This is a genomic window from Bremerella sp. JC817 (genome assembly GCF_040718835.1).
Lineage (GTDB): Bacteria > Planctomycetota > Planctomycetia > Pirellulales > Pirellulaceae > Bremerella.
This window is the reverse complement of sequence record NZ_JBFEFG010000267.1, coordinates 230,687-346,029: the sequence shown is the minus strand read 5'-3', so window position 1 is coordinate 346,029 and position 115,343 is coordinate 230,687. Positions and strand designations below refer to the sequence as shown.

General features: G+C 56.3%; 84 protein-coding genes (2 of these 84 running past the window's edge). 33 read left to right on the top strand and 51 right to left on the bottom strand.

Going from position 1 to position 115,343, the window contains the following annotated elements; genetic code table 11:
* Window positions 1-451 carry the 3' portion of a hypothetical protein gene (locus AB1L30_RS10075; protein ID WP_367013290.1) on the top strand. The gene continues 71 nt to the left of window position 1, outside the view, so only the last 451 of its 522 coding nucleotides appear in the window; its start codon lies off the left edge, out of view; its stop codon occupies window positions 449-451.
* Between the two features lie 21 nt (window positions 452-472).
* Here the strand turns inward: AB1L30_RS10075 and AB1L30_RS10070 are convergent, their stop codons facing one another.
* From AB1L30_RS10070 to AB1L30_RS10040, 7 genes are all read right to left on the bottom strand, one after another.
* Window positions 473-1,087, bottom strand: coding sequence for an SMI1/KNR4 family protein (locus AB1L30_RS10070; RefSeq protein ID WP_367013289.1), 615 nt, complete (start codon window positions 1,085-1,087; stop codon window positions 473-475).
* 249 nt (window positions 1,088-1,336) lie between these two features.
* Entirely contained in the window at window positions 1,337-1,861 is a 525-nt protein-coding gene (locus tag AB1L30_RS10065; RefSeq protein ID WP_367013288.1) for a hypothetical protein, read from the bottom strand.
* Between the two features lie 133 nt (window positions 1,862-1,994).
* Entirely contained in the window at window positions 1,995-3,197 is a 1,203-nt protein-coding gene (locus tag AB1L30_RS10060; protein WP_367013287.1) for an HD domain-containing phosphohydrolase, read from the bottom strand.
* A 37-nt stretch (window positions 3,198-3,234) separates the two neighbouring features.
* Entirely contained in the window at window positions 3,235-5,397 is a 2,163-nt protein-coding gene (locus tag AB1L30_RS10055; RefSeq protein WP_367013286.1) for a response regulator, read from the bottom strand.
* Window positions 5,397-6,047, bottom strand: a complete 651-nt coding sequence (locus tag AB1L30_RS10050; protein ID WP_367013285.1) for a hypothetical protein — start codon at window positions 6,045-6,047, stop codon at window positions 5,397-5,399. Before AB1L30_RS10050 ends, AB1L30_RS10055 begins: the two co-directional genes overlap by 1 nt.
* A 288-nt stretch (window positions 6,048-6,335) precedes the next feature.
* On the bottom strand, window positions 6,336-6,800 hold the full coding sequence (locus AB1L30_RS10045) for a DoxX family protein (RefSeq protein WP_367013284.1): 465 nt from the start codon (window positions 6,798-6,800) through the stop codon (window positions 6,336-6,338).
* Between the two features lie 69 nt (window positions 6,801-6,869).
* Window positions 6,870-7,367 carry a cupin domain-containing protein gene (locus AB1L30_RS10040; RefSeq protein ID WP_367013283.1) on the bottom strand — a complete coding sequence of 166 codons (498 nt, stop codon included), beginning with the start codon at window positions 7,365-7,367 and terminating at the stop codon, window positions 6,870-6,872.
* Window positions 7,368-7,720: 353 nt separating this feature from the next.
* Here AB1L30_RS10040 and AB1L30_RS10035 point away from each other — a divergent pair, with 353 nt between their 5' ends.
* The 3 genes from AB1L30_RS10035 (at window position 7,721) to AB1L30_RS10025 (ending at window position 11,217) form a co-directional block, all read left to right on the top strand.
* The gene (locus AB1L30_RS10035; protein ID WP_367013282.1) at window positions 7,721-9,319 is read left to right on the top strand and encodes a sigma-54 dependent transcriptional regulator; all 1,599 of its coding nucleotides are present in this window, start codon (window positions 7,721-7,723) and stop codon (window positions 9,317-9,319) included.
* A 537-nt stretch (window positions 9,320-9,856) separates the two neighbouring features.
* Window positions 9,857-10,783, top strand: a complete 927-nt coding sequence (locus AB1L30_RS10030; protein WP_367013281.1) for a DUF1559 domain-containing protein — start codon at window positions 9,857-9,859, stop codon at window positions 10,781-10,783.
* Window positions 10,780-11,217: a hypothetical protein gene (locus tag AB1L30_RS10025; RefSeq protein WP_367013280.1), complete on the top strand. Its 438-nt coding sequence runs from the start codon at window positions 10,780-10,782 to the stop codon at window positions 11,215-11,217. The genes AB1L30_RS10030 and AB1L30_RS10025 overlap by 4 nt, the downstream gene beginning before the upstream one ends.
* A gap of 81 nt (window positions 11,218-11,298) precedes the next feature.
* Here AB1L30_RS10025 and AB1L30_RS10020 read toward each other — a convergent pair whose 3' ends face one another.
* From AB1L30_RS10020 to AB1L30_RS10005, 4 genes are all read right to left on the bottom strand, one after another.
* Entirely contained in the window at window positions 11,299-13,212 is a 1,914-nt protein-coding gene (locus AB1L30_RS10020) for a glycoside hydrolase family 97 N-terminal domain-containing protein (protein ID WP_367013279.1), read from the bottom strand.
* Between the two features lie 118 nt (window positions 13,213-13,330).
* Window positions 13,331-17,074, bottom strand: a complete 3,744-nt coding sequence (locus tag AB1L30_RS10015) for a sulfatase-like hydrolase/transferase (protein WP_367013278.1) — start codon at window positions 17,072-17,074, stop codon at window positions 13,331-13,333.
* A gap of 74 nt (window positions 17,075-17,148) precedes the next feature.
* Window positions 17,149-17,616, bottom strand: coding sequence for a hypothetical protein (locus AB1L30_RS10010; RefSeq protein ID WP_367013277.1), 468 nt, complete (start codon window positions 17,614-17,616; stop codon window positions 17,149-17,151).
* Between the two features lie 44 nt (window positions 17,617-17,660).
* Window positions 17,661-18,599 carry a DUF1559 domain-containing protein gene (locus AB1L30_RS10005; RefSeq protein ID WP_367013276.1) on the bottom strand — a complete coding sequence of 313 codons (939 nt, stop codon included), beginning with the start codon at window positions 18,597-18,599 and terminating at the stop codon, window positions 17,661-17,663.
* A gap of 327 nt (window positions 18,600-18,926) precedes the next feature.
* On the opposite strand from AB1L30_RS10005, the gene AB1L30_RS10000 reads away from it, so the two are divergent.
* Window positions 18,927-20,342, top strand: a complete 1,416-nt coding sequence (locus tag AB1L30_RS10000) for a sulfatase (protein ID WP_367013275.1) — start codon at window positions 18,927-18,929, stop codon at window positions 20,340-20,342.
* On the opposite strand, the gene AB1L30_RS09995 is transcribed toward AB1L30_RS10000, so the two are convergent.
* On the bottom strand, window positions 20,339-21,109 hold the full coding sequence (locus AB1L30_RS09995; RefSeq protein WP_367013274.1) for a GntR family transcriptional regulator: 771 nt from the start codon (window positions 21,107-21,109) through the stop codon (window positions 20,339-20,341). The genes AB1L30_RS10000 and AB1L30_RS09995 overlap by 4 nt on opposite strands.
* Before the next feature lie 347 nt (window positions 21,110-21,456).
* On the opposite strand from AB1L30_RS09995, the gene AB1L30_RS09990 reads away from it, so the two are divergent.
* Genes AB1L30_RS09990 through AB1L30_RS09975 form a run of 4 tightly spaced genes read left to right on the top strand, consistent with a single transcriptional unit; the run spans window position 21,457 to window position 27,255 of the window.
* Window positions 21,457-23,010: a sodium:solute symporter gene (locus tag AB1L30_RS09990; RefSeq protein WP_367013273.1), complete on the top strand. Its 1,554-nt coding sequence runs from the start codon at window positions 21,457-21,459 to the stop codon at window positions 23,008-23,010.
* 20 nt (window positions 23,011-23,030) lie between these two features.
* Complete coding sequence (locus AB1L30_RS09985) at window positions 23,031-23,954, top strand: dihydrodipicolinate synthase family protein (RefSeq protein WP_367013272.1); 924 nt, start codon at window positions 23,031-23,033, stop codon at window positions 23,952-23,954.
* Window positions 23,955-23,960: 6 nt separating this feature from the next.
* The gene (locus AB1L30_RS09980; protein WP_367013271.1) at window positions 23,961-25,592 is read left to right on the top strand and encodes an L-fucose/L-arabinose isomerase family protein; all 1,632 of its coding nucleotides are present in this window, start codon (window positions 23,961-23,963) and stop codon (window positions 25,590-25,592) included.
* Window position 25,593: 1 nt separating this feature from the next.
* Window positions 25,594-27,255 (top strand): FGGY-family carbohydrate kinase, encoded by a 1,662-nt coding sequence (locus AB1L30_RS09975; RefSeq protein ID WP_367013269.1) that lies wholly within the window; start codon window positions 25,594-25,596, stop codon window positions 27,253-27,255.
* Here the strand turns inward: AB1L30_RS09975 and AB1L30_RS09970 are convergent.
* The 8 genes from AB1L30_RS09970 to katG form a co-directional block, all read right to left on the bottom strand.
* Window positions 27,252-28,133, bottom strand: coding sequence for an STM4011 family radical SAM protein (locus AB1L30_RS09970; RefSeq protein ID WP_367013268.1), 882 nt, complete (start codon window positions 28,131-28,133; stop codon window positions 27,252-27,254). The genes AB1L30_RS09975 and AB1L30_RS09970 overlap by 4 nt on opposite strands.
* Window positions 28,130-29,470: an STM4012 family radical SAM protein gene (locus AB1L30_RS09965; RefSeq protein ID WP_367013267.1), complete on the bottom strand. Its 1,341-nt coding sequence runs from the start codon at window positions 29,468-29,470 to the stop codon at window positions 28,130-28,132. The genes AB1L30_RS09970 and AB1L30_RS09965 overlap by 4 nt, the downstream gene beginning before the upstream one ends.
* Window positions 29,467-30,270, bottom strand: a complete 804-nt coding sequence (locus AB1L30_RS09960; RefSeq protein ID WP_367013266.1) for an STM4013/SEN3800 family hydrolase — start codon at window positions 30,268-30,270, stop codon at window positions 29,467-29,469. The genes AB1L30_RS09965 and AB1L30_RS09960 overlap by 4 nt, the downstream gene beginning before the upstream one ends.
* Entirely contained in the window at window positions 30,267-31,454 is a 1,188-nt protein-coding gene (locus tag AB1L30_RS09955) for an STM4014 family protein (protein WP_367013265.1), read from the bottom strand. Before AB1L30_RS09955 ends, AB1L30_RS09960 begins: the two co-directional genes overlap by 4 nt.
* Window positions 31,441-32,361, bottom strand: coding sequence for an STM4015 family protein (locus tag AB1L30_RS09950; RefSeq protein ID WP_367013264.1), 921 nt, complete (start codon window positions 32,359-32,361; stop codon window positions 31,441-31,443). The genes AB1L30_RS09955 and AB1L30_RS09950 overlap by 14 nt, the downstream gene beginning before the upstream one ends.
* Window positions 32,362-32,434: 73 nt before the next feature.
* A complete protein-coding gene (locus AB1L30_RS09945) occupies window positions 32,435-33,427 on the bottom strand; it encodes a DUF6745 domain-containing protein (protein WP_367013263.1) in 993 nt (330 codons plus the stop codon).
* Window positions 33,428-33,448: 21 nt separating this feature from the next.
* Window positions 33,449-33,790, bottom strand: a complete 342-nt coding sequence (locus tag AB1L30_RS09940) for a hypothetical protein (protein WP_367013262.1) — start codon at window positions 33,788-33,790, stop codon at window positions 33,449-33,451.
* A gap of 278 nt (window positions 33,791-34,068) precedes the next feature.
* The gene (katG, locus tag AB1L30_RS09935; RefSeq protein WP_367013261.1) at window positions 34,069-36,441 is read right to left on the bottom strand and encodes a catalase/peroxidase HPI; all 2,373 of its coding nucleotides are present in this window, start codon (window positions 36,439-36,441) and stop codon (window positions 34,069-34,071) included.
* Between the two features lie 1,035 nt (window positions 36,442-37,476).
* On the opposite strand from katG, the gene AB1L30_RS09930 reads away from it, so the two are divergent.
* The gene (locus AB1L30_RS09930) at window positions 37,477-37,686 is read left to right on the top strand and encodes a hypothetical protein (protein WP_367013260.1); all 210 of its coding nucleotides are present in this window, start codon (window positions 37,477-37,479) and stop codon (window positions 37,684-37,686) included.
* Window positions 37,687-37,689: 3 nt separating this feature from the next.
* Here AB1L30_RS09930 and AB1L30_RS09925 read toward each other — a convergent pair whose 3' ends face one another.
* From AB1L30_RS09925 to AB1L30_RS09875, 11 genes are all read right to left on the bottom strand, one after another.
* Complete coding sequence (locus tag AB1L30_RS09925; RefSeq protein ID WP_367013259.1) at window positions 37,690-39,696, bottom strand: sugar transferase; 2,007 nt, start codon at window positions 39,694-39,696, stop codon at window positions 37,690-37,692.
* Window positions 39,697-39,734: 38 nt separating this feature from the next.
* Window positions 39,735-40,925, bottom strand: coding sequence for a DegT/DnrJ/EryC1/StrS family aminotransferase (locus AB1L30_RS09920; RefSeq protein WP_367013258.1), 1,191 nt, complete (start codon window positions 40,923-40,925; stop codon window positions 39,735-39,737).
* A gap of 45 nt (window positions 40,926-40,970) precedes the next feature.
* The gene (locus AB1L30_RS09915; protein ID WP_367013257.1) at window positions 40,971-41,933 is read right to left on the bottom strand and encodes an NAD(P)-dependent oxidoreductase; all 963 of its coding nucleotides are present in this window, start codon (window positions 41,931-41,933) and stop codon (window positions 40,971-40,973) included.
* A 33-nt stretch (window positions 41,934-41,966) separates the two neighbouring features.
* The gene (locus AB1L30_RS09910; protein WP_367013256.1) at window positions 41,967-42,704 is read right to left on the bottom strand and encodes a sugar phosphate nucleotidyltransferase; all 738 of its coding nucleotides are present in this window, start codon (window positions 42,702-42,704) and stop codon (window positions 41,967-41,969) included.
* The gene (locus AB1L30_RS09905) at window positions 42,692-44,065 is read right to left on the bottom strand and encodes a glycosyltransferase family 4 protein (RefSeq protein ID WP_367013255.1); all 1,374 of its coding nucleotides are present in this window, start codon (window positions 44,063-44,065) and stop codon (window positions 42,692-42,694) included. Before AB1L30_RS09905 ends, AB1L30_RS09910 begins: the two co-directional genes overlap by 13 nt.
* Window positions 44,066-44,075: 10 nt before the next feature.
* A complete protein-coding gene (locus AB1L30_RS09900; protein WP_367013254.1) occupies window positions 44,076-45,134 on the bottom strand; it encodes a hypothetical protein in 1,059 nt (352 codons plus the stop codon).
* A gap of 15 nt (window positions 45,135-45,149) precedes the next feature.
* Window positions 45,150-46,583, bottom strand: coding sequence for an O-antigen ligase family protein (locus AB1L30_RS09895; protein WP_367013253.1), 1,434 nt, complete (start codon window positions 46,581-46,583; stop codon window positions 45,150-45,152).
* Window positions 46,570-47,709: a glycosyltransferase gene (locus tag AB1L30_RS09890; RefSeq protein WP_367013252.1), complete on the bottom strand. Its 1,140-nt coding sequence runs from the start codon at window positions 47,707-47,709 to the stop codon at window positions 46,570-46,572. Before AB1L30_RS09890 ends, AB1L30_RS09895 begins: the two co-directional genes overlap by 14 nt.
* Entirely contained in the window at window positions 47,706-49,043 is a 1,338-nt protein-coding gene (locus AB1L30_RS09885; protein ID WP_367013251.1) for a hypothetical protein, read from the bottom strand. The genes AB1L30_RS09890 and AB1L30_RS09885 overlap by 4 nt, the downstream gene beginning before the upstream one ends.
* An 81-nt stretch (window positions 49,044-49,124) precedes the next feature.
* A complete protein-coding gene (locus AB1L30_RS09880; protein WP_367013250.1) occupies window positions 49,125-50,654 on the bottom strand; it encodes a GNVR domain-containing protein in 1,530 nt (509 codons plus the stop codon).
* Between the two features lie 481 nt (window positions 50,655-51,135).
* The gene (locus AB1L30_RS09875) at window positions 51,136-52,497 is read right to left on the bottom strand and encodes a carbohydrate porin (RefSeq protein ID WP_367013249.1); all 1,362 of its coding nucleotides are present in this window, start codon (window positions 52,495-52,497) and stop codon (window positions 51,136-51,138) included.
* A gap of 313 nt (window positions 52,498-52,810) precedes the next feature.
* On the opposite strand from AB1L30_RS09875, the gene AB1L30_RS09870 reads away from it, so the two are divergent.
* The 7 genes from AB1L30_RS09870 to AB1L30_RS09840 all read left to right on the top strand — a co-directional run bounded on the left by AB1L30_RS09870 (window position 52,811) and on the right by AB1L30_RS09840 (window position 65,416).
* Window positions 52,811-53,986 (top strand): DNA-binding transcriptional regulator, encoded by a 1,176-nt coding sequence (locus tag AB1L30_RS09870; RefSeq protein ID WP_367013248.1) that lies wholly within the window; start codon window positions 52,811-52,813, stop codon window positions 53,984-53,986.
* 150 nt (window positions 53,987-54,136) lie between these two features.
* Entirely contained in the window at window positions 54,137-55,432 is a 1,296-nt protein-coding gene (locus AB1L30_RS09865; RefSeq protein WP_367013247.1) for a Gfo/Idh/MocA family oxidoreductase, read from the top strand.
* Between the two features lie 35 nt (window positions 55,433-55,467).
* A complete protein-coding gene (locus AB1L30_RS09860) occupies window positions 55,468-56,415 on the top strand; it encodes a TIM barrel protein (RefSeq protein ID WP_367013246.1) in 948 nt (315 codons plus the stop codon).
* Window position 56,416: 1 nt separating this feature from the next.
* Entirely contained in the window at window positions 56,417-56,992 is a 576-nt protein-coding gene (locus AB1L30_RS09855) for a DJ-1/PfpI family protein (protein ID WP_367013245.1), read from the top strand.
* A 358-nt stretch (window positions 56,993-57,350) separates the two neighbouring features.
* Complete coding sequence (locus tag AB1L30_RS09850) at window positions 57,351-62,399, top strand: putative Ig domain-containing protein (RefSeq protein WP_367013244.1); 5,049 nt, start codon at window positions 57,351-57,353, stop codon at window positions 62,397-62,399.
* A 148-nt stretch (window positions 62,400-62,547) separates the two neighbouring features.
* Window positions 62,548-64,089 carry a hypothetical protein gene (locus tag AB1L30_RS09845; RefSeq protein WP_367013243.1) on the top strand — a complete coding sequence of 514 codons (1,542 nt, stop codon included), beginning with the start codon at window positions 62,548-62,550 and terminating at the stop codon, window positions 64,087-64,089.
* A 127-nt stretch (window positions 64,090-64,216) separates the two neighbouring features.
* Complete coding sequence (locus tag AB1L30_RS09840) at window positions 64,217-65,416, top strand: Lpg1974 family pore-forming outer membrane protein (RefSeq protein ID WP_367013242.1); 1,200 nt, start codon at window positions 64,217-64,219, stop codon at window positions 65,414-65,416.
* 234 nt (window positions 65,417-65,650) lie between these two features.
* Here AB1L30_RS09840 and gmd read toward each other — a convergent pair whose 3' ends face one another.
* The 5 genes from gmd to AB1L30_RS09815 form a co-directional block, all read right to left on the bottom strand.
* Window positions 65,651-66,652, bottom strand: a complete 1,002-nt coding sequence (gene gmd, locus AB1L30_RS09835) for a GDP-mannose 4,6-dehydratase (protein ID WP_367013241.1) — start codon at window positions 66,650-66,652, stop codon at window positions 65,651-65,653.
* 114 nt (window positions 66,653-66,766) lie between these two features.
* Window positions 66,767-68,119, bottom strand: a complete 1,353-nt coding sequence (locus AB1L30_RS09830; RefSeq protein WP_367013240.1) for a glycosyltransferase family 1 protein — start codon at window positions 68,117-68,119, stop codon at window positions 66,767-66,769.
* Window positions 68,120-68,231: 112 nt separating this feature from the next.
* A complete protein-coding gene (locus AB1L30_RS09825; protein WP_367013239.1) occupies window positions 68,232-69,521 on the bottom strand; it encodes a divalent metal cation transporter in 1,290 nt (429 codons plus the stop codon).
* 107 nt (window positions 69,522-69,628) lie between these two features.
* Window positions 69,629-70,033, bottom strand: a complete 405-nt coding sequence (locus AB1L30_RS09820; RefSeq protein ID WP_367013238.1) for a hypothetical protein — start codon at window positions 70,031-70,033, stop codon at window positions 69,629-69,631.
* 94 nt (window positions 70,034-70,127) lie between these two features.
* Complete coding sequence (locus AB1L30_RS09815) at window positions 70,128-71,057, bottom strand: DUF1559 domain-containing protein (protein WP_367013237.1); 930 nt, start codon at window positions 71,055-71,057, stop codon at window positions 70,128-70,130.
* Window positions 71,058-71,704: 647 nt separating this feature from the next.
* On the opposite strand from AB1L30_RS09815, the gene AB1L30_RS09810 reads away from it, so the two are divergent.
* Window positions 71,705-72,454: a glucosamine-6-phosphate deaminase gene (locus AB1L30_RS09810; RefSeq protein ID WP_367013236.1), complete on the top strand. Its 750-nt coding sequence runs from the start codon at window positions 71,705-71,707 to the stop codon at window positions 72,452-72,454.
* 19 nt (window positions 72,455-72,473) lie between these two features.
* Entirely contained in the window at window positions 72,474-73,460 is a 987-nt protein-coding gene (locus tag AB1L30_RS09805; protein ID WP_367013235.1) for an N-acetylglucosamine-6-phosphate deacetylase, read from the top strand.
* Here AB1L30_RS09805 and AB1L30_RS09800 read toward each other — a convergent pair.
* From AB1L30_RS09800 to AB1L30_RS09790, 3 genes are all read right to left on the bottom strand, one after another.
* Window positions 73,457-74,494, bottom strand: a complete 1,038-nt coding sequence (locus AB1L30_RS09800; protein WP_367013234.1) for a LacI family DNA-binding transcriptional regulator — start codon at window positions 74,492-74,494, stop codon at window positions 73,457-73,459. The genes AB1L30_RS09805 and AB1L30_RS09800 overlap by 4 nt on opposite strands.
* 143 nt (window positions 74,495-74,637) lie before the next feature.
* Window positions 74,638-76,086, bottom strand: coding sequence for a Gfo/Idh/MocA family oxidoreductase (locus AB1L30_RS09795; RefSeq protein WP_367013233.1), 1,449 nt, complete (start codon window positions 76,084-76,086; stop codon window positions 74,638-74,640).
* Window positions 76,087-76,149: 63 nt separating this feature from the next.
* Window positions 76,150-77,109 carry a Gfo/Idh/MocA family oxidoreductase gene (locus tag AB1L30_RS09790; protein WP_367013231.1) on the bottom strand — a complete coding sequence of 320 codons (960 nt, stop codon included), beginning with the start codon at window positions 77,107-77,109 and terminating at the stop codon, window positions 76,150-76,152.
* A gap of 440 nt (window positions 77,110-77,549) precedes the next feature.
* Between AB1L30_RS09790 and AB1L30_RS09785 the strand changes: the two genes are divergently transcribed.
* The 3 genes from AB1L30_RS09785 to AB1L30_RS09775 all read left to right on the top strand — a co-directional run bounded on the left by AB1L30_RS09785 (window position 77,550) and on the right by AB1L30_RS09775 (window position 80,424).
* Window positions 77,550-78,737 (top strand): outer membrane protein transport protein, encoded by a 1,188-nt coding sequence (locus AB1L30_RS09785; RefSeq protein WP_367013230.1) that lies wholly within the window; start codon window positions 77,550-77,552, stop codon window positions 78,735-78,737.
* A 209-nt stretch (window positions 78,738-78,946) separates the two neighbouring features.
* The gene (locus AB1L30_RS09780; RefSeq protein WP_367013229.1) at window positions 78,947-79,324 is read left to right on the top strand and encodes an Hpt domain-containing protein; all 378 of its coding nucleotides are present in this window, start codon (window positions 78,947-78,949) and stop codon (window positions 79,322-79,324) included.
* Window positions 79,321-80,424, top strand: a complete 1,104-nt coding sequence (locus AB1L30_RS09775) for an HD domain-containing phosphohydrolase (RefSeq protein WP_367013228.1) — start codon at window positions 79,321-79,323, stop codon at window positions 80,422-80,424. Before AB1L30_RS09780 ends, AB1L30_RS09775 begins: the two co-directional genes overlap by 4 nt.
* Window positions 80,425-80,427: 3 nt before the next feature.
* Here the strand turns inward: AB1L30_RS09775 and AB1L30_RS09770 are convergent, their stop codons facing one another.
* Window positions 80,428-81,321 carry a class I SAM-dependent methyltransferase gene (locus tag AB1L30_RS09770; protein WP_367013227.1) on the bottom strand — a complete coding sequence of 298 codons (894 nt, stop codon included), beginning with the start codon at window positions 81,319-81,321 and terminating at the stop codon, window positions 80,428-80,430.
* 636 nt (window positions 81,322-81,957) lie between these two features.
* On the opposite strand from AB1L30_RS09770, the gene AB1L30_RS09765 reads away from it, so the two are divergent.
* Window positions 81,958-87,903 carry an ATP-binding protein gene (locus tag AB1L30_RS09765; protein ID WP_367013226.1) on the top strand — a complete coding sequence of 1,982 codons (5,946 nt, stop codon included), beginning with the start codon at window positions 81,958-81,960 and terminating at the stop codon, window positions 87,901-87,903.
* A gap of 12 nt (window positions 87,904-87,915) precedes the next feature.
* Here AB1L30_RS09765 and AB1L30_RS09760 read toward each other — a convergent pair whose 3' ends face one another.
* Genes AB1L30_RS09760 through AB1L30_RS09745 form a run of 4 tightly spaced genes read right to left on the bottom strand, consistent with a single transcriptional unit; the run spans window position 87,916 to window position 93,900 of the window.
* Window positions 87,916-89,352, bottom strand: coding sequence for a DUF1501 domain-containing protein (locus AB1L30_RS09760; RefSeq protein WP_367013225.1), 1,437 nt, complete (start codon window positions 89,350-89,352; stop codon window positions 87,916-87,918).
* A 15-nt stretch (window positions 89,353-89,367) separates the two neighbouring features.
* Entirely contained in the window at window positions 89,368-91,710 is a 2,343-nt protein-coding gene (locus tag AB1L30_RS09755) for a DUF1553 domain-containing protein (protein WP_367013224.1), read from the bottom strand.
* Between the two features lie 24 nt (window positions 91,711-91,734).
* A complete protein-coding gene (locus tag AB1L30_RS09750) occupies window positions 91,735-93,348 on the bottom strand; it encodes a LamG domain-containing protein (protein ID WP_367013223.1) in 1,614 nt (537 codons plus the stop codon).
* Window positions 93,349-93,363: 15 nt separating this feature from the next.
* Complete coding sequence (locus tag AB1L30_RS09745; protein ID WP_367013222.1) at window positions 93,364-93,900, bottom strand: sigma-70 family RNA polymerase sigma factor; 537 nt, start codon at window positions 93,898-93,900, stop codon at window positions 93,364-93,366.
* A gap of 399 nt (window positions 93,901-94,299) precedes the next feature.
* Between AB1L30_RS09745 and AB1L30_RS09740 the strand changes: the two genes are divergently transcribed.
* A complete protein-coding gene (locus tag AB1L30_RS09740; RefSeq protein WP_367013221.1) occupies window positions 94,300-95,265 on the top strand; it encodes an SgcJ/EcaC family oxidoreductase in 966 nt (321 codons plus the stop codon).
* A 44-nt stretch (window positions 95,266-95,309) separates the two neighbouring features.
* Window positions 95,310-96,953 (top strand): hypothetical protein, encoded by a 1,644-nt coding sequence (locus AB1L30_RS09735; protein WP_367013220.1) that lies wholly within the window; start codon window positions 95,310-95,312, stop codon window positions 96,951-96,953.
* 81 nt (window positions 96,954-97,034) lie between these two features.
* Here the strand turns inward: AB1L30_RS09735 and AB1L30_RS09730 are convergent, their stop codons facing one another.
* Window positions 97,035-98,483, bottom strand: a complete 1,449-nt coding sequence (locus AB1L30_RS09730) for a sulfatase-like hydrolase/transferase (protein ID WP_367013219.1) — start codon at window positions 98,481-98,483, stop codon at window positions 97,035-97,037.
* Window positions 98,484-98,622: 139 nt separating this feature from the next.
* Between AB1L30_RS09730 and AB1L30_RS09725 the strand changes: the two genes are divergently transcribed.
* Window positions 98,623-99,444 carry a class I SAM-dependent methyltransferase gene (locus tag AB1L30_RS09725; RefSeq protein ID WP_367013218.1) on the top strand — a complete coding sequence of 274 codons (822 nt, stop codon included), beginning with the start codon at window positions 98,623-98,625 and terminating at the stop codon, window positions 99,442-99,444.
* On the opposite strand, the gene AB1L30_RS09720 is transcribed toward AB1L30_RS09725, so the two are convergent.
* The 4 genes from AB1L30_RS09720 to AB1L30_RS09705 all read right to left on the bottom strand — a co-directional run bounded on the left by AB1L30_RS09720 (window position 99,421) and on the right by AB1L30_RS09705 (window position 105,786).
* Window positions 99,421-100,131: a potassium channel family protein gene (locus AB1L30_RS09720; RefSeq protein WP_367013217.1), complete on the bottom strand. Its 711-nt coding sequence runs from the start codon at window positions 100,129-100,131 to the stop codon at window positions 99,421-99,423. The genes AB1L30_RS09725 and AB1L30_RS09720 overlap by 24 nt on opposite strands.
* A 64-nt stretch (window positions 100,132-100,195) precedes the next feature.
* Window positions 100,196-103,525, bottom strand: a complete 3,330-nt coding sequence (locus tag AB1L30_RS09715) for a multidrug efflux RND transporter permease subunit (protein WP_367013216.1) — start codon at window positions 103,523-103,525, stop codon at window positions 100,196-100,198.
* Window positions 103,526-103,561: 36 nt separating this feature from the next.
* Window positions 103,562-104,836 carry an efflux RND transporter periplasmic adaptor subunit gene (locus tag AB1L30_RS09710; protein WP_367013215.1) on the bottom strand — a complete coding sequence of 425 codons (1,275 nt, stop codon included), beginning with the start codon at window positions 104,834-104,836 and terminating at the stop codon, window positions 103,562-103,564.
* A 353-nt stretch (window positions 104,837-105,189) separates the two neighbouring features.
* A complete protein-coding gene (locus tag AB1L30_RS09705; protein ID WP_367013214.1) occupies window positions 105,190-105,786 on the bottom strand; it encodes a hypothetical protein in 597 nt (198 codons plus the stop codon).
* Window positions 105,787-106,060: 274 nt separating this feature from the next.
* Between AB1L30_RS09705 and AB1L30_RS09700 the strand changes: the two genes are divergently transcribed.
* The 6 genes from AB1L30_RS09700 to AB1L30_RS09675 all read left to right on the top strand — a co-directional run bounded on the left by AB1L30_RS09700 (window position 106,061) and on the right by AB1L30_RS09675 (window position 112,384).
* A complete protein-coding gene (locus tag AB1L30_RS09700) occupies window positions 106,061-106,369 on the top strand; it encodes a hypothetical protein (protein ID WP_367013213.1) in 309 nt (102 codons plus the stop codon).
* Window positions 106,370-106,560: 191 nt separating this feature from the next.
* A complete protein-coding gene (locus AB1L30_RS09695; protein ID WP_367013212.1) occupies window positions 106,561-109,278 on the top strand; it encodes a chemotaxis protein CheW in 2,718 nt (905 codons plus the stop codon).
* A complete protein-coding gene (locus tag AB1L30_RS09690) occupies window positions 109,275-109,730 on the top strand; it encodes a chemotaxis protein CheW (RefSeq protein ID WP_367013211.1) in 456 nt (151 codons plus the stop codon). Before AB1L30_RS09695 ends, AB1L30_RS09690 begins: the two co-directional genes overlap by 4 nt.
* A gap of 315 nt (window positions 109,731-110,045) precedes the next feature.
* Complete coding sequence (locus AB1L30_RS09685; protein WP_367013210.1) at window positions 110,046-111,125, top strand: chemotaxis response regulator protein-glutamate methylesterase; 1,080 nt, start codon at window positions 110,046-110,048, stop codon at window positions 111,123-111,125.
* A complete protein-coding gene (locus AB1L30_RS09680; RefSeq protein WP_367013209.1) occupies window positions 111,116-111,964 on the top strand; it encodes a protein-glutamate O-methyltransferase CheR in 849 nt (282 codons plus the stop codon). Before AB1L30_RS09685 ends, AB1L30_RS09680 begins: the two co-directional genes overlap by 10 nt.
* Before the next feature lie 93 nt (window positions 111,965-112,057).
* Window positions 112,058-112,384 carry a cupin domain-containing protein gene (locus AB1L30_RS09675; RefSeq protein WP_367013208.1) on the top strand — a complete coding sequence of 109 codons (327 nt, stop codon included), beginning with the start codon at window positions 112,058-112,060 and terminating at the stop codon, window positions 112,382-112,384.
* Here AB1L30_RS09675 and AB1L30_RS09670 read toward each other — a convergent pair.
* Both AB1L30_RS09670 and AB1L30_RS09665 read right to left on the bottom strand, forming a co-directional pair.
* On the bottom strand, window positions 112,379-113,266 hold the full coding sequence (locus AB1L30_RS09670; RefSeq protein ID WP_367013207.1) for an aldo/keto reductase: 888 nt from the start codon (window positions 113,264-113,266) through the stop codon (window positions 112,379-112,381). The genes AB1L30_RS09675 and AB1L30_RS09670 overlap by 6 nt on opposite strands.
* On the bottom strand, window positions 113,263-114,771 hold the full coding sequence (locus tag AB1L30_RS09665; RefSeq protein WP_367013206.1) for a potassium/proton antiporter: 1,509 nt from the start codon (window positions 114,769-114,771) through the stop codon (window positions 113,263-113,265). Before AB1L30_RS09665 ends, AB1L30_RS09670 begins: the two co-directional genes overlap by 4 nt.
* Before the next feature lie 190 nt (window positions 114,772-114,961).
* Between AB1L30_RS09665 and AB1L30_RS09660 the strand changes: the two genes are divergently transcribed.
* A protein-coding gene (locus AB1L30_RS09660; RefSeq protein ID WP_367013205.1) for a hypothetical protein crosses the window boundary here: on the top strand, window positions 114,962-115,343 show its 5' portion. The gene runs 131 nt beyond the window's last position; the window shows 382 of its 513 coding nt (coding positions 1-382); it begins with the start codon at window positions 114,962-114,964; its stop codon lies beyond the right edge, outside the window.

The window sequence follows — 115,343 nt, the reverse complement described above, 5'->3', positions numbered from 1 at the left end:
AGAGCCGATTGATCCTCGGGACTGCACGGTGGTGGCGTTCGCGTTGTCGCAAGAGGACGCAGCGAATGATTCCGCAAAGATCTTGGGCTATCCACTGGCCGACTACAATCCTGCATGCCGAGATGACCCAGACTTCATTTCGCCATTGAGCCTCCGCTGGCCAGATGGGAACGAGAATCTTGTCTTTGACAGCGACCTCCACGGATACCATGGCGAGATGGAGTCGTCTGCGAAGCTGCATGGCGAAGGGACGCCGAAGGAATTCCTGTGCCCCCACTGCAGCCACAATGAATTCAACGTCCAAGTGCAGTTCGACTACTGGGACGCCTGCGACGATCTATGGGAAGACGAACCTGAGTTGCCGATCCAAGACTATTTCACCAACATCCTGTTTTCGGGTCGCTGTTTGAAGTGTGGATCGCAGACTAATTTGCTGGAGATGGACCTGTAGCGACGGGCAGGTGAATCACGATCACGTTACGGTTCGTGGCCACTCGTGGTAATGAAGGTCGCCACGCAGGGGATCATTGATGATCCAGCCAGTGTTCGAGTCGAGCGTCCAATCGATGGTGGTCAGCTCTTCGACAATCATGTCGAGGAAATCGGTGAAGGATTTTGCGATCAGCTTCTTTTCGTCTTCGTCGCGACCAAAGGCGATGACCTGACCAACGACGCCAGCGGGGCCTGGGTCGAAGTCGAGACCAAAGTGGTTGCCACCTTGGTCGTGGGTGAGTGGAAGCCATTTCAGATTGACGTATAGCGGCTTGATCACGCCAGGTGGCTGAGACGACATCGAGTCGGCCAGATCTTCGTTCAAGCCATCGTCGACAACGGATTTCCAGGTTTGCCAGTTTTCAATGACTCGACTAGTCGACAAGAGCTCGATTCCAAATAGAACTCCAGGACCTGCCGGGCGTTGGCCATTGTGGATTCGGAAGAACGACTCTACTTCCGCAGGAATGGGCAAGCCGGTCGTGGAAGCGAGCAGGCCAAGTTCGTCATCGGTTGCTGGGGGAGCAAACAAATCCGACGGCTGCAACCCTTTCGCGGAAAAGGCTTGTTCGATCAACTTCCAGCGGTCATCCATGGTGGTCTCAATCTTCTAGTTAGCTGACGTGCCAAGTGCGTTGACTTCGATGAATATCTTCTCGCCCTTTCAGACGCCAAGCAAGTCCAGGTTGATTGAGAGGCATGCCTGAACACTCCGATCACAAACCAGCAGCGCCAATCTCAGGTGTGCCGGTCTTCAAGCCGTATCAGCCTGCCAACCGCCAGAGTTCAAGCCGTTCAAAGCGGCTCAACCTGCCAAGATCGTGATGCGGCAACCGAAGCGTCGTTAGAATGTAACATACAGCCCCTCTTGTGATTGATACGCTCGGTCTAGCATATCAAAAGCTTCAATCAGTTCACTTGAGAAACGCTCTCTTGCAAGTAGGTTCAAGAATCGACGACTCTCCGTTACCTGCTCATGACTTTGAAAATATGACCCCAACATTCCGGGGTCAAAAGGAGCTTCGTTTGTTCCAATAAATGACCCCAAAATTGGTGACATGGCTCGGTTATCCGGGACATACTTCTGAACTGTTTCCCACATTGTGCCAAGACCGATGTCATCAGCTGGGTCGTAGTATTTGGTCAAGGCAAAATCGCCGAATTGATGAGTGTCTCTTGTCTCAATCATGCTGTCCCAGCTTGATCGTAGCGGTTCGCCTTCGTAGGGATCGCTGAGAAAGTCGAAATTCTGACGTATAAATGACACCAACTCATTGCACTCGTGTCCTTGAAGTGCATCCCGAAGAATTGGAAGAAGTTCGGCTTCAAACAAGTCGTATTTGAATATGAATGCTTTATGTTCCATCATTGCAAATAACCTCTTCGTCCGGTATTTGAAACAGCGGAGAGTCACGATGTCGAATCTGTTTGTTTATTGGGACGGTCGCATTTTTAAATGCGACCGTGGATTCGATGGCGTTGGCCGCGGCTCTGGGGGCGACTTACTCGTCGTCGGCGTATTTCATTTGGATTTCGACAATCTCTTTGCGTTTGGCGAAGAAGGCGTCGAGGACCATTGGGTCGAAGTGGCTTCCTTTTTCGTCCGTCATGATCTCGAAGCATTTCTCGATCGGAAAGGCGTTCTTATAGCAGCGACGGGTGCTAAGGGCGTCGAAGACGTCGGCCACGGCGGTGATGCGTCCTTCCAGCGGAATGTCTTCCCCTTTGAGGCCGAGTGGATAGCCAGACCCGTTCCACCACTCGTGATGCGTCAACGCAATCCGAGCTGCCATTTCCAGTATCGGCGAGTGGGCGGCACCCAGCACATTGGCACCGATGCTGGCATGATCGCGAAGGGCCGTTTCGACCTGGGGCGAAATCCGCTGGAGCACACGTTTGCCCAGGTTCGGATGCTTCTGCATCAAAGCGAATTCTTCTTCGGTCAGCTTGCCTGGCTTTTTGAGCACGTCGTCCGAGATACCAATCTTGCCGACATCATGGAGCTGTGCCGCTTGTTCGATCTCGGTCACATAATTTGGATCGAGCCCCAGACCTTCGGCGATGATCCGAGCATAACGACCGACCCGCAGCACGTGATAGCCGGTGTCGTCGTCGCGGAACTCGGCGGCCCGAGCAAGGCAGTGCAAGATGTCGCGTCGCGAGGCTTCAAGCTGGGCGGTTCGTTCACGAACGGCCAATTCCAGCTCACGCGAATAATCTTCCAGGCGATCCTGATGACGCTTCAGTACCAGCAGGTTGCCAACGCGTGGAATCAGTTCGCTCGCGTCGATCGGCTTGTTGAGAAAATCGTTCGCCCCGGTTCGCAGGGCTTCGACTCGTGTTTCGCGGTCGGTCGTCGCCGTGAGGATGATCGTGGGCGTGTGCGCGAGCTGTTCGTCCTGGCGAATCTGTCGCAGGATTTCGAGGCCACTGACATGTGGCATCATCAAGTCGAGCAGCACCAGGTCTGGGCGTTCGTCTTTCACCAACTGGTACGCTTCGGTCGCGTTGCTGGTGGTGACGAAGTGGGTGTAGCCCTCGATCCGCAGCAAACGCGACACCACCTTGATGTTGACCGGCTCATCATCGATGACGACGATCTTGGCATCGCGGGCAGGCACATCGAACTTCGGTGTGATGGACTGCGTAGAGCAAGGTTCGGCGTGGGTGTTTTCAGTCGACTCTCCGAATGGCATGAGTGTCATTGCTTCTCAATCTCTTTCCAGGGTGTGCTTGGGATAATCAAAGCACGATCCTGCGTTGCAGTTCACTAATCGTTTCAAGCGAGCTCGCCGTGCTAGTCAGGCACTTTTCGCGAGCCCCCAGTTCCAGTTTCGAGGCAGGTTCCGTGAAGCAGTCGTAACCGACTGTACCTGCGGCGCCTCGTAACCAATGGGCCAGGTGTTCCAGGGCCTCGAAGTCTTCTTCTTCCAAGGCTCGCTCCAGTTCGACAATTCGCGTCTCGAATCGTTCCAGGAACTCTTGCACGATCTCGCGGATCTCGTCATCGTCGGTTGGCAGCAACGAAGGAATCGACGAATCGGGAACCGGGAAATCGCTACGCGACTCCAGTGCGGCAGGCGGAGGTGAATTGAAACGCGGCGTCGTGACGATCTCGCCGAGCGTCCGATACAGTTCGTCGGCATCGATCGGTTTCGACAGATAGCCGCTGCAGCCTGCTTGCTCGCAGTTCTCGCGATCCCCTTTCATGGCGTGGGCTGTCAGGGCGATGATCGGCAGCGTGAATCCAAGCTCTCGTAGCTTGGTCGTGGCCGAATATCCATCCAGAACGGGCATCTGCATGTCCATCAGAACCACATCGAACGATCGCTGCTGGGCCATGTCGACGGCGACCTGGCCGTTCTCGGCGAGGCTAACCTTGGCGCCGCCACGTTCCAATAGTAGGCGAATCAGCTTGCGGTTGGTGTCGCCATCGTCGGCCACCAGAACGTTGAGATGGCTCAGATCGCTGGGGATCGCCTGATCGCGGCGGACGTCGGCACCAGGCATTTGCGATGGAGCAACGAATTGAATTTGCGAAATATCGCCGAGTGCAATCTGCGCGGTAAACGTGCTGCCACGTCCAACGGCACTGGTGGCTGTCAGTTGGCCTCCGAGTGCTTCGGCAAGCTTCCGACTAATCGCCAGGCCAAGACCGGTTCCGCCATACTTGCGTGTCACGGTATCGTCGGCTTGAACGAAAGGCTGGAAGACCGAGTCGAGTTTGTCTTGAGGAATCCCGACGCCTGTGTCGCGAACTTCCACGACCAGGTTCGCTCCGCTTTCGGAAGGAACGACTTCCGCCACCACGACCACCGATCCCTGGTTCGTGAACTTGATCGCATTGCCAACCAGATTCAACAACAATTGCTTGATGCGATATGGATCGCTCATGATCGAATGCGGGACCTGGCCTTCCCAGCGATAGTCGAGGCCAATCCCCTTTTCGGTCGCTCCGACTCGCAAGACCGAGACCACGTCGGAAATGATTTGATGGGGCGAACAGGCGATCGCTTCGACTTTCAATTGGTCTGCTTCAATCTTCGAGATGTCGAGAACGTCGTTTATGAGTTCTAGCAGATGTTTACCACTACGCTGAATCGTGGTGAGGTACTCGTCCATCTCCTCGGCCGAGATGTTCTCGCGATCGCGACGCAGCACTTCAGTGAACCCGAGAATCCCGTTGAGCGGCGTGCGGATTTCGTGGCTCATGTTCGCCAGGAACTTGCTCTTGGTGCGGTTGGCTCGTTCGGCAGCTTCCGTCGCATGTTTCAATTGCTCTTCCCGCTGCTCGAGCTCGTCGGTGTGAATGGCCAGCTTCACCATCTCCAGACGACTTTGCATGATGATCAGCAGCAGCACGATATCTTCAAAGATCACCCACGAGGCATGTTCCAGCCAACGCCATTCCGACGCTGTGGCAATTCCAAATACCGATGCAGGCCACCAGATACCACGCACCAGGTGGTCTACGGCTACGATCGCCGTAGCCGGAGCAAACACCCACGGATCGCGATATGCGGCCAAGAACGCCAACGAAACGAAGACGTGAAAGTGTGTTTCAATTCGACCGCCACTCAGGTGAATCAGCAGCGACGAAAAAATCACCTGGCTGCAGGCAATGACCATGCGTGTCGAGACTTTGCCAGGCCGGAAGATCGCTAATGCAATCGGCATAGCCGCCAGAAACGCTCCGCCAAAGACGGCCATCAGAATATGAGGGTGCACTTCGCTGTGCGTTCCGGACCAGGTACGTGGCGAGATGAACACCGCCATAGCGATTCCACCAAGCCATTGCAGCACCATCAGAACGGCGAACATGCGGTCCGTTCGTTCGTGAATTGACTGGTATTGTTCGTCCAGCTTCTTTCGCACCGATGGCGACTGGATCTTGCGAAAAGGCATTATTTAACTCCGGAGATCATCGCAGAAGAATCCCCGTCAACGATTGGGGCAGCGTCGTTATGGATACGGCATCCGAACACAGGAGCAGATGTTGGCCGACTGGTTGTCGGATCGATCAATCGTTCTCGCAGAGCTTCGCAGCCACGATTGTCCCCTTCGTGTCCACGTGAAGCGGTCACTCCACCGGAGAAGAGCAGCTTGCCGTCACGACCATAAAGGCGAACGGCTCCGCTTGTCGATGCACCAAACTGGGCCGACACCACGCCGTCGACATCCCAGAAGACTTTAGATCGAGGTAATTCGTCGGCTTGACGCAGGGTTGCGCTCTCGGTCCATTCGGCCGACGGCTGGTCAGGTCCGAAGGCAACCACGACTAGGTCAGGGCATTGGATTTCGGATAGTCCGGAGCCGGTTAGCATGCGGGCCAACTCATGTACCGAAGCACTCGTGCAAGGGCAGCGAGGATGCATGAAGAAAAGGAGCGTCGGTCGATCTGCCGAGCGGGGCAAGTCAGAGTCGATCGGCCAATGCTGCGGAATTGCCGACCGATTTTCAGGGACAGTCGAGAACTCGTAATTCGTCGCCCAAACCCAGGCACCAAGCGTGCCGATCCCCCACAGGACGACTGCCAATCGCCAAGATAGTTGCATGAGATGCCGTCGAGAATTCATTAAATACGCAATACCAATCAGACTTCGATGTCTTCGCCGCGCGACTCAAAAAATGAGTCGTGAAAACATAAGCCAGTTGCCCGATCGTAAATCGAGTTGTTCCCTACATTTCGGTAATCAACCGAACAGGTTATCTGCTTTATAGCGATCAGCGGGATTGGTCGGTGTTTGCCCGAGGGGAACGTACCAACCGAGAAAAGGGGCCTGCACGCGTGGTGCATCCCCCTGGAGGCTTCGCTTGAATGCCAGTGTTGATAGATTCGATCGTTAGTCGACCGAAGCTGCTTTCGCAGGGAAGTTCACCGCGAAGAGCAGATAGGCAGCACTTGCTGCCGACAGAACCGAATAGTCGAGCGGCGGTTTCGGGCCGAAGGCTCCCATCATTGCCGTGGCGAAGATGGTCAGCAGCAGCCCGGCTGCCAGGGCGAACCAGCGAAGCTGAAAACCAACCAGCAGGCCAATGGCAATCACGACTTCCGCTCCAGTCGCAACCCAGCCGACCGGCGAGATCAATGCCGAAGGGAGAAACCAGTTCAGCATGCCGACGTAGGCTTCGTAGTTTTCAATACTTCCCCACGCGACTCCTTCGGCGCCGGGAGGACCCCACAAACCAAAACGATCGCCGACCGCAGAAAGAAATGCGGCGGCGAGTGCAAAGCGAACGAACCAGCAAGCGATGGTGATGGATGTGGTGTTGCCTGGGGGTTGGCCAGGCGTATCAAGGCTTGTCATCGGAACTAAAATCCTTCAAAGCATGATGTCAATCAAAGCTCGGTATCGTAATGGACAACGACACGTGACTTATTTCTGGGGTTCAGGAATTACAAGTTGCTTCGCATCGGACGGATGAATGATGGTGGCCAAAACGCGAGTCTTGCCTTCTTGGTTCGGATTGCGACCGACCAGATGCAGGATCATTTCTGGCTCGAAGAAGGTATCTCCCTCGTGCAGGACCTGTTTCTCCTTACCTTCGATCTGAAACTCGAACGTTCCTTCCAGCACATAGCCGCAAACGGGGCCTGGGTGACGATGCGGTGGACTGCCTGCGAGGGGATCGAGCACGACCTCGACCATCGTTGCGGTACGGGGCTGTTTGCTCTGGATTGCCTTTAGCGGATCTACCTTCAACACATTCACAACGACGCCAGGGCTTGGCGACATTGTCATCAGCGGAGCTGACTTACCGGCTGGCTTGGCGACTTCTTTGTGTGGGGCATCTTGAGCAGCCACCGGACTGAGGACCGAAAGTCCAACGACGAGAGTAGCAATGGTGAAGATCGAGGTGTTGGTCCAACGCATGGTGGTGGTCCCTTCTTCTGGTTAGGGCAAAGAGTCAATCGTCAAAAAAACGGGGCTTTACCAAGCAGGACGACTAAGTCCCGGCAGAAGTGACAGCTCGACACGAAAAACTTTGGATTACCTTGCGATCGCTGGCTAGAGCGTGGCAGGTCACTCCCTCGAAAGAAGTGGTAAACACCAGGCAACTTGAGTTTTAACGTGAAGATGGCATGGGCAACGGTCTACCAATTGCATTTCACGGAAACCTAAGATCGTCCAGCACTGTTTGCTAGATGAGGCGGCATCAGGCCGTTATATTTCATGGATGTCCGGGAATTGCGATCGCAATGGCCACAATATTTGATGGGTCTGGAATGTCGAAGCTAAGCCACATTTTGTTGGAAGTCTGGCAACAGGCCTGTCGGCATATTGAAATCGGCGAGTATGTCGAAACGATCGCCCAGATGCTCGAGCAAGAGCTGCCCTTAGCGCAGTTGATCGTTCGCCGTCTCGATTTCGAGCATGCCAGCATCTCGACCGTGGCGGCGGCGCCTCAGGAAGGGGGGCAACCACTTTCGGAACATCGCCGAACATTTACCCGGCCTGAGATGACAAAGCTGAAGGCATGGCTGCGCCGTGGCGAGATCGTCCAACTTCATCAGAAGACGACTTCGCCGATAGCACTTGTTACCCCGGAGTATCTAACCGGAGACGTGATTGCGATTCCGCTGGCAGGCGACCACCCCAGCAGCGGTGTCTTGCTGCTGGCGGCCAGCGATGCGCAGAAGTTCTCGGCCAAGCAGATGCAAGTCGCCGAAGCGATCCAGGAGCCCTTTTCTGTTGCACTCGAAAACGACCGCCGCTTGCACGAGATGGCCGCGCTGCGGGAAGCGGCTGAGGCGGAGCGAGGAGCCTTGCTGCGAAGGCTCGGGCGGCAAAACCTCGACGACAAGGTCGTTGGCGAGGAAACCGGTTTGCGGCTGGTGATGGAACGGGTCGCCTTGGTTGCGGACTCGGATGTTCCGGTGTTGATTCTCGGCGAAACCGGAACCGGCAAAGAGGTAGTGGCCCGGTCGCTGCATGTTCGCGGCGACCGTCACGATGGTCCCTTCATTCGCGTGAACTGTGGGGCGATCCCGTCCGAATTAATCGACTCGCAATTGTTCGGTCACGAAAAAGGGAGCTTCACCGGAGCCGATCAATCGCGACAAGGCTGGTTCGAAAGGGCCGATGGCGGCACGCTCTTTCTGGATGAAATCGGCGAACTGCCACTTGAAGCCCAGGTCCGATTTTTGCGGGTCCTCCAAGATGGTTTCGTCGAGCGAGTCGGTGGCAACACACCGATCCATGTCAACGTCCGAGTCGTCGCAGCAACGCATCGTGATCTTGCCAATATGGTTCGCGAAGGCAAGTTCCGTGAAGATCTTTGGTATCGCCTCGCGGTGTTTCCACTTCTCTTGCCGCCGCTGCGAGAACGGGTGGACGACATTGAAGAACTGGCGAACCACTTCGCCGACCGGGCCGCGCTGCGGTTTGGTTTAGCCCCTGCCCTGCCCGATCAAGAATCGCTCGAATTGCTGCGAGCGTACGATTGGCCAGGCAACATTCGCGAGTTGGCGGCGGTGATCGATCGTGCTGCCATCCTGGGGGATGGGCAGCGGTTGGAAGTCGCCAAGGCACTCGGCTGGAGTGGGGATCGAACGTTGCAGGTTTCGACCGCTCCGAATCCTTCCCCGGCAAGCCTTGCCCCGGCCTGGAGTCCTCCGGCTTCCCGTTCGCCACATAAAGCAAGCGAGATTCCTTCATTGGACGAAGTCATGAAGCAGCACATCGAAAGTGTGTTGCGTTTCACCGAAGGGCAAATCGAAGGGCGACGTGGCGCGGCGGCGATTCTCAAGATCAATCCGCACACGCTGCGAGCTCGGATGCGAAAGCTGCAACTCGACTGGTCGCTGTTTCGTCCGCAAGACTAAGCCAGACTATTTCACGGGTCGCCGGTAAATGAGCGCGGCCTCTGCGATACGTTCTGGCCTGCCGCGTTTCTTTGGGGAATAGGAAACGAAAGCAAAGGGACCGCAAAAATCTTTTCCCGCTTCTCTACCCGAGGAATCGCTGATCTCGGAAGGAAATGTCTTTTCTTTCTGCTAAGTGGTCCGTTCTTTGCTTTTGATCCCGGCACACGTGATCGGCGTTAGGTGATTACGTGTGTGATGACGCTCAAGGATGAACGTCAGCACCAGCATGTGTTGCTGGCGGAATGAAAAGCTCAAGGTGGAATTTGGAACGATGAAGACAATCTCTCTGACCGATCGCCCGGCTCTCTTGGCCTGCTGGCTCGCTTCGGATCGTTCGTGCTGTTGCTAAAGCGAACGCGGGGCTTGTTGCGGCTGGACCCTGACCGCTCGTTCGTTCCCTCTTAATTTTCAACGCCTGTCGTTCGTCCTGGAGGATGCTATGGCCAGGATGAAGCGACCTCAATGGACACGCCTACATTTTTCAAGAATCAAGCTATGAATCATCATCAATCGAATATCCGAAGTTTGTTTCGTCACCGCGGTTTCACGTTGGTCGAACTGTTGGTGGTCATCGCCATCATCGGTGTGTTGATCGCGCTGCTCTTGCCTGCGGTGCAACAGGCCCGTGAAGCTGCTCGACGCGTGCACTGCACCAATAATTTGAAGCAGATCGGTCTTGCGGCTCATAACTTTCACGACACCTACGGCAACCTTCCGCCAGCGTTTATTGGGGACAACTCCGAAACGGAAAATAGTTGGGCGACTTGGGGGGCGTTGGTTCTGCCTTATTTGGAAGGAGGCAATCAGCTCGCGCTGTGGGACGTCCACTACCTTGCGGCTGAACAGCCGAAGGAATCCTATCAAACCCAGGTACCAAGTTACCTCTGCCCTTCCCGTCCTGAAGCGACGTTGAGTATTGGTGACTTCACATCGGAAGGAGCTGCCCTGACCGACTATGCGGCAAGCTTTGGTACGGGGGCTCAGTACGTTCAATCGAATGGGGCGATCATTCCAGCAGTGCCTCGCGTGACGAGCGACCGGAGTGGGAAGCCCTACCTGGCGACCTGGAAGAATCAGCTTCGCTTCGCCGACATCTCCGATGGTACGACCAATACGACAATGTTCGGCGAAAAGGTGATTCGACCGAAGTCACTTCGTGGCAAGAATGAAGATCGTAGTGTCTTCAGTGGCATTCGCAATACGCATCGACGTATGCTCGGGCTACACTCCAACGGGGATCGACGTCCTCTGTTGCCTACCAATAACCAATCGGTACCACTGGCCAACAGCAGTTTCGGTGGACCGCATCCTGGTGTGACTCTGTTCGTGTTTGTCGATGGAAGTGTTCAATCTCTGCCGCTCACCACCGACATCGAAACGTTGACAGCGTTCGCCACGAGAGCAGGTGGTGAAGTCCGATGAAGAATGCCAATGTCAAACCAGGATCGGTCGCCAGCTTCCTTCTGGCAGTAATGCTTGCGGCCGGTTGTCGGGGTGGTGATGGTCCACCAACTGTAGCTGTTCGCGGGATCATCGTCGCAGAGAACGAAGACTCCGCCGCATTGGCGGGACATCAGATTGAGTTCGTGTCGGTAAAGGACTCCGCGGTGCGAGCTTTCGCCGAAATTCAGCCAGGCGGCCACTTCGAGTTGAGCACGATGCACGAAGGGCACGTCTGGCCAGGAGCTTTGCCGGGAGATTATCGCATCAGACTCGTCCTTTCTGATGACGACCCGACTGCACGAAAGTTGATACTGCAAGTGTACGACCGGAGGCCCTTGGACTTGAAAGCAACTCCCTGGAAGGCAGCGATTCCGACTCGTGACCCGCTGCTCTTTCGACTAGATCGCCAATAGGTGGACATCGACTATCGCATGCGATTGCAAACGACGCTCGTCTCTAACGGACGAGCGTCGCAATTGCTAACTGCAAAGCGGCTATTTGGCCGGGAAGAGCGAAACCGCTTCGCCGCCGTTGGGACGCAACTCCATCTCTAAAACCGTATTGCTGTCCACGATTTGCCGATCGATCCGCACCTTGGTCGGACCATCGAGCGAAGGATCGTCTCGATAGATCGTGGCTTCGTACTTCCTGTCGCTATCAAGGAAATCGAGGGGGACGTTCAGGGTACGTGGTTGATCACCATTCATAGCCCCGATGAACCACCGTTCGCCGCTTCGACGAGCCGTGACGACAGATTCGCCGATCACACCATTCAGCACGCGAGTATCATCCCACACCGTCGGAACCTCGGAGAAGAACGTCAATTCGGGGGAATCGATGATGCGATTTCGCGTCGTCTTGCCATCCTGCAGCGAAGAAAGGGGCGTGTCATACCAGTACATGAACTGCCACGGAGAATAAGTGCAAACCGCCTTGGCCAACTGGTGGGCGTGCGACCAGTTCGCTCGTACGCGAGGATCGTAATAGCAGATCGTATGGTCCGCGGCACCCGCCAGGTTGCGTGTAAAAATCGTGGTGATCGCGAGGCTAGCGGATGGCGTTGCCTCGTCACCTCGCACGCCTTCCTGCGTCATTAGATTGGGGTAGGTACGTGAATAGCCGGTTGGCCGGTATTCGTCATGGACATCGACCATCAACTGGTGATCGGCTGCTTTGCGAATTGCCTCGTGCAGCCAGGCCGTCCATTTTTGGGATCCAGTTTGGACGAAGCCATACTTCACGCCTGCGATTCCCCACTTCTTATAGAGTGGTAAGATCTCGTCCAGTTGCTTTTCGAGGGCTCGTCGATTGACGTAAACCAAAATGCCAATATCACGCTGGCGGGCGTACTCGATCACCCCTGGCAGGTCGAGTGGGCCTGCCGAACGCTTGGCATCCACGGTGACAGTGGTCGCGTCCGAGGCGTCGTCATACTCGTGTCCGTACCAACCGGCATCGAATTCGACGTATTGAAAATTGTTCTTTGCCGCGAAATCGATACAGGCCTTCGCGCCGTCGGTCGTCAGGCTGATTTCGCGAATGACTTTGCCTGGCTTGATCCACGACGTGTCCGCGATCGCGCATGGTTCATTCAGATTCAATAGCAGGTCGTTGGCTTCCAGCAACTGCCCTGGCGTGTCAGCGACCATCACAAATCGCCATGGCGTCGTCAACGGCGTGGTGCCGACGATCTCGCTTTGCAGCTGCGAAACCACTCCGGACCCACCGCCAGCGACGGTTTGCAAACGCATCACGGCGTAGTCGACCAGTTGTGCTTCGCCGATCGCGAAGACCTGCTTTCCCGCTTCAATCGTTAGCGGGCGCTCGACGTTCTTGCCGAGCTGGCTGAGTGGTACCTTGTCGTAGGTTCCCTGGGCGCTAGTTGTTCGCCAGGCAGGATAATCTTTGGCAAAGCGAAACTCCGTTTGTTCCCGAGCCAGCGCGAGCGATTCGCCGTTGGCATCGCCCAGCGTCGTCCGAAATGCGACGCCCGAATCGTAACAACGAACCTCCAGCACGACCGGGCAGTTGGCTTCCGTGTCGCGATAGCGGAACGTTTGGGTCCTGTAGTGATCGCGGATCGAGCTTCGCTCGCCGTAGACAGGATTCCAGGTCGAGTCGTGACTCGAAGCAGGATCGACCGAGATTTGTTCGAGATGATCGCCAATTACCACCCCATCTTTACGTACGAAAGAAATGGTCGAGTCCGCCACGATGGTTTCTTCAGGCGTAGTAACCTGATAGGCGAGTTGCGATTTGGGTCCTGCCTGGCGCAGTTTGATCTGAAACTTGAGTTGGCCATCAGGAGACGTCAGCGTTTCCGCCGAGGAAATCGCAGGGATGAGAAACAGAGTTAACAACATCGCTGTTAGACGCAGCGAATCCTGGGCATTCGTAAAGTGCGACATGAATGGGCTTTAAGGCGAGGGGGGAATGGGGAAGGTCTCGACGCGTATTCGTAAAAAAATGCGTCTCACTTCATCATAGCCCAAACCGGCCGACCTTGCCGCAGGTCAGTGCCAGCCCCTAAGGCGTAGTGGTGCCAATCCGGCCTTGAAGCAACTTCGCCAGGTGACTTTGGATCTGAGCGGTCCGCTTATCCCCGGCCAGATTGGAATTCTCTGCGGGATCTTCGTGGTGATCGTAAAGCTCGGTTGCTAGAACCTGTCCCGAGGCAAAATCACGCCATTCGGTGTACCGATATTGCGGGGTGCGAATCGAGTAACCCATCACCTCCGGCTTTCCTTTGAAGTACGCAGGCCGAGGATGCTGCGTCAGGGCCGTCTCCCGAATTTTCGCCTTGGGGTCAGTAAGCACCGGACGCAGGCTTGTACCGTCGAGACGTTTGACGGTGGGAAGTTCACACAGATCGACCAGTGTTGGATAGAGATCGACTAGTTCGACCAACGCTTCGGTTCGCTCGCCGCGATACTTGTTGCGAGGGTCGGCGATTACCAAAGGAACGTGGGCATCGAGCTCGAAGTTCGACGTCTTACACCACAGGTCATGTTCGCCGAGATGGAAACCATGATCGGACCAAAGCACCACGATCGTGTCGTCGGCTTGGCCTGATTGTTCGAGGGCATCGAGCACCTTGCCGATCTGTGCGTCCAGAAAACTAATCGCCGCGTAGTATCCATGTTGTAGCTGTCGACTTTTTTCTGCAGCGATTGGACCTGACTTGGCGACATCGGTATAGCTCCGCACCTCGCGGCTATCATGCCGGGCAATCTCAGGAGCGGTCCCATGCGAGGCAGGCGATGCATGGTCGGCGATCGCTTTTGAATCGTACAGATCCCAGTATTTCTGCGGAGCATTGAAGGGAAGATGCGGTTTCCAAAAGCCAACGGCCAGAAAGAACGGCTGATCCGAAGGTACTTGCTGGCGGATAGCTTTTGCCGCCTCTTCCGCGATACGTCCGTCGAGATACGCTTCGTCAGCAACATCGACCTTTTGAATCGCAGGACCCTTGGGACCTTTGTGCAATTCGAAGGGCTTGCCTGCGACGTACCAGTCTTGCGAGTGGGCTCCCCAGTCGAACATCGGAGGAACGGACCATGCCTGAGGATCGTTTTGAATCTTCTGGCTGTAGTTGTGAAACACCTTGCCGATATTTCGTGTGTAGTATCCCTGATTCTTGAAGTGCTGCGGCAAGGTCACCACGTCAGGTTGGACTTCGCGAAAGTGCGTCGGCAGATCCCAGATACCGAGTGAGTCGGGGTACTGGCCGGTCATGATCGAAGCCCTCGACGGATTGCAGAGGGCTTGCTGGCAGTAAGCGTGCTCAAAGAGCACGCCCCGACTTGCCAGTCGATCAATGTTGGGCGTCTGGACGATCGGATCGCCATAGCATCCCAGTTGAACACGAAGATCGTCCACCGCAATGAACAAGACATTCGGACGATGCTCCGACATGTCATTGTTCTTGGGTTGCGGCGCAGGCGAAGCGCCTTTCGCTGGGGGAAGCAGCAACATGCCACCGGTCCAAGTCATTTGTGGAATGGCGACACGTTCCCCCTTCTCCGCGTCGCGCTGATAGACCTGCATGGAGGTCTTGCCTGCGTCGCCATATTGGAACTTGCCATCTTCGACAGGCTTCCAGCCGCTAAGCTCCGATGGTTTTACCGATGCCGAAGTTGCCATGTAAATCGTCGTCGGTTTGTCGGCGGTGGCGAAAACGTAATCAGTTTCGCCGCCGTTCCCTTGTACGAACTGCCAACCATCGAAGGGGGCCGGGACCGAGATCCAGGTATAGGGCCGATTACCATAAGCGAGCTGCCCTTCGGCGAGCGTGCCGAGTTGGATCGAGCGACGTTCGATGGTTAGCGAACCGACCTGGCGAGAGTCGAACGGCTTCCAATTGTTTTCGATGGTATAGAAATGACCATCTTCGGCACCGACCAGCAGGTCTGGACGATCGTCGTTGTTCCAGTTCACGATGGTCGGGCTGGTGGTATGACCGGCCAGACGATGCGAGTGAACTTGAACCGGGGAATCGAAAGCCCATGGATGTTCGTCGGTCGAGACATTCAGAAACAGATCGACGTTGCGGCTGTTGGCCAGCAGATCGAGCTTGCCGTCGCCGTTCCAATCGGCGAAGCACAGCTTGCGGCGACCACTACCCCCGGCCGTTTTTGAATTGAGCTGGAGTGGCTTGTGTTTGCGGTCGGTAAAGATTCGCTTGCCTGGTAGCAGAACGAGCTGATCGCCTTGCTTCTTTCGCTCGAAGAACGACAGGTACCCTTCGTGATCGAGGCTGACCAGATCGTTCAGGCCATCTTGATTCAAATCAATGACTACCGGCGTGGTACGCCACTGAGTGACCAGTTCTCTTGCTTTCGGATCCCACCAGTTCCAAGCGGGCTTCGGAGGATTGCCGGGCCATTCGACTTCCACCGGCTGTGCCGCGGCAAGTTCGTCGAGCGACCCGGTATTACGGTACCATTCGACTTTGCCCCAGATCGAGTTGACGATCAGATCCTTGCGACCATCATGATCCCAATCGGCAACGCTAAGCGTCGTGTAGCCCCACTTCGCTTCCGCCGGGCCTTGGATCGATCCATTGGGACCTGCCTGGGGGCGAATCGGCTTGCCGTTCACTTTCAACAACTTGATGGCATCCCACTTCGGAGGATTGCCCCCGTCGAGATTCTCGAACCAGCCGATGTTTCCGGCCGAGTTCCCCACGACCAGGTCTTCATCGCCGTCGCCATCCCAGTCAACGCTGACCGGCGTCGCCAACGCACCGAACTTGAGGGCGTTCGCCTCTTGCTGGAAATAACGTGGCGGCAAGAACTGCGGCACCCCGTCGACGAACTTGCCAGTATGTTCGACCAAGGCAACGCGCCCATCTTCATCGCCGACGATCAAGTCGATGTCGCCATCGCCATCCCAGTCGAACGAAGTTGGCGTGATCATCTGCAGGTCCATCGCGATCGGCTCGCCTTCGTAGGTCAGACGACGACCGGCCGCGAACTTAGGCTGCTTGCGGTTGCCTTGATTTTCAAAGTAGGTGAATCCATCGAGAAACTCACCACACAGCAGGTCCAAGTCGCCGTCGTTGTCGAAGTCTGCCAGATTAGGCGAAGGCATGCCGAAGAGTTCGATCGGTTGGTTGCCGGTCATCAACTTCTCTGGCGTGTCGTACGTGGGATCTTCATTCGTGCCAGTATTTCGCAGCCAGTAGACGTAGCCCCGAAGTGGCCCACGGGTCCAGTTGCCTTGCGAATCGAAGGCATCGTCCCAGCCATATTCAGTCCAGTCGCCGACGCCCACCATCAAATCGGTCAGGCCATCGTCGTCGTAATCGACATAACGCCATTGGTTGGCCCGAACGCGATTCGGGTGAATGTTCTTCTGCGAATGAATTGTTTTTGAGTCGGCCAGTTTATCGCCGAGGAAGTTCACCCACTCGGTGCCTGGCGAGAGAATCCGTGGCTTTCCATCGACATACGAAACATGAATCGAGTGCAGACCGCCACCGACTTTCACCGGTGGCTTGAAGATCGGGAACTTCGTGTCGCCGCCTGGGTTCTCGAAAAGGTAGGTCCCGTTGAAGGGGACGTCGGGGCATGAAACCAACAGGTCGGTGTCGCCGTCGGAATCCCAATCAATCGGCATCGGCCAAGCCCAAAGGCCCACGCCCAGATCGACCTTCAGGCCGGGGTTGCGGTATTTGACTGGCTGCAGCGTTTCGTCGGCGGAAGCCGAATGCCAGGCAATAAATACCAACGGCACCATCAAGCACCAGATTCGAGAGAATGACTTCACGTTCGATTTCCTTACTTCAATCATCGGGAGGCATCACGGGGGTGAATGGGAAGGAGGCTAGTTGGCTGACTCGGTCAGGGAACCAGCGATAGTGTCATTTGTGACTTGCCACCTTGGGTGGTGACATGGGCATCGATGACCGCCGAATCAGACGGTAAATCGATATTCCCTTTCAACGAACCGAACAGTGGTCGACCTTCTTCGACCATCATTTCGGCATCTTGAAAAGCTACCCCATCGAAGGCACGCAGCTCAACACGATGAGGTCCGCCCACCACGCCACGGCCATCGCCGCGCGTGGTGAACTTGCCATCAACAATCTTCGCTTTGCCTTGGGGGCCTTTGTTGCCGCGGCTGGTGTCCGGCGTGAAAACCAACTCGCCAGCCGGGATCGGCTTTCCATCGTAGGTCGCATTGCCGGTGATCACAAAGCGATCCGACTCTTCCGCCGTGCAGCCTCCCAGTAAAGCAAGCCCCAAAACGGTGCCTGCCAAATACAAGGATGCACGACGACCAGGGATCAGGTCAAAAGTTTCTTTCATGTTCCTATCCGCCTTGCTGGAATATGGGTTGAACGTTGCCAAGGCTAAGGAAGCGAGACCGGTTCGTTACCGCTGCGGCTTGCCAGCGATAACAACACGTCGAAGTCGGTCGTTTCCGGAAGAAACGAGATCGAGCCATCACCCAGGGCAAACTGAGCTCCGCCTGGATGGTTGCTCGAGAACGGGCGGGAATTCGCGTACGAGCTACACGATTCGTTCGGCCCGCAGAAGTTGATGCTGTATTCCAGGTTCTTAAAAGCGGCCGCATCGCATGGCCAGCCGATGCTGTTGCTGGTTCCGGCAACCCAGCTTGTTTCCCCCTCGAAGCGTTCGCCAATCACCAGCGTGTTCGAGGTGCCGTCGGTAATGTCGCCGAAGCGAACGTTCGAGTCGACGTACAACACGCCACCGGTTGCCATGCCACGACGTTCACTCGATCCGGTGCAACCGGAGTGATAAGCACTGCCAATCAAGAGCGGGTAATTGGTTCCGGTTTGCGGATTTTGTCCGACGGGACCGGCCACGCCGTTGTAGTGCTGAGTGTACGTGTTCTGGCCGCTGACCTGACCGCTCGACCAGACGCCACGCTGTTTGTCGCTCACATTGCTGGGGCAATGAAACATGGGGGGCACGATATCGAGCGAGACCGGCTTGTTGGCCGGGTAGCCTTGAGCCTTCCAGTTGATCTGATCTTCGATGGCCTGTTGTTCGATGAACGACAAGATCCGGGTATGCCAACTCAGTTGATTGGCAGCCTTGTAACCGCCCGGTGGGAACGCGCGGTAGGTGTCGTGATAGTTGTGCAGTGCCAGACCCAACTGCTTTAGATGGTTACTGCATTGCATCCGCCGGGCCGCTTCGCGAGCCGCTTGAACCGCAGGCAAAAGCAACGCGATCAATACACCGATGATCGCGATCACCACCAGCAGTTCCACCAGCGTAAATCCGTGCCTGCTCGGGGATCGATCCAAGTTTGGGGCCATACGAGAGATCCTTGTAACGAGGGGGAGTGGCAGAGCGAAAGAGTCGCGACGGCCGATGAGGGGGAGTCGAATGTCTCGAGTTGGTCGACGGGGATTCATTATCTTGGCCCAGATTCATAAGGCTGCTCCGTAGCATAAACCATGAATATGGTCGCGTTGAATCCCACTGGGATCCCAGGATAGGATGTTCTGCGGAGGAATGCAAATTTTTTTCTAACGGCGGAAAGAATGTTCGCCGTGGAATGGAAAATCAGGCAGACTTATCACGTCCGTGTGCCGCAACCTCAGGGCCTTTGGCGTCGACCGAAATCGTTGGGAGCAAACATCATGAAGCAAGTCACAGCCTGGATCGTCTGGTGTCTGATGGCAGGCACTGCCCTGGCCGAGTCCCCGAATATTGTGTTCATCCTGGTCGACGACCTGGGGTGGTCCGATCTGGCGTGCTACGGTCATCCATGGCATCGGACCCCAAACATCGATCATATCGCGAAGCAGGGAGTCCGGTTCACCGACGCCTACGCTTCGGCCCCGATCTGTTCCGCGTCCAGGGCCAGTATTCTGACCGGCAAGACGACCGCGCGGCTTGGTTTCGAGTTCGTGACGAAGAACACGCCTGGCTATCAAAAGATCGATGGGCCGACGCTGCTGAAACCTCCGCCTTACACGATGAACCTTCCGCTGGAAGAAGAGACCATCGCCGAGCTGCTCTCGACAGAAGGTTACGAAACAGCCTTCTTTGGCAAGTGGCATTTGAATCAACACTATCGGCGCTACCTCGGCTGGAGTCCAACGCATGGTCCGCAGCAGCAAGGTTTCCAGGTCGCCGAGGAAGACTTCGGGGCGCATCCGTACGTTTGGAAAAAGACGCCGCCACCCAGCATCGATCAGGAAGGGGAGTTCCCTGACGACTCGATGGTCGATCGCGTCTGTAAATACATTCGCCGTGATCATGATCGCCCGTTCTTTGTCATGGCGTCGTCGTTCTATGTCCATACGCCAGTTTGGAATCAAACGGCATGGTTACTTGATTACTACGACGCGACCATCCCGACGGGCGAAGCGAACCGCGCCAAGCGAATTGAGTACGCTGCATTCCTGGAAACGTTGGACCATCACGTCGGGCAAATCATGAAGGCGGTTGATGAAAGCGATCAGGCCGACAACACGCTCGTCGTGTTCTTTTCCGACAATGGCGGCCATCCCGAGTACACAACGAATGCTCCCCTCCGAGGATCGAAATGGAATCTCTATGAAGGCGGCATCCGCATCCCGATGTTAGCTCGCTGGCCAGGCAAGATTACACCAGGGATTACCAGTCGCCAGCCGGTGGTTGGATATGACCTACTGTCAGGATTTCTTTCGGTCGCAGGCAACACGAACATAGCGACCGATGGAGCAGCTATCGCCTGGGACTCGCTCGAAAGTGAATCGTCCGCTGACCGGGATTTACTATGGCATTTCCCCTATTATCACCCGGAAGCAGGCTACGCGAATGCTCTGCCGTCCATCGGTGTTGGAGACTTCGAGGTCAGTCAGGCGCGGCCTCAGTCGGCCCTGCGAAGTGGCCGTTACAAGCTGTTATGGTTTGCGGAAGACGACCGCTGCGAGCTGTATGACCTGCAGACAGATCTCGGCGAACAGCATGACCTGAGTCACGATCAGCCAGAGAAAACGGCGACGTTTGAAGCGCGACTGAAGGAGATGCTTCAGAAGCAGCATGCCCGGATGGCGACGCCTCGTTAAAGTTCGTTCGCTTCGATGCGGTTGATCTCTTCCAGCAAGTCTTGTGGAAGCGCGAGCGGAATAGCGTTGCGTGCTTCTCCCATCGCCTGGCGACGATCGAACGACTCGAGTGCCAGACGTCGGCTCTCGCGAATGTGCTCTTTCATCCAGTGTCGCGCCGCTTCGCCATCGGCCTTCTGAAGTGCTCGTAAGATTCGGCGATGAAAGCGATAGACGCTGGCGACAATCTTCAGGTTATGGGGCTCACGTTTGGCGGTGAAGATTCGCGACAGGACGCGAAGGTCAGACACGATCTTGATCATGCGACGATTGCCACTCGCCCGCAGAATGATCATGTGAAAGCCCATGTCCGCAGCCAGGAAGCTTTGAAGCTGCTTGGGCGAAAAGGTCTTCTCGCCACTCGCTTTCAATTCGCGAGCGATCTCCATCAGCTTCTGACAGAGCAGCAGCAAGATCTGCTTGTCTTCGTTGGAAAGATACTCGGCGACCGACTCGGCTGCGTGGCTTTCTAGTGCTTCGCGAACTTCGTACAGCTCGGCCATCTCGGAGCGGTCGAGCGAATGAACGATCGTCCCGAACCGGGGAACCTGCCGCACGAGCCCTTCCACTTCCAACTGGCGAATAGCTTCTCGAATCGGCATCCGGCTCATGCCAATCTCTTTGGCCATCGCCAATTCCGAGATTTGCGAACCGCCGGGAAGATCGCCGGAGAGGATCCGTTCCTGGATGTAGTTATAGGCTTGCTGTCGCCGCGGAATCTTTTCCATGGAATTCCAGTTTGGAAGCGCGCTTGATGGGCCGGTACGTGGCTGGGATGCAGGAACTTGCAGATTGAACCCTACTCCATTCCCCTGGTTTCTTCCAGGGCAGGACGTTTTCAGCAGCCTTCATGGGGCGATCCGATTTCCGGTCGTTGCTAGACGAAACGGTAGCTGCCGTAGTCTGAGTTCTCTTATGGAACGGCCGTTATAGACGGGCCCAGTTTGAAGAAGAAAGGAGGGAAGGACTTGCAAGTCGTTTGGTGGCCAGCCATACTGCTGGGATACCAGTGGTATTCCAGGTGCCCCTTCTCACCTGGTCATGCCGATTCTCCCGCCCCCAGGAGACTTGCCTCGTGCATCAATTCGCGACCGCCGATATCACCGTGCTTATCATTTACTTGATTGGTGTGGTTGGCCTGGGCATGTGGTTTTATCGCAAGAGCCGCAGTCCCGAAGGTTACATGGCGGCCAGCCGATCGATGTCGGGCTGGGTCGTGGGGCTTTCGATCTTCGGAACCTACGTCAGTAGTATCAGCTTTCTCGCCCTGCCAGGCAAAGCGTTTTCGTCGAATTGGAATGCACTGGCGTTCAGTCTTTCGCTACCGCTGGCGGCGTGGGTCGCGACACGGTGGTTCGTTCCTTACTACCGGCAAGGCGACGCGATCTCGGCCTATCAACACCTAGAAAATCGTTTCGGTGTCTGGGCTCGGAGCTACGCGGCGATCTGTTATCTACTAACCCAGGCCGTCCGGATGGGATCGGTCATGTACTTGTTGGCATTGCCGCTGCATCAGTTGTTGGGCTGGGACATTCCGATGCTGATCATGGTGACGGGCGGTCTGACGACGCTTTACACGTTGGTTGGTGGTATTGAAGGGGTGATCTGGACCGATGCCTTGCAAAGTGTGGTTCTGGCGATTGGGGCCATTGCGTGTGCGATCCTTCTACCGCTGAGCATGCCTGACGGACCGCAGCAGATGATCGACATCGCGATGGCAAACAAAAAATTCAGTCTTGGCTCGTTTGGGCCCAGCCTCGTCCAGCCGACCTTTTGGGTGATCCTGATTTACGGGTTGTTCATTAACCTGCAGAACTTCGGGATCGATCAAAGCTACGTCCAACGTTACATCGCTGCCAAGTCCGACAGCGAAGCCCGCAAGTCGGTTTGGTTTGGTGCGCTGATCTATGTGCCGATCACGATTGTCTTCCTGTGGATCGGAACGGCGCTGTTCGCGTATTACTCGGTTCAGCCAGAACTGCTTCCTGAAACGCTTCGCAATCCAGAACCAGGCGGCAGCGTTGTCGCGGAAGGCAAGGGGGACGACGTATTTCCGTTCTTCATCATCGATGGATTGCCGACCGGGATTTCAGGGCTGTTGGTGGCCGCGATCTTTGCCGCTGCGATGAGCACCCTTTCGACCAGCTTGAACGGGGCCGCAACCTTGACCCTGACCGACTTCTATCAACGATTCATTCGGCCGAAAGCGTCGTCGCGTGAATCGATGATCGTCCTCTATGTCAGCACGATGATCTGGGGCCTGATTGGTACCCGCGTCGCGATTGCGATGATCGAGGTTAAAAGCATTCTCGATGTCTGGTGGAAGATGGCTAGCATTTTCAGCGGTGGCATGCTGGGGCTCTTCCTGCTGGGCATGTTGTCGCGGAGAGCAGGCAATATCGCAGCGGTCATTGGTGTGGTCCTGGGCGTACTGATGATCTTGTGGATGACGCTGACGCAGATGGATTTCTGGCCAGAAGCATGGAGCATGTTTGCCAGTCCATTCAACAACAACCTGGTGACGGTCTTCGGGACGCTCACCATTCTTCTGGCAGGCTGGCTGCTCGCGCAGATCGGTCCGAGCGATCGAATCAAAACCAATGAACAACAATCGCCCAGCGGCGAATAAAACCTTTTTGAGGTAATACGGTGAGTACGAATTCGGAATCATTTCACGGCATTATTCCACCTCTGGTGACACCACTAACTGGTCGTGATCAGTTGGATCAAGCTGGACTGGAACGCCTGGTCGAGCATGTGATCGAGGGTGGTGTTCATGGTATTTTTATTCTGGGAAGCACCGGCGAAGCACCCAGTCTCAGCTACCGCCTGCGACGCGAGCTGATCGATCAAGTGTGCCGATTGGTCTCTGACCGAGTGCCGGTTCTCGTCGGGATCACTGACACCGCATTCGTCGAGTCGGTGAACCTCGCCAAGCATGCAGCTGATGCGGGGGCGACCGCTGCCGTGCTGACCACGCCTTACTACTTCCCGGCGGGGCAAACTGAACTGACAAGCTACGTTCGCAATATTGTGCCGGAACTTCCGTTGCCGCTGATGTTGTACAACATGCCTCAGCTCACCAAGGTGTGGTTCGAGATCGAAACGCTGCAGAAATTGGCCGACATGGAAGGGATCGTTGGCCTGAAAGATAGCAGTGGCGACCTCGCCTACTTCGAGCAAGCGGTTGGCCTGAAATCGCTGCGGCCTGATTGGTCGGTGATGATTGGCCCCGAAGCCCAGTTGCCACGTGCTGTCGAACTCGGTGGCGACGGGGCGGTGGCCGGCGGGGCCAATGCGTTGCCGCGATTGTTTGTCGATTGCTATGAAGCCTTGCGATCGGGCGATCAGGTCAAGATGCAAGAGCTGCATCAACGCATCGTCCAGTTCCAGCAGGTCTATGAAGTGGGCAAGTATGCGTCGAAGTACATCAAGGCAACCAAGTGTTGTTTGTCCTTGATGGGAATTTGCGATGACTTCATGGCCGATCCGTTTCATAATTTCCTTGCCCCACAGCGACGTCAGGTCGCCGAGATTCTCAACCAACTCGATGTCCCCGTTTCGCAAAGTTGAAATTTGATGCCCCGCGAACACTCCCCTGTGCAACTGGTCGCTAGTGGCGACTCTCGCTTGTCGGCGAACCAAATGTGTTGGCCTGCTCAGGCTGCCCTGGAATCCGCGTTAACGGCTGCCGTCGAAAAGCTCAGCTATACGATTCATCGTGCCCACGAAGTAACCGACGAAGGCCACGGCTTTATCGACAGCCAGAAACGTGGCATCGAAATCTTTCGTTCGATCCCGAAGGATGCGCCACTGATCGTGGCGGAAGCGGTCTGGCAATATTCGCATCACGTGCTCGCCGGACTGTTGAGCCATCAAGGGCCAATCCTTACCGTGGCGAACTGGTCGGGGCAATGGCCAGGCCTGGTGGGAATGTTGAATCTAAATGGTTCGCTCACCAAAGCAGGCAAGCCTTACAGCACGCTGTGGAGCGAAGACTTCACCGACGACTACTTCCTCGACAAGCTGAAAACCTGGCTCGAAAGCGGCATCTGCGAGCATGCGGCGGACCATGTCACCCCACTGAATGCTAAGAGCATTCCTGCCTCGGCCGCAAACCTTGGGCAGCGGCTGGCCGACGAACTACTTCAGCAGAAAGCCATCATGGGAGTCTTCGATGAAGGCTGCATGGGAATGTTCAACGCGATCATTCCAGATCATCTGCTGCATCCGCTGGGCGTGTTTAAAGAACGCCTCAGTCAGTCGGCTCTCGTTGCAGAAATGCGAACCGTCACCGATGCCGAAGCCGCCGCGGTTCTGGCCTGGTATCAGCAGCAGGGCATGCAGTTCCATTTGGGGACCGACGAAGCGACCGAGCTGACCGAGGCCCAGATTCTGGATCAGTGCCGAATGTATATCGCCGCCGTGCGACTGGCCGACCATTTCGGCTGCGAGACGATCGGTATTCAGTATCAGCAGGGGCTCAAAGAAATGACTCCGGCCAGCGACCTGGTGGAAGGAACGCTTAACAGTACGAGCCGCCCACCGGTGAGGGATCGCAGTGGAGCACGCGAACTCTTTCCTGGGCGAAGCGTTCCTCACTTCAACGAAGTGGACGAGTGTGCTGGGCTCGATGCGATTTTGATTCAGCGGATTCACCGGGCCTTGAATCAGCCTGTCGAGACAACTCTGCACGACTTGCGTTGGGGCTGCTTCGATCAGTCCGGCACCACGGTCGAATACGTCTGGGTGTTCGAGATCTCAGGCTCTGCTCCGGCCGAGCATCTTGGCGGTTGGAACGCATGCCATGGTTATCGTCAGCCACCGATGTACTTCCCCAAGGGTGGTTCGACGTTGGCTGGGGTTTCCAAGCCAGGCGAAATCGTTTGGTCGCGAATTTACGTGGCCGACAACGCCCTGCATATCGACCTTGGACGTGGCAAAGCGATCGAACTTCCGGAGGCCGAAACGCAGCGTCGGCTGGACAGCACAACACCGGTTTGGCCGATCATGCATGGTGTTACGTACGGGGTGACACGCGATCAAATGATGGCTAAGCATCAGGCAAACCATGTTCAGGTCGTGTATGCTGAAAACGCCGCAGCGGCCGACGAGGCACTTTGGACACGGGCGTCGATGGCGAATGCCTTGGGGCTGAAGGTGAATTTGTGCGGCACCAAGAAGGATGGATCGAGCTGGGAAGGCAACTAGGATGAGCGACAGTTATTTCATTGGCGTTGATGTCGGAACCGGAAGTGCCCGAGCAGGCGTGTTTGATGGCAACGGCAAACGGCTTGGCTCCGCGGTCCATCCTATCAAGCTCTTTCGCCCGAAGCCGAACTTCGTGCAGCACTCGGCGCACGATATCTGGCAAGCAGTTTGTCTCGCGGTTCGCCAGGCGGTTTCGGAATCTGGTATCGATGCCAAGCAAGTTCGCGGCATCGGTTTCGATGCGACCTGCTCGTTGGTCGTCACCGACGACGAGGGGCATCCGGTCTCAGTCAGTCCCAATGGCGAAGAAGAACAAAACGTCATCGTCTGGATGGATCACCGTGCTGCCGAGCAAGCTCACCGAATCAATGGCGGACAGTACGAAGTCTTGAAGTACGTCGGCGACGCGATCTCGCCAGAGATGCAGGTTCCCAAGCTGTTGTGGTTGAAAGAGAACATGCCGGAGACCTGGTCGAAGGCCGGCAAGTTCTTCGATCTGCCCGATTACCTGACCTACCGCGCGACCGGTGATGAGACGCGTTCGTTGTGCTCGACCGTTTGCAAATGGACCTACCTCGGGCACGAAGGGAGCGGTGACGAAATCGGCCGCTGGGATCGTTCGTTCTTCGATGCTGTCGGTCTAGACGATCTGGCCAAGGAAGAGTTTCGCCGCATCGGCCAGCGTGTGCGTCCCATGGGCGAGGCGATCGGTCAAGGAATCTCGCCACAAGCGGCGACCGATCTGCGACTGCCGGAAGGCACTGCCGTCGGTGTGTCGATCATCGACGCTCATGCTGGTGGTATCGGGATGATCGGAGCCAACCTCGAAGGCCGGGCCTTGGATGCCAACGAACTAAATCGTCGCCTCGCGCTGATTGGTGGGACGTCGAGCTGCCACATGGCGACCTCATCCGAGGCTCGTTTCATCGGCGGGATTTGGGGGCCGTATTATTCGGCCATGATCCCTGGGATGTGGCTCACGGAAGGTGGTCAATCGGCGACGGGCGTGCTGATCGACTTCATCATCGAGAACCATGGTGCTAGTCTGCAACTGAAAGAGGCAGCCAAGGCGAGTGGCAAAAGCGTTTACGAAGTGCTCAACGATCGTCTCGATTCGCTGGCGTCGGACCGCCGCGTTCCGGCTTCGCTGACGAAAGACCTTCATGTCTGTCCCTATTTTCATGGCAACCGTTCGCCGTTGGCCGATCCGACGCTGCATGGCATGGTCAGCGGATTGACCCTTTCGGCAACGCTCGATGATTTAGCTCGGCTTTATCTGGCTACGATCCAAGCAATCGCTTACGGTACCCGCCACATCATTGAAGTGATGAACGAGAAGGGCTACCAGATCGATACGATCCTAGCCTGCGGTGGTGGAACGAAGAACCCCGTCTTCCTGCGTGAGCATGCTGATATTACTGGTTGCCGCGTCGTGCTTCCCGCCGAGCCAGAATCAGTCTTGCTGGGAAGTGCGATGCTGGGGGCGTTGGCTTCGGGCGAGAAGGCCGACTTGATGGAAGCCATGTCGACGATGAGCGGGGCCGACCGCATCTTGGAACCGACGACTGGTCCGACGGCTGTTTATCATCAGGCCAAGTATCAGGTCTTCCGCAAGCTGTATGATGATCAGATGGCGTATCGCGAGATCATGACGCGGCACTAAGTTGAACGTGCCTTTCGCGAAGGAGACCAATCGGCAGGGATGCGTTCCGCGAGTCCCTCTTGGTACAGCGGATAAAGCTGTAGCCGCTTCAGGTGCACGTAACCGATATGGCAACCGCAGTTCGTGTTCGGGCAGCGTCTCGCATGCAGGCAATTCTCCCAGTCGGCATCCTCGATCGAGCCGATGACGTCGCCGACAAAGTGACAGCGGCGAATATCTCCCTCGCCATCCACCGTGAAACTAGTTTCGCCTGCGAAACAGGCCTCACCGAAGCTTTCGTGCCGCGTGTTGTTCGTCACGAAGTGAGGATCGACGGCGATAAGACGCTCGACATCGGCCGGGCTATAGTAGTTGGCCTCGCGTTTGTACGCATTGATCCAGACGTAAACTTCCCGTGGGATCGCCTCCCGAAGTTGCTCGATCAAATCGAAGTGCTCTTTCAGGCCAACGCAGCCAACACTAATTCGCGTGCCGCTTTGCAGCACTTTCAAGACCTGATTGCCAAACCGTTCGATCGAAGTTTCCGTTGGATGGAAGGTGGACCACAAGCCAATCCGCTCGGGCTGGCAATCCTCGAGCCAGGCAAGCCGTGAGGCAAGATTCGTTTGAATCGCAACGCGTCGCACGTGAGGCATCCAGCTTAGACGCGTGATTGCCTGCTGGTACCAGGTTCGCACGAGTGCTTCACCCCATGGGGTGAACAAGATGCTGAGGGAACGATCTTGCAGTTCGATCCAACTAACAAACCGTTCCAATGACTGGCGGTCGCCTTCTAGCTGGGCATAGGTTTCGTCTCGCTTGGCGAATGGGCAGTAGGTGCAGCCGTAGTTGCAACTGCTGAGCGGACCACGATACAAGATGTGGTAGTCGGGCATCATCGGGCAGAGAACTCCCGCAGGCGAGCCCGGCTGGTCTCGGAGTAGAGTGCTGGTCCGATCGCATCGGAAAGGCTCACCCCTTTTTCGGTCAAACGCAGAGTACCATCCGCTTCTTCGATCAGGCCTGTCTCGGTCATTCCGGCAAGTTCCGGAATGGTATCTTCTGGTTGCGAATGGAAAGTTCGTGCGAAGCTGGAACGCGACAGGCCGGTGTAGTGAAGCAGCGACTGGATGATGAACCGTCGACGTCGTTCTTCGTCGTTCAGCACGATTCCCCAGTCGGCATAACCAAAGGTCTCTTCGCTGCGCTGGGTCCATTCTTCCAGAATCGACTGCACGCCTGAGGAGTTCACCGCGAAGCGGCTCGAGTAATGCAACCGCGATGTGTAGGAACGAGCCCCAGCCCCCAGGCCCAGCATACCGTCGCTCTGGCAGCAATACGCGGGGCCGGTATCGACCTGGGAAAGATCACGCGTGAAGCACCGCATCGAAAGCTGTCGATATCCGGCCGCTTTCAGCTTATCGCGGCCTGCTCGATAGAGATCGATGGGCTGTAGAACCGAAGACTCCAAAGTGCGGGCACGTCTGCCGAGGCCCGTTTGTGGCCGCACATACAACGGGTAAAGAAAGATCTCTTCCGGTTCGTACTGCAGGGCCGCTTCCAGCGAATGATTCCAAGTTTCCAGCGTTTGATTGGGCTGCCCATAAATCAAGTCAATGTTCAGGATCGGAAAACCAAACGCTTTGATCCTGGCCAGTGCCTCGCGGACTTCGGTCGCTTTCTGCGGGCGACCAATCCCGTGGGCTTCTTCTTCCAGGAACGATTGCACGCCGATGCTCACCCGCTGAATGCCCCGTTCATGCAGCAGCTTGAGGTGCTCTTGGGTGGCTGTCTTGGGAGACGTTTCGATCGACGTCGGAACGTTCGCCGGATCGAAATCGAAGGACTGCGAAACAAGATCAAACAGTCGCTCGAGTTGGGCAACGCTCAGCACCGTGGGCGTTCCACCCCCTAAGGCGAATCGCGTGACGGTTCGCTTTCCCGAGGTGGCTTCACTGAGACGACGCGTCTGACGTTCGATGCTGTCGAGGTAGGTGTCGATCGCCGCGGAGTCGCTGCCAGCCTTTGCGAACAGATTGCAGAATCCACAACGCATTTCACAAAACGGCAAGTGCGTGTAGAGAAACAAGCTCTGGCGATTCTCGCGTTGCCAGACCTCGTCGAGCGACACCGGTGGATCGAGCGGGCCATACGCCGACTTGTGCGGGTACGAGTACGAGTAGGCGACATAGGGAGCGGCCAGCGGGTCGGATCCGAGGATCGGTAATTGGTTCATGATTGGTGCTCCCAGGTCACTTCGGCATACGGGACATTCCACACGACCGGATGTGAAATTCGATGCCCCCAGTAACCTTCTTCGCCGTACGCGGTACCGTGATCGGAACAAACGATTCCCCAACCATTGCCTCGTGCTCGTAAGGTATCCAGGAGAGGCGGCAGTTGGCTGTCGACATACTGCAGGGCAGCCATTTGCGTGGCGCAGTTGTCTTCGTAGTGCCCAGGCAGGTAATGACAGTTAGGCTGGTGAAGTGCCGATATGTTGATGAACAAAAATGCTCGTTGTTCATGCGGTAATCGGGCCAGAGCATCGCAGGCCACGCGGACCTGGTTTCGTGTGGAGTCGCGATCGGTCACGCCTAGCTCCACCGACCAGTGGCTTTCGTGAAACATGCCTGGCAGAACACAGCCAAGCGGCGTTTGCTTGTTGAAGAAGCCCACACCACCGATGCAGATCGTGTGATAGCCTCGATTGGCCAAACCTGAAATGAGGTTCTCTCCTTCGAGTACGCAGGTGTCGGGACCGGTCGTTTCACTGCCTGCGAAGCGAAGTGCGAAGGGGCGGAAGTGTTTGCCGGGCATGGCTGGCGTGGGGAAAAAGCCAGTGAAGAAGGCGCTGTGGGCGGCGAATGTGAAGTTGCCAGGCGTATGTCGCAACTGCCAGCCGGTACTGGGCAGCAGGCGAGAAAGATTCGGCAGGAGGCCATCTTGCCAGGCGGCCTGGGCGACATCGTAACGCAATGTATCCAAGGTGATGAGCATCAGGTCCGCTTGCCCGACGATCTGGTTCATGTTCATGCGACGGCGACTCCCGTTTCCGAGTGGTCACGATATCGCGATTGAATCCACGCTTCGGTAGCCGCGATCTCCGCGGCGTAAGGATCCTGTCCTTCCGAAAGGACATTCAACAGCAAGTCGCCAAACGCATTGACCTCTAGAACGCTTAACTGGCCGCTCGGCGTTATCAGCAAATCGAGCCCGAACGAAAGCGTCTGTGGGAAACAGTTGGCGACCTTGGTTGAGATCGATTCGACTTGCGACCAAAGGTTCATGCGATCCGGTACGTCCAGTTGATCGAGGCTGAAACGTTGGCCACCGAGATTCAAGTTCGTGAACGGACTCCGCCCGACGCGGGCAATCGCGTGGCGTGGGCGTCCTGCGATAACGACGACCCGCAGATCGAACGGCTTGCCCTGGTGCTTTGCTTTCGCAAGCCAATGTTCGAGATGGATCTGCTCCGGGGCAAGTTGTTCGATGACATAGGCCAGGGATCGTTCGTCCCGAAGGACCTGAATCGGAACGCTCAAGTCGGCAAGCTCCGGCGCTGCCATCGCCAGAGTTTGCGACGATATGAAGGCTCGGACACGCCCGCGTGACCAATGCAGCGCGATGCATCCAACGCCACCAGAACCGTGTGCCATCTTCACCATATAGCGGCCATCGCTACCAGTAAGATCTCGCAGGTGGTCCCATGACGTGATACGACCCAACAGCTTTGGTACGGCGATGCCTGCCTCTGCCATCAGCTTCTGGCAACGCCACTTGTCGTACATGCAGGCAATATCGCTGGGCACTTGGACTGGCAGACAGTCAGAAGCAGCGCAGGCCTGATCGAGTTCCAGCAGCAATCGCTGAAAGCCGAGGTAAAGTTGCCGCGGTTTGAACTCAATCGAGGCTGCGGAAGTGTGCCGCTCGATTTGCTGCGGGCTCGCCGCCTGATAGCCTTCGGCCATGGCTCGATCGTAACCATAGGCCAGCAGCATTCGCCGCGTAGAATAGCTTTCGGCGGCGGACTCAATCCGCAGCAGCGTTCCCGAGGCAAGACTTTCGGCCAGGCTGGAGCTCCCGCCGAGGATCGACGCATAGTCGATCAAATGAGCCGTAGGCTGGTCTTGCTGGTTGAGGGCCGCCTGGAATCGGGCAACCCGGCGACAGTCGGGGTTGCCCAAAATGTGCCAAGGACGCGGCTCATTCCGAGACATAAATGTTCCGCCATTCGTCATCGGCTTCCTGGGGATCGTTGGCAACGACCTCGAATGGCAATGCCGCTTTCAGTTCCTCGAGAACTTCCGGCGCGATGTAGTGATGCGAAAGATCGAGCTTCTTCAGGTTGCCTGCCGAAGCCAACGCCAGCAGCGGTCGGGCACCCACGTCCGAGAGCGATCCGAGCGATAGATCGAGAACTCGCAGTTGGCTGATCAAAGGTGCATTGGGAAGAACCGGTGCAATTTCGTCGATCGCGTCCGAATTGCGAAGCCCAAGGTAGCTTAGCTTCGGAAAGAGTTTGCCGGTGAGGATTGGCTGCAAATCTTCGACACCACCATCCCATCCATATTCACCGGTTCCGAGCCAAAGCTCCAGGTGTTCGAGATTAGGAAAGCTGCAGCGTGAAATATCTCGCAGCACCGAGCGGGGCATGCCGCCCGTTTCGATGATCAGCGATTTCAGGTTCTCGTGCGTGGTCTGCGAAATCGAAAGACTGTTGCCGCCTCGGGCCTGAAGCAGTTCCAGGCCTGGGTAGGCGGCCAGAAGTGGCGCGAGATCACTTTGCTCGATCCACGACATTTCGTTTTCTTCGTACGTGATGTCCCCAACAAAGATCGCCTTGAGTGCCGGAAGTTTCGGAGCGAGCGCGACCAGATGCTGAATCACGGTCGAACTGTCGTTGCTGCTGTCGTCTCCCATCCAGGCACCGACGATTATGGCCGTCAGCTTGTCGGAGTCAGCCTGACTGCTCAGCAGTTCATAGCGTTTGCCCATCTCGTCGGTCGCGGTGTCGTAGTCGACACTGACGCGATACGCTTTGCTCGGACCTTTCCAGTCATCTTGTTTCTCGAAATCGACGACCGGCAGGCCAAAGAACTCGACGTAATTCTGGTCAATTGTCATGGAGTGATTCCTGGTTTCACATGAAAAGGGGCGAGCAGGTCAGCAATATATCGCAAGAGAAATCGAATCGCGACTACGTCTCGATTTCGGGATTGTAGTCGTCGGGATTGTCGTAGCCAGCCATCCACGCGGCGGCCTGGCGGCACGATTGCATGTTGGGTGGCACCCGCAGAAAGTAGTCGCGGCCGGTCGATGGGCAACGGCACGAAAGTGTCACTAGCGGCTCGTCTTCCTGAAGCGGAACTCGCAGTAGCTTGCGATCGCCACCGGCGTCTTGATCTTCGTCGAGGACTTCGGCGTTCGCCTCGGACATGAACCGGGACTGGCCGTAACGATCGATCAGCACTCGGCGACGTTCCGCGTTGTCTTCTTTCAAGATGTCCTGAATCTGAATCGACCCAGGGTCAAGCCACAACTCGTGACTGATTCGCACACCTTGCCAGCGAATCTCGACGTTCTTGAGCGACTCGGGAATCGACTTTACATTCGCCAGGCCGCTTTGAGCGATGTCGATCCAGCCGGTGATTTTTAGATTGTCCGGAAGCGATTCGAGGTTCGAGCAATCACGAACATTCAGTGAAGCCAAAGGACCAAGATACGCAGGCAAGGTTTGCAAGGCGGTGCAGCCGCGAATGTTCAAGTTGCCTGCCCAGATGTTGGCATGCTTCGGCCAGCCTTGGAAGGCCCAACATCCCGACATGTCGAGGAACCAGACATCGAGGTCCTCTGGCAATCGAGTCAATGAATTGCAACCCTGCAGAAATAGCGATCCGGTCGAAAGTCCTGCGGGCAGCGAATGGAGTTCGCGGCAGTTGGAAAGGCGGATCGCCATTTCGACCTGGATATCGTCCGGCAGCGATTCGATGGCGGTCCCTTCCAGCAGCAGTTCGTAAAGTTTCAGGCCTGCTGGAAGCTGGATCGTCCCTTCGCACCTGGTCAGGTCGAGAACCTCGCACTGAAAGCCAGGCGGGATCTGTTCCCACTGACGGCCTTCAAGCTGCACGATGCCATCGGCGTTGGGACGAAATAGATTGGTGGAAGACGGGGGCGTCGTAGACTGGTTCATCGAATCCGTTCCTGGGAAACCTTAGTCGCGTACGATACGGATCTCTTGCGGTGAGTATTCGCGTTGTTGCCAGACGAGATAGCAACCGCGCGAAAGGGTGATCGGGCCATGCTCTTCGTGGACCAGCGTGGCCTGGTCTTCGGTAACTTCCAGGAAGCGTTGTCCGCGAAGTTCGTATAGCTTGGCAGCTTTTGGCTCGGCAATTCGGTGCGAGTGCCCCGTGATTTCGCCTTCGGCCAAGGTGAGATGAAGTCGCTTCTTGGCATCTTCCGGGATGGCAGCCACACGGCGTACCAGGACGTCGCCATGACGATAGAGCGGCATCTTTTCCGACTTGCTTTGCGACATAAGACGTTCCTTCATGCTGGGCATGCCTGGGAAGCGGCACGCGCTTCTTGGTCTTGCGAGAGATTCAACATAGCAGACCGATGTACACTTCGCTTCCATTTCCTGGGAAATATATAGCGATAAGATTACGAGTTGTATTCGAGTGAAAATTCGGCGATTTTCATGAAACATGATTGCTGTCAGAACATGGTGCCATTTTTGATAGCAAAGGTTCGATTCGAAACAAAAAACGGAGCCTGCCCTGAGGAAGGACAGACTCCGCACTGCTTGCGCAGTCGTTGTTGATCGGTTGACTACAGCTCAAATCGATCGAGGTTCATCACCTTGTCCCAAGCGGCAACGAAGTCGTTAACGAACTTGGTTTTGCCATCTTCGCTGGCGTAGACTTCCGCGACGGCTCGCAGTTCCGAGTTCGATCCGAAGATCAAATCGACGCGGGTACCGGTCCACTTCACGGCTCCGGTCTCACGATCGGTTCCTTCGAAGATCTGAGGATTATCCTCGCTCGCCTTCCAGGTCGTGCCCATGTCGAGCAGGTTCACGAAGTAGTCGTTGGTCAGCGTGCCAGGACGATCGGTGAAGACGCCATGGTTCGACTCGTCGACGTTGGCATTCAAGGCTCGCATGCCACCCACCAAGGCGGTCATTTCCGGTGCGGTCAGCGTGAGCAGGTTTGCGCGGTCAACCAACATCTTCTCGGCCGGACGATAGTTGCCTTCGCCCAAGTAGTTGCGGAAACCATCGGCCGTTGGTTCCAGCGTTTCAATGTTTTCGACGTCGGTCATTTCCTGCGTCGCATCGGTTCGACCTGGAGTGAACGGAACTTCGATATCGTGCCCCGCTTTCTTCGCGGCATCTTCCACCGCGGCACAGCCACCCAGGACGATCATGTCGGCCATCGAAATCTGCTTGCTACCAGTCTGCGCCTTGTTGAAGTCTTGCTGGATCTTTTCCAGGGTCGACAACACTTTGGCCAACTGCTGTGGCTGGTTGACTTCCCAGTCTTTCATCGGAGCCAAGCGAATGCGAGCACCGTTGGCACCGCCGCGGTTGTCAGAACCACGGAACGTGCTGGCTGAAGCCCAGGCAGTCGAAACCAATTCAGCGGTGGTCAAATCGGACGCCAGGATCTCTTGCTTCAGTGTTGCGATTTCTTCGGCCGTAACCAAATCGTGTTCCACCGCTGGGATAGGATCTTGCCAGATCAAAGCTTCCGGCACATGCGAGCCCAGCAATCGCGAATGAGGTCCCATGTCGCGGTGGGTCAACTTGTACCAGGCCTTGGCGAAGGCTTTCTCGAATTCTTCTGGATGCTCATGGAAACGCTTCGAGATCTTACCGTATGCCGGATCCATCTTCAAAGCGAGGTCGGTTGTGAACATCATCGGAGCGTGCGATTTGTTCGGATCGTGGGCATCGGGAACGGTCCCCTCCCCTGCTCCGTCTTTGGGCTTCCACTGATGGGCACCGGCTGGGCTCTTGGTCAGTTCCCATTCGTAGCCATACAGGTTTTCAAAATAGCTGTGCGACCACTGGGCTGGCGTTGACGTCCAAGCACCTTCCAAACCACTGGTGATCGTGCTGTCGGCATTGCCTTTGCCCAACTTGTTCTTCCAGCCAAGGCCCTGCTCTTCGATGCTCGCGCCTTCTGGTTCGGGACCGACATATTCACTGGGTGGTGCGGCACCGTGAGCCTTGCCGAAGGTGTGACCACCAGCGATCAAAGCGACGGTTTCTTCATCGTTCATGGCCATGCGACCGAACGTCGTGCGGATGGCCTGGGCGGCGGCCAGTGGATCTGGCTTGCCCTTGGGGCCTTCAGGATTGACGTAGATCAAACCCATTTGAGTGGCTGCCAAAGGATTTTCGAGGTCGCCATGCCCGTGATAACGTTGACCGCCGAGCCATTCGCCTTCCGGACCCCAGTAGATATCGTTTTGAGGTTCCCAGACATCTTCACGACCACCAGCAAAACCGTAGGTCTCGAAGCCCATCGATTCCAATGCACAGTTGCCGGTCAAAACCATCAGGTCAGCCCACGAGATCTTCTGGCCATACTTCTGCTTGATCGGCCACAGCAGGCGACGTGCCTTGTCGAGGTTGGCATTGTCTGGCCAGCTGTTGAGCGGAGCGAATCGCTGAGCACCATCCGAGGCACCACCACGACCATCGGTCACGCGATAGGTACCAGCGCTATGCCAGGCCATACGAATGAAGAGCGGGCCATAGTGACCGTAGTCGGCAGGCCACCAGTCTTGCGACGTGGTCATCAAGTGCTTGATGTCCTTCTTCACTTCGTCGATATCGAGCGAGTTGAACTCGGCAGCGTAGTCGAAGTCTGGCCCCAGTGGATTGCTCTTGTTGGTGTTCTGGCGAAGGATGCTCAGGTCGAGCTTGTTCGGCCACCAATCTTGCACTTTGTTTTCTGGATCTTGATCCATGTACGCTTCAGGGCTCTTCCTTGCTTCCCCTGCGGCAGCATCGGCAGCCGTCATGAAAGCGTTCAGAGCTCCGGTGATGGGGCACTTGCTAACGCCGCCGGTTGGTTGAGGATGTCCGGCAGGGGCCTGGGATGGTGTCGCAGGATGCTGCGCAAACACCGACGACGCGAAGCAGAGCACCGCCATGCTCGCGATCGTTCGCGGAAATTGAAGTGTGTGAGTCATGATCGTCTCCGATGATTGAGGTGGTGGTCTGACGAAGGGGGGCCGGTCATTGGTTGCTGCGAGTTAATTTTGGGGTATAGCGATCAATACATCCAATGCATTTTCGTTATCCTATCTATGCACAAGACGCATAAATGGGATTGCATTGGTTAACGCACTCGTAGCGACCAATTGTCGAGTACGCCGATCGAAGATCCGAGAATTGGGTGGTGATCAAACCTCGTCTCGCTAGGGAGCAGAGCGATACGTGAAGAGTAATGATCCCCGATGAACTGGGTGGATGTTGGGATTAGGGGAAAATGCGTGCCTTAGGTCTCAGTCACTCTTCGGCCCAAATTGTGTCTCTGCGCAGCAAAAGACGCGGCTGCCGAAACGGTCGCGCGTAACGATGGTCGTTAGCTGATCAGGCGGATTTATTTTCCGGTGATACAAAAATCGATGGTGTTGTTTCTGCCACCTAAACTTCGCCAATCGTGCTGCTGCACCATCGTGCCCTTCGGCTAGGTCATATCGATTGAGCTACGACCATATGCTATCCAAGTGAAGGCAACAGAACGTGAATCGAAGCGTCATTATCGCTTCGCGATATCTGATCGAATTGGCCTCAATGCGTTTGAGGTTTGTGCAATCTGTAGAAATCTGAGCACAGCCAGTTCTACGGCTGCATCGACATCACCACCGTAGGAAGACCGATGGTTGGTTTTCGAGCGACGCCCGCCCAGAACGTTGGAAAATCGGTGGGCAAGAATCGCCCCCAAGATGTTTCGCTGAAGTTGGCGATATGAAAACGAAACAGGAGATGAAAGCCGAACCGATCACCCATTGCCCGCCATGCCAGGTCGCAATCGGCGACCGATCACGCGGGTAGCGCAAATTCTGCTCTTGGTGCGGATGATGACGTACGATTTCCTAGAAGAACCCCGAACGATTTGTTGCTCCCACGGTAGAGGGGTGATAGATTTGGGTCGCTAAGTATCTTCGCAGGGCCAACCCCACTCATCCCATGGCACCGCAAGGATTAGGAAGTATCAGTCGATGATGGCTATTCCTCACCAAGAAGCGCGACGCGTATTTTTCGAGCGGATCTCCCGTGTCGACACGCCTGAAGAACGCGAGGCGGTCATTGCCGCGGCGATGGCAGAAGGAATCGATCTGGCCGTTTTAGAAGAATGGCTCGATTGGCTCGATAATCTTCCGCGAACCGATTCCGCCCGAGCGGACGGAATCGATCACACGAAAAAATAATTGCTAATCGGCAATCGTTTCGACCGGAGAGGATTCGAACGCTGCTTCGGTTAATGCAGGGTCTACGGTCGCAATGGGCATCGGCGGCAAAAGATCACCGTCGATATAAAGCTTGAATGCTCCACGAACGCCCGGCCCTCGCAGGCCAACGACTCGCAATCCGGTCAAAGCCAGAATGCCGAAGTCCATCCAGAAACTTGCTCGCTGGATGTAGGCTCGATCGAGCAGTAGCTTCCGCCAGACGCTTTCGTTATCGGAATCGGGCGGCAGGTTGATCTGAGCCAGGCCCGTAATCCCAGGCAAGACTTCCAAGCGATCGAGATAGTGCGGAATCGACTTCTCGAGAATCGCCACGAACTCTGGTCGCTCTGGCCGGGGACCAATCAGCGACATGTCACCATTGGCGACATTCCAAAGCTGCGGCAGTTCGTCCAGATGCGATGCTCGCAGGAACTTCCCTAATCGTGTGACCCGTGGGTCACCGGACTGAGCCCATACCGGACCGCTCTTGCTTTCGGCATCGCTTCGCATGCTGCGGAGTTTGTACAAGGTGAAGATTCTTCCCCCCTTGCCAACCCGCTTCTGGCTATACAAACCAGGACCAGGCGACGAGAGCTTCACAATCGCGATCAACGCACCCAACAGCGGAAGGCAGCAGACCAGGGCAATGCCTGCGGCAAGCCTTTCCAGTGGTTCCTTCCAATAGAGATAACGAGGAGCGATCGGTTTGCCCGGACTCACTTCTGGCGAGTCAATTCGAATCACCCGTTTGTCGATCTCTCGACCAGGCTCAGGCGAAGGCGTGCCGTTCGTCTTCTTGGCGGAATCGTTCCCTTGCCCAAGTTCATCGTAAAGTTCCAGATACTGGTTCATCATCCGTTCTTCGCCATAGTGATCAATTGCGATCTGCTGGCCCGTTTGTGCCAGGTCGAAACGCTGTTCTGGAGAGTCGATCAGGTCTGCAATGGCATCTGCCAGCGCAGTCGAATCTTTGGGTGGCACCAATCGCACGGCATCACCCTTGGCACAGACCTCGCGGTTGCTGCCGATCTCGGTCGAGATGACTGGCTTGCCAACCATCATCGCTTCGAGCAACGCAAGCGAGAGTCCTTCCCACAAACTTGGAAGGACCACGACATCGCAAGCGGCCAACAGGTCGCCGACATCGTCGCGGAATCCAAGGAAGCGGAACTTGTCAGCAACACCGAGCGACTCGGCCTGCTGCTCAAGCTCTTCCTTCAGCGGGCCATCGCCAGCAAGCAGAAACAGGTAAGGCAGCGAGGCTCTCCCTTCCAGCTTCTGGGCGGCTTCGACCAGATATTTCAGCCCTTTTTGCGGAGCCAGCCGACCAGGAGCGAGCATCAGGACCGTATCCTGACAAACGCCCAGTTCTTCACGAACTTCTTCCGGAGTTCGTTTGGCCTCGGCACACTTTGTGGAAACGCCATTCGGGATGGCGACCACCTGATGCGACTGGCCGATTTTCAGCTCGCGAGCCCAATCGCGATGGTATTCACTAACGGTGACGATACGATGGCACCAGCGTGCCGCCATACGTTCCGCATTGGAATAAATCCAAAGCTTGGGTGGACTCGACTCTTCGTGAAACGCAAAGCCATGGACAGTATGGAGCACGAAAGGAACGCCTGCTTTCCAGGCGGCCCAGCGACCCACGATACCTCCCTTGGACGTATGCGTATGAACAATATCGTAACCGGCCGTCTTCAAGTACCTCGCCAGCTTGCGAGCTCCACTGAGATCCTTCAAAGGACGGATCTCGCGCCAGATCACATCCAGGTCAACGACCCCGATGCCTGCGGCTTTTAAAGTGGCTTGAAGTTTCGGATCGGTTGTCAGGACATCGACATGGTAGCCATGACGCTGGCAGAATGCTGCCAGCCGCGACACGAAGATAGAGGCTCCGCCGAAGCCAGAACCACCAACAACGTGAAGAATACGCAGGGGACGAACGTTTTCCGCGTCGTTCGTCTCGCGGGTCAGAGCTGCCATCTGACGTCCATTGTAGTTTGTCGGGGGAAACGCGACGCTCATGAATGGTTAACCTGCGAAGGTGTTAAGGCCCCCAGTTCTTCACAAATGACATCGCAAATGGCATCGACCATCTCGACCGTCATCCGGGCATGCAGCGGCAACGTGACTTCACGGTTGGCGGCATCGCATGTTTGCGGAAGCGGAGGAGTTTCAGGACATGCCTTTTGATAATGTGTGAACAAATGGACTGGAGGATAGTGGAAAGTTGTTTGCACACCGCGCTGGCCTAGGCGGCTGCGAAACTCGGCTCGAATTTCGGAGTCTTCGAGCAGAATCGGGAAAACGTGGTGAGAGCTATCGTCGAGTCGATCGGCGAAAGGAATCGTGATGCCTGGCAGCCCTGCCAAACGTTCGCGATACCGGGCAACGCACTGGCGTCGTCGTCGATTTCCTGCGGGTAGCTTCTCGAGTTGAATAAGCCCGAGCGCGGCGGTTAATTCCGTCGCCCGGTAGTTAAAGCCGACATCGATCAAGTCGTAGTCGGTTGCACGCCCGGCAGCCTTGTCCCAACTGCTTTTGGTCATGCCATGCGAACGAGCCAATCGAACTCGTTCCGCAATTTCAGGATCGTCGGTCACTACCATCCCGCCTTCGCCTGTTACCAGGTTCTTGTTGGCGAAGAAGCTAAAGCAACCGACGGTTCCTGCCGTGCCAGCCATCTTTTGCGATAGCGGGCTGGCAGGATTGTCGTTGTAACGAGCACCCACCGCGTGACACGCATCTTCCACAATCACCAGGTTGTGCTCGCTGGCGAGTTGCAAGATGGCGTCCATATCGGCAGGGAATCCAGCCATGTGCACGACCACCGCGGCTTTGGTACGCGGCGTAATCTTCGCGGCCATATCGACCGGATCGATATTCAAGTCGTGCGGACCCACAATGTCGACGAAGACTGGCTTCGCCCCGACGTAGAGCACGGCATTCACCGAGGCGACGAACGTGAAGCTGGGAACCAGAACTTCATCGCCAGGACCGATGCCACTGGCAAGTAGTGCCAGGTGCAGCGCCGCCGTACCATTCGAGACGGCCAAAGCTCGTTTCGAACCTACGAACTCCGCGAAACGGTTCTCGAACTGTTCGATCTTCGGTCCTTGCGAGAGCCATTGGCTCTTGATGACCTCGACGACGGCGTCCAGTTCCTGCTGATCGTAGTCCAACTCGGAGATGCGAAATTGTGGTGTTGTCATGATGCTAAATCGGTGGAGGGTGCAAATCTCAAAAGGATCTGTCGACTAGTTGAAGTGGCGTGCGTCCTTCGGATCGGACCAGCGATTCTCTCGCAGGCACGCATGCACTTCGGTCACGCCATCGCGGACCGACCACTGCGGGACGAAGCCGAGACGCGACTTGGCTTTCGTGAAGTCAACGCGGTAGCTTCGTGGATCGGTACCGGCTGGGATCGTCTCGATCTCGGTGCCATCCACTTCCTGCTGAACCATTTCGCCCAGTTGCATCTTCTGGACGTTGTTCTCGTCGCCACCGATGTTGAACACTTCGCCTGAGACCGTTTCTGGTTCGCTGTCGAGCACCATCTGAATCGCACGGGCGATGTCTTGCGTGTGCACGAATGGACGCCAGAACTGGCCACCGTAGATCACCACTTTCTGCTCGCGATACGCGGCCAGCGTGAAGTCGCTGACCAATAGGTCGAAACGCATCCGTGGCGAGATACCAAAAGCAGTGCTCAAACGCAGTACGGTCGGATGGAAGGTCTCGCTGGCCGATGCGAGGATTTGCTTTTCCGCTTCGACCTTCGAGCGACTGTAGACCGACAACGGATTCAGCGGCGAGGTTTCGGTCGCAGGGGCATTCGGATCCGAGATGCCATAGTTGCTACAGGTGCTGGTGAAGACAAATTTCTTCACGCCATGCCTCTTGGCCGACTCCAGCACCTTCATCGCGCCGTGATAGTTGATGTCTTCGGCGTTCTTCTCGTCGCGGTTGCATGCCGGTTCGCCGACAATGGCTGCCAGAAGGCAAACCGCGTCATGGCCGGGGATCGTGCTATCGAGCAAGTCTTGATCGCGCAGATCGCCTTCAATCAGGGTGAAGCGTTCTTTGCCGAACAAGGATTCGAGCGATTGCGAGCCGAACATCAGTGAATCGAGCACGGTCAGCTCGTGGCCTTGTTCGTAAAGATGCGTGGTAAGGACTGAGCCGACATAGCCGGCACCGCCAATGACCAGGATTTTCATGGATAGGGTTCCTAGGTGTAGGTTGCGTCGGTGTTAGTTCTTCGGAGTACCGTTGGCCAGTTGGGGCTCTGGCAGGAACAAGTCGCGGTGTTCTTCGAACACGGCGCTCGCGCTGGCGTAATCTTCGACTCGACCGATGTCGAGCCACATCGCATCCGACATATAAACCTTCACCTTGCGGCCCAGTTCGATGAACTTCAGCACCAGCGTCGGCAGGTCGTAATATTCGCCGGCAGGCACGATATCGAGTGCCTTGCGATTGAAAGCGTAAACCCCCATCGAAACGTCGTAAGGAAGACGTGGCTTTTCGCGATAGCCGGTCACTTCAAGACGTTCGTCGAACTCGACGATCCCGAGATCGATCTTGGTCGAGCAGCGATGGCAGGCAATCGTCAGATCGCATTCGTTCTGCAAGTGGTACTCGTACAGCTCGCGATAATCGAGCGTCGTCAGCACGTCACCATTCATCACCAGGAAGTTCTCCGGCAGGTCTTCCATCAATGCCAATGGACCGACGGTGCCAAGAGGTTCTTTCTCGCCGGAGTACTTCAGGTCGACTCCAATCTGCTCGCCTTTGCCGAAGTAGGCCATGATCAGTTCCGCCAGGTGACCGACGGCAAGGGTTGCCGTTTCGCAGCCAGCGATTTTGAGCTGCCGGAGCACGATCTCGAGGATCGGCATCTCTCCGACCGGGACGAGCGGCTTAGGGAAGTTAATCGTGTAAGGAGCCAGGCGTCGGCCGCGACCACCTGCCATAATTACGGTGTGCATGATTTAGCACCTTGCCATGTTGAAGTTGCGGCGGATTGTCCACTTTCCGCAACTGGAGAAACTGTGTCATTCGCTGGCATCGACACTCCGTTCGTGGCAAGCGAATGTGTAACCATCCTGCTACTGGTTGGCGGTCGTCCATCCGCTGCAGTAACAGGATTCCGCGCACTCGATCCATCAAGCCATTGTTGGGTGGCCTGACGAACCGCGTTGTAGTATTGATCGCGCCGCTCTCGCAGCACGTGATCGGCATATTGTTGAGCCATCGACAAATTTCGCTGTGACATCGCGTTTAGCTGCGAACGGTCGCTGGCCAATTCGCAGATGCGACGAGCGAGGGCCTCGGCATCGTTGGGGGCAAACAAGTTCTCTTTGGCAAGCAGTTCTGGAATGCCACCCACGGTGGTGCCGACGCAAGGAAGTGCTCGAGCCATCGCTTCGATCATCGCGCGAGGCAATCCTTCCTGGCGGGATGCCAAAACGAACAGATTTGCTTTGTTCAACTCGGCCCGAACGGGCGGCCCGCTGGTTAGTGAACCTGCGAAATGAATCACGTCGGCACAGTTCAATCGCCGGGCTTGTTCTTCCAGTTCACCACGATGCTTACCATCGCCCACGATGGTCAGGGCAACGTCGGCACCTTGCCGGCGAGCCATCGCCACGGCATCGATCAGCGTGTCGACCCCTTTGTACATCTGGGCCAACGCACCCACGGTGATCAGCTTCAACGGTCCTTGTTGCTGATCGAATTCCCGAGGCGATTCGACGAACGACTCTGGCGGCAACTCGACACTGGAGTAATGCGTTTGAAAGCTTGCGTTGGTCGCTGGGTAGCGTCTCTGCAATGCATGCTGCGTGACATACGATGCCGCGACCGCATTACGGCACTGCCGCTTCGTCTCTGCCGAAAGGCTGCGACGGAAGTACCATCGCAGTGGATGATGAAACGCACCCGGTGCGAACACATCCCAGGGATCGCTGACCACCTCGACCCCGTACGGCTTGTTCTCGCGACGCATACGGCGTTCTACGAGAGCGGCGATCGGCGAGTGGACTCGCAGGATGACTGCGTGTTCGGTTCCGGCTGCTTCGGCAGCGGCTCGACGAACGGCCTTAGCTTTCTTCAGGTACTGCCAAGGGCCTTGGTAATATGGAAGCGAGTGAAACGAAACCTTCGGACCGTCGACTCGATTCCAATGAGGAAGGGCTTCCGCGACGGGCTGGGCGCGAGCCACGATCCGCACGCCATCAAACACATTCAGGTACCGCTGCCAGAACGCATTCGGGAACTGCGTTTCGGTCCAAGTGGCACCATCAGGCGTGCGGAAGAATCGATGTTCAAGGGTGACGACAACGTCCATGGTTTGCTGCTTATGCTTCCTGTGCGGTGGTGGAAGGAGACATCGCAAGCCGATCGGATACCATGCGGTCGTGGTACTCGGTTAACGTTAGGCCGACGTAACGCCCCTGGGCTGCGGCGAAGAGTGCCTCGAACCGCTCGTACAGTTGTTCGATCGATCGTTCGTTCGGGAACGATGGGCTTCCGCCGGGCATCAGTTCTGACGAGTGGAACGCCATCTCCAAGTAATCGCAGCCGTCCACCGGACCTGCTTCGACCAACTTGGGCAGCAGATGGCGGTTGTTGCGGAAAGGGCGGAACCAGACGTCTTGCGGTGCGATTCGATTAGCAACACGATTCAGCAGACGCGATGAACGGCCCAGTTGGTGCATGCATCGCGTCAAGAAGGTTTGATCGCCAGGGACGATCGTCATCGGCAGTTCCAGCAGCGGCGAATTGCCGGGACGCTGGATGTCTTCCAGATCGATCCAATAGGCATGGCTCGGAAATTCGCGGTAGTCGACGCCGGTCTCTTGGTACTTGCCAACGTACGCATAGTTCCAACGCACGCCGGGTGTCACCGAGCAGTCGACCTGGTAACCAAAGTCGACCAGCAGCTGGGCGTATGCTTCGTCGAAGCCCCAGCGGCCAGCGCGATGGCTGCGCATCTTGACCTGAAAAACCTCTTCCAGGCGGTCGGTCATGCGAGCAACTTTATCTCGCATGTCGTTTGCCGGATACTCGATCAGGCAGGGCTGTCGCTGGGCATGTCGGTCGTCGAAACCCGTCAACGGTGGATTGTTCCACGCATGCAAATGCATGCCGACTTCCCCTGTGTTTCGCACAAGCAGATCACTGGCGAACTGCTGATAGACAGGGCACTCGACCATCTCCCAGTTCGTCAGCCACGTCGGCCGGAAACCATACCGTTCGCACAGCGTTTGAAAACGAGGAAGGTATTCCGCATTCCGCGTGGTAATCGTGGTCGGGTTCGACCAGAGATCGTCTCCCTCGGTATCAATCGTGATCAACAGAGCAGGGCGTTGGCCGCTGCCTGGCGTTCGATCGAATTGCGGGTGGTTGTTGATCATTGAGCGTGAACGAATCTAAGAAGTCGTAGCGGGAGTGGAAGTCGACTGCGGAAGCTCTGGTGTTGGTGGCAAGTCGATTGCCAGCCGCAAGCAAATCGCCAGGCCAAACAGGTAAAACCCAGGGAAATGCCCCATCGCCGCTACGGGATAAAAGGTTTCTTGCGTGAGCGAAGTGAACAGCAGTGCTAGGCTTCCCCATAGGTACGGATGCCCCGGCGGCTCCATCTGCCAAAGGGTTTTCAAGACGATCACCATCAGTACCAGGCCAACGCCAAGCCCAATCAGGCCCATCTCGCTGACCATATTCAGCGGCTGCATGTGAGCCTGATTGCCTCGCGTGATGGCGGAACCAAAGCCATAGCCAACCACCCAGGTCCAAGGACGCTCTTCGAGCGAGTCGAGATGCCATTTCCAGATGTCGGTTCGGCCTGCCAGGTTGTCTGATTTGTAGCCTTGAAACGTGCTCGTTTGCCGAACGACCAGGTCTTCAATCTGCTGTTTGAAATCGGTCAGGCCGCGAACCTTAAAGAAACTCGGGGCAATCAGCATCGTGGCGAAGATCGTGCAGCCAACGGTGCCTGCCCATACCAGCGGCAAGATGCCCCCGCGGCGAACCCATGTCCAGAGACAAGGAAACACCAGGACTAGCATCGCGGCAAAACCAGCCCGGCTGCCAGAAAGGAAGACGCCGAGGTTCACCGCAACCAACAGAAGCAAGTTGGCGGTATTGAATTGGCAACGCGTCAAACTCAAGTGCAAGCTGAATAGCAGCACCAACTGCACGGCAGTATAGGCATGGTTGTAGCTGATATAGCCAAGGCCATCGAACGATTCGCCGAACGAGGCCCACGGTCCGCTGACATCGGGTGACTCGGGCAGGTGCGCGACAACCGATTCGTAAGTGATCGCTCCGGTATAAGTCAGCAGCACAGTGATGATCACAAACCAAAGAACCGAAGTCGAAACGCCGACCAGCCAGCGCCGTCGTGTTTCCGTCAGTGGCGTGTATGCCGCACAGATAAACAGCGCGATGAATTGGATCAGTCGTGCCATCTGGTAGATGCCCCACTGGACCGCTTCGCCCATGCGAGGACCATTCCAGTACAGCTTCGGCGAAATGATCGTTTGGGCGATCAGCGAAATTGCTGACAGCCAAAGGAAGACCATCAACCAGAAGGTGATCGTTGCCAGTGGTTTGGGAAGTCGCTCGGCTTGACGCCATTGCCAGAGACATGCTCCGGCCATGAATAGGCCAGCGAAGTCAGCGATACGCGGCCAGATCGCCCACGAAGGACCGATCGCTGCGAGAGGCACCAGGTAGCCTTGGCTCAGGAAATACAAGCACAGTCCAACGAAGCAAAGCGGAAGTGGCGACGAGTGATCGGTCGCATGGGTCCGCACTGCTGGCAGCGACGCATGATGTTCCAGGGGAAGGTTACTGGCCTGCATACAATGCCTCCAACTTGCGGACGGCATTGTCGACATTGAATCGGCTTGCCTCGATCCTGGCGAGTGCTTCGGCAGGTGTAAACTCACGAGGTCGCTGGGCCATCGTCATCAACGCATCGGCCCAATCATCGGCCGAATCGTCGAGCGACTTTTGTTGCACCAGCGAAGGGATATGAGCAATTTCGTTGGTGACGGCGGTCGACATCAACGTGGGAATACCGGTCGCTTGGGCTTCGAGCACCGCCAGCGGTGCCCCTTCCCACAGCGAAGGAAAGACGAACGCATCCATCGCTCCACGCAGCACGGTCGTCACGTCTCGGACGATGCCGGTGAACACCACTTGTTCTTCGACGCCTGCCTTGCGAACCTGGGCTTCGATCTCGGGACGCAGGGGGCCGTCGCCTACCAGCAACATGCGGATCGACGGATCACGCTTCTTTAGGGCGGCGGCGATTTCAACCAGGAACCGATGGTTTTTGGGCTCGCGGAAACCCCCGATGTGTCCAAACACAAAGGCGTCTTCCGAAATGCCATAATGTTGGCGAAGTGCGGATCGGTCGACGGGGTGATGGAAGCCAGCAGTATTGATTCCGCAGTGCAGCACATCCCAACGATCGTCGTTTCCCCAGCGAGGAAACAGCGAAGCACCTGCAACGTCGGACACAGCCAAACCAACCGTCGCCGAAGTACGGATCCAACGCTTGGCCGACCCTAGGTAGATCCGACGGAACATGCCTGCTTTGGCCTGGTTTCGCGTCGTGTTGCTGTGGCTGTGCGTGATCCGAGTCTTTACCCCGACGCTCTTCGCCAACCGCATGACAAAGCCGCTGTAATGATCGACGTGGGCATGGACGACGGAATAGCCGCCTTGCTTGATAATCTTGCGGAACGCTGGGCCATAAATCCAAGGCTTGCGTGGCGAAGGGCAAAAGTGAATCTGAGCACCAAGGGCACGCACTTCGTCGTCGTAGTAGCAAGGCTCTGGACGGCTGGTGATGAAGTCGACCTGAAATCGATCGCGATCGATTCGCTGTAGGACGTTAACCAGCCAGCTTTCGATTCCGCCCACGACGAGACCGTGCACGACTTGAACGACTCGAATACGTTTGTCGTTGGAAGCAATCATGCCGATTCCTTTCGTCGCTCGCGGACCGCCCACATCACAACCAGGGCCGAGCCAATGAATTGAGTAAATGCTCCGATGCCAGTAGCGATGGCGGCACCCATCAAACCGTACGGCGGAATGAACAGCACACAGCTCACGGCGGCAGCGATCAGAGCGGCAAGCAGCACAGGCGTTTGCACCTTGAACTTGCGAGTCGCCGTCATTGCTTCTCCCAGAAACGACGTGGCGGCTTCGATTCCCAGGACTACCGACAAGCAGATCAGCACTGGCGTGTGCTGGGCGTATTCTGGTGTGAACAGCAGCGACAGGACCGTCGAGCCAAGCGTCGCGGTCAGAACGACTGCCAACGCACCCCCTGCTACGGCGATCCCGAGCAGACGGAAGATGATCGCGAAGTATTGCGAGAACTCAGCTGCCGCGAAATGCTTGGCAAGCCTTGGCGTAACGGCTTGTCCCATCGCCAGGCTGACCATGTGACCGGCCAGCATCAAGTAGGCAATCGCGGCGTAGATGCCTAACAGTTTGTCGTCGAGATAGTGTTCGATGAAATAACGCGGTGCGTTGATCTGCAACGAGCCGAGCATCATCACCACGCCCATCGGCAAGGCCAAGATGGCGAGCTGGCCGAGCTGACCCCAGTCGAACAGCGGACTGAAGAGTCGCGGCTGCTCGCTCGTCTCGTCTTCCTGCGTCAGGATGTCGTCGCCAACCCAACCTCGGGCAGCCAGGGTTACCACGCCATGGCCGGCGGCCCAACCGATCGCGGCCCATAACAGGCTTCCGGTGGTCCACAGCAAAATGCCAAGTCCTGACAGCGTCGCGATGCCAGCCGTAATGCGAGCCATGCCACCACGATCGAGGCGTTCATGTTTCTGCACGAGGCCATACATAACATCGTTCAGGGCATCGAACGATTTGCCAATTCCAATCACGAAGGCGACCGCCGCGAAACTCCACGAGTAGCCAGCAACCAACAAGATGATTGGTAAAGTGGCCAGAGCGGCGACTGTGGTCAGCAGACGCAACGCCAGGTAATGGCCAAAGCGGTAATGCCCCAATGCGTCGGTCGCTTGGACGGCTCGAAGCTGAAGGTTGGTCAGCAGAAACAGCGGCGCGGTGATCGCGAGCGCCAATGCGAATCGACCGACCATGGCAGGGTCGGTGGCCTTCGCCAATAAAACCAACACGGCACCCTGGCAGGCGGCAAAAGTCACGTTGCCGCCCAGCGCCCAAACAAAGTTGTGCGACAGCGACAAGCGTCGAGCTGGTGCCGGTATCGATACCGGTGGCGAGATCGCCTCTTCGGCGGTTTCAGTACAAAGCAAGTTGGTCATAGTGCGTATTGGCTATTGGACAACGTCGTCCAAGTGGCAGATGCAGATGGTGAAACCAATTGCTGCGATCGCCAATTCAAGTCAGTGCGAGTTACTAGAAGCGGTGTGAGGTCCGACGCCGTTTCCGTTGACCGTGGCACTTCCATTGAGTTGTGCGGGACTGTGGCCGTTGCGTGGGGGCGATTCAAAACCATTCGTTTCGGAACCGTTGCGAGAAGCTTGACTGTCGCGTGGATTGCCTTGGGGCGGCTTGGCAGCCGACGATGGTTGGCTGGGGTTGAACTGTTCGGAGGTCAGCACGATGCCAAGACCGGCAAGCATTCCAATCACCCCAGCGAGCAGTAGAACGGTTGCCTTTTGAGGGCGAATCGCCAGCGGTGAGATTGTCGCTTCCTGCAGAATGCTGACATTGGTGATCTGGTCGGTTCGCAGGGCCTCGTCGAGACGGGCCTGTTCGCGATCGCCAACGTAAGCCAGGTACTTCGATTCCAACTGGGTAACTTCGTCGGAAAGCGATCCGATCAAAGCTTCGTTTTCGTTCAGTTGCTTCAGTTGGCTGGTCAGCTGAACCAACTGGTCCCGGAGCTTGCCTTGCTGAACCATCAGCGAAGCTTCGTCTGCCTGTTTGCGGGCCAGAACGGCCTGCATGAGATTGGCGCGATTGTGCTCGGCTTCGGAGAGTGCCTGTTCGACATCCGCAACCAATTGAGAAATGGCAATCGCTTCGGGATGCGAAGGAGTGAACTTCGAGAGGATTTCTTTTTCCTGGGTCCGCAGTTCGAACAATCGTTGACGCATCGCTGCCAGGCCATCGTTTGGGGTGCCCTCGACAAACTGAGCCAATAGTTCTTCGGGAACATCTTGCAGCGAGGTCTCGAGCGACTCCACTTCTGCGGCGACGGCCGAGAGCGAGACTTCGACTTCCTGCAACCTGAGTTCCGCTTTGTCGATCTGACCTTCGACCGTATTGCGTTTCCCATCGATCGAAGCAATTCCGGCGTTCGTCTTGGCGTCGCGAAGGGCATTGCGGGCGTCGGCCAACTGATGCTTGAGCAGCGAAGATTGCTCTTCAAAGAAATCGTGCGAGCGAAGGTTGCGGTTGATGCGGATATGGTCGGCCAGATAGGCATCGACAAACGTCTGCAGCTTGGCCTGAGCATCGGTCGGGCTGAAGTCCTCGAGGTGAATGATGATCACGGTCGAGCCACGTGGTGAGTCGACCGAGATCGACTTGTCGAGCTCATTCAAAGCGAGCTGGCGATGGACCGGATCGAGATCATCGAAGCCAGGCGAAGTTTTCGAGAGGACTTCTTCCAACAGTTTGGTGCTGTGAAGATGTTCGAGAATCGAGTTCATTTCGGTGTCGCGGGTCGCGGTGATGGCCACGGTGCCGCCGGTGGTGGCCGTAGGGTCAAGCCCCATGTTTTCGCGACCGAGACGGACGAAAAGCTTCGCTTCGGACGCGTAGACTTTCGGCAAAATCAACAGGGCGGCGATGGCCAATCCAATCACGACAGAACCGGCTAGAATTCCGCGCCACTTGAATCGCCAGCAAGCCGACAAGATGCGTCCGAACGACCATTCATCGGTAGACGTCGATTGATGCATCATGTGCTCCATGAGAACGGGGGCTGCCTCGCTATCCCTTCCAATGCTATGACCGACTAGGAAGGAATGGGGGTGTGGTTTATATGCGTTGTGCAGGTTGGATGCACTGTTTTAGTGCTATGCGTAAAGTGGGTGTATCTGATTATGCTTACGCGGTTTTCCACAATCAATAAAAACTGCGTAGATTGCCCTGTGAGAGGCCTTCAACAGAGGTCGAAGGTACGTCGTTTGCCGGCAGGCAGGGCAGTGTCGCGAGTGTGGCGAAATTGAGCAGTTGATAGAGCGTTTGGAAAACGAACTGCATTTAAAGCGAGAGATCGGGCGTTTTCTGCACGTTACGCTTTCACCAGAATGGTTATCTTTGTGATACGGTTTTGCGATATCTCGAGTGAGTATTTTTTCCTGGTGGAAGCCAGATTTCTTCCCAACCGAATGTGGATTCGGTCAGTGGGTTTCGGCAGTGGTCACCTGGGCAGGGGCTCGTTTAGAAGATCACCTGGCCACGCAGACCCACCACAATTGCGGTGTCCACGCGTTCGCGAGCGGAGTCGATAATCTGAACATCTGGCGTTAGCCGGAACCACGGGGTGACTTCGATGTTGTAGAAGAGCTCGGTCGTATTTCCCGCCCCGAGCGGACCAGTGACTGCCTGGAGCAGCGGGCCAATCTCGTCGCTCGTCGAGCTGTAGTACCAACCAATACCGAACGTGTCGGCTTCACGGCCATATAGCCAACTGTTACCCCCCAGACCGGTACTCAGGAACCAGGCGACTGGGTTCGTGCGATCGTCGGTGATCGCGGCACGGCCGAAAATGCCCCACCCCTTCGTCGGATCGCAGGCATCGACCGACAGGTATTGGTCGAAGTTGTAATACAACGCCCACGAGCCGGACTGCTGATTGATGGGGACATCGGGCAAGATGATACGCGGGTCTTGGCCAAGAGTGGTGTACTCGCGACTGTTCCAGGTACCACCAAAGGTTTGATGGCCAGGCAGGCCATAGAACTCAGTCGGCAATCGCAACTCGGCGATGAGGGCCACTCCTTCTTCAAACAGTTGGTTGAAGCCTGCCGAATTCGCGGTATCGGTGGCGTTCATGGCGGTGAAGGTGAAATAAGGAAGTCCTTCATCCATTAGCACAAACCCTGCCCCCAGTGTCGAATAGGGAACGGTACGCACCAAAGCTGGATTCACCACAAAGCCCAGGTTCGAGAACTGCGTTTTGCCTCGTCCATGGGCGAAGGCATTCTGGTCACCGTCGAACGTATCGAGCTTACCAGCGAACAGGGCGAACGATTCTGACAGAGCCTGCGTGAATAAGACATTCGTCAGATACAAATCGTTGCTGCCACTTACCGGCAGGTTGGCCGCAACAGTTGGAGGAAAGAACGCACCGGTATCGTTGGCAATCGTTTCGCCAAAACGATGTTCGGCGCGAAGCTTCACGAACAGACCTTCGCGGTTCGCAAGTTTGCCCATGTCGATATCAACGACGTAGTCTCCATGCCCGCCGTAATCGAAACGTTGGTTGAGACCGCCACTAGCCACGCCAAAGTAAAACTGCGTGACGTCGGCATCCAGCGTGATGCCATGCTGGGCAAGGCTCGAACGCCGGCCGAACCAGTCGCCGGTGAGTTGTTGGCGGCAACACAGCGATTGGCAACTTCCGTGGTGACAGCCGATCAAGTCGTCACCACAACTCAGATCTTGAGCACACGATTCGTCGAATAGCAGATAGTCGACCGCTTCCTCTGCAGCGACTTCAGGGACGCCGATCCCTGGCAGGCCAACGGCAGCGATCCAGAGCAGTACGTAAGAAGCTCGACGAAATGTGAGACCATCCATGGAACTCGTCCGTCCTGGCTGAACCAGGCGATTGATAGTTTTCAAAGGTAACCAGCTCTCCATAGCCGGTATCCCCAAAGGCTGGGGATCTTGCTACTGGCTTCATCGACGACCCTCCCCCTGGTTCTGCATGGAACCGCTAGCGATTGCGGGTTCAAGGAAACCTTATTCTGGCATAGGCGATGCGTTTGCTAGGAACGTAAGAATCGTCAAAACCTTACCTGCCGGCTGCAGGTAAGCAGATTTCAATTTGGTTCTACCACGGCTAGAATCGGGCGGCTGGTCCCGCCTCTCCTCTCTATGCTTGCCACCCATGCCCGCCCAAAACACCACGCCGCACGTTGCCTTGCTGATTGAAACGTCGCGCACCTATGGTCGCGAACTGCTGCACGGCGTCCGGAAATACGTCACCGAGCAAGGTCCCTGGTCGTTGTTCGTCGAGTCGCGTTCGCTTCAGTCCCCTGCCCCGCCCTGGTTACCGGGATGGCATGGCAACGGAATCTTGACCCGCAGTGGCACGCAGGCGATGGTCGACGCCGTCAAGCGAGCGCGGGTTCCGACGGTCGAGTTGCGAGCTACACGCCTGAAGCATTCCTTTCCGTTCGTGGGCGTCAACAATTGCTCGCTCGGCAAGTTGGTGGCCGAGCATTTTCTGGAACGGGGCTTTCGCAACTTCGCGGTCTATCAACTGGGGGAAGAAGAATACTTCCAGCAGCGTTGCGAGAACTTCGTGCAAACGGTCGCGGAGCATGGGTTTGAAGCGACAAGCTATCATCCCCGCAATCGTCGCGAACAACCAACGCAGTGGGAACGAGCCCAGCAAGAGTTGGCCGACTGGATTCATGCATTGCCCAAGCCGGTCGGCGTGATGGCATGTACCGACCAGCTTGGCTTTTGGTTATTGGATGCGTGCAAACGATGCGGCGCGAGTGTACCGGAAGAAGTCGCCGTGGTCGGGGTCGAAAACGACGCTTCGCTCTGCACCATGGCTTCGACTCCTCTTTCCAGTGTCGAACTAAACGGAACCGCGATTGGTTACCGCGCTGCCGAGTTGCTCGATCATTTGATGCAAGGCGGAAGGCCTCCGAAGACGCCGGTCCTGGTCGAACCGCTGGGAATCGTCACGCGGCTTTCGTCCGACATCGTGGCTGTGGACGATCCAGAACTGGCCGGGGCATTGCTCTTCATGCGAGAGCATGCGTGCGAAGGGATCTCGGTTTCTGATGTCTTGAAAGCGGTGGCAATTTCACGCAGCTCGTTGGAACGCGGGCTACGGCAACTGCTCGGGCGATCTCCTAACCAGGAGCTGATTCGCTTGAAGCTTTTACGGGTGGAGGAAATGCTGACGCATACCGACTTGAACCTGACCGTCATCGCGACCAAGTGCGGCTTCCGACGCACGCAGCACCTGGCCGAGACATTCCGGCAATGGTACGGCATGCCGCCTGGCAAGTTCCGGCTGGAGCGAAAGCATGCGACCGAGGTCTGATCGCGTCTGACAAAATAACGGAGAGTGAATACGCATTTGCGGATTGCTTGTGGTGGGCTGGTTCGCGAGCATAGGGGCACCGCATCGCGATGCACGCGATCAACACTCCCCCAATTATTCTCCTCGCCCTTCCCTGCCCTGGAGCCAATCATGCGTTCTTATGCCCTGAATCGACGTAAGTGGATTTCTCAGGTCTCTGCCGCGGCGTCGACCTCGATGGTGTTCGGTGCCCTTTCCGCGACCGAGGCCGAAGACAAGCCACGCGACGCCAACAGCCGGCTGGGTGTTGGTGCGATTGGCCTGCGTTATCAGGGCTCGGTGATTACCGAGAAGGCGGCGGCGCATGGCGATATCGTGGCATTGGCCGATGTCGATCGCGAGATCCTCGAGAAGGCAAAGTCCGACTTCGGCGGCAAGTCGGCCATCATGGAAGACTACCGCGACCTGTTGGCTCGCGACGATGTTGATGTCGTGATGATCGGTACACCAGACCATTGGCACACGAAGATGGTGATCGATGCCTGCCGGGCGGGGAAAGATGTTTACTGCGAAAAGCCGCTGACCCTAACGATCGACGAAGGCAAGAAGCTGCGTGAGGTCGTGAAAGAAACGGGCCGCGTCGTTCAAGTCGGCTCGTGGCAACGCAGTGACATCCGTTTTCGCACGGCGGTAGAAATGGTTCGCCAAGGCTGGGTCGGCAACCTTCAAAAAGTGGATGTCGTCTTAGGAAAGAACAAGACTGGCGGCCCATTTGCGACGCAACCTGTTCCGAAGATTTTGAACTGGGACATGTGGCAAGGGCAGACGCCTGACGTTCCCTATATTCCGGAACGCTGCCATTACACGTTCCGCTGGTGGTACGAATACAGCGGCGGGCAGATGACCGACTGGGGGGCTCATCATATCGACATTGCTCAGTGGGGTGCCGACGGAACGCCTGTCGAGATTGAAGGCACCGCCAAGATGCCAACCGTGGAAGATGGCTACAACGTGGCGGTCGATTATCACGTCACCTATCGCCTTGATAATGGTGTCGAGATGACGGTCGCCGACAACGGCCGCAATGGCGTGATGTTCACGGGCGACAAGGGACGCATCTTCGTGAACCGGGGAACGCTCGATGGCGCACCGACCGAACGAAAGCTGCCGCGTGAAGACTTCGTGCTGTACGACTTCGATAATCTGGAACGCCCGGAGCGGGCCGGCAAGCTCGATGCGATCGTGAATCATATGGGTAACTTCTTCGACTGCGTTGCCTCGCGAAAGACTCCGGTTTCCGACATCGAAAGTCAGCACCGCAGTGTGAGTACCTGTCACTTGGGTAACATCTCGATGCGGCTTGGTAAAAAGTTGACATGGGATCCCAAGGGAGAGATGTTCGTGGGTGATGACGAAGCGAATCAGCATCTCAGCCGCCCTCAGCGTGCCGGTTACGAGACGGTCTAAGCTTCTTCTACTCCCCTCACTCCAAGGTAATCCCGATGATTCCTTCTTCCAACCATGCTATCAACCGGCGAACGTTTCATGCCCTGGCCGCCGGAGCGGTCGGTTCGCTGTGGACAGGTTCGGCCGTGGCTGCCGACGCCAAGTTCCGATGGAACTATATGCTTCCTTCGTGCATGTATGGCTACAGCAAGCTGGCCGAGATTCTGCCGGAAGCCAAAAAAATTGGGGCGACCCACATCGATATCTGGCCGAAGGTGCATGGCGACCAACGCGAGCAAATCGAGGCGATGGGGGAAGAGAAGTTCGCCCAATTGCTGGAAGAGAACGATGTCAAACTTGGCTGTTTGACTCACTACGATCTCGGCCCGTTCGGTTTGCAGAAAGAGTTCGCCTTCGCCCAGCGTTTTGATTGCCCACTGATGGTGACCGGAGGCTCGGGACCGAAAGGGCTGAAAGGGGCCGAGCTGAAACAGGCCGTGGCGACCTTCGTCGAGAAGATGAAACCACATATCGAAATGGCAGAGCTAAGTGGCGTGACAATCGCCATCGAGAACCACGCTAACAACCTGATCTTCTCGCCAGACTCGCTACGGTGGTTGCTGGAAATGCGACCCTCGAAGCACCTGGCCATCGCGCTGGCTCCCTACCATTTGCCACAAGATCCTCAGCAACTGGCGAAACTGATTCGGGAGTTGGGGGAAGGAATGGTCATGTTCTATGCATGGGAGCATGGCGACGGGGCCCACGATCCGCTACCCACCCAGCAGCAACTGAAACAGATGCCAGGTCGCGGACCACTCGACTTCCAACCAATTGTCCAGTCTCTGGTTGATATTCGTTACCAAGGTTGGACCGAAGTTTTCATGCATCCGGTGCCACGGGGCATTCCCATTCTGCCCACCGTGGCGGAAACTACCGCCGAGATCGTTCGCGGTAAAAACTACCTCCATCAATGTGCCTTGAAGGCTCAACAAGGAACCTAACGTGTCGGATAAAGTGTTGATCATCGTCGGCGATGCTTCGGAAACCTTGGATACGCTGTATCCCTTTTATCGCCTGCAAGAGGCCGGGTTCGAGCCAGTCGTCGCTGGTCCGCATCGCGGGCCATTTCAGATGGTGATGCACGAGGTAAAGCCAGGCTGGACCATCACCAAGGAGTGGGAAGGGTACACGATCGAAGCCAAGATCGCGTTCTCGGAAATCGTGCCGGAAGAGTATGCCGGCATCATGATTAGCGGTGGTCGGGCCCCTGAATACATTCGCTACGACGAGCACTTGGTTGAGGCGACTCGCTGGTTTGTCGAGAACGGCAAACCGGTCGCTTCGGTCTGCCATGGAGTCGAGATTCTCGCCTATGCCGACTGTGTCCGAGGGCGGCGGATGGCAACCGTCCCGAAGTGCAAGTTCGACCTGGAAGTCTGCGGCGGGATCTTCGTCGACGAAGCTTGCGTCGTCGATGGCAACATCGTTAGCGGGCGAACCTACCACGACAACGGCCGCTATTTTGGGCCGTTCGTAAAGATGCTGGAAGAAGCTCGGCTTGGTGCGCAAGTTGGGTAAGTTTGCCGATTTCTGGGATTTGATCGGATTCTCTTAAAGTTTAGCGCGTCCAATCGTAACCCTTCGCCTCGTCGGGTGTTTGTGGCTATAACGTACACAGACGAGGCGGCATGGGTAAAAAATAACGCGCATGCCAGGCAAGGAGGTTAGGCAGGATTCTTCCTGGTCTTCCTATCTTGCCAGGTTGTGTTGAAGTTGAAGCACGCGATTGCGAGATCCGCGCAATAAGATCGGCGATGTTCGACTTCAATTCCGCGACCCGTAGAATTTCCGCCAATGGCCCAAATTTCCGTCAAACCCCCACTAACGGTTCGGCGCCAAGTCTTAAGACCCTGGCACCGCATGGAAGCATTTCTCAATGTCGAAACGATCGTTTGCTCGATTTCTGCGCTCCGACTCCAACCACACCCGTAAATCCCGCCGCCGCGCTAACGTGGCTCGATCCTCGCAGCTCGAATCCCTGGAAGCTCGCGTCGTGCTGACCGCTTCGGGCGTTCCTGGAAACGACAATCCGCCTGACCTCAATCTCTCGGCGATTTCCGAGCAGAACATCGTCGTTGGTCAGGCCTATACCATCGACCTCTTCGCCAACGGAGCGACCGTAGTCGATCTGGACGCGAACGATAACCCCACCGGGGACGCGATTCGTTTGCTGCTCGATCCGGACATCGGTACCGATACGCCGGTCGGAGCCAAGATCACGACCGATGGCGTCTTTACTTGGACCCCAACCGCCGATCAGGTCGGTACCTATCGCATCATCGTGATCGCCGTTGACCGAGGAACGACCCCTCTGGCCGACTCGGAAGTCTTCACGATCGTCGTTTCCGCGACCGGCAATCAATCCCCTTCGGTCGACCTGAATGGTCCCGATGCCGGTACCGGCTACAGCGGAACCTTCACCGAAGATGGCGGCGCGGTGCCGGCCGTTGGTAGCAACCTGACGGTGACCGATGGCGACAGCGCGAATCTCGAATCGGCGAAGGTCGTCCTGACAAACCATCCTGATGGCACGGCCGAAAGCCTGGCGGTCGACGTCACCGGCACGAATATCACCGCCAGCTACGATTCGGCGACCGGCGAACTGACGCTTACGGGTACCGATACCCTGGCCAACTACCAGGCCGTTCTGCGAACGCTGACCTACAACAACACTTCCGATACGCCGGACGAAACGGTTCGCACGATCGAAGTTACCGTGAACGACGGTAACAGCGACAGCGTGAAAGCGGTCTCGAAGATCTCAGTCGTTGCCGTCAACGATGCTCCGACGGTCGACCTGAATGGCGAAGACGCCGGCACCGGCTTCGAGTCGACCTTCACCGAAGATGGTGGCCCGGTCGCGATTGTCGATACCGACGCCATCGTCGACGACGTCGACAGCACGACGCTGACTTCCGCCACGGTGACCATCACGAACCTATTCGATGGCGATGCCGAAGTGCTGGCCATCGATACGACGGGTACCTCGCTCGTGGCATCCTATGTAGGTGGTGTGCTGACCATTTCGGGCAACGGCACGTTGGCCGAATACCAGCAAGTGCTTCGTACGCTGACCTACGACAACACTTCGCAGAACCCAAATGAAACGCAGCGTGAAATCTCAGTCGTTGTGAACGACGGCGAAGATAACAGCGTCGCCGCGATCGCCCTGGTGAATGTCGTCGGTGAAAACGATTCGCCTGATCTCGAACCGATTAGTGACCAGGTTGCCACCGTCGGCGAACTGTTCGAGATCACCGTTACCGCAACCGATCCGGATGGCGACGTGCTGACCTTCCAGCTCGATCGCGACGACCCAAGCGGTAACATCCCAGCCTCGGCCACGATCACGAAGACCAGCGACACCACGGCGGTCATTTCGTGGACTCCATCGGAAAGCGATGGTCCTGGCCCGTTTGTCTTCGTGGTGCTGGTCACCGACGATGACGCAACGTTGCCACTGAGCGATCAGGAAAGCTTCACGGTCACCCTGGAAGCCAACGAGTCGCCTGTCGTTGATCTCAACGGTGAGGATGAAGGTGTCGACTTCGAATCGACCTTCACCGAAGATGGCGGCCCAGTTGTGATTGTCGACACCGATGCGGTGGTGACCGATACCGACAGCACCGAGCTGACCTCGGCGACGGTGACGATTACGAACCTCTTGGACGGCGACTCGGAAGTCCTGGCGGTCGACACGATCGGTACTTCGATCACGGCCAGCTACGACACGGCCACCGGCGTGCTGACTCTCTCAGGTACGGCCAGCCTGGCGGACTACCAGCAGGTCCTTCGTACGCTGACCTACGACAACAGTTCGCAGAATCCAGACGAAACACAGCGTGAGATCACCGTCGTCGTCAACGATGGCAATTCCGATAGTTTGGCCGCAACTGCCTTCGTGAACGTGGTTGGCGAGAACGATCCACCAAATCTTGAACCGATCGCCGATCAGCAAGTGGTTGTTGGTGAACTGTTCGAGATCACCGTCACTGCAACCGATCCCGATGGGGACGTACTGACCTTCCAGTTAGATCGCGACGATCCGAACAGCAGTATTCCAGCCTCGGCCACGATCACGAAGACCAGCGATACCACGGCGGTCATTTCGTGGACGCCATCGGAAAGCGATGGTGCCGGCCCGTTCGTCTTCGTGGTGTTGGTCACCGACGATGACGCGACCTTGCCATTGAGCGACCAGGAAACCTTTACCGTTACGCTGGCAGCCAACGAAGCTCCAACCGTCGATCTGAATGGCGAAGGTACCGGAATCGATTTCGAGTCGACCTTCACCGAAGATGGCGGTCCGGTCGCGATAGTCGGAACTGATCTGACCGTCGATGATACCGATGGCACCGAACTGACTTCGGCAACGGTGACCATCACTAACCTGCTCGATGGCGATGCGGAAGTCTTGGCGGTCGATACGACCGGCACTTCGATCACGGCCAGTTACGATACCGCGACCGGCGTGTTGACCCTCTCAGGGACGGCCAGCCTGGCGGATTACCAGCAGGTGCTTCGTACGCTGACTTACGACAATAGCTCGCAGAATCCAGATGAAACGCAACGTGAGATCTCGGTCGTGGTGAACGACGGCGAAGATGACAGCGTTGCAGCAACCGCCCTGGTGAACGTTGTCGGCACGAACGATTCGCCAGACCTCGAATCGATCGACGATCAGGTCGCCCAGGTTGGTCAACTGTTCGAGATCACCATCACGGCGACCGACCCGGACGGCGACACGCTTACGTTCCAGTTGGATCGCGACGACCCGAGCAGCACCATTCCTGCTTCGGCTACCATCACCAAGACTAGCGACACCACCGCGGTCATTTCGTGGACGCCGGCTGAAAGTGATGGCGAAGGCCCGTTTGTCTTTGTAGTGCTAGTCACCGACGACGATGGCGACCTGCCGCTGAGTGATCAAGAGTCGTTCACCGTCACACTGACAGGGGCTGCGCCAGCCGTTGACCTGAACGGTGATGAGACTGGCATCGACTTCGAAGCAACCTTCACCGAAGAAGGTGGTGCGGTTGCGGTGGTCGATAGCGAAATGACCGTCACCGATAGTGACAGCACCAACTTGGAATCGGCGACCGTCCAACTGGTGAACTTCCCCAACGGCACGGACGAAGTCTTGGCCGTGGATGTCACCGGAACCAGCATCACTGCCAGTTACGATTCCGCCACAGGCATCCTGAGCCTGACCGGTACCGATACGGTGGCCAACTATCAGCTCGTTCTGCGAACGCTGACCTACAACAACACCGCGACTGAAATCGACGCCGCCCTGCGAACGATCGAGATTACGGTGAACGACGGCGATTCCGATAGTGCCGTGGCAACCACGTCGCTGACCATCGAGTTGCTAGTGACCGAAGCTCCAGTCGTCGACTTGAATGGCGGCGACAGCGGAACTGGCTTCACTGCCAGCTACACGGAAGAAAGCACGCCGGTCGTGATCGTTGATAACGATCTGGCGATTACCGATGCCGATTCAACCGAACTGGAATCGGCAACCGTGACCATCACCAATCTGTTGGATGGCGACGCCGAGACCTTGGCGGTCGATACGACCGGCACGTCAATCACCACCAGCTACGATTCGGCCACGGGCGTCCTCACCCTGACCGGTACCGGCACGCTGGCCGATTACGAGGCCGTCCTCCGCACGTTGACCTACTTCAATGGGTCGGAGAATCCAACCGAGACCGATCGTTCGATCGAGATCGTGGTGAGTGACGGAACGAACGACAGCCTTTCGGCGACGGCCGTTGTTTCGGTAATTGGGGTGAATGATCCACCCGCTTTGGACTCAATCGCCGATCAGACGGCGACCCTTGGCCAGGAAATGGTGGTCAATATCACCGCGACCGATCCGGATACCGCTTCGCTGACGTTCTCGTTCGATCGCACCGACCCCAGCGGCAACATTCCCGCTTCGGCGACGATCACCAAGACGAGCGACAAGGGAGCTCAGATTACCTGGACTCCTTCCGAAAGCGACGGAGCCGGGCCATTCGTTTTTGTGGTCGTGGTCAGCGATGACGATGCCACCACGCCACTGACCGATCAAACCACCTTTACGGTGACCTTGGGGGGGGAAGCCCCGGTTCTCGACCTGAATGGTGACGACGCCGGCACTGGTTTCAGCAATACCTTCATCGAAGGTACCGGAGCTGTTGACGTGGTCGATACCGATCTGTCGATCACCGACAGCGATAGCACGAACCTCGAATCGGCCACGATCGTTCTAAGCGATCACCAAGTCGATGGAACCGAACTGTTGGCTGTGGTCACGGACGGCACCAACATTACGGCCAGCTCGTATGACGATGCGACCGGGACGCTGACGTTGACCGGAACCGATACGCTGGCGAACTACGAGTTGGTTCTGCGAACGCTGACCTACGACAACGCTTCGGAAGATCCTGGTACGACCGATCGAACCATCACGATCATCGTCAGCGATGGAACCAACGATAGCATTGCCGCGGTCTCGACGATCATCGTTGTGCCTGATAACGACTCGCCAGACATGGTTCTGCCAAGTCCTTACGATACCGGCACGGCTGTCGAAGTGAACTTGAACGAAGAGTTCTCGTTTACCGTCAGTGTGACCGATCCGGATAATACGTTCGACGAGTTCACCTTCCTGATCGATGCGGAAGCGAGCAACATTCCGGCGCAGATCGCTCAGCCGACCATCAGCAATCCAAGTGGTGGTACACCGGGCGGAACGTTTACCTGGACTCCGACCCAGGCCGGCACCTACACCATCACGTTGCTGGTTGCCGATGGTGGTGGTCTGGCCGACTCCGAAACGTTCATCGTGACGGTGGTCGATAACTCGGCGGCATCCCTGGAAGGGGAAGCATTCGATCAGGCCCTGAACGAAGTCCTCGACGAGTCGTTCATGTAATTTCACCGATGTGCCCACGAAGACTTCCCACGCGGTCGTCTTCGTGGGGCCCTCCGGGGAAACTGGCTATTTCAGGATGAAGGCCAGCAAACGGTAATTATGATGGATCATCATCGTCTTTCATTCATCCTAACTGGCCCACGCCCTCATGCTTTCCCGATCTCGAATCTTCTCGTGCGAGCTGCTGGAAACTCGCCGCGTCCTTAGTGCGACTTCGATTGTCGCGGATCAATTGGTCAACGATCCGACAATTGGCAATCAGGTCGGATCAGAAGGGGACTCGGCAGCTTATCTCGAAAGTGGCGAGCTCGTCGCAGTCTATTCCGGCCGTGGCTTGGGCGACTCCGATGGCATCTATTTCCGCAGGATCGATTCCGACGGCGAAGTCGTTGGCAGCCCGCAGCTGGTCAACCAGACCGTCGCTGGCGAGCAGACAAATGCCTCGGTGGCTCAGTTGCCTTCGGGTGGGTTTCTGGTGGTGTGGGAAGGACGTGGCGCTGGCGATCGGGCCGGGATCTTTGCCCGCTGGTACGATGCGGCCGGCACGGCGATCACGGGCGAAGTCTTGATCAATCAGACCACCGGCGGTTCGCAGCAGAACGCCCAGGTTGCCGTTGCCGAGGATGGGACCGCCACGTTTGTGTGGGATGGCGTCGGCAGTGGAGACTTCGACGGCGTGTTTCTTCGCCAGTTCACCAGCAGCGGTCAGGCCGTCGCCGGGGAACTTCTCGTCAATACCGCCACCATCTACCAGCAAGCTTACGCCGACGTGGCGATTAACGACTCTGGGCAGATCATGGTGACGTGGAGCAGTCGTCATCAAGATGGCAGCGACTGGGGAATCTATGGTCAGGCATTCACGGCCGCCGGAGTGAAGTCAGGGACCGAGTTCCTGGTGAACACCGAGACCGAGCTCAGCCAATCGAACGCCAGCCTCGTGGCAGTCGGCGACGATTTCGTGGTTGCCTGGCAAAGCCGTTCGCAAGGTGGCAACGACTGGGACCTGTTCGGTCAGCGGATCGATAGCAGCGGAGCCGCGATCGGAGGCGAATTTCAAATCAATGCCGCCTCGGCAGGAAATCAGCACGAAGTCAAATTGGCTGCGACTTCCAGTGGTTCGGTCGTGGTGGCTTGGACCGACGGGATCGAAGATGGCACCGGCTGGAATGTAAAGGCCCGGGAAATCGATCTATCGGAAACGACTCCGGTATTGGCGGACGAGTTCTTTGTGAACGAGTCGACCGCCAACGGAGCATTCGGTCATCAACGGGCATCGAGTATCGCCGCCACCGACGAGGCCTTTGCCATCGCCTTCAGCGGAGATGGAGCGGTTGATCACGACGGCATGTACCTGGCATGTTACGTCGGGGATTTCGAGCCAAACCTATCCCCAGACATGGAACCGATCCCGGATCAGACGGCTCAGGTCGGTGTCGAACTGGTGATTCAGATCACCGCCACCGATCCCAACGGAGGGGACACGCTGACCTATATCCTTGATGCCGAGGACTCTCCGGCTGGGGCCACAATCGAGAAGATCGACAACAACCATGCCGTCATTCGCTGGACCCCGACGGCAGACGACTTGCCGGGGCCGGTCTCTTTCCGTGTGCTGGTAATTGACGACGGCGAGCCACCGCTAGCCGATGACGAAGCGTTCGTTGTGACGCTGACGGCAGCCAGCAGCTAGCGGCCGTACAAAGATTATAACCGGAATAGTTGGAATAACCTGCGCAGTTTACCGATAACCGATACCAGGGAGATTCTCTGGATGGATTCGGAGCAATGTCCCCAGGTCTGTTTGTGGAGATTGCAGGATGCGTATCGTTCGTTTCACGGTTGCTTTAGGTCTGATCCTTCTTATCTCGCCGTTGGCGATGGCACAGAAGGCGACATCGACGAGTGAGTCGGTGCTGGCCGGTTCTCCACGTCGTTTGCAGGTCTCAGCGAATGCCCGACCGGCGGCAACTCGCGTGGCTGCCAAGGAAACTCGCCCTACAACGGCGGCTCCATCGAAAGTCGTGCAGACCACCCACGTTCAACAGCAAGTCGTCGGAGAGACCATCTATTCGCCGGGCGAGATGATGGTCGATAACTACGGCGTGCCGGCCGCTGGTTGCTATAGCGATACCTGCAATCCTTGTGGCAAATGGTTCGCTGGCTTCGAGGCGACCTTCCTGATGCCATCGTTCAGCAGCAATGTGGCTTACACGCTGACCGAATCGGACGGCACCACGTTCGAGAATTCCACCCAGGTCGAGTTCGATTCGGGATTGCAGTTCTCGCCACGTGTTTACGCTGGCTTCGAGATGAACGATAACCTCTCGCTGCAAGTTACCTGGTGGCGATACGATCACGATCCCGACGCGCTGACGGTCAATCCACCCGCTAATGGCTTCGGAACGATTACGCCACCTACGTTTCAGAATGTCGATATCTCGACAACGGTGCCTGGCAGCACGTTCTCTGCTAGCTCAGGTCTTTCGGCTTATTCGATCGATGTCGAACTGATGAAAGAAGGCTGCATTTCGTTTTGGACGATCGGAGTCGCTGGCGGCGTTCGCTATGCCGAGGTCGACCAGTCGTACTTCGCTCAAACGCGGAACGTCAGCAGTACTTTGAGCGGACAGCTTGACTACTCGCATCGAAACAGCGGATTCGGCCCAACGATGTCGTTGTATGCCTCGCTGCCGCTGAACCAGTGCCTCACCTTCTACACAAAGGGACGGGGATCGCTGCTGTTCGGAGAAGCCTCAAGCACGTTGGCGGCGGGCGAAGACCTCGATCTGTCAACCAGCTACGTCACCAGCAGTTCGACCAGCCGCGACGACCTGCTGACGGTGGGCGAGATTCAACTCGGTCTGGCGTGGGAAAGCTGCTGCCCAACCAATGTCTGGCAGCCGTATGCGACCGTTGCCATGGAAGGGCAGTTCTGGAATGGCGTGGGCAATGCCAGCAGCGAGGAAGGCAATCTTGGCTTCTTCGGTGTGGTTACTTCCGCCGGAGTTCGCTTCTAAGACCTATTCGCCCGCTCAATCGCACTTAAAGCCTTCGGCTTATCGCCGGAGGCTTTTTTCATGCATTGAGTCATCGCGAAGGCTGCGTGCCTGAAAGACGCTCTGACGCATTCTGGCGGATAGCCGGCCTGGTAAGAGGCTTTGCCACGATCGAGGCAACGTCAGCGCATAAAAAAAACCAGCAAGTCGAAACCTGCTGGCTTTGTGGTTGTTGTATTGGCGATTGAATGTCTACTAAGCCGATTTGCGAACGACCTTCAGGTCGGGCTTGGCAACCAGCGAAAGGCGAGCCAGGTCGTGATCGACCATGGTTTCGACCAGTTCGCGGAATGGCATCTTAGGCGTCCAGTTCAGTTCGGCCTGGGCTTTGGCTGGATCGGCTAGAAGCAGATCGACCTCCGCAGGGCGATAGAACTTTGGATCGATAACGACGTGATCTTCCCAGTTCAAGCCGACTCGCTCGAAGGCGATCTGGACGAAGTCACCCACACGGTAGGTTTCGCCGGTGCCGATTACGTAGTCGACGGGAGCGTCTTGCTGCAGCATCAGCCACATAGCCTCGACGTAGTCGCCAGCAAAGCCCCAGTCACGACGGGCTTCAAGGTTGCCCAGGCGAACTTCGTTGGCCATGCCCAGCTTGATGCGAGCAACGGCGTCGCTGATCTTGCGGGTCACGAATTCCAGGCCGCGGCGAGGCGATTCGTGGTTGAACAAGATACCGCCGCAAGCATACATGTCGTAGCTTTCGCGGTAGTTGACCGTCATCCAGTGGCCGTAAGCCTTCGCGACGCCATAAGGGCTGCGTGGATGGAACGGAGTTGTTTCGCGCTGAGGTGTTTCGTGGACCTTGCCGTACATCTCGCTGCTGCTTGCCTGGTAGAAGCGGATCGAGGTGTCGACCATGCGGATGGCTTCTAACAGGCGGGTTACGCCCAAGCCGGTGACTTCACCCGTCAAAATTGGCTGATCCCAGCTGCTTCCGACGAAGCTTTGGGCGGCCAGGTTGTATACTTCGGTCGGTTTGACCTTGGCGACCAGTCGCTCGAGCGATGCTTGATCCATCAGATCGGTGCAGTGCATTTCGACCTGGTCGAGCAGATGTTCGATACGTTGGAAAGAGTTTGTGCTGGTGCGGCGATAGCAACCATGGACCTGATAGCCCTTTTCCAGCAGAAGTTCGGCCAGATACGAACCGTCCTGGCCCGTGATTCCGGTAATGAGCGCGATGTTCGCCATGATTTGTGGTGCTCTTAGTCGTTCTATTTCTATTAGAAACGGGGTCCCATCCTTAGGACACGAGAGAATAGCCAATTTCGCAAGATCAGAAAATGCCAATCACGCCCTTCCGGACTACGCGGCTTTCTCAGCGGAATTATTCGCATTTGAGGTATCGCCGTAGAGGCGACCGACCGCATCGACCAGCTTCGGAAATACCTGGCTCCAAGGCTCGTTGACGACCTCTACCTTGGGTTCGGTCGTCCAGCCTTGTTGGCTCTCGAACTGCACGATTTGCCGGCTGAGATCGCCAGGTTCGTCCAGCGAGAAGAAGTGAGCTCCGCTGCCGGCGACCTCGCGGAAGATCGGGATATCGCTGGCGAACACATGCAGCCCGTGGTGCTGCGCTTCGACAATCGGCAAACCAAAGCCTTCTGCCTTCGATGAGAAGAGAAATGCTTTGCTGTTGTCGTAGATATAGTTCAGCGTGTTGTCGTCGATATCGCTCAGCAGATGCAGCCGTTTGCCTGACTCGGGGTGATTCAGGATTCGTTGAATCAGGTCCTTGCATTTCCAGCCAATGCGTCCCACCAACGCTAGCGAAACATCATGCCCATCCGCCCACAAGCGGTCGAAAGCGTCGAGCAGGTAGGTGTGATTCTTGCGAATCTCGATGGTCGAAACCATGAGATAAGGTGCCTTCGACCGGTCGGCAAACAGGTGCCGCAAGTTGGCTCGCACCTTCTGGGCATCTCCCTTTTTTCGCGGACCGATATCACAGCCAAGGCGGACGTGCCCGACCTGATCGCGAGAAAGCGGAGAGCCTTGTTCCTGATTGAACTGCCACAGATCATCTTCGGCGGCCTGGGCGTCACCGACGAGGAAGTCGATGGAGTGAATCAAACGTGTCACCCACTCGGTGAAGTTGATCCGCATCCGTTCGTCGAAGAACTCAGGATGACGAATCGGGATCAGATCGTGGACCATCGCTCCGACGCGGGCACCGTTCTGGCGCGCCTCCTGAACGACGTCGAACATGTGTGGTAGATCCCACCAGCCATCTGGCATCAAGATGGCATCCCCTTCGCCTGGATTCACCGGGACATGAGGAGGCCGGGTCGATTGGACCCATTCGCGGATCTTGCGATCGAGTGTACGGGGATAAAGTAGCTTTTCGAGTCGGTTGCCGATACGGTTGAGCCGAATTCGATATGGGCTGGTCGGTCCGAACAGAGGTAGCTTCTGTAGAAGTTCCCCTAAATCGAGCTTCGCCTTGCGATAGCCACGGGCCGCACACCAACGATCGACTTCGACGAACTTGCCATCGACCACGATCACCGGGAGGCACTCGACCTGGGTATCGTGCCGCTGGCTATAAGCGATTGCTTCCTTCGCCAGACAGCGCGCAACACGCTGAATTCCCGTGTCGCTTCCTTGCAACGCGGTGTGAGTGATATCAATCAGCAATCGGCGAAGGGGCGAACTCATGGGGGATACCTGTCCTTGGCAGCATACGCTGGCAACTAGCGTGGAGCGATATTACCAGACTCGATTCGCTTCCCGAACCCCAATCCCCGTCGAAGTGCCTTGTTTAGGGGGCCTATCCGAAACGCTCCAGCAGCGACCAGATCATGCGTCCCGACAAAATCGTTGCCAGAACCAGCGAACACGACCCGATCGAAACGGCGACCACCTTCAGGATCGAGGTGGGCAGGTGAATCGCCAGAAAAAGCATCGCGAATGCTAGCAGTGGCACCCCTAGCACGGTCAGAGCCTGGGCCGTGACAATCAGGCTGACGCTCGACATGCCTAGCCAATGGATGGCGATGGCCACCAACATGCCAATCGCCAGCCCAGCCACAGTGAACAACTTGACTGGGGCATCGCTGACACTGGCCGAATAACCAAGGCTGTCGCTTAACGCTGTTCCGCCGATGAGGGCATTCACCAATAGCGAACTAAACGCACCGGCTGAAATCCCGAGGCAGAACATGATCTTCGCTCTCGGGCCGATCAATGGCTCCAGTTGCATGGCAACGTCTGTGATGCTGCTCAACTGCGTTCCTTTCAGGACCGCTGCCGAGGTGATCATGATGATAAAGCTTATCCCCCCTAAAACCGCGATCCCCGCGATCGAGTCGATGATGCCGTTGGCGAGGTCGTCTTTGGTCCACTTCTTTTCGCGGACTGCGTAAATCTGATAGAAGGCCCCGGCAACAGAAAACGTGGTGCCGAACATCCCCAGCAGCATCACAATGTTCTCGGAAGAATTTCCGCCGGTCGGCATCGAAGGGACCATTCCCTTCAGGATTGAAGGAACCGAGGGACTGACGAAAAGCAGGTTCACGACGAAGCCGATAAGCATGAGTCCCACCATCAGCATCATTAACTTCTCGATGAAGCGGTAAGGGGCACTGCTGCCATAGAGGGCCCAAACCAGTCCACAGTTGACCAGAACGATCGCGAAAAGAGGGATCAACCACGAGCCCTGGACGGTCGCTCCGTCGGAAGTGGTTGATTCGGTCGCGATGTTGATCACATCGATAATGGCCAGGTTATTCGTGAACTGGAAGCAACTCGTGATCAGAAAGAACACGACGCCAATGAGGAACGAAACCGGACGTCCCAGGCGAGCGGCGATTTCGGTGAAGGGGGTTCGCTGGTAACTGGTACCAAGCACGGCCGCAAGAAATACGGTTAGTGCCATGAATAACGAGGCGAGCCCCAGCACCCAAATCATGCTGTAGCCATAGGCGGCACCGACTTTGGAATTCGAGAGGATGCTGCCAGGACCGAGAACCACCGAAGCGACGACGATGGCCGGCCCAATCGCTTTGACGACACGAAATAAAGAGATTTGGCTTTGGGGTTCCGCTGCCGCTTCAGACATGAGGGACTCGCTTTCAGGCGAAACGAGCAGCAGCCATTCGCGATCGGCGGTTGCTCGGGGGAGGGCTAGGGTAGGGATTGCATTATCGCCAGCAAAGGGGCGAGATTTCAAAGAGAAAAGTCGAAGATGTTTTCGCCCGGGACCACATCCGCGGTCAAGCCAGACTGGCGATCGCTACTGAACTTGGGAGGCAAGATCGGTTCGACCTGTTGGTTGGGGCCATGGTCGATGACGGCTGAAATCATGACGCGATGTTTACCCAGGGGAACGCCCCGGCCAAACGGTTTGGTTTCAGCCACGTACGTTCCATCGGAGTTGATTTCGGCAAAGGCTCGCGGCATGCCTTCGGTCTCTGGGATGAAGGTGATGGTTCCGGTCGGCAGGGGCTTTCCTCGGTACGTGACTTTACCCGAGACATCGCCCATTTCAGGGCCACTTGGGCCGCAGCCAGTCAGGGCCAACGTTGCCGAAAGGACCCCCACGGACCACAAGCATACAGTTCGATGGTTCATTCGGAAGATCGCCATGCAATGGAAACGAGATCGAAAGAGAAGAGCCGGCCACCGGCAGGGAAACCGGGGAGCCGGCTGAGGGTTCCTGGTTCGGTTATAGGCTTGGGATTACTTCACCATGTTGACGCGAAGCAACCGCCTTCAGAATATCGAGGTTCATCGTTTCTGGCAGAAACTTGACGCTGCCGTCGCACATGACAAACATCGCCCCACCGGGGTGATGGCTGCCGAACGGCGTCGAACTGGTGGTAAAGCTGCCGAAATAGTTGATTGGGAACTGGACCATCTTGTGGTCGATCATCAGCCACTCGGCCGCGCTGTATCGGTACGAACCCCAGGTCCATGGCTTTAGGCCGCCAAAACCGGTAACCATGGTCGACGGCCAGTTTTGCGAGCTGGAAGTTTCACCCAGCAAAAAGGTATTCGTGGTACCATCGGTAATGTCGGCGAAACGGGTTCGGCTTTCAGGATAGAAGATGCCGGACGACGAATAGCCAACGCGTCCCGATGTGACCGCGTTGTGATAATCGAGATCGTAAGAGCCCCCATTCCCTCGGTAATGCAGCGAACCTTGCAGATGCTGATAAGGGTGATTGGTGTTGCCCGTCTGATCGGACGCCAGTTCTCCCTGAGGCGACGATGGGCAACTGATATTCGGAACGGCTCCCCAGATCGGATTGTCCATGTCGTCGTAGCGATAGCTGCTACGTGTGACCAGGTAATCTTTATTGAGCGATTCCATCGCTTCGTAGCGGGCATCTTGTTCGATGAAAGGGAACAAACGGGGAACCCAGCCCATCGGATAAGCCTTCGCCGTCTGCATCCCGCCGGTCATGAAGCGACCGTGGGTGTCGTGATAGTTATGAAACGCCAGCCCCAGCTGCTTCATGTGGTTGCTGCACTGAATGCGACGGGCAGCTTCGCGAGCCTGTTGCACAGCCGGCAACAGCAAGGCAATCAGCACACCGATAATGGCAATCACTACTAACAATTCAACCAGCGTAAATCCGCGATTCTGTTTCATCGAAAAGGCCTTTGAAAGGGAAAGAAGAGATAATGAACGGGAACCGCCTGACGAGGTGATACCAGCTGATATCACCCAGGCCAAAAAAACTCCGAACGATGGGGCCGGAAGGGAACTCGACATCTCTTCGCCTCGAGCATCACATCTCCCCACAGGGATGACGCGGTGTGATGCAAAGCTTGCGCCGATAATGTCTATTTATTGCATCGACGGGGTGTTTATTGCGAAACGGCAGAGGTATACGCTCAAAACCATCCGGAGATGGGGGATTGATTCGCGTAAACTCTCGATGGCATTGCATGGCAATTGCTCGATTCAAGGAATCAATCGCTCAAAAATTGGGCTGATATTTCTTGCTTCTTCGCCTCGCAACAGGCAAAATGATATCAGCTGACATCACGCTGGCAAACAGAAAAGCGAAGCGAACGATCGGAATTCTTGGAATCCTGACAGATGATCTCCTGATTGGGGGAGGTAGACATCCTTCTCAAGGGAGCCTGGGAAGACTTTACAATGCGTAAACTCAAGCCAGGACGATTTGATCAATATCGGTTGACATCACCCTTGAGTCTGTCAAGATGATGTCACGAGGCATCATTGCGGTGCTTCACAACATGGAAAAACACGTAGGACGCTGAAGGCAAGCGATGGAAATACAGGTTCTGGAAGACGCGAAGAGTTTAGGCCTGGCGGCCGCTCGGCAAGGAGCCGAAGCCATTCGTCAGGCAATTGCCCAGCGTGGATCGGCTAACATTATTGTCGCGACAGGGGCGTCGCAGTTTGAAACCTTGGCGGCGTTGATTGTTGAGCCTGATATCGATTGGAGCCGCGTGACTGGCTTCCACCTGGATGAGTACCTGGGAATCAACGATCAGCACCCGGCCTCGTTTGTCCGCTACCTACGAGAGCGATTCGTGCAGCGAGTCTCGCTGAAGCAGTTTTACTTTGTGGATGGCATGTCGCAGTCGCCACGAGAAATGTGCGATCAACTAGGGGCGATTATCGTGGATCATCCGATTGATGTGGCCTTCGTCGGGATCGGGGAGAACGGTCACCTGGCGTTCAACGACCCTCCGGCCGACTTCGAGACCGAAACGCCGTACCTGGTTGTCGAGCTGGATGAAGCTTGTCGCCAGCAGCAAGCAGGCGAGGGCTGGTTTGCGTCGATCGATGACGTGCCAAAACAGGCGATTAGCATGTCTTGCCGCCAGATCCTGAAAACCAAGACGATTATCTGTAGTGTCCCGGATCAGCGAAAAGCGGAAGCGGTACGCAATAGCTTGCAGGGCTCGGTATCGCCGGATGTGCCTGCTTCTATCTTGCAGACCCACGGCGATACTTGGATGTATCTGGATAATGCTTCCGCTTCACTCCTTAGCTCTTCCCCGCTCTCCTGATATCCCACCGGAATCCAGCATGTCGCGCGCGAAATTCATCGATGTTCAGATCAACGGCTATTACGGCGTTGATTTCAATCAGGACGATATCTCGGAGGAAGACTTACAGGCCGCCTGCCTGGGCCTCGAGCGAGATAACGTGGAAAGCGTGTTGATCACGATCATCACGGACGACGTTGCTCGGATGACGGCTCGTATCGCGCGGATTACTCGGTTGCGCGAGACCGATCCGCTACTGCGGCGGATGATCGCCGGGTTCCATGTGGAAGGTCCATTCATCAGTACGGAACCCGGCTATGTCGGCGCTCATCCGGTGACTGCTGCCTGTCAGGCGACATGGGATAAGACCGCCCCGCTGCTTGAGGCAGGCGAAGGACTCGTTCGCGTGTTTACCTTGGCGCCAGAGCAAGATGCCGATCAGTCGGTGACGCGTCGTCTGGTCGATGAAGACGTGATCGTTTCCGCAGGGCATACCAACGCAACGCTCGATCAGTTGGATGCTGCGCTGGATGCTGGTTTGTCAATGTTTACGCACCTCGGGAATGGTTGCCCTCGGCTGATGGATCGTCACGACAATATCATTCAGCGAGCCTTGAGTCGGTCCGATCGATTGCACTTTGGTTTCATTGCGGATGGAGCGCATGTCCCCTTCTTCGCGCTCAAGAACTATTTGGAAATCGTCGGCCTCGAACGGGCCTTCGTCGTCTCCGATGCAATCGCAGCCGCAGGCTGTGGCCCTGGCGTTTATGCCCTGGGAGATCAAGAGGTCACCGTCGGCGAAGATGGTGTGCCCCGTGCGGAAGACGATAGCCACCTGGTCGGTTCTGCGACCACGATGCAGCAAATGGCGAAGAACCTGCGGTTCCATCTTGGACTGACCGCATCCCAGGTCGAATCACTAACGCGAGTCAATCCGCTGCAGTTCCTGGGGCTGTATATGCCCCCTGCCCCGCTCCGGGCCAAAATGCCGTTGCAGAATGGTGGTCATCAAGCGACGACCACTTAGCTCGATTCGCGAATTACTAGTTTCGGGCGAATGACCCGAAGCTTCTTGGCCGGAGTCAGCGTTCCGGCGAGCGATTCTTCAACCAGATCGAGTGCCTGCTTGGCGTACTCGGCATGGCATTGGTCGATGGTGGTAAGCCCTGGCTCGATCACGTCGGCAATGTCCAGGTTGTCGTAACCCGTCACGGCAACATCTTTCGGCACCGCACATCCGTGTCGCTCCAGTCCCTGAATGATTCGCACGGCCCATTCGTCATTCGATGCAATGATGGCGTCCGCCCCGTTCTTCACGACCAGCTTTTGAATACAGTCGTCGATCGCTTCACGTGATGGCTTTTGGGTCGCTTCAGGGTTGGTCCAGATCAGGGAACTCGACGAGGCCAGCTTGCGTCGCTTGACGTTCTCTTTCCAGGCATCGCTGCGGATCGACATCAAATGGTCCGTAGGGGACCAAAGCTGGATCGCAATCTTTTCACGCCCTCGATCCGCCAGGTGGTCGACCAGTTGTTCGATCGCCGAAGAGGTTTCAACACGAACACAGGCCTGCGTCTTCAAGATCGGTCTCGAGTGCAGAATGATGTGCTCGCGATTGCGAAACACCTTCTTCAGTTTCGGGCGAATATCTTGCATTACATCGAACATGCACAGAATGGCATCCATTCCATGATCGATGAAATCGTCCAGGTAAGTCTTGATTTCGTCCGGATCGTGGTGCACCTGGCCAATCATCAAACGGTAGCCGCGGGTATGGGCTTCCGCTTCGATCGCCGCCAGACGAGCCGAGAAGACCGCCATGTTCACCGTGTCGAGGATCACGCCCACAATCTTGGTTGGCATACCACGCAGTCGCTGGGCGGCCCGGTTAGGGCGATAGTCCAGCTCGGCCGCGATCTTCAAGACCTTTTCGCGGGTCGCTTCCGAAACGCGAACGCAGTCCGCTCCCGAGTTGTTCAAGATGTGCCCGACGGCTGCGCGGCTTACGCCCGCCTTGTTGGCAATATCAAGCAGTCGGACTTTTCTCGGTTCATCGGCCATGAGTCTTCGTTCATCCGCGAGGCCCAGCCGCTTGCCGCTAAGGACAGGAAGCTACTGGTTAGTAAGGTGCAGGTCTGGCTCTCCAGAATACGGAAAGCCCCTACGCCTTATCAAGTCCCGCAGGCTGAACGAAGTAGTTTCGATTAAACCACTTCCGGCACCACGTAGGGCGCTCGGTATTCCCGTTTGAGGAGGCCGTTGGCGGCTTCGCTCTGCGGGAACGACTCGGTTTTGGGGTCGATAGCCAGGGTCGGGCCGAATTCGACCTGGGCCGATGCCAGATCGACTCCGTTCGCTTCGAGGTGCGATTCCATCCGTTTCGCAGCTTCCTGAACGAGCGGTTGATCTTGCAACTGATTGTTCAAAGACGAAAGCGAAACTGACTCACCCAGGCGGTGCGAGATATTCCCCAGGTGGCACAGCGCGGTCGAAAGGTGCCCGGTGCGGACGTCGCAGTTCAGTTCGCTGGCGTTTCGCGATCGGACCGCTTTTACGAAGTTCTCGCGATGCAACTGACGCCCGCCATCGCTACCGGTGTTGCCAGTGATCTCGCGAATGACCTTGCCGTCGGGATCGATCACCTTGCCGGTATCAAAGCCGACGTAGGTCGCGTCTTCGCCTTCGACAACGATGCCATAGCTGATGTCCTTATACTTGCAGGTATCCTTCTTGCCCGTCGCGGTGGGTAGATCGCGGATCTCGAATGTGATTGGGGCCTTGGCATATTCATATCGCAGAATATGTGTGTTCGGAGTCTGGCCGTTGTCGTCCCAGACATAGCGACCACCGACGCTGCTGACTGCGGTCGGAAACTCTTCGGCGCCGATCGACCAGCGGCATAGGTCGAGAATGTGCGGGCCGTTGTTGCCCAGTTCTGCGTTGCCATAATCCCAGAACCAGTGCCAGTCGTAGTGATACTTGGCTCGCTCTAGTTTGGTCGGAGCCGGTCCGCACCACATATCGTGGTTAACGGTGGCTGGTGGTTTGAGGGCTCCGGTTGGCTTGCCGATTGAATCGCGGCGCGTCAGATAGACCCCTTTGACCTGCTTCACTTTACCGAGGGCGCCTGCCTGAACTTCCTGGAAGAAGTCTTGCAGGTGCGTGAAGCTGCGACGCTGGATGCCGACTTGAACGATACGCTCGTACTTGTCGGCCGCTTTCTTCATCTGGCCTGCTTCCCAGATGTTGTGCGAGCAAGGCTTCTCGGTGTAGACGTCTTTACCTGCCTGGCAGCCCCACACGGTGCCCAAGGCATGCCAATGATTCGGAATCGCCAGCACGACGGCATCGACATCTGGATCGTCCAGCACCCGACGCATGTCGTTGTAAGTCTTCAGCTTCTGCTGGAACTTCTTTTGGTGCTCTTCGGCACGTTGACCGAGGACTGCACTATCGACATCGCATGCCCCCACGACCCGTACGCCCGAGATCTGAGAGAAGCCGTTGAGATGGGTTCGGCCGATACCGTTCACACCTACCACGACGACGCGAAGTTCGTCGTTGGCGGCAGCGAAGCTGGGACTTGACGTGAACGTGGTCATCGCCGTGGCGGAAGCGGCAGCCAGGAAGGATCGTCGATTCAAGTGCGTCATTGGGAAAACCTTGTGCGGTGGATCAGTTGTATTAAGGGAGAACCAGCAAGCGAATCGACCTGGTTATTTCAGCAGCGGAGCCATGGAAATCGCTTCGCCATTGGCGTCACGGCTTTGGTCGGCGGCGGTCATAAAGGCGATGATTTCCAGCGTTTGTTCTGGTGCGATCGGAGGCTGCTTCGTTTCAAAAAATTTGACGATCTCGACCACCAGTAGGTCGTACTTGGCTTTGATCTTGGTGAGCTGGATGTCTTTCTTTCCGAACACGACGACGCCGTAACCATACGAACCATCGCGAATCCCACGGAACGTACCGACCCGGCCATCGGCCCAGACGCCGGTCACGACTTCGACTCCTTCGACCTTGGTCCGCTGGACGGTCTGACAGCCTGGCCCCATGACGGTGAACAGCGTCTCGACGCCGTGGATTCCATACCAGAACAGGTCGGGATGTGTGGGATCGGTCTTGCTGGGGCTATAGGCGACGCAGCCGACGACCTCGTCCTTGTTGATGTCGATCACTTCCTGACAGTAACGGAGCGTCGATGCCGAGAAGAACGGCGTGCCAGTCTTCTTCGAGAGGGCGATCAGTTGTTTCGTTTCTTCCAGCGAGGCGGTCAGCGGCTTGTCGATGAAAACAGGAATCCCTGCTTCGAGCACGGGCATCGCTTGCTGCAAGTGAACCCGACCGTCGACGCTGTTGATGATGACGGCATCGACCTTCTTCAGCAGTGCGTCGATCGATGGAACGATCTCGATTCCCATTTGCTCGATCTGCTTAGTGAACCCTTCGATGCGGTCGGTGCTCGTCGAAAGATCGGGACTTCCGCCTGGGAAAGCGGCGACCACTTTGGCCTTCGCCAGCGAGGCTGGGCCGTTGTTGGCGTTGATCGTTTTGCTGAAGGCAACCGCGTGCGAGCTATCAAGACCAATCAGTCCAATTCGGATGGGATCGGCAGCTTCAGTTGGAGCCAGGCAAGTCAGAAGCGAGATCAAGCCAAGAGCGAGCGACCAGGTTTTCACGAGCACGACCTTTGTGGAATTTCGGTGAGAGCGAGGTAAGGGAGCATCGGAGATAGGTTCACGGAACGATCTCAAGATACCACGTGACATCATTCGGGTAAAGCTTTTTCTTTGGGCCCCGATTGGGGATTCGCTCAACCACAGTCAGGGCAGCAGATTACGACTTGATCCGCCCCTTGAAAAAGACCTACTCGCGACCTCGACATACCCCCTCTGACGCATGCCAATGCCAGCACGAAAACTGATAGCACTAGGTGTTTTCAACGCGTTTGATCGTGCAAACCGATACTGCTCGCGGGAAGTCGCCGCTTTTTCCCTGACAGAGTCGACGAAAAACCTGAGGAAGCACCAGCGATTTCGTCGATGGCATCCCGCGTACAGGTAAGATCCTCACTTCTCGCTTTACCCATTCAGGCGAGTCGGACTATATGGCGGCAGGCATGCGAAATCTCTTCTCTGGTTTGGTGGCGGCATTTCTGGTTTTGACATCGATCGCGATGGCTTCGGCCCAAGGGATCGCAGTAACGGGTGTTGGACCGGTGAATCGTTCGATGGGTGGTGCCGGTACGGCAGCTCCTCTTGACGCGATTGGTGCCTTGCACTGGAATCCCGCATCGATCAGCTATCTCGAACAGGACGAAGTTTCGTTCGGCATGGAAGGGCTGCTGGCCGATATCGAACTTTCTTCGACCGTCGGCGGCTCGACCCACACCACCAATGGTGAAGCGGGCGTCGCCGTGATTCCATCGGTTGGTTGGGTCGATCACCTGGAAGGAACACCGATCACGATCGGAATGGGTGTCTATGGCATCGGCGGTTTTCGCAACAACATGCCGATGGATGCGAGCAATCCATTGTTGGCATCAGGCCCTGTCTTCGCCGACGCAGAAATCATGCAGATTGCACCGACGATCTCGATGCAGCTTGGTGAACGCTGGTCGGTCGGTATCGCTCCAACGATCACGGCCGCTCGTATGATGTTCGATCCACTCGGTCCGTCGGCGATCACGCCCTCGGCGACCGCTGGTTCCGGTAACCGTGTTCACTGGGGTGGTGGTATCCAGGGTGGTGTTTTTTACGCGAGCCCGAACTGCTGGCGAGCTGGTTTCACGGTGAAGAGTCCGCAGTGGTTTGAAGAGTTCCGCTTCTTCACTTCGTCGGGCGTTGTTGGCTTCGATCTCGATTACCCACTGATCCTCTCTGGAGGCTTGGGGTACTACGGCTGGGAACGTTGGGTTTTTGCCGCCGATGTGCGTTATTTCGATTATGCCAATACGGCCGGTTTTAAAGACCTCGGTTGGCAAAGCGTCTTCGCCGGGGCAATCGGTGCGCAGTACCAGTTGAGCGAACTGTGGAAACTTCGCGCAGGTTACAACTTCAACCAGAACCCAATCGGTTCGGAAGACGTGTTTACGAACATTGCCAGCCCTTTGATCCAGACGCATAACATCGCCCTGGGTGCTGGGTGTCTGCTAACTGAAAACGTCGAGCTCAACCTGGCCTATGTCTACCTGGTGAACTCGGAAGTTTCGGGGCCACTCCCATCGCCTCCGTTCGGTGGCAACGACACGATGTCGCACCGAATCAACGCCCATTCGCTGCTGTTGGGCGTCCAGATTCGCTACTAGTGAAACCGGAGACAATTGCGTTATTCGCGCGGAATCCATAAGCGGTTACTTAAGTAACCACATGGATTTACGCCAAATATGCTCGAATTGCCATCGAATTGCGTATCATTTTGACCCTCGGGGAAATGTAACCTATCTTTCGGAAGATATCCGGAAAGTTGCACGCCAGCTCTTATCTGTGCACAGGTTTTAACCCGGGGAGACTGCGAATGAATTGGCAACCAATGCTCACTTTTTCCACTGACCAGTCCATCAATTGGGAAACATTGACATCCCGTTGTATTGGTCGAATCGATCTGGTCGAGAAAGCATTGGATCGATTCCAGCAGGCCCTGGTTGGCGATCTGGAAGCACTGGAAGCTGCGGCAGACGAGCAAAACTCGGAGGAAGTTGCGAGAATAGCGCATCGCATCAAGGGAACTTCATTGACGGTTTCTGCAGACCGACTTGCCGAGATTGCGACAAAACTCGAGCAGAAGGCGGAAGGAAGTCTGCAAAACGTAGACGAATCGCTATCAGATATTCGCGAAGAGTATGACCGTTTGACGGACATCATCTCGCAGCGACGCGTAGGGGACCGCCAATGATCATCCATGACCGAGACACCACGCAAGCTCCCATTTTATTGGTAGACGACGATCCGGCATGTCTTGGCATGCTACGGGACGTTCTCGAGGCGTTGGGTATTCCGGTCCTGACCGCCAGCGACGGAAACGAAGCGCTGGAAATGATCTGCCAGGGGGACATTCGTATCGTATTGTCGGACTGGCAAATGCCGGGCATGTCAGGCGTAGAGCTTTGCCGTCGTGTGCGACAGCGTCCTTTAAGCGGCTACGTCTATTTCATTCTGCTGACCTCGCTTGACCGCAAACATAATCTGGTCAGTGGTCTTCGAGCCGGTGCCGACGACTTCGTCAACAAGCCGTTCGACCCGGAAGAACTGCAAATCCGGCTCCGCACAGCGAATCGCATTGTTTCGTTAGAAAGCCGAAACGTCATCATCTTTGCGTTGGCCAAGCTCGCGGAATCACGCGACCCTGAGACAGGCGCTCACCTGGAACGCATGCGAGAATACTCGCGTTTGTTGGCCGAAGATCTCGCGAGCCAGCCTAAGTACGCCGACATTGTCGATGCCGACTATGTCCGCACGATCTACCTGACCAGTCCGCTGCACGACATTGGCAAGGTAGGTATTCCCGATCACGTGTTGCTGAAGCCGGGCCGATTAACGTCGGAAGAATTCGAGATCATGAAGCAGCATACGCTCGTAGGCTTTCACACGCTGGATGCTGCCGTCCAAGAGCAGCCAGAAGCGGCCTACCTGCGATTTGCTAGAGACATTGCCGCATCGCATCACGAGAAGTGGGATGGCAGTGGCTATCCGTACGGGCTGAAGGGAGAAGAAATTCCGCTGTGCGGCCGCATTGTCGCAGTGGCGGACGTCTACGACGCCCTGACCACTGCTCGCGTTTACAAAGAAGCCTTCTCGCATGAAAAGGCCTGTGCGATTATCCGCGAGGGAAGCGGATCCCATTTCGACCCTGATATCGTCGAGGCGTTCTTCCGTCACGAGGAAGAAATCGTCAACATCAATCAGCGTCTGAACGATGCACTCGTGTATGCGAATCTTCCAGAGATGGCACCCGGAGTGAGCATTCCCGCTGGGACCTGCACCGCTGCGAACTAGGTTTTAGTTCTCGACGATCTGACCGTTCTTCGCGATCCGAGTGTTCTTCGCACGTGCCGAGCGTGGCATTTCAGCCAGGTCGATACGACGAATGCAATCCGGAGCACTGCGACTCACGTAGTTGACAATGATGCCCGTCCGATCACGAGTCAGTACCATCTTGTCGGTATTGAAACCGGCCTGTTGGTATACGTTCAAAACATCATCTACGGTCCGCTGATAGAAGAACCAATCGAGATGCCATTGGTAAGGCGTCTCGTCATACTGCTCGGTATCTTTGAAGGCGATTACCAGACAGCCCCCTTCGTTCAGCGATTCCCCGAGACCGGCGAAGATGCCGACCAGGTGCTCATCGGTCAGGTAGTCGGCCAAGCCAACACTGTAGATGATATCGAACGTACCGAAGTTCTTTTTGGTCGCTTCCGAGTTCCGCGCACGCATGGCGTTGTAACGAACCGGTTTGAGCGTTGTCGATGGCGGAAGTTGCGAGGCAACTGTGGCTTCGATGTATTCAAGCGCGACGGGATCGTTGTCCATGGCGATTACTTCGATGTTGCGACCGGCATATTCCGGCCAATCGAGAAATTCGCGACATGGACCACAAGCGATATCGAGGATCCGAAGATCACCTTCGCGAGATCCGATTTCATTTTCCAGATACTCACGGACGAGGTCTTTACGACCGCGCACCGCGTTGGCCAACGGAAGTTCGGAAATGCAGAGGTCCAGGTATGCACCTAAACCTCGCGCTGGTGTGGCTTCTTCGTATAGTTTGACCAGCATCTCGTAGTCGCCAGCAAAGCCGCTAGGCTTCGTGCGAGCACGATTACCGATCCAACTAAGCGAGAACCAGGGATTCGTTTCTTCACGGAAACGCGCCTGAACTTCCTTGATCAATTCAGGATCATTTTCGTGAGCGCATTCGAAATTGCGACAAGCGGTTTGAGATTGTTGAAATGCGGCAAGCGTTCGCTTGTGAAACTCATCTCCACGTTGCGGGATTGCATCCTTGTCAATCTCGCTTTCAAGTTGAGCAAGCTGTTGCTTGAATTCCGCCACGTCCTTTGAAAAGAATTCGATCACGCTAGGTAATCGAGACGAGCTCGACTCGTTCGGCTGAATCATTGCAAATACCCAGAAAATCAGGTGTCCAATTGGGCAGATAAGGTCGCACGTGAATTGGTACGACGCGACTCGAGTATTTATCAGAATGGTCCTGTTGCCGGAAATCAACCATGAAACGTAGCAATTAGACATAAGGGGGGGTGTGCTTAGGTAAGTTTCACCATTTACATGCCCCTTATGACCCATACGTAATGCGCAGCTTGCGCTTAACGCGTGATCTTAGAAGCGGGCGCAAGGGGGCAAGCTAAGTTTCCAGTGATTCAGCGCACCGATCTGCGCCTACTTATGTGGAGGGGGCAACCAGTCGCTTCCTCTACTAATCAAGGGCATACATGATGTCAGCCAGGGAGCTTCCCAGGCCGCATGGGGCCTTCATGTATTACCTGTAATTTAAAACGATAAGAACACATGGTGGACCGAGAACCAGGTGACGTGGTCGACGCATTCAAACCACTGTTGAATGTCGCTGAGGAGATCAGTTCGCGCTACGAGATCAACGCGGCGACCGGTGAGCCTACGTATGGCCAAACCTTCTGGGGAAGCGACAAAGCGAACGGGCAACTTGTTGAGATTCGCTCGGTAAATCTATCTTCGATGTCGAGCGGAACGCGCGCTCGTGTCGAGTTTGAAGCCGCAATCCGTCGCGATCATCATAATGAGCAGCTTGTTCCCATTCTGAACTTCTTGCGCAGTGACGATGATTTCTATATTGTGATGCCGCGCGAAGATCGAAAGACGCTCTCGCAGGTTCTGACGGAAGAACCTCTTTCGATTAACGAAGTCCTACAGATTGGTAAGGACCTCTTTACCGCGCTCGACTCGTTGCATCGTCGTGGGTCGCTACACCGCGACGTGATGCCTTCCAGTATGGTGGTGACCGTAGATTCTCGCGATGATGCGAAAATCACGGGGATCAAACTGGGGGGGGTCGGAATTGTGAAACGTTTTCATCCAGATCAACTTTGGGGTGAACGTGAGTGTGAGACGGTCTCGTATATGTCGCCGGAGGAAGCGGGTTCGATCGATGCGGATGTGGGACCCCCGTCCGATCTATATGCGGGTGGGATTCTCTTATTCCGCTTGTTAGCAGGGCGATTGCCATTTCTGGGAAAGGGAGCAGGTGAGATTCTATTTGAACATCTCACGGCGCCTGTGCCTGACTTGCCGAGTATCAATGCAGAAGTGTCGCGTGACCTGGACGAGCTCGTTCAACGTCTGCTACGCAAGGATCCACGCGATCGCTACCAGTTGGCCAGTGCGGTCGTGGCGGACCTGTTGGCGATTGAAGAAGTCTTACAAACGGGAGGCGATGGATCGCACATCACCATCGGATCAAGTGATCGCCGTTGCACGCTGACCGAGCCCGCTTTCGTCGCGCGTGATGAAGAACTGAATCAACTCAACAACTTCATCAAAGAGACTCGCCAGGGCAACGCCTCGGTGATCCTGGTTGAAGGCGAGTCAGGTGTCGGCAAAAGCCGTTTGATGGTCGAAGCGGTCCGTGTCGCCCGTCGCAATGGCAATTGGGTGTTGCGAGGTCAAGCGACCACCAATGTCGGCCAACGGCCTTATCGAATGCTGGAAGGAATCGTGGATGGATTCCTTTCGATGGCCCAAAAAGATGCCTCTTTATTGCATCGAGTTCGCGAGCAAGTCGGCGACATGGTCGACGCCCTTTGTGCGGCGTTGCCTTCGCTCGGGAGTGCCTTGCGGCCCAGCGAACGGCTGACGGAGAAGTCTCCGGCAGCATTTGGTGAAAACCGAACGATCGACTCCTTGATCAAGTTTCTGGGAGCCCTGGGAAGTCGCGAACGTCCAGCAATTATCATTCTGGACGACTGCCAATGGGCAGATGGTCTGACGCACAATTTGATTCGACGGTGGCACACGCAGCCGCGCAACTCCAAGCGGCATAGCTCGCTGGTCTGCTCGTTCCGGACCGAAGAGGTGGACGAGAATCACTCGTTGCGCGCGATCCCACGGTGCCCACAAATCGCACTCAAGCCACTCCGTTCGGAAGAGATCAAACAGCTCGCTGAGTCGATGGCAGGTGCCCTGCCCGATGAAGCGATCGAGGTTGTCACGCGTCTGGCGGGTGGTAGCCCATTCATGGCTTCAGCCGTCGTTCGCGGCCTGGTTGAATCGGGAGCGTTGGAATCCGGCGAAGGTTGCTGGAAAGTCGATCCGCAGCGACTGAACGACATTCAGTCTTCGCAAGAAGCGGCGTCGTTTCTCACCCATCGAATCGAGATGCTACCTCCCGAGACGATCAATCTGCTCTCGGTCGGTGCGTTGGTGGGTAAAGAATTCAGCCTCGATATCGCTTCGTCGCTCACACGGATGAGTGTCCCTGAGGCGGTCGCTGCGCTGCTGCATGCTCGCGATCGTAACTTAATCTGGGAGCGAGCCGACGGCGGACAGTTTGTTTTCGTTCACGACAAGATCCGCAGTTCGTTGCTCGACCGACTCGACCCGCACGAACAACGACAGTTGCACTTGCGGGCCGCCTTGCATTTACAAGAGCAGCATCCAGGACGCGTTTCCGAAATCGCCTATCACCTAGACGAGGCAGGTGCCGCTGAGACCGCACTCGGCTACGCACTGCAGGCCGCCGAACAGGCACGCAGCCAGTTCTCGCTGGAAATCGCGGAAAAGCAATATCGTATTGCCCAGCGTGGTGCCCAGAATCAATCGAAGTCGATTCGCTTCCGGATTGCGGAAGGTTTGGGCGATGCGTTGATGTTGCGAGGACAATATCCGGAAGCCGCGCCCCAATTCGAACTGGCGGCGGAACTGGCGGAAGGTGATCTCGATCGCGCGAAGATCCAAAGCAAACTCGCTGAACTCTCCTTCAAGCGTGGCGACATGGAGTCCGCGACGAAAGGATTTGAAACAGCGCTACGCTCCCTCGGTTGTCTTGTGCCACGGAACCGCGTGCTGGTTGTCGTCCTGTTGATGTGGGAAGCTCTCAAGCAGGTTATGCATACCTGTTTTCCGGGCTTCTTCCTGCAGCGGAAGCGACGTCCGCCAAATGACTCAGAACGGCTGGCCATTCAGCTATTCGCTCTGTTGACACATGGTTGCTGGTATTGTCGTAGCAAAGTCGAATGTCTTCTGGCCCACTTGCGTGGTTTGAACTATGCGGAAGACTTTTTGCCGAGCCCCGAGCTTGCGAGTGCCTATTCGTTACATGCCCCGGTGGTGTGCCTGGTCCCGTTGTTCAAACGTGCGCTCTGGTATGCTCGACGTTCATTGGAACTTCGTCGCAGCTTCAACGACGTGTGGGGTCAGGGGCAATCGTTGAACTACTACGCGTGTGCTCTTTATGCTGCTGGCAACTATCGAGAGTGCATCGAGAAAGGTCGTGAGTCGATCCAGCTTCTGGAGCGTACCGGCGACTATTGGCAAGTGCATATTGCCCGCTACCAGGTTGCGGCATCGCTTTACCATCTTGGCAACTTCCGCGAAGCAATCGCCGAAGCGCAGAACAATCATCGGTCCGGGATCGAACTGGGCGACGAACAGGCCTCCGGGATCATTCTCGATGTCTGGGTGCGTGCGACCCGTGGTGATATTCCCGATTCGCTGTTCGAGGCAGAACTCGAGCGAACCCGTCACGATGCCCAAGGAAAGACGCAGCTCTATTTCGCTGTGGGTGTGCGAGATCTTTACCAAGGAAAATTGAATTCGGCGATCACGGCATTGGAAACTGCCGTCGAAACCGCCAAGGTCGCAGGTATCGAGAATGCCTACACGGCCCCTGCTCTTGCCTGGTTGGCAACGGCCTTTCGAATGCAGGCCGAGACAACGCCACCGCATGCTCCGCACTTGCGAAACGCCATGCTTCAAAATGCAGAGCGGACTGCCAGGCGCGCAATTCGTGCGGCCAAAGTGTGCCCGAACGATTTGCCACGAGCAATTCGCGAACGGGCCCTAGTGGCCGCCATGCGTGGAAACTATCGCAAGTCACGAAAGCTGTTCGATCAGTGCCTGGCGATCACCACACAACTCGAGGCTATGTACGAACAAGCTGTTACCCTTTGGCATCGTAGCCAGGTGGGGTTCTCGGCAAACTGGCAAGATGCCCGGCACGACGAACGAGAATCGCAACGCCTCTTTGACGAACTAACCATTGAAGACGATCGGGCCAATCCTCGCGAAGGGGAACTGGCAACGTTGTCCCTGGTCGACCGATTCGACACGGTGCTGCACGTTGGCCGCCGGATCGCTTCCGCGCTCACGACTGAAAAGATCTATGAAGAGTCGTGCGGTGGCGCGACACGTTTACTCCGTGGTGAAAACAGCCTGCTGCTGGAATTCGACCGCGACAATGAGCAGGCTCGGCCAACCATCAAGATGGGTGTGCCGGAGGTGACCTACGATCAGAAGAACCTGCAACAGGCGATCGATGCCGGTCATGCGATGGCATTTGTCGAGTCAGGCATCGACGGTGCCATGCATCGCGAAACGGCTGCCAGCCGATCGACGATTTACATTCCCATCTTTGTCCGCAATCGACTGGCAGCTTGTTTGTATGTCGAGCATGCCCAGGTCGTCGGCCTGTTCGGATCGGACGAAGAACGCCTGGCCGACTTTGTCGGAACCATCGCAGGAGCTGCCCTCGAGAATGCTCAAGGCTTCCAGGATCTGACGCGTTTGAATACGACGCTCGAGCAACGTATCGCCGAACGAACGGCGGCGGCTGTTTCGCGAGCAGCAGAACTGGCACGGTCGAATCTCCAGTTGGAGCGGACGGCCAAAGAGCTTCGCAAGACCGAAGAAGAACTGCGTGTTGCCAAGGTCGCCGCCGAAACGGCGAACGAGGCCAAGAGCCGCTTCCTGGCGACCATGAGTCACGAGATCCGCACACCACTCAACGGGATTCTCGGTATGACCGAGTTAGCCTTGCGGACCGAATTGACCTCGCAGCAACGCAACTGCCTGACCGTGATCAATCAGTCGGGTGAGAGCCTCTTGAACTTGCTGAACGATGTCCTCGATATCTCGAAGATCGAGGCAGGCAAGATGGAGCTCGAAGCAATTCCGATGGATCCACAGATGGTGGTTAGTTCGTCGGTTCGTCTTTTGGCGGTCAATGCAGCGAACAAGGGAATCGAACTGCTTTGTCGTACGGGCCCCGAGGTTCCAGCATTGGTCGAGGGAGACCCGTGCCGCTTACGACAGGTAATTTTCAACCTGGTTGGCAACGCCATCAAGTTCACCGAAAAGGGAGAAGTGCTGGTCGACTGCCGCATCGATGGGATCGGTAAGCAGCGACAGATGCACTTCGCTGTGCGAGACTCTGGCCCAGGCATCCCCGCGGAAAAACAAGCGGCGATCTTCGAGGCGTTCGAGCAAAGTGATAGTTCGACCACCCGTCGCTACGGCGGGACCGGGCTCGGCCTGGCGATCTCTTCGCAGATTGTCAGCTTGATGAATGGCAAAGTCTGGGTCGAAAGTGAAGTCGGCGTGGGAAGTACGTTCCATGTGACCATTCCGATCAAGCAGGTCGAAGAGGAAGCGACGCCGCAAGCACCCGTGCTCGAAGGGCGACGGATTCAAATCATCTCGGAAAATCAAACCGCTCGTGACTTGTACCAAGAGATTCTCTCGGGTGCGGGGGCTACATGCGAGGTGACGACGTTAGACGAAGCGTTTGCCGCAGTCGTTGACGATGACGACACCGAACGCAGCGATTTGCCATTCGTGCTGCTCGACTGGAACAGTGGATCAGAGACCTTGGCACAGTGGTTCATCACGCCTGACTCGGTCGACTTGTTCAAGTTGCCGCACGTCGTACTGATTCCTCCGACCGGCGTGCCGGATGGAATCGATCATTGTGCAATGGCGACCTTGTCGAAGCCTGCTTCCAGCGAAGAATTGATTAGTGCCATTCTCGCCGCCATCGATTCGGTGCCGTCCGAAGATCGTGCAGGCGTTCCGACGATGCCCACCTGCGGCCGTTCATTGCACATCTTGTTGGCGGACGATGCACCAGTAAATCAGGAAGTCGCATCCGGAATCCTGGAACTGTTCGGGCACACCTGTGAAGTGGCCAGTACCGGGAGGGAAGCACTGGAACGCTACCAGGAAGGAAAGTTCGATCTCGTGCTGATGGATCTCGAAATGCCAGAGATGGATGGATCCCAAGCGACCAACGCGATTCGGCAATGGGAACAAGAGAACGGGCGTCGCACGCCGATCGTGGCGATGACGGCGCATGCCTTGTCCGGGGCTCGCGAACAGTGCCTGGCGGCTGGCATGGATGACTATTTGTCGAAGCCAATTCAGCCTGATCGCATCAAGCAACTTCTCGACGAAATCGCTGTCGGAAGTCACACGTCGGGCGTTTAACAGGGCGCGGCATCAAGCGATGATGTCGTGCACTACGCGAGCCGGTTTCACTCCGGTCAGACGCATGTCGAGTCCCTGGAACTTGACGCTGAAGTGCTCGGGATCGATCCCCAGCAGATACAGCATCGTCGCATGCAGATCACGGACGTGAACGACATTCTCAACCGCGTTGTAGCCAAGGTCGTCGGTGGCACCGTATGTTGTACCCCCTTTCACCCCACCGCCAGCCAGCCACATGCTAAAGCCTTTGATGTGATGGTCGCGGCCTATGTCTCCTTTGCCTGACTGCGACATCGGCGTACGACCAAATTCGCCACCCCACACGATCAGTGTATCGTCGAGCATGCCACGCTGCTTCAAGTCGGTCAGCAAAGCGTAAGTCGGCTTGTCGGTCAGTCCGGTACAGACATCCATGTACTTCTTCAGCCCGCCATGATGATCCCAGCCGCGATGATATAGGTGAATGAAGCGAACGCCTCGTTCGGCCAAACGACGTGCGAGTAGACAGTTCGAGGCGAATGAACCATCGCCTGGCTTGGCCCCATACATGTCGAGGATGTGCTGTGGTTCATCCGAGACGTCGGTCAGTTCCGGGATCGACATCTGCATGCGAAACGCCATTTCATAAGCGGCAATGCGACTCGCGATTTCAGGATCGCCATTGGTTTGTTGGCGATGGCGATTCAAGCTGCTGATCGCATCGACCAGGTTGCGTTGCTGACGAACATTCACGCCAGCAGGATTGCGGACATAGTTCACTGGATCGCCCGTCGAACTGAATTCCACTCCTTGGTAACGGCTTGGCAGGAAGCCGCTGGCCCATTGCCGCGAAGCGATCGGCTGCGGGTTACGACCACCGACGCTCGACAGCACCACGAAGCCGGGCAGTTCGTCCGTTTCGCAGCCGATACCATAATTGACCCAGGCCCCCATTGAAGGACGCCCGCTGATCGCCGTGCCGGTGTTCATAAACGTATGAGCCGGATCGTGGTTGATCTGTTCGGTCACCATCGAACGAACGATACAAATGTCGTCCGCCATCTTCGCGTGCCAGGGAAGGTAGTCGCTGATCTCTTGTCCATTGGCTCCGTACTTCTGGAACTTCGAGATCGAACCAAGGCACTTCAAGGCTTGGCCCTGAAGCTGGGCGATCGGTTGGCCAGCGGTGTACGACTCAGGAAATGCCTGGCCGTTCATCTTCGACAACACCGGCTTGTTGTCGAAGGTCTCCAGGTGCGATGGTCCGCCTGACATGCACAAGAAGATCACACGTTTGACACGCTGCGGCAGGTTCGGCAGGCCAGGCTGACCAGGGACGCCATTGGTCGAGGACGAAGCCCCGAGGCCTTCGCGGGCAAGCAAAGAACCAAGAGCGGCCGAGCCGAGACCGATTCCTGTTTGCGACAGGAACGTCCGGCGATTGAGTTGCATCGGATGGAATTCAGACATGATCGACTCGGTAGGTTAGTTGCGGGTGATGAATTCGTCGAGGTTGAAGATCACACGCGAAACGTGCGTCCAAGCGGCGAGTTCGGCCGCATCCAATTTGCTTTCGGTTGGCTTCAGGCCGATGCCGACCAACTCGGTCGCGGCTTTCGGATCTTGCTGGTAAAGCTCGCGATTCTCCTTCAGGATCTTCGTCAGAATCTCGCGTTCGTAGCTGTCGGGCTCGCGCGAAAGAGCCAGCGTGTAGGCCTTGTTCAGACGAGCCTCGTCGGTCGATTCGGCCTCGGTCAAGACACGTGTCGCGAAGACCCGGGCTGCTTCGATGTAGGTCGGATCGTTCAAAAGCACTAAGGCGGCGACCGGCGTGTTCGACTCAGGGCGTTCGACCGTACATTCTTCGCGGCTCGGTGCGTCGAACGCCTTCAAGCTCGGGTGCAGGAACTGGCGTTGCCAGTGCACGTAGACGGCTCGTCGCCACTGTTGATCGTTTTTGTCGGCGTGGTACTTTCGCTGCGGGAAGTTCAAATGACGGAAGTAACCTTCTGGCTGGTAAGGCTTCACGCTCGGCCCGCCATAGGTCAGGTTCAGCAGGCCACTGACTGCCAGGGCATTATCACGAATCATTTCGGCCGGTCGGCGATGGCGGGATTGATGGGTATACAAGCGGTTGTACGGGTCACGTTGCCGGATCGCTTCCGACTCGTCCGATGCTTGCTGGTAGGCGGCGGTCATGACCAATCGTTTGACCATGCGCTTCACGTCCCAGTCGTGTTCGTAGAAATCGATCGCCAAGGAATCGAGTAGCTCTGGATGGACTGGTGGTTCGCCTTGGCCGCCGAAATCGCCAAGACTGGACGATAGGCCGACACCGTACAGCAAATACCAGAGACGATTGACGAACACACGCGACGTCAAAGCCCCGGAGCCTGACTTGGCATCGACCAGCCAGTTCGCCAGATCGAGACGCGTTGCCCGGTCTCCTTCGGTATTGATCGTTCCCATAAAGGTCGGGATCGCAGGCTCGACGACAGGGCCGCTGTCATCTTGCCAGTTACCTCGAGGCAACACCCGCATCTCGCGTGGCGTAATCGATTCGGTCACCATGGTTAGACGGGCCGCGTCGTTCAACGCTTTGATCTGCTTCTGAAGACGCTCTGTCGTGGCTGCGTCATCGTCGGCCACTTCGGCCAGTTCCGCTTTCAGTGAAGTCAGTTGAGCACGTTCGCGCTGCGAATGAACCTTGATTTCGGGCGGTCTTTTCGTCGGCAAGGCGTTGGTGCCAAACTTGAAATGCTCCGCCTCGTTGACGTCAGCAAAGAACGCGGCCAGGCTGTAGAAGTCTTCGATCGTATAAGGGTCGTATTTGTGCGTGTGGCATTGGGCACAGCCGACCGTGGCACCCATCCAGACCTGGGAAACATTCCGCACACGATCGGCCGCATAGATGGCCAGATATTCTTTTTCCTGCAAACCCCCTTCATGCGTTGTCTGCAGCAAACGGTTGTAGCCTGAGGCGATCTTCTGATCGATCGTCGCATCAGGTAACAGGTCGCCAGCGATCTGTTCTCGCGTGAATTGATCGAACGGCATGTTGGCGTTGAAGGCGTCGAGAACGTAATCGCGGTAGGGAGAAATGTTGTGGTCCTGATCGCCGTGATAACCAACCGTATCGGCGAAACGGACCAAATCGAGCCAATAGGCTGCCATGCGTTCGCCATAACGATCCGACGCCAGCAGACGATCGACGACCTTCTCGAACGCATCAGGCGATTTGTCCAGGACGAAGTCGGCGACTTCTTCGGCGGTTGGTGGCAAGCCGGTCAGGTCGAAGGTCACGCGGCGAATCAGCGTCACTTTGTCCGCTGGCGGGGCAGGCTGCAGGCCTTCCTCTTCCATCCGAGCGAGTAAGTACCGATCGATATCATCCTTTGCCCAGTCGTTGTTTTTGACGTTAGGAACTTCGGTCGATTGCGGTGGCACGTAAGCCCAATGCTGCTGGAAGTGGGCTCCTTCTTCGATCCAACGCTTTAATATTGCGATTTGTTGGGGCGTAAGCCTCTTGCCCGATTCGACCGGTGGCATTCGCGTGTCAGCGTCGGCAATCAGTCGCTGAAAGAACTCGCTTCCCTCGATGTCGCCCGGCACGATTGCGTAGTCCTTGGCCGCTTCTTCATCGTCCAGACGCAGGTCGGCCTGGCGATGTTCCGGGTCAGGACCATGGCAATAGAAGCAGTTTTCCGACAAGATCGGCCGTACGTCGCGGTTATAGTCGAGCGGTTTCTCGGCATGGGCCTGACTGCTGGCTAGAAAGGCCAACAGCAAAGCAATGGTTGACGCCGAGCGGGCAGGGATATAGGACATGACTCGTTTCTTAGGAAGGGAGTTTTAAGTCTTGGATGGGTCAGCGATCATCTCGTAGTGGCGACGGATCTGCTCTTCGCTAAGTGCCTTCCGGTAGATCGCCACCTCGTCGATCTGACCTTCTAGTTGGCGTTGAGGTCGCACTGAATCGAGTTGACCGAGCAGAACCGAATAGGCGGATTGATCGTCGAAGTCGAGGGCATCGAGGATGAACTGAAGCTTGCCGTTGCAGTACAGATAAATTCCATCGGTCCGACGAACAGCAACCACATGCGTCCAGATGCCAGGAGCACACGACTGCGCACTAAAGACGTTCATGCCGCCGGTGTAGGAAGTGGGCGGGTAACGATAAAGCATTCGCACTGTGGCCGGGCGATGGACGACGTTTGTCTTGTTGGCATACTCCAGCACGCAAAGGTGACTCTCTCGCTGGCGATCGTGTTGATCGACCGGCAAGATGCCGAAGAACGTTCCCCAATGCATTCGATCGGTACGAACCCAGAACTCGACGGTGAATTCGCCAGCGTTCAAGCCTTCGATCGGTTCGCTAATCCCGAGGTAGCGTGAATCGGGGCTCTCGCCAAATTGGGCTTTGCCAGCTGAGACGGTCAGCGAACCATCTTGTGGTCCGTGCAGAGTCGCGGCGTAGCGATCCGACATATGATTGCGTACCTGATTGCCGATGAGGTCATCCTCTTCAAAACGCCAATAGACGAGCGGCTCGTCTTCTTTCACCAGGTTGGCATAGCGGGCATCGGTGCTTAGCGAGACATCGTCCACCGGCAGCCGATCGACGCGGTTCTCTGGCGAGAACGGTTTGTTAGCAACCAGCAAGTTGCCAGCGGCAAAGGTCGCGGACTGCTGAGATGAAACGAGTTCGTTTTGAAGGGTATCGCCCGAAGGCCCCAGCAGCGAAGCCATGACCTCACCCTGGTAAACATCGATCGTGCCTGTTTGCTGATCGGTCACGTTGTAAACGAATTCACTCGAACCGGATGCAATGGCCGACACCGGACCGTTGAGCGAGAACGAACGAGTTTCGGGCGGGGTGACGATGGCCGCATGTCCGTGGACCAACGTGGCCTCTTGATCGGAAAGCAGGTGGATCTCACTGGGGCCTTCCAGTTGCAGTCGTACCCCTGAGAGGAACTCGAGCTGCATCTCGCCGCGACTCAAACGCAGGACGCCTGGCTTCACGCGGTCGCCCACATCGAGTAGCGAGTCGGCAGCGGAAGACTCACTTCGCTGCACGACAATCGCCACGGGACGTTGGCCGAGCAGTTGCGTCTCGGTAAAACGTGCGGCGATCGGATCTTCAATTGACGAAGTGAAACGCTCGATACCGATCAGATTCCAGACACCCAGCAGAAGCAGCAGGGAAAGGGCGATGGCGAATGGAATCGCCCACGAGCGATGCGATGTTGAACGCTGTGAGGCGGTCGTAACCGGTTCGCTGCCGAAGCGATGTTCCAGTTCCGCTTCCAGGTCGACTTGTTCGACGTAAGCCTGGCGGAATTCTGGGTCGGCCAAAAGTCGAGCTTCCAGGGCAGCGAACTGCTCGTCGGTCAGTTGGCTGCTGACGACGGCATCGTAGGCCTGACGGGCTTCGCGTTCGAGTTTGAGCGTTTCGGAATTCATTGGGAGCGTTGGGAATTACTCTTCTGCCAAGGCGACGCGGCGACGGACGCATTGGGCTAGTTTGTCTCGGATTCGATCCAGCCGGCGGTAAAGGCTTTTGGCCGTGGTTTGCATTTGCTGGGCAAGCTCGCCGATCGTTACCTCGGATTCGTATCGAGAACGAAGCAGCGAAGCGTCCTGGGCGGTCAGTTGGTCGACGCAGTCCTGAAGGGCTCGGCTGCGACGATTCAGATGTTCGCGCGAGGCGTCGTGGGTTTCGGCTAACGACTGCATCGCGCTCTCGGAGAACACCATGCGATCGCGAGCGATCTTCCGCCGACGCCGCAGCCCCTCGAAGTACGCAAAGCGTTGAGCCCACGGCAGAAAATCCCGCTCAGGATCAAACTCATCGAACTTCTCCCATAAAACGATCGCAGTCGATTGCCACACTTCTTCGGCGTCGTCTGGCCGCGGAAACATCGATCGGATGTACCGCATCAGCGCACGTTCATGCTTCACGATGAGCTCGACAAAAGGTGTCGGATCGCGATCGGAAACATGCGACTGGGACATTCTCGCCTTTAATCGTGGTTGGAAAGGGATTGTGGTTGCTATTAGCTATTCTACCGTGACCGCGCCGATTCCCCTTTTATTTTCGGTCCAACCTTCGAATTCCCCGATTTGAACCTTATGAGGCGGAAAAACCTGGTGCGACTGCCTTGCCAGAGGGGGAAAGGTGGTCTGCAGGAGGTGCCTGGTTCGCACTGCCGACATATCTAGCGGACGACCGACGCAATAAGAGCAAACGGAAAATGCGGGAGGTGAAAAATGGGCGAATATAGCGCAAGTCGTGGTTTTCGGTATTCCGCAGCGGTATGTTGAACTGTGGAAACCTATTGGCCTGACGCTGGTTCCGTTCAGCATATGAACCGCCGCCGAGGCTTGTTTTCGTCCCATCCTGCAAGGTGCGTTATGAAACGAATTGCTTTGAGTTGGCTGCTGGCCGTTGGAATCGCCGGAACAGGCTGGGCCCAGGAAAAGCCGCCTGAGGCTCCCCTGCCAGAGGCTGAAGTTGCTGCCGAGGCAGACAGTCCGGAAGTAACGGTTGAACTGGTTTTAACCGAAGATGAAACGGCCATTCTGGCTGCGGTCGATTCTTACGTCGCCGCATTCAACAAAGGGGATGGCAAAGCCCTGGCTCAACACTGGACCGAGGATGGCGAGTTCGTCATGGAGTCGGGCGAAGTGCTCAAAGGTCATGACGCCATGATCAGTCAGTTCTCTACGTACTTCGAGTCGAACCCGGGCGTGAAGCTGGAACTGACCAACACGCAAATCAAGATGATCTCGCCACGGGTTGCCTCGGAATCGGGTTTGGCCCGGGTGCTTGCCGAAGGCCAAGAGCCGAGCGAGACGGTCTACGAAGCGATCCATGTGAAGACGCCGGAAGGCTGGCGGATCGATAGTGTGAAAGAAGAGGCAGCCCCGGCAGATGCTCCTTCGCACTACGATCACCTGCAGTCGCTGGAATGGATGATTGGCAAGTGGGTCGACAACGCCGAAGAAGGCATGACGATCGAAACGACCGGACGTTGGACCACGAACCAAAACTTCATCGTGCGTACCTTCCGGGTGTTCATTGAAGATCAGGTCGATTTTGAAGGAACACAGGTCATCGGCTGGGATCCGAGCAACGATGCGATTCGTTCGTGGACGTTTGATTCGGACGGAGGTTTCGGCGTCGGACGTTGGTCGAACAATGGAAGTCGCTGGACCGTTCAAGCCTTGAGCGTGCTGCCGGATGGTCGCCGCGCGTCTTCCACCAACATCTATGACGTGGTGGACGAAAACACCGTTCAGTTCAAGTCGATTGGCCGCCAGGTGGATGGCCAGTTGATGCCAAGCATCGAGACACTGACGATCATTCGCGCGGAATAGCCCCGCTTCCTGCACACCCCCACAAAATATCGAGGATGGTTCCCATGAAAATTAATATGACGACGCTGGTAGTCGCGATCATGGCAGGCACGCTCCTTACGGGTGATGCCTTTGCCCGCGGAGGTCGCGGTGGCGGAGGAGGCGGCGGTGGTCACTCGCTAGGTGGCGGCGGAGGTATCTCGCGCCCTGGTGGCGGTGGTGGTCATACCCCATCGATGAGCCGCCCATCGGTCAGCCGACCGTCGATGCCAACAAGCCGACCATCGATTGGCGGCGGTGGTTCTTCGCGGCCATCGATTCAAGCTCCTTCGATCAACCGCCCAACGTCCAGTCGACCGACGATCAGTCGGCCTTCGACCGGTAGCCGACCGAATATTTCGCTTCCTTCGACCGGCGGATCGACCCGACCCAGCATCAACCGACCTGATACCGGCAGCCGACCATCGATCACTATTCCTGGAAGCGGGAACAGTGGCAATCGCCCGGGGATTACGGTCCCTGGTAGTGGTGGTGGAAGCGGAAGTCGCCCTGGCATTACCCGGCCAGGCACTGGCGATCGCCCTTCGTTCACGCGACCTGGTGGCGGTGACTCGAGTTTCTCGCGACCAAGCCGCGATGACCTTCAAGACTTCTTGAACCTGCCAGGGCGTCCAAGTGGTGGTGATCGTCCTTCGATCACGATCCCTGGAGGAGGCAACAACGGCGGAACGCGTCCTGGAACTGGCGACCGACCAGGAGTGATCGATCGACCTGGCACTGGTGACCGTCCCGGTATTGGGGATCGGCCAGGCAGTGGCGACCGACCAGGTACCGGTGATCGTTTCCCGAATCGCCCAGGCAACGGTGGTGATGGAGATCGGCCGGGCAATGGCGGCCGCTTCCCGAACCGTCCCGGCGGCGACCGTCCTAACATTGGGAACGGCAACAATAACAACATCAACATTGGTAACAAGGTCACGATCGATCGTGACAAGAATATCAACAACATTCGCAACAAGTGGAACAACGTCAATATTGATCGTCCTGGCAATCGACATTGGTGGGATGGTGGACGTTACCCGAACAATCCGAACTGGCGTTGGCACACCGGTTGGAATCGCTATCCACCACACTGGTGCTGGCGACCTGCTGCCTGGGGTGCGTTTGGTGGATGGTTTGTTTGGAATGCGTGGACGCAGCCGGTGATCTATGACTACGGCACCAACGTGGTCTACCGAGACAACTACGTGTACGTCAACGATCAGCAGTACGCGACCGCCGATCAGTATTACAACCAGGCCGTTACCATTGCGGATAGCATTCCGCAGAACGTCGACGACCAGAAGGTCGAATGGATGCCGCTGGGCGTGTTCGCAATCGCCGATGAATCGGGAACCGATTCTGGCATGGTGATGCAGTTGGCCGTCAGTAAAGAAGGGATCATCGCAGGTACCTTCTATAACGACGTCACCAAGTCGGACCGTCCACTGGAAGGAATGGTCGATCAAAAGACGCAGCGTGCTGCCTGGAAGTTTGCCGATGACAAGGATCAGGATATCGTCATGGAGACGAGCATTTATAACCTGACCCAGGACGAGGCCACGGCTTTGGTCCACTACGGCGAATCTGATACGCAGACCTGGACACTGGTTCGTTTGGAAGAACCGAAGGATGACGAAGCTGCGGCTCCTACCGGAACAAACTTCTAAGAAGACTTCAGTTGAAACCTGAAAGAAAAGGCGACCCATCGCAGGTCGCCTTTTTTATTGTTGTTCACGAATCGGATCGGACTATTTGGCCGAAAGCGTTTCAAGCACCGGATCGTTGATCGCCTTCATGTGCTGCTGGATCTTGGCATCCAGCTTGGCAGTCACCGCCTTCACTTCTGGCGAATCGGAATCGATCAAGTTGTTTGCCTCGGCCGGATCGTCGGTCAAGTGATAAAGTTCGTCACGGCCTGAGTTCAAATAGTCACGAATCAACTTCCATTCCGGCGTACGATACATCCGCATGTGCGTGTGCGACTGATGCTTCGTGCTGTATTCCGCATAGAAGTCGTTGTCCCATTTCACGTCTTTGCCTTGTAGCAGCGGAACGAAGCTCTCGCCATGGATCTTCACTTCCGCTGGTAACTTGACGTTTGCCATTTCCAACACGGTTGGGAACCAGTCGAGATTCGAGACCGTGTCGTCGATCTTGGTGCCTGGTTTCACTTTGCCAGGCCAACGAACGATCGTCGGGATTCGCAGGGCCAGGTCGTACATGTTAGGACGCTGACCCTTCGGGATGTTCTCGGTGGCGGGTGGATTTTCCGTCAGGACCCAATGACCGTTCCCTTTATGCCAGATTCCGTTGTGACCCATGTTGTAACCATGGTCGCTCGAGAAAATCACGATGGTGTTGTCCTCGAAGCCCTTCGCCTTGAGTGTCTTGAGAATGCGACCCACATTGCGGTCGACCCCAGCCACGCTGGCCAGGTACTCACGCGTCATCTTTTTCACGCGTGGAACGTCGAGTTTTGGGTAATCCGGATTCGGGATCGTGGGATCGAGTTCCGCAAACGGAGCCCAGTCTTCTTCCGCGACGGGGAGCCATGCGGTGTGCGGGGCACGGAAATGAACCGACAGACAAAAGGGTTGGTCCCCCTTTTGTTCCTTCAGAAAGTCGATCGCGAAGTCAGTCAGGATGTCGGTGGTCAGGCCCTCGAACTTTTGGTTCTTGCCATCCTTCTCGAGCGTTGGGTTCTTCGTGGGAGCACCCCCAGTGCGAAAACCGACGAAGTGATCGTAGCCGAACTGAGTCGGGTGCATCGCATCTGGCGTTCCAAGATGCCATTTACCAACCAGGCCGGTATGGTAACCAGCATCTTTCAGCAGTTGCACCCAGGTAACCGTCTCCAGGGGCAAGCCAAGATCTGGTTCACGCTGCGGATGAATCCAATCCTGGATACCGAGTTCCGTTCCGTAGCGACCTGAAATTAACGAGGCCCGCGACGGACTGCAGACTGGGGTCACGGTAAAAGCGTTCGTCAGGTAGGCGCCGTCCTTCACCAGGTTGTCGAGATTCGGCGTCACTGCATGTGGGTAGCCCGATGCCCCCAAGGCCCATCCGGCCTGATCGTCGGTGAACAGAAATAAAATGTTGGGCTGTTCGGTGTCAGCCGCTTCAAGTGTCGAGAACCACGACGCTGCGAATGGGACGAGACAAAGGGCCAGAACAAGTCTTGCAAGTTGGGGCATGGCAATACCTGGGGTCGAGAAGTGATAACTTTTTGCGCTGATAGGCTAGAAATGGGAAACGAGAATTCCCAAATACGCTAAGGTAGGACTGGGACCCCATCCTACTAGAAATCGATTCTGTTTCCCAATTGATTCTTTCGTGAAACCTTTGTCGGCATCTGATCTGACCACATTGCAGCAAACGCTGCTCATTACGCTGCGTGGCAAGGCATTGGAAAGCCAGTTTGCCGACTCAGTGCTCGAAGATCGATTCGCGGCGGATGCAATTGAAAAAGTCGACTTCGATTTCCAGCAAATCCCGCTTACGCACGAAGCGATCGTCGCGATGGCGGTCCGAGCCAAGGTGCTCGACGTGTGGACCAGTCAGTTCCTCAATCAGCATCCCCAGGCCAACGTAATCCATCTGGGATGTGGCCTCGATAGTCGTTTGTTTCGCGTAGATCCGAAGCCGGAAACGGCCTGGTGGGAAATCGATTTTCCGGAGGTCATCCAGCTTCGACGGCAGATCTATCCGCCGCGTTCCGGGTGCACTCTGATTGGTGCCTCGATGCTGGAAGATGCGTGGCTACAGCAGATCCCTCAAGATCGTCCCACGCTCATCGTGGCGGAAGGAGTCTTGGCCTATCTGGACGCAGAGCAGGTCCAGCAGATCTTTCGGTCGATGGTCGCATACTTTGAATCAGGTGAGCTGGCATTCGATGCCTACAACAGTTGGGGCGTGTGGTGGCTGAACCAATTGCCGATCATGCGGAACTCGAAGGAGCAACTTCATTGGCGACTTGATCATCCCCGGCTGCTCGAACAGTCGGTGCCAGGGCTTCGGCTGCAGGAAGAGAACACCGATGGTATTGCTCAGCAGGCGGCCCGCGTCGGATGGTGGATGCGGACTGCATTTCTCACGTCACGTTGGATTCCGCCGCTTCGCCGAATGGGGCAGCTACTTCGCTTCGACTTCGGTTGATTCTCGCTGACTGCTTTGCGGCAGCACGCTCACCAGGCGAGCCACCAGTACCGCCAGGTAGAACTGCCCTGTGACCGATTGCGTCCAGGTCAGCGTTCGCGAAAGATCGGTCTGTGGCGTGATATCTCCATAGCCGAGCGTCGACATCGTCACGAAGCTGAAGTACAGCAGGGTCGCTAGATTTTGCCTCGGCATGGCTTCTTCGCCCGCGATTGCCTTGGGATAAGCGAACGGTTCGGCTTCCATGTAAGTCAACGCTTCGTAGCCAAGTGCCCACATCAGTCCCATGATCAAATAGATGCAGATCGATCCCAGGATCGCATTGGGAGTGGCCTGGTGTTCGACGATGATCGAACGCATCAGAAGCGACGCTGTCAGCGCCAAGAAAAGGAACCCGCCAACGAACCGAGCAATCGAAACCTCGCTGCCTGTGAACACAAGCGAGGCCCAGTGCAGCGAAAGCCCAACAAGTGCCGCGGTGCCAACCACCGAGAATCGAACGCGGCTTCGCCAATTGACCAGTACCGCCGCTAGAAAAACGAGCGACAAACAGGTGACCTGGACGATCTCGCCGAGTTGGGTTTGTTCCAGCAGCGGACCGATAACAACGGCGATCACCAGCGAACCGAGCAAAATGGAAAAACGAATTTGCTCGCCATGTTCTTCCGACTGTCTGGTGAGAAACATTGCATCCCCCTCGGGATTCTAATTGCGATGATATGACGTGGTGACAGATCGCGTCGCCTGGAAGCTATTTCTTCGCAGGCTGAGGTTCTGGCTTGGCTTGAATGCCGAGCCACTCGCCGAGTCCTCGAAATATGACGAAGAACGACGGGACGAAAAGCAACGAAAAAATCGTCGCTGCCATCATACCACCCACCACCGCATTGCCCACCGCCTGACGACTCGCGGCCCCTGCCCCGGCGGCGATCAACAGCGGCAAAAAGCCAAGAATCGAAGAGAACGCCGTCATCAGAATGGCTCGGAATCGAAGCGTAGCGGCCTCGACCGCCGAGTCGATTAACGACTTGCCATCACGGCGCAGTTCCGCGGCGAACTCGACGATCAGAATGGCATTCTTACTAGCGAGGGCCACCAACAGCACCAAACCGATTTGCGTGTAAACGTTGTTATCCGCGCCGCGTGAAAGCAGGGCGATCACCACCCCCAACGCAGAGAGCGGAACGACTGCGATCACCGCCATGGGACTGGTCCAACTCTCGTACTGCGCGGCCAGCACCAGGAACACCAGCAAGATCGACAGGAACAAGATGAACGAAGGATTCTCGGTTAACGACTCCGATTCGCTGAGCAGCTTTTCCTGATACGACATCCCGGTCCATTCGTACGAGATCGAAGGCGGGAACTTGTTGGCTGCCATCTGTTCCATCAAGGTTAGAGCTTCGCCTGAGCTATAACCGGGGGCAGGTTGACCATTGATTTGGGCTGATGGGTAAAGGTTGTACCGCTGAATCACCTGCGGCCCAACCGTGCGTCGAACCGTCGTGAAGGCTCCCAGCGGAATCATTTCTCCTGCCTTGTTTCGCACTTCCAATCGCAGCAAGTCTTCCGGTTCGATGCGGAATCGTTGATCGGCTTGCACGCGAACTTGCCATGTTCGCCCGAACTGGTTGAAGTCGTTCACATAAGCCGAACCCATGAAGGCCTGCATCGTTTCGAAGACGGAGTTCAGCGGAATATCAAGCGACTTGACCTTGGTGCGATCGATCTCGGCATACAACTGGGGCACGTCGGCGCGGAACGTTGTATTGAGACCTTGCAGGCCAGACTGAGCGTTGCCATCGGCGACCATTTCGTCGGTGATCGTTTGCAGTGTGGTCAGCCCTGCCCCGCCGACATCCTGGACTTGCATTTGGAAACCACTGGCATTTCCCAGGCCGTCGATCGGAGGCGGAGGAAACACGATGCAGCTTGCTTCCTTCAACGTTCGTAACTTGGCGTTGATGCGGCCGAGAATGGCCATCTGGCTTAGGCTGGGCGATTTGCGATCTTCCCACGGCTCGAACACAACGGCTACCAGACCGCTGTTCGAGCCTGCGGTACCGCTCAAAATCGAAAAGCCTGCGACAGAAACCCAGTCGGCGACTCCTTCCGTTTCGGCGATGATCTTGTCGATCTCTTTCACCACCTCCACGGTCCGACTCTGAGCCGAGGCGTCCGGGAGTTGAATGTTTACGAATGCGTAGCCCTGATCTTCCAGCGGCAAGAAGCCGTTGGGAATCGATTGCAGGCCATAGCCGGTTGTCACCAGCAAGATCGTGAACAAGACGATCGCAATCGAGATCCGACGGACCAAAGCGGAGACGACCCATTCGTACCGTTTCGTGCCGAAGTCGAAGGCTCGGTTGAATACTCGGAAGAAGCCCCGCAAAAGGCCGTTTAAAAAGGCCGCGCACAACCAGCCTGCCAGGGCGGCGATGATCGGAGCGGCAATCGCGGCGACCGTCGTCGTCCAACCAAGTCCGCCGACAAAGCGAAAAGCCAGCCAGCACCCAACCGCGGCCAGCAGTAGCGCCACCAAGGTTCGGGGCAGGAACTCGCCTCGCTGAGCCGTTTCCTTCGTGGGACGAAGCAGCAGTCCACACAACGCCGGGCTCAGGGAAAGTGCATTCACGGTGCTAAGGGCCACCGCCGCGGAAATCGTCAACGCAAACTGGCGATACATTTCACCGACGATCCCGCCCATGAAGGCAGTCGGAACGAACACGGCCAGCAGCACCAATGTTGTAGCGATCACCGGACCGGTGATTTCGTCCATCGCTTTGACGGCGGCTTCTTTCGGCGACAGCCCTGCGTCGATATGACGCGAAGCGTTTTCAACAACCACGATCGCATCATCCACGACGATTCCGATTGCCAGCACGATTCCGAACAGCGTGAGCATGTTAATCGAGAAGCCGATGCCTGCCATCATGGCAAATGTGCCGATCAATGCAACAGGGATCGCTGCGGTCGGAACCAGCGTGGCTCGCCAGTCCTGCAGGAAGATAAAGATCACCAACACCACTAGCAGCACGGCGATGAAGAGCGTCGAATAAACTTCGGTGATCGAGGCGTCGACAAAGCGGGTCGTGTCGAACGGAATGGAATACGTCATTCCCTGGGGAAACTGCCGCTTCATTCGCTCCATCTGCTCTTTAACCGCCGCGGCCAGATCGAGAGCGTTCGCCCCCGGCAGCTGATAGACTGCAATCGCCGCGCAGCTCGATCCGTTGGAATAGGCGCTGAAGTTATACGATTTCGCCCCCAGTTCGACCGTCGCGACATCTTTCAGCCGGGTAATCCCGTTTCCTTCGCCCGTCTTCAAAATCAGGTCTTCAAACTGGCGAACTTCCGCCAAGCGTCCCTGGGTGTTGATTACCATCTGAAACGCCGTCGCGTCCGACGTGGGTGGTTCGCCAACTCGGCCTGCAGCGACTTGAACATTCTGTTCCTGGATGGCTGCGATCACATCGGCGGTTGTTAGATCACGTGTCTTGAGTTTTGTTGGATCGAGCCAGACTCGCATACTGTAATCGTCCGCTCCGAAGATATTCAATGCTCCAACCCCATCGATACGCCCGAGTTGGTCCCGAAGATTGATCGTCGCGTAATTGCTGAGAAAGAGGCCGTCGTGGTTCGGGTTCTCCGAAGTGAGCGTGATGAACTGAACAATTTGTGTCGACTGCTTCTTCGTCGTCACGCCTTGCCGCCGGACATCTTCCGGCAGCTTGGGATTCGCAATGGCAACCCGGTTTTGCACGAGCACGGTGGCCATGTCCATGTCGGTGCCGGTTTCGAACGTCACGTTCAACGTGTACGAACCATCGTCCGCGCAGGTCGACGACATATAGAGCATGTTCTCGACGCCATTGACTTCCTGTTCAATCGGGGAAGCCACGGTTTCCGCGATCACGTTGGGATTCGCACCTGGGTAAAAGGCGGTGACCTGAACCGTAGGAGGCGTGATCTGCGGGAACTTGGCCACCGGTAACGTCGTTTGAGCCACCGCACCGGCAAGTACGATGACAATCGAAATAACCGTGGCAAAGATCGGCCGATAGATGAAGAAGCGAGACATACGTACGATTCCATCGCGTGGGAGAACTCGGGTGAACTACGACTGCGACGACTCTGGCTCACCCTCTGTGCGAGGTGGCTGATCGTTCATCGGCCGCGATGGGACATCGGCATCAGGCTGTGAATCGGTTGACTTGGGCTTTGGCCCCGGAGGGTTCAGCAGTGACTCGTCCATTGTGAGCGTGGTTTCTTTTGGATCGACCACCGCCCCGGGACGCGACTGCTGAATGCCATCGATGATGACCCGGTCGGTTGGTTCAAGGCCAGTTAAAGCCACGACCATTTCGCCGAACTTATTGCCGACTTCGATATTGCGGCGCTCGACTTCATTCTCGGCATTCACAATCAACACGTACATTCCGGTTTGATCGAAGCCGGTCGCTCGCTCTGGAATCAGCAAAGCATCTTTCTTCACTTCAATCGGGGCACGAATGCGAACGAACAAGCCCGGGACGATCTTCTGATTCGGATTGGGGAAGATCGCTCGAACTGCAAACGTACCAGTACTTTCATCCACGGCCAGATCGGCGAAGTTAAAACGGCCTTGGAATGGAAAGTCGTCGTCCGTTGCTCGAGCCAGGTAAAGGGGCATGTCGCTGGCAGTGTCGGCACCCATCGATTCCTTGGTATCGAGGAACTCCAAGTAGTCCCGTTCCGTAATTGAGAAGTTGGCGTAAATGTTGTCGTACGAGATGACCGTGGCCAGATGTGTCGAAGGAGAACCGGTGACCAGGTTCCCTTTCTTTACCAGGGCTTTGCCGACCTGGCCTTTGATGGGCGTACGGACTTCGGTGTAGTCAAGGTTTAGCTGGGCTTCGTCCAGGTGGGCTTCCGCTGAAAGCACAGCTGCTTCGGCTCCATCCATTTCGGCTCTCGCCGCGACCAGGTTCGTTTCCGGCGTGGCCTTCTTATCAAACAGTTCTTTCTGGCGAGCGTACTCGATCTTGGCTTTCTCCAGCGAGACTTTCTGGGCATCGAGTTCCGCACTCGCCATATCCCGGGCGGCCTGGTATCGGCGTCGTTCGAGGACGAACAGCACTTGATTCGCTTCCACGATCTCGTTGGGCTCGAACTTGATCTCTTCGATGAACCCTTCGACGCGAGCTCGAATCTCGACCCGTTCGACAGCTTCGGTCGTCCCGGTCTCTTCCATGTAGATCGTCACGTCGCGGATCAGCGGTGTGGCCACGTTCACTTCAACCGGTGGCGGTGGCTGATATTCGTTGGTCTTGGCACAACCAATCGCCACGGTCGAGAGCATCAAGAGGAGGCATTCGCAGACACCAAGGCGAGAGTAAGAATGACTGAGCATGGGTGAATCCTGGTTGCGTACGTATACTCACTCGTGGTTCGTGCTTGACTGCCATCCGGCAGACTCGCCGCTGAGCAACGTTCAACAACCAGGAAGAAGTTCGCTGCTAGTCAACTAACGGCAAACTACGGCACATTTGGCTTCGATTTCGTATCGAACGTTCCAGAAGCATGTCCCGAGGTATGCCGCTTTTGGGGCAGTGGTTATTGATGTTGGGGACGGCGATCGCAGATCCACGCGGGATTGGCTTCACTGTAACACTTTCGCCCAAAACGAACACCATGATTTACACCACATCATTGAAGAAGTCTTCATGAAGTGCCTGGGACGTTCGCTGGCAGAGGGGCCGATGCTTAGAGCCAGGCTTGGACGATCTCTTCGACGACTTCGCCGTCGAGCGTTTCATGGGCGATCAGGTTGTCGACAATCGCCGCCAAGGCTGCCCAGTGGTGATCCTGACCAAGGAGGTCGTAGATGGTGCGTGTTGTCGATTCGAGATAGGCAACACGCTTCTGATCGGAGTTTAGAAAGTTGCCAGTCGCGATCCAGGCCGCTTCCCAATCGCCAGCCCATTCTGCCACGAACCCAGGATGTAAGGGCTCTTCGCTGTGGATCATTTCAGCGACGGGACCTGCCAACGCGACGAGAACCATCTTTTCGTACAGTTGTTTGCGGGTAAATCGATCGAGTGGCCATTCGACTCGAATTTCTGCAAAGCGATCAGGGCCATCGTCCCATTCCGGTTCCAGAGTCACGTAGCGAACCCGAGCTCCCACCATCAGAGCCATCAAGGCGTGACCTGCTTCGTGATATGCGTTGACTTCTTCGTCCATCCAGATCTCAGCAGAGAAATAATCGGCGCTACCGAACCAAGTCTGTTGCGCGTTTCGGACATCGCAAATCGAGGCACTTGGCGGCAGGACCGTTTCGATCGTTACCAGCGAATACAAACAATGGGGGATGCCAGCCTATTCCCTGGATTTGCTGATGTTCCAGTTGCCGGGGCAATCGGAGACCCCAGGGTAGTAATGGGCCCACAACTTGACACTGCTTTATTGTCGGCGGTGATTCAATCTCATCAAGGACCTACTCGTCATGCACTTCGGACTCTATCTCCTTCGGCAAGAAAGAATCTCCGGTCCGCAATTCATCCAGGCAGTCTCGCACCAATTGCAAACGCGTCCCCAGATTGGCGCCTTAGCGATTGAAACGCGAAGGCTCTCGATGCGAGATCTGTTTAAAACCCTCAGTATGCAAAGCACGGCGAACAAGTCGTTTGGACAAGTTGCCGTTGAACTTGGGGTGCTGACCAGTGACGATGTTCGCGACCTACTTGCCATTCAGCTGGAGCGAACTACCCCACTTGGCGAGGTGCTGGTCGAGCTAGGAGCTATCTCTCCGCAGGCGTATCAACGCGAGATGAGAGCGTTCCGTGTCGGAATGGCCGAAGGCGCGAACCCTGCCCATAATGTGGCCTTTCTCGAGATCGAAGCAATCGAAGCCGCCTTTGCAAATTACGAATTGATCTCGTAGGTCTACAACTGGGGCTGCTCTTTGGCCCCTTTCAAATGCGACTCGTACTTTGCTTGTAATCGGCGCAATCGGAAGTGTCGCATTGCGCTAAGCCGTATTTCACGGCTCCGACGGATGGTTGGTTCTCTCTTTCCCGACGCTGCAACCTAAATCTATGCAAACCAATTACCGACCGTGGGAGAGACGTCAATATGTCGTTCGATGATCCAGCACTCCTAGCCGAGTTTGTTACCGAGTCGCGAGAGCACCTTGCCGACGTTGAAGGGCAACTCCTTGAAATTGAATCCAATGGCGCAGATATCGACGTCGACCTGGTAAATAAGGTCTTCCGAGCGATCCATTCGATTAAAGGGGCGGCAGGGTTCATGGGGTTAATTCGTATCAACGAACTAGCACATGCCCTGGAAAACGTACTCGGTAAGATGCGGACCAAAGAGCTTGCTCCCAACTCGCGCATCGTCGATGTCATGCTAAAAGCGGCCGATGCTCTGTCGGGGTTGATCAACGACATCGAAGCGTCGAATGACTCTGATGTTACGCACCATGTCGAATTGCTGAACGAAATTTACGAGTCCTCGGACGAGGCTGTCCAAGAGGAAGAACCTGTCGCACCGGTTGTTGAGCAGGTGGAAGATGCTCCGGTCGAAGAAACTCCGGAGCCAGTGGAAATGCGCGAAGAGATCACACCGGAACCGATTGACGAAGAGCCAGTCGTGAAGAAACCTGCCACCTCGAAGAAGGCCGCTTCTGCCGACCAGCCAACTGCCGGTCGCAACGCTTCGACACCGCAGGTCGAGTCGAGCATTCGCGTTCAGGTGGGTGTCCTCGATCGTCTGATGAACCTGGCCGGTGAACTGGTGCTTGGACGTAACCAGCTTCTGCAGACCGTCAACAATACCGATGGCAACAGCATGCAAGCGGTCGCGGCCCGTCTCGATCAGGTGACCAGCGAACTGCAAGAAGCCATCATGCAGACCCGCATGCAGCCGATCGGCAACGTCTTCAACAAGTTCCCCCGTGTCGTGCGAGATCTGTCGGCCAAGCTGGGCAAACAGTGCAACGTGGTCATGGAAGGTGGCGAAGTCGAAGTCGACAAGACCATCATCGAAGCGATCGGAGACCCGCTGACCCACATGGTTCGCAACTCGGTCGATCATGGTGTCGAAATGCCTGACAAACGGGCTCAAAACAAGAAAGATCCGACCGGAACAATTACCCTCCGTGCTTATCATCAGGCGGGTAAAGTCCGGATTGATATCTGTGACGATGGTGGTGGTATCGACACCCGTCGTCTGAAAGACAAGGCCGTTGAACGGGGAATCATCACCAAAGATCGCGCTTCCCAAATGTCGGACCGCGACGCAGTCTGGTTGATCTTTCATCCTGGCTTCTCGACTGCTGAAAAGATCAGTGACGTCAGTGGTCGTGGTGTGGGAATGGACGTGGTCCGAACCAACATCGAAAAGATTGGTGGCTCGGTCGACATCGAGTCGGTGCTTGGCAAGGGAACAACAGTTCAGATCACGTTGCCACTAACCCTGGCAATTATCCCTTCGATGCTGATCCGATCTTGTGGTCGTCGCTTTGCGATTCCACAGGTCAACATCGTCGAACTGGTTCGTGTTCGCAGCAGCGAGTCTGCCCAGCGAATCAGCAAGGTGAAGGGAGCTCACGTTCTTCGTCTGCGAGGAACGCTGCTGCCACTGGTCGAACTCGATCGGGCTTTGAACTTCGCCGATTCCGAGGAAGGATTGGATCGCAAAGATCGTCCACGACAGATCGTTGTCGTCGAAAGTGGTCAGTTCCGGTACGGACTGGTCGTCGATGAAATTGACGACTCGGAAGAAATCGTCGTCAAGCCGCTGGGACGTCATTTGAAGTCGTGTGTCTGCCTGGCAGGAGCAACGATTCTAGGCGATGGTCACGTGGCACCGATTCTCGATGTCTCTGGCATCGCGGCAAAGACGGATCTGCGAACCCACGAACAAGAAGATATGGAAGATGTCCACCTTGCCGAGGTTGCCGGTGCTGCCGAACGTCAATCGCTGCTGTTGTTCACCAACGCACCGCAAGAGATGTTCGCGGTCCCGATGAGCCTGATCTCGCGAATCGAACGAATTCGTATCGATCAGATTGATACCGTTGGTGGTCAGGAACTGCTGCAGTACCGTGGCACTTCGTTGCCGCTGCTGTCGATCGATCGCTATATCAAGGCCCAGGCACGACCTGATCTGGCCAACGTTCACGTGGTGGTGTTCCAGATCCACGGCCGCGAAGTTGGTTTGATTGCCGCAGATTTGAACGATATCCGCGAAGTTACTGCCGAGATCGATGGAACCACTTTCCGGGAACCAGGCGTGGCTGGATCGATCGTGCTCGACGATAAGACGATCCGCATGATCGACCTTTACGAATTGACCTTTACGGCACATCCGAAATGGTTCGAGGACAAACCAACGGCTCCGGTCGATGAAGAGCGGGTCTACAACATTCTGCTGGTGGAAGACTCGTCGTTCTTCCGCAAGCAAGCTCGTGAGTATCTCATAAGCGAAGGCTTCACCGTCGTGGAATGCGAAGATGGCCAGTACGGCTGGGAAACGCTGAATCACGATGGGCACGGAATTGACCTCGTGATCACCGATATCGAAATGCCGCGAATGAACGGCTTCGAGTTGACGACCCGGATTAAGACCGACCCAGAACTGTCGAAGTTGCCAGTCATCGCGTTGACCTCGCTGGCCAGCGACGAGGATCAGCATCGTGGTGCTGAAGCTGGCGTTGACGATTACCAAATCAAAATGGATCGCGAGAAAGTCTTGTCGGCTGTTTGGCGCTTGTTGGCTCCAAAACAGAACGTTCGCAAGAGTGTCTCCGCAAAGAATGCTAAGCCGGAAGGAATTTTGTCATGAGTTCTGCGACTCTGAAGAAGTCGGCTCCAGCCGATCTGCAACTGGCAACGTTTTACGTCGGGGACTTGTTGCTCTCGTTGCCGATTGGCTTCGTGCAAGAGATCAACCGGAACCTTGACCTGACCGAGGTTCCTCATGCTCCACCTCACGTCCGCGGTGTAATCAACCTGCGGGGTGACGTCGCGACCGTGATCGATCTTCGGCGGATCCTTGGTCTAGGGGCTGCCGAAGTGACTCCTCAAAGCCGCAACTTGATCGTTCGCTCTGGCGATGAATCGATTGGGCTGTGGGTCGACCGGATCGCTGACATCATTTCGATTACCACCGACGGAATTACGCCTCCCCCTGCGAACATCTCGGGCGCAGATGGGCGTTATTTCAAAGGGGTTTACCGCACGGATAGCGATATCGTCGTGATCCTGGACGTCGACGAAGTGCTGTCGGTCGAATAGATTTCGGGAGTCGCTCCATCGGCGCAATGTTTGCTGTGGAAGCCTGTACCCGAAAGATCGCGCCGTATATTTGAGATGGTGCGAGAAGTGACAACAAATTGTCAGTCGTTCGGTACTCTTGGAAAGGGGGCGAACGGCAGGTCCGGCCTGCTTCGATGCTTGTACCACTTCGTCGCATAATTGGAAGCGCGAAGCCAACGTCCTGCAAGGTCGCACAGTCACTGGCGAACGGAATCGTACTGCAACAAGAGACCCCAACCGCTTGGATTACATCCTGTTGAGTTGGACGCTGGAGATGTAAAGGAAGCGGAAGCGATGCGTGTTTTGATTGTGGACGATTCAACCTTGTTTCGGAAAGTAGTCCGAGACACGCTGGCTGAATGTCCTGGTGTGGAAGTCGTCGGTGTCGCATCGGACGGCCAACATGCGCTCGAAAAGATCGAACAGTTTCAGCCAGACCTGGTAACGCTGGATGTCGAGATGCCGATCCTCAACGGGATCGAAGTGCTCCGTCAGCTGCACATGCGTCCGGTGAAGCCTGATGTGATCATGCTGAGCGCCATGACCGATCACGGCGCGCTCGCGACCACCCAGGCCCTTCGCCTGGGCGCTTTCGATTTTGTGCTCAAGCCGAATCACTCGAAGCTGGAAGATAGTTGCAACCAGCTTCGCAACGACCTGCTCCCCAAAGTGAAGGTGCTGCAGGAACGTCGCCACAAACAAGCCTTTCCGGAGACGAACCGGGTTGAAGCGGCTCCTCCAATCCTTTCCAGCTCGGAAGCTCCGAAGGTAATCGATCCTTCCAAAGCGAAGGTCGTGGGAATTGGTGTTTCCACCGGAGGACCGGCGGCACTTTCGCAATTGCTGCCGAAGCTTCCCGCGAATCTGCCAGTTCCGCTGCTGATTGTGCAGCACATGCCTCCGATGTTTACTAAGTCGCTGGCGAACGATCTGGATCGTGCCTCGAATATCTCTGTACATGAAGCGACCGATGGTCAGGTGGTTCAGCCGGGCAACGCTTACCTTGCCCCGGGTGGCAAGCAGATGAAAGTGGTTGTTCAGGACGGCCAAAAGAAGATTCAGATCACCGACGATCCAGCTGAACGAAGCTGCAAGCCGTCGGTCGATTATTTGTTCCGCTCGATCGCTCACGTTTATGGAGGCGAAGCCATGGCCATGGTGATGACCGGCATGGGAGACGACGGAACGATGGGGGCTCGATTGATGAAGCGGAATGGATGCATGGTTGTTGCTCAGGAAGAGAAAAGTTGTGTTGTTTTTGGAATGCCACGTCAGGTGATTGCCGCCGGACTGGCGGATAAGGTTGTCCCGTTGGACCAACTGCACGAGATCATTCAAACTGCCGGTGTGAGAGGAGTCACGCGATGCCGTTAAGCATGGGCGATATCGATGCGGTGTGCGACCTGGTAAACGACCTGTGCGGGATCTGTCTTGATTCCAGCAAGTCGTACCTGATCGAAAGCCGACTGGGGCAACTTGTCGAAGACCATGGCTGCACCAGCTACGAAGACCTGGTCCGCAAGGTGCGTCTGGGTGCCGATTCTGGCTTGAAACGCAAGGTGGTCGACGCCATCACGACCAACGAAACGCTCTTCTTTCGCGATCAGTACATGTTCGAGGCACTGCGCCACAAAGCGTTGCCGGAACTGATCGACGCAAAAGAAAAAACAGCGTATCCAACTCGGCTCCGTATCTGGTCGGCGGCTTGTAGCACCGGGCAAGAGCCTTACAGCCTGGCAATTACGTTGTCGGAGTTAATTCCAGACATTCACCGTTGGGATATACAAATCCTGGGGACAGATATCTCGGACAAGGTGGTCGCGAAGGCGAGTCGTGGTTGGTACGCCAAGCACGAAATCGAACGTGGCATGTCGCCGGAACGCTTGCAGAAGTACTTTTCCCCGGAAGAAAACGGTTGGCGAATCCGGGACGAGATTCGCTCGTTGGTCTCGTTCCAGCGTCAGAATCTGCTCGAACCGTTCGGCATGTCGGCACGGTACGACATGGTCTTTTGCCGCAACGTGGCGATCTACTTCACCCGCGAAGTGCGACGCGACCTATTTCACCGGTTGGCAGCGACAATGATTCCCGATGGATACCTGTTTGTTGGGGCTCAAGAATTTCTAGCCGACGTTGGCCCGAACTTCACTCCCCAGCATCATTGCCGTGGAACGTTCTATCGCCCCAACATGCGGGTCCCTTCGTACGTTTAAGCCGAACATGCGTTGGCTTGTACTAGCGACTCATTATCCGTTACGCTTGTGTCGAGGAATGACGCTGTGTTCTTCGCAAGCCAAGGGTAAGTCATGTCGTCAGGCAATTTGCTCGCTTCAATTCCAGAGAGCCTTTCTGAAGAGTTGTTCGAAACCCTTGCGCAGGCAGACGACGTCAAGATTGAGCGTATCGTCTCAGCCTCGCATGCTTCGCCTGAAGGGTTCTGGTACGATCAGCCGCAGCACGAGTTTGTGCTGCTCGTCGAAGGAGAGGCAGTCCTGCGATTGGAAGGGGAAGCCGATCCCAGGCACCTAAAGTCGGGTGACTTTGTTAATATCCCGGCTCGGCAAAAGCATCGTGTTGAATCGACTTCCACGGAAGGGAAGACCATCTGGCTGGCGATCCACTACGGATCATAGAGCAGCCACACGCTGCCGAATCTCTTGAATCAGATCATCCGGCAACGCTCCCTTCGCAGCGGCGGCGACATTCTCTTGCAGATGCACCTCGTTACAAGTGCCGACAATCGCGGTGTCACAGTGCGGATGCGAGAGTGTGTACCGCAAAATCAATTCGGCCCGCGTCATGCCATCGGTAAGAAGCTCTTCCAGCTTCGCTTCCGTCCAGACATCGTTCAGGGCAGGTCGTTGAATCTCGGCATCAGGACCACCATGGGCGATGCCACCACGTATGATGATCCCGGCACCAGCTTCTGCGGCTTCCGTGATCATATCGTGGTGAACCGGGTTCAGGCACGAGTAGGCTACCTGAAAGGTCTCGAAGACGTTCAGCGCCAGCAAGTCGGGAAGATCGTCTAGTTTGGTGGAAATGCCAATGTGTCGGACGAGGCCCTCGTCGCGAAAGCGGAGAAGTTGATCGATGAGCCCGGCCTGCTGGAGAGACTCGGCATCGCCACCATGAAATTGCAGTAAGTCGACATAGTCGGTCTGCATGCGTTTCAGGCTCGTTTCCAGGTTCCGCTGAACGACATCGGGGCGCCATTCATGTTGGATCTCGATGTGATCTTCGTGTTGGATGTAAGCACACCCGCACTTGGTCGCGAGGTAGTATTCGCTTCGCCGCGAACTGATAGCGCGACCGATTCGTTCTTCCGCCACGCCATAGTCTGGGGCCGTATCGAGGAAGTTGATTCCCGAGTCGAGCACCAGGTTCAAGAAGCGTTCCGCCGCGTCATCTTCCACGACACGCACGCCCCAGGTATTCGGCCCCCGCAAACCCATGGTGCCGTAGCCGAGTTGCGTTACCGAAAGACCTGTCTTGCCGAGAGTTCGATAGATCATGCTTCTGGTGGGGGAGAAATTGTCGGTTCGGTTTCAGTTTCGTGCGGTGGGGAAAAGATGGCGTTGATTCCCTCCCCTGCCCCGGTGCGAACGACGACGATGACATGGTCACCGGCAAGTATTTGAGTCTTGCCGCGTGGTGGGATGAACTGCTCGTTTCGGGCAATCAAGGCAATCGTGATTCCGTCTGGCAGATTTAATTGGCTGACCAGTTTGCCGGCGGCTGGCGAAGTCTCTTCGATGGTGTAATCGAGGATCTCCCCTTCAACATTCCGCAGCGAATTGATTTCAAGTTGAACCGGTGCACTGGGTGGCATTGGTTGATCGAGTCCCAGCTTCTTTGCTGCCCAAGGCAACGACCAGCCCTGCACCAGAGCGGACAGCACCACCACGAAAAAGACAACATTAAAGACGAGTGAAGCTTCGTCGATGTCGAAAAGCAGTGGGAAGGTTGCCAGCGTGATCGGGACTGCTCCTTTCAAACCGCCCCAGCTTGCCAGGGCCATTTCGTTCCAGCGGAATCCAAACGGAGCCATGCACACCGCCACGGCGATCGGTCGCGCGATCAAGATCAGCACGATCGCAATGCCGATCGATTGCCAGCCGACGGCAATCAAACTGCTCGGGAAGCTAAGCAGCCCCAACACAATAAACAACGCGATCTGAGCCAGCCAGGCCAGCGCGTTGTGAAAGAGTAGCGTGCCACGTTTGAAAACAACCTTGCTGTTTCCAATCACGATTCCAGCCACGTAGACCGCCAGAAAGCCGCTGCCCCCCAGGTACGATGCCAGACCAAAGGTGATAAGTCCCATGCCTGTCGCCAGCAAAGGATAGAGCCCGGCCGTATCAAGATGTAATCGATTGGTGAGCCAGACGGCAATGTAGCCAAACGCAATCCCAACCAGGCCGCCCACAATCATCTGGGTGAAGAACATCAAGATTAATCCCCCGCCCCAGCCGACGTCGGCCCCGGGCTTTAGCATCTCGATGCAACCAATCGTCATGAAGATGGCCATCGGATCGTTTGAGCCACTTTCGATTTCCAACGTGGAACCGAGCTTCTGCGGTAAGGCAAATCCGCCAGAACGGAGCACCGAAAAGACCGCCGCGGCATCGGTCGAGCCGACGATACTTCCCAGCAGCATGCCATGCAGGATGGGGATATTCAAAATCCAGCTGGCGGCTAACCCCGTCACGATCGACGTAATCAAAACGCCCAGCGTCGCCAGCACGAGCGATGGTTTCCAGGCGGAGCGAATCGAGTCAACCGTCGTTTCCAGGCCACCGTCGAAGAGGATGATTGCCAAGGCAAGCGAGCCGACCGCGTGGGCGAGTTCGTAGTCTTCAAACTCGATTCCGCCGAACCCTTCCGAACCGGCCAGCATGCCCAGTCCTAAGAAGAGAACCAGCATCGGTACCCCGTAACGCGCAGAGATCTTGCTGGTGATGACCCCCAGAAATAGCAGGATTCCCCCATCGAGAATCGCGTCGTCAATCCAAAACATGAATGCGTCTTCTGTGATAGTTCCATGATACGCGTTTCAACTTACCGGGTTTCCCAGGGGGAGGGAAAGGGCTCGCCGCCGGTTTCACGAATTACTCCCCGAAATGGTTGCCTTCGTGAAAGTTAAACGGTCCAACACTTAGAAGAAATCGCAGTTCACAGCATGAATCGAAGGGAAAACGGTAACAAGCGTGGTCATTGCCTACGGTAATTTTGGTGCGGGAATCCTTTTCCTGCTGATCCTGTTTGCCGTGGGCATGGCGACGCTGTTGTGGTGCCTGATGTGGGCCTGTTTCGGGTTCCGGGCGAGAGTGCCACAGTCGTTCCAAGGAGGAGCCAAGCGGGTGCGGAGCGGAGCCATCGCTAGTCTAATGCTGGCTCTTGCTACCATGGTCGCTTTTCCACCGATGCGGTCCGCTGGTATCTGGGAAGGCTACGTCGCAGGGCGTTCGGCGACGTCGGTTCGATACGAGGCGGATCGAAACTACTTTGGCTATATTCCCCAGTATCGCCCGTTCTCGGAATTGAACCGAACGACGCTCGAGCCCAGCAACGTCCATAATTGGATCGGTT

What these genes read in the sequence shown, in the direction of transcription:
- AB1L30_RS10070 (WP_367013289.1), bottom strand. Translation starts at nt 1,087, where the DNA reads ATGGATGACCGCTGGAAGTTGATCGAACAAGCCTTTTCCGCGAAAGGG.
- AB1L30_RS10065 (WP_367013288.1), bottom strand. Translation starts at nt 1,861, where the DNA reads ATGATGGAACATAAAGCATTCATATTCAAATACGACTTGTTTGAAGCC.
- AB1L30_RS10060 (WP_367013287.1), bottom strand. Translation starts at nt 3,197, where the DNA reads ATGACACTCATGCCATTCGGAGAGTCGACTGAAAACACCCACGCCGAA.
- AB1L30_RS10055 (WP_367013286.1), bottom strand. Translation starts at nt 5,397, where the DNA reads ATGCCTTTTCGCAAGATCCAGTCGCCATCGGTGCGAAAGAAGCTGGAC.
- AB1L30_RS10050 (WP_367013285.1), bottom strand. Translation starts at nt 6,047, where the DNA reads ATGCAACTATCTTGGCGATTGGCAGTCGTCCTGTGGGGGATCGGCACG.
- AB1L30_RS10045 (WP_367013284.1), bottom strand. Translation starts at nt 6,800, where the DNA reads ATGACAAGCCTTGATACGCCTGGCCAACCCCCAGGCAACACCACATCC.
- AB1L30_RS10040 (WP_367013283.1), bottom strand. Translation starts at nt 7,367, where the DNA reads ATGCGTTGGACCAACACCTCGATCTTCACCATTGCTACTCTCGTCGTT.
- AB1L30_RS10035 (WP_367013282.1), top strand. Translation starts at nt 7,721, where the DNA reads ATGTCGAAGCTAAGCCACATTTTGTTGGAAGTCTGGCAACAGGCCTGT.
- AB1L30_RS10030 (WP_367013281.1), top strand. Translation starts at nt 9,857, where the DNA reads ATGAATCATCATCAATCGAATATCCGAAGTTTGTTTCGTCACCGCGGT.
- AB1L30_RS10025 (WP_367013280.1), top strand. Translation starts at nt 10,780, where the DNA reads ATGAAGAATGCCAATGTCAAACCAGGATCGGTCGCCAGCTTCCTTCTG.
- AB1L30_RS10020 (WP_367013279.1), bottom strand. Translation starts at nt 13,212, where the DNA reads ATGTCGCACTTTACGAATGCCCAGGATTCGCTGCGTCTAACAGCGATG.
- AB1L30_RS10010 (WP_367013277.1), bottom strand. Translation starts at nt 17,616, where the DNA reads ATGAAAGAAACTTTTGACCTGATCCCTGGTCGTCGTGCATCCTTGTAT.
- AB1L30_RS10005 (WP_367013276.1), bottom strand. Translation starts at nt 18,599, where the DNA reads ATGGCCCCAAACTTGGATCGATCCCCGAGCAGGCACGGATTTACGCTG.
- AB1L30_RS10000 (WP_367013275.1), top strand. Translation starts at nt 18,927, where the DNA reads ATGAAGCAAGTCACAGCCTGGATCGTCTGGTGTCTGATGGCAGGCACT.
- AB1L30_RS09995 (WP_367013274.1), bottom strand. Translation starts at nt 21,109, where the DNA reads ATGGAAAAGATTCCGCGGCGACAGCAAGCCTATAACTACATCCAGGAA.
- AB1L30_RS09980 (WP_367013271.1), top strand. Translation starts at nt 23,961, where the DNA reads ATGCCCCGCGAACACTCCCCTGTGCAACTGGTCGCTAGTGGCGACTCT.
- AB1L30_RS09975 (WP_367013269.1), top strand. Translation starts at nt 25,594, where the DNA reads ATGAGCGACAGTTATTTCATTGGCGTTGATGTCGGAACCGGAAGTGCC.
- AB1L30_RS09970 (WP_367013268.1), bottom strand. Translation starts at nt 28,133, where the DNA reads ATGATGCCCGACTACCACATCTTGTATCGTGGTCCGCTCAGCAGTTGC.
- AB1L30_RS09965 (WP_367013267.1), bottom strand. Translation starts at nt 29,470, where the DNA reads ATGAACCAATTACCGATCCTCGGATCCGACCCGCTGGCCGCTCCCTAT.
- AB1L30_RS09960 (WP_367013266.1), bottom strand. Translation starts at nt 30,270, where the DNA reads ATGAACATGAACCAGATCGTCGGGCAAGCGGACCTGATGCTCATCACC.
- AB1L30_RS09955 (WP_367013265.1), bottom strand. Translation starts at nt 31,454, where the DNA reads ATGTCTCGGAATGAGCCGCGTCCTTGGCACATTTTGGGCAACCCCGAC.
- AB1L30_RS09950 (WP_367013264.1), bottom strand. Translation starts at nt 32,361, where the DNA reads ATGACAATTGACCAGAATTACGTCGAGTTCTTTGGCCTGCCGGTCGTC.
- AB1L30_RS09945 (WP_367013263.1), bottom strand. Translation starts at nt 33,427, where the DNA reads ATGAACCAGTCTACGACGCCCCCGTCTTCCACCAATCTATTTCGTCCC.
- AB1L30_RS09940 (WP_367013262.1), bottom strand. Translation starts at nt 33,790, where the DNA reads ATGAAGGAACGTCTTATGTCGCAAAGCAAGTCGGAAAAGATGCCGCTC.
- katG (WP_367013261.1), bottom strand. Translation starts at nt 36,441, where the DNA reads ATGACTCACACACTTCAATTTCCGCGAACGATCGCGAGCATGGCGGTG.
- AB1L30_RS09930 (WP_367013260.1), top strand. Translation starts at nt 37,477, where the DNA reads ATGATGGCTATTCCTCACCAAGAAGCGCGACGCGTATTTTTCGAGCGG.
- AB1L30_RS09925 (WP_367013259.1), bottom strand. Translation starts at nt 39,696, where the DNA reads ATGGCAGCTCTGACCCGCGAGACGAACGACGCGGAAAACGTTCGTCCC.
- AB1L30_RS09920 (WP_367013258.1), bottom strand. Translation starts at nt 40,925, where the DNA reads ATGACAACACCACAATTTCGCATCTCCGAGTTGGACTACGATCAGCAG.
- AB1L30_RS09915 (WP_367013257.1), bottom strand. Translation starts at nt 41,933, where the DNA reads ATGAAAATCCTGGTCATTGGCGGTGCCGGCTATGTCGGCTCAGTCCTT.
- AB1L30_RS09910 (WP_367013256.1), bottom strand. Translation starts at nt 42,704, where the DNA reads ATGCACACCGTAATTATGGCAGGTGGTCGCGGCCGACGCCTGGCTCCT.
- AB1L30_RS09905 (WP_367013255.1), bottom strand. Translation starts at nt 44,065, where the DNA reads ATGGACGTTGTCGTCACCCTTGAACATCGATTCTTCCGCACGCCTGAT.
- AB1L30_RS09900 (WP_367013254.1), bottom strand. Translation starts at nt 45,134, where the DNA reads ATGATCAACAACCACCCGCAATTCGATCGAACGCCAGGCAGCGGCCAA.
- AB1L30_RS09895 (WP_367013253.1), bottom strand. Translation starts at nt 46,583, where the DNA reads ATGCAGGCCAGTAACCTTCCCCTGGAACATCATGCGTCGCTGCCAGCA.
- AB1L30_RS09890 (WP_367013252.1), bottom strand. Translation starts at nt 47,709, where the DNA reads ATGATTGCTTCCAACGACAAACGTATTCGAGTCGTTCAAGTCGTGCAC.
- AB1L30_RS09885 (WP_367013251.1), bottom strand. Translation starts at nt 49,043, where the DNA reads ATGACCAACTTGCTTTGTACTGAAACCGCCGAAGAGGCGATCTCGCCA.
- AB1L30_RS09880 (WP_367013250.1), bottom strand. Translation starts at nt 50,654, where the DNA reads ATGATGCATCAATCGACGTCTACCGATGAATGGTCGTTCGGACGCATC.
- AB1L30_RS09875 (WP_367013249.1), bottom strand. Translation starts at nt 52,497, where the DNA reads ATGGATGGTCTCACATTTCGTCGAGCTTCTTACGTACTGCTCTGGATC.
- AB1L30_RS09870 (WP_367013248.1), top strand. Translation starts at nt 52,811, where the DNA reads ATGCCCGCCCAAAACACCACGCCGCACGTTGCCTTGCTGATTGAAACG.
- AB1L30_RS09865 (WP_367013247.1), top strand. Translation starts at nt 54,137, where the DNA reads ATGCGTTCTTATGCCCTGAATCGACGTAAGTGGATTTCTCAGGTCTCT.
- AB1L30_RS09860 (WP_367013246.1), top strand. Translation starts at nt 55,468, where the DNA reads ATGATTCCTTCTTCCAACCATGCTATCAACCGGCGAACGTTTCATGCC.
- AB1L30_RS09850 (WP_367013244.1), top strand. Translation starts at nt 57,351, where the DNA reads ATGTCGAAACGATCGTTTGCTCGATTTCTGCGCTCCGACTCCAACCAC.
- AB1L30_RS09845 (WP_367013243.1), top strand. Translation starts at nt 62,548, where the DNA reads ATGCTTTCCCGATCTCGAATCTTCTCGTGCGAGCTGCTGGAAACTCGC.
- AB1L30_RS09840 (WP_367013242.1), top strand. Translation starts at nt 64,217, where the DNA reads ATGCGTATCGTTCGTTTCACGGTTGCTTTAGGTCTGATCCTTCTTATC.
- gmd (WP_367013241.1), bottom strand. Translation starts at nt 66,652, where the DNA reads ATGGCGAACATCGCGCTCATTACCGGAATCACGGGCCAGGACGGTTCG.
- AB1L30_RS09830 (WP_367013240.1), bottom strand. Translation starts at nt 68,119, where the DNA reads ATGAGTTCGCCCCTTCGCCGATTGCTGATTGATATCACTCACACCGCG.
- AB1L30_RS09825 (WP_367013239.1), bottom strand. Translation starts at nt 69,521, where the DNA reads ATGTCTGAAGCGGCAGCGGAACCCCAAAGCCAAATCTCTTTATTTCGT.
- AB1L30_RS09820 (WP_367013238.1), bottom strand. Translation starts at nt 70,033, where the DNA reads ATGAACCATCGAACTGTATGCTTGTGGTCCGTGGGGGTCCTTTCGGCA.
- AB1L30_RS09815 (WP_367013237.1), bottom strand. Translation starts at nt 71,057, where the DNA reads ATGAAACAGAATCGCGGATTTACGCTGGTTGAATTGTTAGTAGTGATT.
- AB1L30_RS09810 (WP_367013236.1), top strand. Translation starts at nt 71,705, where the DNA reads ATGGAAATACAGGTTCTGGAAGACGCGAAGAGTTTAGGCCTGGCGGCC.
- AB1L30_RS09805 (WP_367013235.1), top strand. Translation starts at nt 72,474, where the DNA reads ATGTCGCGCGCGAAATTCATCGATGTTCAGATCAACGGCTATTACGGC.
- AB1L30_RS09800 (WP_367013234.1), bottom strand. Translation starts at nt 74,494, where the DNA reads ATGGCCGATGAACCGAGAAAAGTCCGACTGCTTGATATTGCCAACAAG.
- AB1L30_RS09795 (WP_367013233.1), bottom strand. Translation starts at nt 76,086, where the DNA reads ATGACGCACTTGAATCGACGATCCTTCCTGGCTGCCGCTTCCGCCACG.
- AB1L30_RS09785 (WP_367013230.1), top strand. Translation starts at nt 77,550, where the DNA reads ATGCGAAATCTCTTCTCTGGTTTGGTGGCGGCATTTCTGGTTTTGACA.
- AB1L30_RS09780 (WP_367013229.1), top strand. Translation starts at nt 78,947, where the DNA reads ATGAATTGGCAACCAATGCTCACTTTTTCCACTGACCAGTCCATCAAT.
- AB1L30_RS09775 (WP_367013228.1), top strand. Translation starts at nt 79,321, where the DNA reads ATGATCATCCATGACCGAGACACCACGCAAGCTCCCATTTTATTGGTA.
- AB1L30_RS09765 (WP_367013226.1), top strand. Translation starts at nt 81,958, where the DNA reads ATGGTGGACCGAGAACCAGGTGACGTGGTCGACGCATTCAAACCACTG.
- AB1L30_RS09760 (WP_367013225.1), bottom strand. Translation starts at nt 89,352, where the DNA reads ATGTCTGAATTCCATCCGATGCAACTCAATCGCCGGACGTTCCTGTCG.
- AB1L30_RS09755 (WP_367013224.1), bottom strand. Translation starts at nt 91,710, where the DNA reads ATGTCCTATATCCCTGCCCGCTCGGCGTCAACCATTGCTTTGCTGTTG.
- AB1L30_RS09750 (WP_367013223.1), bottom strand. Translation starts at nt 93,348, where the DNA reads ATGAATTCCGAAACGCTCAAACTCGAACGCGAAGCCCGTCAGGCCTAC.
- AB1L30_RS09745 (WP_367013222.1), bottom strand. Translation starts at nt 93,900, where the DNA reads ATGTCCCAGTCGCATGTTTCCGATCGCGATCCGACACCTTTTGTCGAG.
- AB1L30_RS09740 (WP_367013221.1), top strand. Translation starts at nt 94,300, where the DNA reads ATGAAACGAATTGCTTTGAGTTGGCTGCTGGCCGTTGGAATCGCCGGA.
- AB1L30_RS09735 (WP_367013220.1), top strand. Translation starts at nt 95,310, where the DNA reads ATGAAAATTAATATGACGACGCTGGTAGTCGCGATCATGGCAGGCACG.
- AB1L30_RS09730 (WP_367013219.1), bottom strand. Translation starts at nt 98,483, where the DNA reads ATGCCCCAACTTGCAAGACTTGTTCTGGCCCTTTGTCTCGTCCCATTC.
- AB1L30_RS09720 (WP_367013217.1), bottom strand. Translation starts at nt 100,131, where the DNA reads ATGTTTCTCACCAGACAGTCGGAAGAACATGGCGAGCAAATTCGTTTT.
- AB1L30_RS09715 (WP_367013216.1), bottom strand. Translation starts at nt 103,525, where the DNA reads ATGTCTCGCTTCTTCATCTATCGGCCGATCTTTGCCACGGTTATTTCG.
- AB1L30_RS09710 (WP_367013215.1), bottom strand. Translation starts at nt 104,836, where the DNA reads ATGCTCAGTCATTCTTACTCTCGCCTTGGTGTCTGCGAATGCCTCCTC.
- AB1L30_RS09700 (WP_367013213.1), top strand. Translation starts at nt 106,061, where the DNA reads ATGCGAGATCTGTTTAAAACCCTCAGTATGCAAAGCACGGCGAACAAG.
- AB1L30_RS09695 (WP_367013212.1), top strand. Translation starts at nt 106,561, where the DNA reads ATGTCGTTCGATGATCCAGCACTCCTAGCCGAGTTTGTTACCGAGTCG.
- AB1L30_RS09690 (WP_367013211.1), top strand. Translation starts at nt 109,275, where the DNA reads ATGAGTTCTGCGACTCTGAAGAAGTCGGCTCCAGCCGATCTGCAACTG.
- AB1L30_RS09685 (WP_367013210.1), top strand. Translation starts at nt 110,046, where the DNA reads ATGCGTGTTTTGATTGTGGACGATTCAACCTTGTTTCGGAAAGTAGTC.
- AB1L30_RS09680 (WP_367013209.1), top strand. Translation starts at nt 111,116, where the DNA reads ATGCCGTTAAGCATGGGCGATATCGATGCGGTGTGCGACCTGGTAAAC.
- AB1L30_RS09675 (WP_367013208.1), top strand. Translation starts at nt 112,058, where the DNA reads ATGTCGTCAGGCAATTTGCTCGCTTCAATTCCAGAGAGCCTTTCTGAA.
- AB1L30_RS09670 (WP_367013207.1), bottom strand. Translation starts at nt 113,266, where the DNA reads ATGATCTATCGAACTCTCGGCAAGACAGGTCTTTCGGTAACGCAACTC.
- AB1L30_RS09665 (WP_367013206.1), bottom strand. Translation starts at nt 114,771, where the DNA reads ATGTTTTGGATTGACGACGCGATTCTCGATGGGGGAATCCTGCTATTT.